Annotated in this window: 107 protein-coding genes, 1 tRNA gene and 2 pseudogenes; 51 read left to right on the forward strand and 59 right to left on the reverse strand. The window is 64.6% G+C overall.

The window, feature by feature from the left end:
• The 10 genes from WC585_RS13910 to WC585_RS13955 form a co-directional block, all read left to right on the forward strand.
• Positions 1 to 1,852, forward strand: a 1,852-nt coding sequence (locus WC585_RS13910; protein ID WP_373258521.1) for a conjugal transfer protein TrbE, incomplete at its 5' end; no start/stop codon positions are given.
• The gene (locus WC585_RS13915) at positions 1,803 to 2,558 is read left to right on the forward strand and encodes a conjugal transfer protein TrbJ (RefSeq protein ID WP_373258522.1); all 756 of its coding nucleotides are present in this window, start codon (positions 1,803 to 1,805) and stop codon (positions 2,556 to 2,558) included. The genes WC585_RS13910 and WC585_RS13915, both read left to right, overlap by 50 nt.
• Positions 2,559 to 2,570: 12 nt before the next feature.
• Positions 2,571 to 4,013, forward strand: coding sequence for a P-type conjugative transfer protein TrbL (trbL, locus tag WC585_RS13920; RefSeq protein ID WP_373258523.1), 1,443 nt, complete (start codon positions 2,571 to 2,573; stop codon positions 4,011 to 4,013).
• A complete protein-coding gene (gene trbF, locus WC585_RS13925; RefSeq protein ID WP_373258524.1) occupies positions 4,014 to 4,697 on the forward strand; it encodes a conjugal transfer protein TrbF in 684 nt (227 codons plus the stop codon).
• Entirely contained in the window at positions 4,676 to 5,671 is a 996-nt protein-coding gene (trbG, locus tag WC585_RS13930) for a P-type conjugative transfer protein TrbG (protein WP_373258525.1), read from the forward strand. The genes trbF and trbG overlap by 22 nt, the downstream gene beginning before the upstream one ends.
• Positions 5,668 to 6,816 (forward strand): TrbI/VirB10 family protein, encoded by a 1,149-nt coding sequence (locus WC585_RS13935; RefSeq protein WP_373258526.1) that lies wholly within the window; start codon positions 5,668 to 5,670, stop codon positions 6,814 to 6,816. Before trbG ends, WC585_RS13935 begins: the two co-directional genes overlap by 4 nt.
• Positions 6,813 to 7,316 carry a S26 family signal peptidase gene (locus WC585_RS13940; RefSeq protein WP_373258527.1) on the forward strand — a complete coding sequence of 168 codons (504 nt, stop codon included), beginning with the start codon at positions 6,813 to 6,815 and terminating at the stop codon, positions 7,314 to 7,316. Before WC585_RS13935 ends, WC585_RS13940 begins: the two co-directional genes overlap by 4 nt.
• A complete protein-coding gene (locus tag WC585_RS13945; RefSeq protein WP_373258528.1) occupies positions 7,310 to 7,906 on the forward strand; it encodes a lytic transglycosylase domain-containing protein in 597 nt (198 codons plus the stop codon). Before WC585_RS13940 ends, WC585_RS13945 begins: the two co-directional genes overlap by 7 nt.
• A complete protein-coding gene (locus tag WC585_RS13950; protein ID WP_373258529.1) occupies positions 7,903 to 8,163 on the forward strand; it encodes a hypothetical protein in 261 nt (86 codons plus the stop codon). Before WC585_RS13945 ends, WC585_RS13950 begins: the two co-directional genes overlap by 4 nt.
• Positions 8,156 to 8,602, forward strand: a complete 447-nt coding sequence (locus tag WC585_RS13955) for a helix-turn-helix transcriptional regulator (RefSeq protein ID WP_373258530.1) — start codon at positions 8,156 to 8,158, stop codon at positions 8,600 to 8,602. Before WC585_RS13950 ends, WC585_RS13955 begins: the two co-directional genes overlap by 8 nt.
• Before the next feature lie 218 nt (positions 8,603 to 8,820).
• Here WC585_RS13955 and WC585_RS13960 read toward each other — a convergent pair whose 3' ends face one another.
• On the reverse strand, positions 8,821 to 12,741 hold the full coding sequence (locus WC585_RS13960) for an NACHT domain-containing NTPase (RefSeq protein ID WP_373258531.1): 3,921 nt from the start codon (positions 12,739 to 12,741) through the stop codon (positions 8,821 to 8,823).
• A gap of 378 nt (positions 12,742 to 13,119) precedes the next feature.
• On the opposite strand from WC585_RS13960, the gene WC585_RS13965 reads away from it, so the two are divergent.
• Positions 13,120 to 15,228 (forward strand): ATP-dependent endonuclease, encoded by a 2,109-nt coding sequence (locus WC585_RS13965; protein ID WP_373258532.1) that lies wholly within the window; start codon positions 13,120 to 13,122, stop codon positions 15,226 to 15,228.
• 286 nt (positions 15,229 to 15,514) lie between these two features.
• On the opposite strand, the gene WC585_RS13970 is transcribed toward WC585_RS13965, so the two are convergent.
• The 5 genes from WC585_RS13970 to WC585_RS13990 form a co-directional block, all read right to left on the reverse strand.
• Positions 15,515 to 15,991 (reverse strand): heme-binding protein, encoded by a 477-nt coding sequence (locus WC585_RS13970; RefSeq protein ID WP_373258533.1) that lies wholly within the window; start codon positions 15,989 to 15,991, stop codon positions 15,515 to 15,517.
• Positions 15,992 to 16,199: 208 nt separating this feature from the next.
• A complete protein-coding gene (locus WC585_RS13975; protein ID WP_373258534.1) occupies positions 16,200 to 17,348 on the reverse strand; it encodes an aldo/keto reductase in 1,149 nt (382 codons plus the stop codon).
• A gap of 25 nt (positions 17,349 to 17,373) precedes the next feature.
• On the reverse strand, positions 17,374 to 18,372 hold the full coding sequence (locus WC585_RS13980; protein WP_373258535.1) for an aldo/keto reductase: 999 nt from the start codon (positions 18,370 to 18,372) through the stop codon (positions 17,374 to 17,376).
• A 9-nt stretch (positions 18,373 to 18,381) separates the two neighbouring features.
• Entirely contained in the window at positions 18,382 to 18,954 is a 573-nt protein-coding gene (locus tag WC585_RS13985) for a flavodoxin (RefSeq protein WP_373258536.1), read from the reverse strand.
• Positions 18,955 to 18,992: 38 nt separating this feature from the next.
• On the reverse strand, positions 18,993 to 19,979 hold the full coding sequence (locus WC585_RS13990) for an aldo/keto reductase (protein WP_373258609.1): 987 nt from the start codon (positions 19,977 to 19,979) through the stop codon (positions 18,993 to 18,995).
• Between the two features lie 118 nt (positions 19,980 to 20,097).
• On the opposite strand from WC585_RS13990, the gene WC585_RS13995 reads away from it, so the two are divergent.
• Positions 20,098 to 20,994: a LysR family transcriptional regulator gene (locus tag WC585_RS13995; RefSeq protein ID WP_373258537.1), complete on the forward strand. Its 897-nt coding sequence runs from the start codon at positions 20,098 to 20,100 to the stop codon at positions 20,992 to 20,994.
• 692 nt (positions 20,995 to 21,686) lie between these two features.
• On the opposite strand, the gene WC585_RS14000 is transcribed toward WC585_RS13995, so the two are convergent.
• The 4 genes from WC585_RS14000 to WC585_RS14015 form a co-directional block, all read right to left on the reverse strand.
• Positions 21,687 to 22,112, reverse strand: coding sequence for a hypothetical protein (locus WC585_RS14000; RefSeq protein ID WP_373258538.1), 426 nt, complete (start codon positions 22,110 to 22,112; stop codon positions 21,687 to 21,689).
• Between the two features lie 50 nt (positions 22,113 to 22,162).
• The gene (locus WC585_RS14005) at positions 22,163 to 22,657 is read right to left on the reverse strand and encodes a hypothetical protein (RefSeq protein ID WP_373258539.1); all 495 of its coding nucleotides are present in this window, start codon (positions 22,655 to 22,657) and stop codon (positions 22,163 to 22,165) included.
• A 1-nt stretch (position 22,658) separates the two neighbouring features.
• Positions 22,659 to 23,216, reverse strand: a complete 558-nt coding sequence (locus tag WC585_RS14010) for a hypothetical protein (RefSeq protein ID WP_373258540.1) — start codon at positions 23,214 to 23,216, stop codon at positions 22,659 to 22,661.
• 373 nt (positions 23,217 to 23,589) lie between these two features.
• Positions 23,590 to 24,696, reverse strand: a complete 1,107-nt coding sequence (locus WC585_RS14015; RefSeq protein WP_313574059.1) for an IS110 family transposase — start codon at positions 24,694 to 24,696, stop codon at positions 23,590 to 23,592.
• A 194-nt stretch (positions 24,697 to 24,890) separates the two neighbouring features.
• On the opposite strand from WC585_RS14015, the gene WC585_RS14020 reads away from it, so the two are divergent.
• Entirely contained in the window at positions 24,891 to 25,448 is a 558-nt protein-coding gene (locus WC585_RS14020; RefSeq protein WP_066629261.1) for a TetR/AcrR family transcriptional regulator, read from the forward strand.
• 18 nt (positions 25,449 to 25,466) lie between these two features.
• Here the strand turns inward: WC585_RS14020 and WC585_RS14025 are convergent, their stop codons facing one another.
• The 3 genes from WC585_RS14025 to WC585_RS14035 form a co-directional block, all read right to left on the reverse strand.
• Positions 25,467 to 26,171 carry a glutathione S-transferase gene (locus tag WC585_RS14025; protein ID WP_373258541.1) on the reverse strand — a complete coding sequence of 235 codons (705 nt, stop codon included), beginning with the start codon at positions 26,169 to 26,171 and terminating at the stop codon, positions 25,467 to 25,469.
• 126 nt (positions 26,172 to 26,297) lie between these two features.
• On the reverse strand, positions 26,298 to 27,053 hold the full coding sequence (locus WC585_RS14030) for an endonuclease/exonuclease/phosphatase family protein (RefSeq protein WP_373258542.1): 756 nt from the start codon (positions 27,051 to 27,053) through the stop codon (positions 26,298 to 26,300).
• 318 nt (positions 27,054 to 27,371) lie between these two features.
• Positions 27,372 to 27,992, reverse strand: coding sequence for a TetR/AcrR family transcriptional regulator (locus WC585_RS14035; RefSeq protein ID WP_373258543.1), 621 nt, complete (start codon positions 27,990 to 27,992; stop codon positions 27,372 to 27,374).
• A 96-nt stretch (positions 27,993 to 28,088) separates the two neighbouring features.
• On the opposite strand from WC585_RS14035, the gene WC585_RS14040 reads away from it, so the two are divergent.
• The 4 genes from WC585_RS14040 to WC585_RS14055 all read left to right on the forward strand — a co-directional run bounded on the left by WC585_RS14040 (position 28,089) and on the right by WC585_RS14055 (position 34,030).
• Positions 28,089 to 29,078 carry a zinc-dependent alcohol dehydrogenase family protein gene (locus WC585_RS14040; protein ID WP_373258544.1) on the forward strand — a complete coding sequence of 330 codons (990 nt, stop codon included), beginning with the start codon at positions 28,089 to 28,091 and terminating at the stop codon, positions 29,076 to 29,078.
• Between the two features lie 286 nt (positions 29,079 to 29,364).
• Positions 29,365 to 29,655 (forward strand): metal-sensing transcriptional repressor, encoded by a 291-nt coding sequence (locus tag WC585_RS14045; RefSeq protein ID WP_373258545.1) that lies wholly within the window; start codon positions 29,365 to 29,367, stop codon positions 29,653 to 29,655.
• A gap of 213 nt (positions 29,656 to 29,868) precedes the next feature.
• A complete protein-coding gene (locus WC585_RS14050; RefSeq protein ID WP_373258546.1) occupies positions 29,869 to 30,978 on the forward strand; it encodes an S-(hydroxymethyl)glutathione dehydrogenase/class III alcohol dehydrogenase in 1,110 nt (369 codons plus the stop codon).
• A gap of 460 nt (positions 30,979 to 31,438) precedes the next feature.
• On the forward strand, positions 31,439 to 34,030 hold the full coding sequence (locus WC585_RS14055; protein WP_373258610.1) for an excinuclease ABC subunit A: 2,592 nt from the start codon (positions 31,439 to 31,441) through the stop codon (positions 34,028 to 34,030).
• Between the two features lie 258 nt (positions 34,031 to 34,288).
• On the opposite strand, the gene WC585_RS14060 is transcribed toward WC585_RS14055, so the two are convergent.
• From WC585_RS14060 to WC585_RS14085, 6 genes are all read right to left on the reverse strand, one after another.
• Complete coding sequence (locus WC585_RS14060) at positions 34,289 to 34,678, reverse strand: DJ-1/PfpI family protein (RefSeq protein ID WP_373258611.1); 390 nt, start codon at positions 34,676 to 34,678, stop codon at positions 34,289 to 34,291.
• Positions 34,679 to 34,887: 209 nt separating this feature from the next.
• Positions 34,888 to 36,027: a glutathione-independent formaldehyde dehydrogenase gene (locus WC585_RS14065; RefSeq protein WP_373258547.1), complete on the reverse strand. Its 1,140-nt coding sequence runs from the start codon at positions 36,025 to 36,027 to the stop codon at positions 34,888 to 34,890.
• Positions 36,028 to 36,484: 457 nt separating this feature from the next.
• Complete coding sequence (locus WC585_RS14070; protein ID WP_184274111.1) at positions 36,485 to 36,778, reverse strand: putative quinol monooxygenase; 294 nt, start codon at positions 36,776 to 36,778, stop codon at positions 36,485 to 36,487.
• 111 nt (positions 36,779 to 36,889) lie between these two features.
• Positions 36,890 to 37,630 carry an SDR family oxidoreductase gene (locus tag WC585_RS14075; RefSeq protein ID WP_373258548.1) on the reverse strand — a complete coding sequence of 247 codons (741 nt, stop codon included), beginning with the start codon at positions 37,628 to 37,630 and terminating at the stop codon, positions 36,890 to 36,892.
• Positions 37,631 to 37,836: 206 nt separating this feature from the next.
• Complete coding sequence (locus tag WC585_RS14080) at positions 37,837 to 38,133, reverse strand: putative quinol monooxygenase (RefSeq protein ID WP_373258549.1); 297 nt, start codon at positions 38,131 to 38,133, stop codon at positions 37,837 to 37,839.
• A gap of 71 nt (positions 38,134 to 38,204) precedes the next feature.
• A complete protein-coding gene (locus tag WC585_RS14085) occupies positions 38,205 to 38,999 on the reverse strand; it encodes a type 1 glutamine amidotransferase domain-containing protein (RefSeq protein WP_373258550.1) in 795 nt (264 codons plus the stop codon).
• A gap of 113 nt (positions 39,000 to 39,112) precedes the next feature.
• On the opposite strand from WC585_RS14085, the gene WC585_RS14090 reads away from it, so the two are divergent.
• The 3 genes from WC585_RS14090 (at position 39,113) to WC585_RS14100 (ending at position 44,615) form a co-directional block, all read left to right on the forward strand.
• Complete coding sequence (locus WC585_RS14090; protein ID WP_373258551.1) at positions 39,113 to 40,048, forward strand: LysR substrate-binding domain-containing protein; 936 nt, start codon at positions 39,113 to 39,115, stop codon at positions 40,046 to 40,048.
• 621 nt (positions 40,049 to 40,669) lie between these two features.
• On the forward strand, positions 40,670 to 41,512 hold the full coding sequence (locus WC585_RS14095) for a Hachiman antiphage defense system protein HamA (protein WP_373258552.1): 843 nt from the start codon (positions 40,670 to 40,672) through the stop codon (positions 41,510 to 41,512).
• A gap of 46 nt (positions 41,513 to 41,558) precedes the next feature.
• Positions 41,559 to 44,615 (forward strand): DEAD/DEAH box helicase, encoded by a 3,057-nt coding sequence (locus tag WC585_RS14100; RefSeq protein WP_373258553.1) that lies wholly within the window; start codon positions 41,559 to 41,561, stop codon positions 44,613 to 44,615.
• Between the two features lie 425 nt (positions 44,616 to 45,040).
• Here WC585_RS14100 and WC585_RS14105 read toward each other — a convergent pair.
• The 10 genes and pseudogenes from WC585_RS14105 to WC585_RS14150 all read right to left on the reverse strand — a co-directional run bounded on the left by WC585_RS14105 (position 45,041) and on the right by WC585_RS14150 (position 53,915).
• A pseudogene (locus WC585_RS14105) lies at positions 45,041 to 45,929 on the reverse strand (IS110 family transposase).
• A gap of 135 nt (positions 45,930 to 46,064) precedes the next feature.
• Complete coding sequence (locus WC585_RS14110; protein WP_373258554.1) at positions 46,065 to 46,448, reverse strand: hypothetical protein; 384 nt, start codon at positions 46,446 to 46,448, stop codon at positions 46,065 to 46,067.
• Positions 46,445 to 46,978: a hypothetical protein gene (locus WC585_RS14115; protein WP_373258555.1), complete on the reverse strand. Its 534-nt coding sequence runs from the start codon at positions 46,976 to 46,978 to the stop codon at positions 46,445 to 46,447. The genes WC585_RS14110 and WC585_RS14115 overlap by 4 nt, the downstream gene beginning before the upstream one ends.
• Positions 46,979 to 47,233: 255 nt before the next feature.
• Positions 47,234 to 48,640: a tyrosine-type recombinase/integrase gene (locus tag WC585_RS14120; protein ID WP_373258556.1), complete on the reverse strand. Its 1,407-nt coding sequence runs from the start codon at positions 48,638 to 48,640 to the stop codon at positions 47,234 to 47,236.
• Between the two features lie 349 nt (positions 48,641 to 48,989).
• Positions 48,990 to 50,540, reverse strand: coding sequence for a PH domain-containing protein (locus tag WC585_RS14125; protein ID WP_373258557.1), 1,551 nt, complete (start codon positions 50,538 to 50,540; stop codon positions 48,990 to 48,992).
• Entirely contained in the window at positions 50,540 to 51,022 is a 483-nt protein-coding gene (locus WC585_RS14130) for a PH domain-containing protein (protein ID WP_373258558.1), read from the reverse strand. The genes WC585_RS14125 and WC585_RS14130 overlap by 1 nt, the downstream gene beginning before the upstream one ends.
• Positions 51,023 to 51,082: 60 nt before the next feature.
• Complete coding sequence (locus tag WC585_RS14135; RefSeq protein WP_373258559.1) at positions 51,083 to 51,709, reverse strand: DUF1190 domain-containing protein; 627 nt, start codon at positions 51,707 to 51,709, stop codon at positions 51,083 to 51,085.
• A gap of 4 nt (positions 51,710 to 51,713) precedes the next feature.
• The gene (locus WC585_RS14140; protein ID WP_373258560.1) at positions 51,714 to 52,127 is read right to left on the reverse strand and encodes a DUF350 domain-containing protein; all 414 of its coding nucleotides are present in this window, start codon (positions 52,125 to 52,127) and stop codon (positions 51,714 to 51,716) included.
• Between the two features lie 25 nt (positions 52,128 to 52,152).
• Positions 52,153 to 52,815: a YjfK family protein gene (locus tag WC585_RS14145; RefSeq protein WP_373258561.1), complete on the reverse strand. Its 663-nt coding sequence runs from the start codon at positions 52,813 to 52,815 to the stop codon at positions 52,153 to 52,155.
• Between the two features lie 8 nt (positions 52,816 to 52,823).
• Positions 52,824 to 53,915, reverse strand: coding sequence for a potassium channel family protein (locus WC585_RS14150; RefSeq protein ID WP_373258562.1), 1,092 nt, complete (start codon positions 53,913 to 53,915; stop codon positions 52,824 to 52,826).
• Between the two features lie 131 nt (positions 53,916 to 54,046).
• Between WC585_RS14150 and WC585_RS14155 the strand changes: the two genes are divergently transcribed.
• The 3 genes from WC585_RS14155 to WC585_RS14165 are packed head-to-tail and all read left to right on the forward strand — an operon-like array spanning position 54,047 to position 56,582.
• The gene (locus WC585_RS14155; protein ID WP_373258563.1) at positions 54,047 to 54,652 is read left to right on the forward strand and encodes a YjfI family protein; all 606 of its coding nucleotides are present in this window, start codon (positions 54,047 to 54,049) and stop codon (positions 54,650 to 54,652) included.
• Between the two features lie 15 nt (positions 54,653 to 54,667).
• Entirely contained in the window at positions 54,668 to 55,414 is a 747-nt protein-coding gene (locus tag WC585_RS14160; protein ID WP_373258564.1) for a PspA/IM30 family protein, read from the forward strand.
• A 4-nt stretch (positions 55,415 to 55,418) separates the two neighbouring features.
• The gene (locus WC585_RS14165) at positions 55,419 to 56,582 is read left to right on the forward strand and encodes a glutathionylspermidine synthase family protein (protein WP_373258565.1); all 1,164 of its coding nucleotides are present in this window, start codon (positions 55,419 to 55,421) and stop codon (positions 56,580 to 56,582) included.
• A 39-nt stretch (positions 56,583 to 56,621) separates the two neighbouring features.
• On the opposite strand, the gene tgt is transcribed toward WC585_RS14165, so the two are convergent.
• From tgt to queA, 3 genes are read right to left on the reverse strand one after another with little or no spacing between them, the layout of a single operon-like run.
• Positions 56,622 to 57,734 carry a tRNA guanosine(34) transglycosylase Tgt gene (gene tgt, locus WC585_RS14170; RefSeq protein WP_373258566.1) on the reverse strand — a complete coding sequence of 371 codons (1,113 nt, stop codon included), beginning with the start codon at positions 57,732 to 57,734 and terminating at the stop codon, positions 56,622 to 56,624.
• Positions 57,735 to 58,202 (reverse strand): hypothetical protein, encoded by a 468-nt coding sequence (locus WC585_RS14175; RefSeq protein WP_373258567.1) that lies wholly within the window; start codon positions 58,200 to 58,202, stop codon positions 57,735 to 57,737.
• Positions 58,203 to 58,236: 34 nt separating this feature from the next.
• On the reverse strand, positions 58,237 to 59,304 hold the full coding sequence (gene queA, locus WC585_RS14180; protein ID WP_373258612.1) for a tRNA preQ1(34) S-adenosylmethionine ribosyltransferase-isomerase QueA: 1,068 nt from the start codon (positions 59,302 to 59,304) through the stop codon (positions 58,237 to 58,239).
• Positions 59,305 to 59,399: 95 nt separating this feature from the next.
• On the opposite strand from queA, the gene WC585_RS14185 reads away from it, so the two are divergent.
• The 4 genes from WC585_RS14185 (at position 59,400) to WC585_RS14200 (ending at position 63,583) form a co-directional block, all read left to right on the forward strand.
• Positions 59,400 to 60,875, forward strand: a complete 1,476-nt coding sequence (locus tag WC585_RS14185) for a response regulator (protein WP_373258568.1) — start codon at positions 59,400 to 59,402, stop codon at positions 60,873 to 60,875.
• Positions 60,876 to 60,912: 37 nt separating this feature from the next.
• Positions 60,913 to 62,586, forward strand: a complete 1,674-nt coding sequence (locus WC585_RS14190; protein ID WP_373258569.1) for a lysine--tRNA ligase — start codon at positions 60,913 to 60,915, stop codon at positions 62,584 to 62,586.
• A 63-nt stretch (positions 62,587 to 62,649) separates the two neighbouring features.
• Complete coding sequence (locus tag WC585_RS14195; protein WP_373258570.1) at positions 62,650 to 63,027, forward strand: hypothetical protein; 378 nt, start codon at positions 62,650 to 62,652, stop codon at positions 63,025 to 63,027.
• 88 nt (positions 63,028 to 63,115) lie between these two features.
• Positions 63,116 to 63,583 carry an SH3 domain-containing protein gene (locus WC585_RS14200; protein WP_373258571.1) on the forward strand — a complete coding sequence of 156 codons (468 nt, stop codon included), beginning with the start codon at positions 63,116 to 63,118 and terminating at the stop codon, positions 63,581 to 63,583.
• A 60-nt stretch (positions 63,584 to 63,643) separates the two neighbouring features.
• On the opposite strand, the gene WC585_RS14205 is transcribed toward WC585_RS14200, so the two are convergent.
• From WC585_RS14205 to WC585_RS14225, 5 genes are all read right to left on the reverse strand, one after another.
• A complete protein-coding gene (locus WC585_RS14205; RefSeq protein ID WP_373258572.1) occupies positions 63,644 to 64,279 on the reverse strand; it encodes a helix-turn-helix transcriptional regulator in 636 nt (211 codons plus the stop codon).
• Between the two features lie 69 nt (positions 64,280 to 64,348).
• Positions 64,349 to 64,777, reverse strand: coding sequence for a hypothetical protein (locus WC585_RS14210; protein WP_373258573.1), 429 nt, complete (start codon positions 64,775 to 64,777; stop codon positions 64,349 to 64,351).
• Positions 64,778 to 64,865: 88 nt separating this feature from the next.
• Positions 64,866 to 65,207: a hypothetical protein gene (locus WC585_RS14215; RefSeq protein WP_373258574.1), complete on the reverse strand. Its 342-nt coding sequence runs from the start codon at positions 65,205 to 65,207 to the stop codon at positions 64,866 to 64,868.
• Positions 65,208 to 65,393: 186 nt separating this feature from the next.
• Complete coding sequence (locus WC585_RS14220; RefSeq protein ID WP_373258575.1) at positions 65,394 to 65,792, reverse strand: PaaI family thioesterase; 399 nt, start codon at positions 65,790 to 65,792, stop codon at positions 65,394 to 65,396.
• A complete protein-coding gene (locus WC585_RS14225) occupies positions 65,789 to 66,256 on the reverse strand; it encodes a PaaI family thioesterase (RefSeq protein ID WP_373258576.1) in 468 nt (155 codons plus the stop codon). The genes WC585_RS14220 and WC585_RS14225 overlap by 4 nt, the downstream gene beginning before the upstream one ends.
• Positions 66,257 to 66,339: 83 nt before the next feature.
• On the opposite strand from WC585_RS14225, the gene WC585_RS14230 reads away from it, so the two are divergent.
• Positions 66,340 to 67,407 (forward strand): ligase-associated DNA damage response exonuclease, encoded by a 1,068-nt coding sequence (locus WC585_RS14230; RefSeq protein ID WP_373258577.1) that lies wholly within the window; start codon positions 66,340 to 66,342, stop codon positions 67,405 to 67,407.
• Here WC585_RS14230 and WC585_RS14235 read toward each other — a convergent pair.
• Positions 67,382 to 68,992 (reverse strand): response regulator, encoded by a 1,611-nt coding sequence (locus tag WC585_RS14235; RefSeq protein WP_373258578.1) that lies wholly within the window; start codon positions 68,990 to 68,992, stop codon positions 67,382 to 67,384. The two genes, WC585_RS14230 and WC585_RS14235, sit on opposite strands and share 26 nt — an antisense overlap.
• 200 nt (positions 68,993 to 69,192) lie before the next feature.
• Between WC585_RS14235 and queC the strand changes: the two genes are divergently transcribed.
• The 3 genes from queC to WC585_RS14250 are packed head-to-tail and all read left to right on the forward strand — an operon-like array spanning position 69,193 to position 70,906.
• Entirely contained in the window at positions 69,193 to 69,912 is a 720-nt protein-coding gene (queC, locus tag WC585_RS14240) for a 7-cyano-7-deazaguanine synthase QueC (protein ID WP_373258579.1), read from the forward strand.
• A complete protein-coding gene (gene queE, locus WC585_RS14245) occupies positions 69,909 to 70,544 on the forward strand; it encodes a 7-carboxy-7-deazaguanine synthase (RefSeq protein ID WP_373258580.1) in 636 nt (211 codons plus the stop codon). Before queC ends, queE begins: the two co-directional genes overlap by 4 nt.
• On the forward strand, positions 70,541 to 70,906 hold the full coding sequence (locus WC585_RS14250; RefSeq protein ID WP_373258581.1) for a 6-pyruvoyl tetrahydropterin synthase family protein: 366 nt from the start codon (positions 70,541 to 70,543) through the stop codon (positions 70,904 to 70,906). Before queE ends, WC585_RS14250 begins: the two co-directional genes overlap by 4 nt.
• A gap of 1 nt (position 70,907) precedes the next feature.
• Here WC585_RS14250 and WC585_RS14255 read toward each other — a convergent pair whose 3' ends face one another.
• The 4 genes from WC585_RS14255 to tadA all read right to left on the reverse strand — a co-directional run bounded on the left by WC585_RS14255 (position 70,908) and on the right by tadA (position 72,289).
• Positions 70,908 to 71,180 (reverse strand): hypothetical protein, encoded by a 273-nt coding sequence (locus WC585_RS14255; RefSeq protein ID WP_373258582.1) that lies wholly within the window; start codon positions 71,178 to 71,180, stop codon positions 70,908 to 70,910.
• Between the two features lie 58 nt (positions 71,181 to 71,238).
• Positions 71,239 to 71,315 (reverse strand) — tRNA-Val (locus WC585_RS14260).
• A 68-nt stretch (positions 71,316 to 71,383) separates the two neighbouring features.
• Positions 71,384 to 71,791, reverse strand: coding sequence for an MliC family protein (locus WC585_RS14265; protein WP_373258583.1), 408 nt, complete (start codon positions 71,789 to 71,791; stop codon positions 71,384 to 71,386).
• Positions 71,792 to 71,827: 36 nt separating this feature from the next.
• Positions 71,828 to 72,289: a tRNA adenosine(34) deaminase TadA gene (gene tadA, locus WC585_RS14270; protein ID WP_373258613.1), complete on the reverse strand. Its 462-nt coding sequence runs from the start codon at positions 72,287 to 72,289 to the stop codon at positions 71,828 to 71,830.
• Positions 72,290 to 72,301: 12 nt separating this feature from the next.
• Here tadA and WC585_RS14275 point away from each other — a divergent pair, with 12 nt between their 5' ends.
• Positions 72,302 to 73,759 carry a pseudouridine synthase gene (locus WC585_RS14275; protein WP_373258584.1) on the forward strand — a complete coding sequence of 486 codons (1,458 nt, stop codon included), beginning with the start codon at positions 72,302 to 72,304 and terminating at the stop codon, positions 73,757 to 73,759.
• Here the strand turns inward: WC585_RS14275 and WC585_RS14280 are convergent.
• On the reverse strand, positions 73,756 to 74,688 hold the full coding sequence (locus tag WC585_RS14280; protein ID WP_373258585.1) for a CPBP family intramembrane glutamic endopeptidase: 933 nt from the start codon (positions 74,686 to 74,688) through the stop codon (positions 73,756 to 73,758). The genes WC585_RS14275 and WC585_RS14280 overlap by 4 nt on opposite strands.
• Before the next feature lie 47 nt (positions 74,689 to 74,735).
• Between WC585_RS14280 and rsmD the strand changes: the two genes are divergently transcribed.
• Positions 74,736 to 75,299, forward strand: coding sequence for a 16S rRNA (guanine(966)-N(2))-methyltransferase RsmD (rsmD, locus tag WC585_RS14285; RefSeq protein ID WP_373258586.1), 564 nt, complete (start codon positions 74,736 to 74,738; stop codon positions 75,297 to 75,299).
• 15 nt (positions 75,300 to 75,314) lie between these two features.
• Positions 75,315 to 76,352: a Kelch repeat-containing protein gene (locus tag WC585_RS14290; RefSeq protein WP_373258587.1), complete on the forward strand. Its 1,038-nt coding sequence runs from the start codon at positions 75,315 to 75,317 to the stop codon at positions 76,350 to 76,352.
• 39 nt (positions 76,353 to 76,391) lie between these two features.
• Here the strand turns inward: WC585_RS14290 and WC585_RS14295 are convergent, their stop codons facing one another.
• The 3 genes from WC585_RS14295 to WC585_RS14305 all read right to left on the reverse strand — a co-directional run bounded on the left by WC585_RS14295 (position 76,392) and on the right by WC585_RS14305 (position 78,278).
• On the reverse strand, positions 76,392 to 76,850 hold the full coding sequence (locus WC585_RS14295; RefSeq protein ID WP_373258614.1) for a low molecular weight protein-tyrosine-phosphatase: 459 nt from the start codon (positions 76,848 to 76,850) through the stop codon (positions 76,392 to 76,394).
• A gap of 95 nt (positions 76,851 to 76,945) precedes the next feature.
• Positions 76,946 to 77,812: a sterol desaturase family protein gene (locus WC585_RS14300; RefSeq protein ID WP_373258588.1), complete on the reverse strand. Its 867-nt coding sequence runs from the start codon at positions 77,810 to 77,812 to the stop codon at positions 76,946 to 76,948.
• A gap of 40 nt (positions 77,813 to 77,852) precedes the next feature.
• Entirely contained in the window at positions 77,853 to 78,278 is a 426-nt protein-coding gene (locus WC585_RS14305; protein ID WP_373258589.1) for an EF-hand domain-containing protein, read from the reverse strand.
• Between the two features lie 155 nt (positions 78,279 to 78,433).
• On the opposite strand from WC585_RS14305, the gene WC585_RS14310 reads away from it, so the two are divergent.
• Positions 78,434 to 79,174, forward strand: coding sequence for a response regulator (locus WC585_RS14310; protein WP_373258590.1), 741 nt, complete (start codon positions 78,434 to 78,436; stop codon positions 79,172 to 79,174).
• Positions 79,175 to 79,179: 5 nt separating this feature from the next.
• Positions 79,180 to 80,547, forward strand: a complete 1,368-nt coding sequence (locus tag WC585_RS14315; protein WP_373258591.1) for an ATP-binding protein — start codon at positions 79,180 to 79,182, stop codon at positions 80,545 to 80,547.
• 67 nt (positions 80,548 to 80,614) lie between these two features.
• Here WC585_RS14315 and mutL read toward each other — a convergent pair whose 3' ends face one another.
• Both mutL and WC585_RS14325 read right to left on the reverse strand, forming a co-directional pair.
• Positions 80,615 to 82,465: a DNA mismatch repair endonuclease MutL gene (gene mutL, locus WC585_RS14320; RefSeq protein WP_373258592.1), complete on the reverse strand. Its 1,851-nt coding sequence runs from the start codon at positions 82,463 to 82,465 to the stop codon at positions 80,615 to 80,617.
• 245 nt (positions 82,466 to 82,710) lie between these two features.
• Positions 82,711 to 84,600 carry an ABC-F family ATP-binding cassette domain-containing protein gene (locus tag WC585_RS14325; RefSeq protein WP_373258593.1) on the reverse strand — a complete coding sequence of 630 codons (1,890 nt, stop codon included), beginning with the start codon at positions 84,598 to 84,600 and terminating at the stop codon, positions 82,711 to 82,713.
• 138 nt (positions 84,601 to 84,738) lie between these two features.
• Between WC585_RS14325 and ndk the strand changes: the two genes are divergently transcribed.
• Positions 84,739 to 85,158: a nucleoside-diphosphate kinase gene (gene ndk, locus WC585_RS14330; RefSeq protein WP_373258594.1), complete on the forward strand. Its 420-nt coding sequence runs from the start codon at positions 84,739 to 84,741 to the stop codon at positions 85,156 to 85,158.
• A 53-nt stretch (positions 85,159 to 85,211) separates the two neighbouring features.
• Positions 85,212 to 85,910: a YoaK family protein gene (locus WC585_RS14335; RefSeq protein ID WP_373258595.1), complete on the forward strand. Its 699-nt coding sequence runs from the start codon at positions 85,212 to 85,214 to the stop codon at positions 85,908 to 85,910.
• Here WC585_RS14335 and purN read toward each other — a convergent pair.
• From purN to purM, 3 genes are all read right to left on the reverse strand, one after another.
• Positions 85,907 to 86,503: a phosphoribosylglycinamide formyltransferase gene (gene purN, locus WC585_RS14340; protein ID WP_373258596.1), complete on the reverse strand. Its 597-nt coding sequence runs from the start codon at positions 86,501 to 86,503 to the stop codon at positions 85,907 to 85,909. The two genes, WC585_RS14335 and purN, sit on opposite strands and share 4 nt — an antisense overlap.
• A complete protein-coding gene (locus WC585_RS14345) occupies positions 86,503 to 87,876 on the reverse strand; it encodes a M20/M25/M40 family metallo-hydrolase (RefSeq protein WP_373258597.1) in 1,374 nt (457 codons plus the stop codon). The genes purN and WC585_RS14345 overlap by 1 nt, the downstream gene beginning before the upstream one ends.
• A 62-nt stretch (positions 87,877 to 87,938) precedes the next feature.
• Entirely contained in the window at positions 87,939 to 88,976 is a 1,038-nt protein-coding gene (gene purM / locus WC585_RS14350) for a phosphoribosylformylglycinamidine cyclo-ligase (protein WP_373258598.1), read from the reverse strand.
• 81 nt (positions 88,977 to 89,057) lie between these two features.
• On the opposite strand from purM, the gene rnd reads away from it, so the two are divergent.
• The gene (rnd, locus tag WC585_RS14355) at positions 89,058 to 90,206 is read left to right on the forward strand and encodes a ribonuclease D (protein WP_373258599.1); all 1,149 of its coding nucleotides are present in this window, start codon (positions 89,058 to 89,060) and stop codon (positions 90,204 to 90,206) included.
• Here rnd and WC585_RS14360 read toward each other — a convergent pair whose 3' ends face one another.
• Both WC585_RS14360 and WC585_RS14365 read right to left on the reverse strand, forming a co-directional pair.
• A complete protein-coding gene (locus WC585_RS14360) occupies positions 90,207 to 90,641 on the reverse strand; it encodes a phosphohydrolase (RefSeq protein WP_373258600.1) in 435 nt (144 codons plus the stop codon).
• Positions 90,642 to 90,787: 146 nt separating this feature from the next.
• Complete coding sequence (locus tag WC585_RS14365) at positions 90,788 to 91,252, reverse strand: peptidylprolyl isomerase (protein ID WP_292175762.1); 465 nt, start codon at positions 91,250 to 91,252, stop codon at positions 90,788 to 90,790.
• Positions 91,253 to 91,322: 70 nt separating this feature from the next.
• Between WC585_RS14365 and WC585_RS14370 the strand changes: the two genes are divergently transcribed.
• Positions 91,323 to 92,042 (forward strand): RlmE family RNA methyltransferase, encoded by a 720-nt coding sequence (locus WC585_RS14370; protein WP_292175764.1) that lies wholly within the window; start codon positions 91,323 to 91,325, stop codon positions 92,040 to 92,042.
• A 3-nt stretch (positions 92,043 to 92,045) separates the two neighbouring features.
• Here the strand turns inward: WC585_RS14370 and WC585_RS14375 are convergent, their stop codons facing one another.
• A complete protein-coding gene (locus tag WC585_RS14375; RefSeq protein WP_373258601.1) occupies positions 92,046 to 92,615 on the reverse strand; it encodes a DUF2061 domain-containing protein in 570 nt (189 codons plus the stop codon).
• Between the two features lie 131 nt (positions 92,616 to 92,746).
• Here WC585_RS14375 and guaB point away from each other — a divergent pair, with 131 nt between their 5' ends.
• From guaB to WC585_RS14405, 6 genes are all read left to right on the forward strand, one after another.
• Positions 92,747 to 94,207, forward strand: a complete 1,461-nt coding sequence (gene guaB, locus WC585_RS14380; protein ID WP_373258602.1) for an IMP dehydrogenase — start codon at positions 92,747 to 92,749, stop codon at positions 94,205 to 94,207.
• Between the two features lie 11 nt (positions 94,208 to 94,218).
• A complete protein-coding gene (locus WC585_RS14385; RefSeq protein WP_373258603.1) occupies positions 94,219 to 94,629 on the forward strand; it encodes an MAPEG family protein in 411 nt (136 codons plus the stop codon).
• A complete protein-coding gene (locus WC585_RS14390; RefSeq protein ID WP_373258604.1) occupies positions 94,626 to 96,026 on the forward strand; it encodes an RsmB/NOP family class I SAM-dependent RNA methyltransferase in 1,401 nt (466 codons plus the stop codon). The genes WC585_RS14385 and WC585_RS14390 overlap by 4 nt, the downstream gene beginning before the upstream one ends.
• Positions 96,026 to 97,579 carry a glutamine-hydrolyzing GMP synthase gene (gene guaA / locus WC585_RS14395; protein WP_373258605.1) on the forward strand — a complete coding sequence of 518 codons (1,554 nt, stop codon included), beginning with the start codon at positions 96,026 to 96,028 and terminating at the stop codon, positions 97,577 to 97,579. The genes WC585_RS14390 and guaA overlap by 1 nt, the downstream gene beginning before the upstream one ends.
• Positions 97,580 to 97,869: 290 nt before the next feature.
• Complete coding sequence (locus WC585_RS14400) at positions 97,870 to 99,123, forward strand: tyrosine-type recombinase/integrase (RefSeq protein ID WP_278069324.1); 1,254 nt, start codon at positions 97,870 to 97,872, stop codon at positions 99,121 to 99,123.
• A 138-nt stretch (positions 99,124 to 99,261) separates the two neighbouring features.
• On the forward strand, positions 99,262 to 99,801 hold the full coding sequence (locus WC585_RS14405) for a hypothetical protein (protein WP_278069323.1): 540 nt from the start codon (positions 99,262 to 99,264) through the stop codon (positions 99,799 to 99,801).
• Positions 99,802 to 100,059: 258 nt separating this feature from the next.
• Here the strand turns inward: WC585_RS14405 and WC585_RS14410 are convergent, their stop codons facing one another.
• From WC585_RS14410 to WC585_RS14425, 4 genes are all read right to left on the reverse strand, one after another.
• Complete coding sequence (locus WC585_RS14410; RefSeq protein WP_278069322.1) at positions 100,060 to 100,341, reverse strand: AlpA family transcriptional regulator; 282 nt, start codon at positions 100,339 to 100,341, stop codon at positions 100,060 to 100,062.
• Between the two features lie 213 nt (positions 100,342 to 100,554).
• Positions 100,555 to 101,772 (reverse strand): hypothetical protein, encoded by a 1,218-nt coding sequence (locus WC585_RS14415; protein WP_373258606.1) that lies wholly within the window; start codon positions 101,770 to 101,772, stop codon positions 100,555 to 100,557.
• Positions 101,773 to 101,930: 158 nt separating this feature from the next.
• Positions 101,931 to 102,128, reverse strand: coding sequence for a hypothetical protein (locus tag WC585_RS14420; protein ID WP_278069320.1), 198 nt, complete (start codon positions 102,126 to 102,128; stop codon positions 101,931 to 101,933).
• A 282-nt stretch (positions 102,129 to 102,410) separates the two neighbouring features.
• Entirely contained in the window at positions 102,411 to 103,415 is a 1,005-nt protein-coding gene (locus tag WC585_RS14425; protein ID WP_373258607.1) for a DUF4238 domain-containing protein, read from the reverse strand.
• 211 nt (positions 103,416 to 103,626) lie between these two features.
• Here WC585_RS14425 and WC585_RS14430 point away from each other — a divergent pair, with 211 nt between their 5' ends.
• The 5 genes and pseudogenes from WC585_RS14430 to WC585_RS14450 all read left to right on the forward strand — a co-directional run bounded on the left by WC585_RS14430 (position 103,627) and on the right by WC585_RS14450 (position 108,703).
• Positions 103,627 to 103,866: a helix-turn-helix transcriptional regulator gene (locus tag WC585_RS14430; RefSeq protein ID WP_083793413.1), complete on the forward strand. Its 240-nt coding sequence runs from the start codon at positions 103,627 to 103,629 to the stop codon at positions 103,864 to 103,866.
• 73 nt (positions 103,867 to 103,939) lie between these two features.
• The gene (locus WC585_RS14435) at positions 103,940 to 104,347 is read left to right on the forward strand and encodes a nuclear transport factor 2 family protein (protein WP_232216215.1); all 408 of its coding nucleotides are present in this window, start codon (positions 103,940 to 103,942) and stop codon (positions 104,345 to 104,347) included.
• 318 nt (positions 104,348 to 104,665) lie between these two features.
• A complete protein-coding gene (locus WC585_RS14440) occupies positions 104,666 to 105,634 on the forward strand; it encodes an arsenic resistance protein (RefSeq protein WP_114816357.1) in 969 nt (322 codons plus the stop codon).
• Positions 105,631 to 106,322 (forward strand): annotated as a pseudogene (gene arsH, locus WC585_RS14445) (arsenical resistance protein ArsH). Before WC585_RS14440 ends, arsH begins: the two are co-directional and overlap by 4 nt.
• 251 nt (positions 106,323 to 106,573) lie before the next feature.
• Positions 106,574 to 108,703 (forward strand): NAD(+) synthase, encoded by a 2,130-nt coding sequence (locus WC585_RS14450; RefSeq protein ID WP_114816356.1) that lies wholly within the window; start codon positions 106,574 to 106,576, stop codon positions 108,701 to 108,703.
• Positions 108,704 to 108,817: 114 nt separating this feature from the next.
• Here WC585_RS14450 and WC585_RS14455 read toward each other — a convergent pair.
• Positions 108,818 to 109,892 (reverse strand): FTR1 family protein (locus WC585_RS14455; RefSeq protein ID WP_373258608.1); only part of this gene is annotated, 1,075 nt, incomplete at its 5' end.

The raw sequence follows: 109,892 nt of genomic DNA on the forward strand, positions 1-109,892 counted from the left end.
TTCGAGTCGTGCCTATGCGGTGCGGACGCCGGAAACGCCGATGTTCCTCGACGCCTGGCTGGCCGACGACGATCTGATCGGCGGGGTTGCCCCGCGCCTCGGCGGTCAATGGCTCAAGGTGGTGGCGGTGCGCGGCCTGCCGTCGGCGACCCGGCCGGGCCTGCTGGATGCGCTGGGCACCCTTCCGTTCGAATACCGATGGACAGCGCGCTGGCTGGGTCTCGACAAGGTCGAGGCCGAGACGGAGATCGTGAAGCTGCGCAAGCGCTGGTTCGCCAAGCGCAAGGGGATGGGTGCCCTGCTGCGGGAAGCCATCACCAGGGAAGAGGTCCCTCTCATCGACACCGACGCAGTCTCCAAGACGGAGGAATGCGACGGGGCGCTGGAGGCGCTGGGTGCCGAGGCCTGCGCTTACGGCTATCTGACCATGACCGTCAGCGTCCTCGACGAGACCGAGGAGGGCGCGGCGGCCAAGGCCCGGGCCATTGAAGGTGCGCTCAATGCGCAGGGACTGGTGGCGCGGGTCGAGGACCTCAACGCCGTCGAGGCCTGGCTCGGATCGCTCCCGGGCGAGGGCTATGCCGACGTTCGCAGGCCTTTGGTCTCGACGCTGAACCTGGCGGACCTGCTGCCGGTATCCGCCGTCTGGGCCGGACCCTCGGGAGACGCCTGCCTGGACGGGCCGCCCCTGGCCACGGCGCGGACCACGGGGTCGACGCCGTTCCGGATGGCGCTGCACGTCGGCGACGTCGGCCATACCATGGTCGTGGGCCCGACCGGGTCGGGCAAGAGCGCGCTGCTGTCCTTCCTGGCCCTGCAATGGTTTCGATATCCGGACGCCCGGGTGGTCTTCTTCGACAAGGGGCGGTCGGCCCGGGCCGCAACCCTGGCGGTCGGCGGGTGCTGGCGCGCGCTCGAGCCGGGTGCGCGGTTCTCGCTCCAGCCTCTGGCGCGGATCGACCGCGAGCCGGAGCGGGCCTGGGCGGCCGAATGGATCTGCGAGGCGGTGAGACTGGCGGGTCTGGAGCTCGTGCCACGGGTGCGGGAAGAAGTCTGGGCGGCCCTGTCGGGCCTGGCCCAGGCCCCGGTCGAGCAAAGGACCCTGACGCTGTTCTGCGCCCTGGTGCAGCACAAGGCGGTGGCGGCTGCATTGGAGCCGCTGACGCTCAAGGGGCCGCACGGGGCCTTGCTGGACGGACAGGCTGAGAGGCTCGAGCCGTCACGCTTCGATACCTTCGAGCTCGAGAACCTGATGGCCACGCCCTCCGCCGTGGCCCCGGTGCTCTCGGCCCTGTTCCATGAACTGGAGCAGACCTTCGACGGACGGCCGACCCTGCTGATCCTCGACGAGGCCTGGCTCTTCCTGGGAGAAACCGGATTCGCGGCGCGCATCCGCGAATGGCTCAAGACGCTGCGCAAGAAGCGGGTAGCTGTGGTGTTCGCCACCCAGAGCCTGGACGACGTCGTCTCGTCGACGATCGCGGCCAGTCTGATCGAGAGCTGTCCGACCCAGGTCTTCCTGCCCAATACACGGGCCATGGAGCCGGGGTCAGCGGAGCTCTATCGCCGCTTCGGGCTCAATGCGAGACAGCTGGAGCTGATCGCCTTCGCCACGCCCAAGCGCGCCTACTATTGGTGCCAGCCGCGCGGACGCCGGCTGATCGACCTGCGCCTGACCGGCGTGGCCCTGGCCCTCTGCGGCTCCGGCTCGCCGCAGGACCAGACCCTCATCGACACAGTCCTCGAAACGACGCCGCTGGACGGCTTCGCCCGTGAATTCCTCAAAGCCAAGGGAGTGCAGAATGTTGATTCCGTCTTCGATAGCTTCGCGCCGGCCATCGCTGCCGAATAGGCCCCTCCGCGCGATCGCGGCAGCCCTTCTGGGGCTGGGACTGGTCGGGGCACCGAGCGTCGCGCCGGCGCAGCAGGTGGTGTTCGACCCAAGGAACCATCTGGAGAATGCGCTTCAGGCGGCGCGCCAGCTGGAGAGCCTTGCCAACGAGGCGCGCAGCTTGGCGGCCTCGCCCTACAGCCATCTGACCGAAAACAGCCGGTCGCTGCGGGACATGGCCGAGCTGGCGCGCACGGCGCGCGGCGCGGCCTCGACGGTCAGTGGTCTGGAGCAGCAGTTCCGCAGTCTCTATCCGGAGGACGTCTCCGGGGCGGACCTGCTGGACCTGATCGAGCAGGGCCAGGCCCGGACCGTCCATGCCCGGCGCACGGCCGAGGATGTGGCGCGCGCCGCCGCCGAGCTGGAACGCCTGGGGCAGGGCAGGGACCGGCGGCTGTCCGGCGCGCTAGCCGCCAGCCAGTCGGCCACGGGCCAGACCGCCGCGATCCAGTCGACCAACCAGTTGCTGGCCGTCCTGGCCGAGGACCTGGCGGCGCTGCGCACCATCACCCTGGCGCAGTCGCGGCTGGTGGCCGATGCGGCCGCACGCGAAGCCGCGCAGGAAGCCTCAGGTCAGGCCGCGCGTCGGCAGCGCTGGAACGGGCCTGCGACCGCCACGGCACCGTCGGCCCCGCGCTTCGACCCCTTCTCCCACGCGGCGGACTGAGGAAGATCCAGGATGACCGTCGGCGTCGAAACCCCGAACGAGTTGATGGTGGTGTTCTCCAACACCGTCTCTGCGGGCTTCGATGCCCTGCAGGGATCGGTGAATGGCGTGTTCGGCCTGATGATCGCGCTCGTGGTCGCGCTGACCGGCATCCAGTGGGCCTTGTCGTCCAACCGTGAGGTCCTGGCGTCCGGCTTCATGAAGATCCTTCTGATCGGCGTCTTCGCCTGGCTGATCAACGACTGGCAGAGGCTGTCCGAGACGATCTACGCCGGCTTCATCGAGCTGGGACTGACAGCGGGCGGCGGCTCCTTGGTCCGCGAGGAATTCCTCAACCCCGGCGCGGTGCTGGCCCAGGGCTGGGAGATCGTGAAGGCGCTGGGCGAGACGCCTGCCCCGGTCGACGATCCGCTGGATGTGGTCGGCAACATCACCGACGCCCTCATCCTGGGCCTGGCCATGATCGGCATCATGCTGGCCTTCGCCGTCCTGGCCCTGCAGATCATCGTCGCCCTGCTGGAGTTCAAGATCGTCACCCTGGGTGGTTTCGTGCTCCTGCCCTTCGGGATCTGGAGCAAGTCCGCCTTCCTGGCGGAGCGGCCGCTCGGCTATGTCGTCTCCTCCGGGCTGAAGGTCCTGGCCCTGGCGATCGTGGTCTCGGGCGCGCGGACGATCTTCGACCAGCTGCAGCCATCGGCCAATCCCGACATCTACGAGGCGCTGAGCATACTGGTCGCGGCCCTCCTGCTGGCCATGCTGGCGATATTCATTCCGAACCTCGCCTCGGCCCTGGTGACGGGCGGGCCCGCCCTCGGCGCAGGCGCGGCCGTGACCGGAGCCCTCGCTGTCGGCGGGGCGACGGTGGCCGCCGGTGCCGGACTGGCGGCGGTCGCCGTAGCCGGGGCGAAAGGGGCCGGTCCGGCACGCGCCGCGGCGGGGGCCGGGGCGGGACGTCCGCCGACGACCGGGCCGAAGCCGACGCCGACGCCGACGCCACCGAAGACAACTCCGCCGACGGCTGGAAGTCGTGGTGCCGTGTCCACGGCACCGATGCCGTCCAACGACAACCGGACGCCGCGCGGGGCCGGTCGGGCCGTTGCCGACAGAGCCAAGAGCGGGAAAGCGGCATCCGGTTCGTCAGGCGCGTCAAAACCGGCGGTGTCCCCTGGCAAGCCGCCACAGCCGGCCACCGCTGGCGCGAGCACTGGATCACCGGCGAAAGGCAGCCGAACGACCGCCAGCACCCCTCCTGCCGCCACCGTTGCGGCCGAGAAGGAAACGGCCTGCCAGGACTTTCACAAGGCGGCGGCCAGGCCGGGAGAAACGACCACCCGGGGGGCCGGCCAGTCGTCCGCCCTGCGCGCCTTCTTCGTCGCCAATGCCGGACGCGGCCTGCTGCCGTCCTCGGAAACGAGCGGCGTGCTGAACCCCAGCCTCAGGACAGAGGAGACCTGAATGCATCCCTTCTTCAAGCCCCGCAGGGTCCTGTCATCGGCACCCGAGGCGACGCCCTACCAGAGGGCGGGCCAGGTCTGGGACGATCGCATGGGGCTGTCGCTGGCCCACGCCCGCAACTGGCGACGCATGGCGCTCGCCAACCTGCTTCTCGCCGGCTTTCTCGGAGCCGGCTGGTGGGTCCAGGCCGAACGTGCCGTGGTCAAACCCTTCGTGGTGGAGGTCTCCGACTGGGGCGAGACCCAGAGGATCACGGCGCTGGACGGGCGATGGGAACCGACCCAGGCGCAGGTGGGCCATGCCCTGGCCGGCTGGATCCGGGACGTAAGGTCCAAGTCCATCGATCCGATCGTGCTGCGGCAGAACTGGCTGCGGGCCTATGACCTGACGAGCCCCAGGGCCGCGAGCTTTCTCAATAGCTGGGCCCAGGCACATGACCCCTTCGCCGAGGTCGGGCGCGAGGCGGTCAATGTCGAGGTGCTGAACGTCGTGCGGCGCTCGGACCGGACCTACGACCTGCAGTGGCGCGAAACCCGCTTCGTCAACGGCCAGCAGGCCGGGAGCGAGCGCTGGCGGGCCCTCATCACCACCACCCGTCAGCCGCCCCGCAACGAGGCGGAGCTGATGAAGAACCCCCTTGGACTGAAGATCGAGGACATCTCATGGACACCCGACGCATCCTGATCCTGGCGGCGAGTGCGACGCTCGCGGCCTGTTCGACCAACCGGGGTGAGATCGCACCTCCGTCGGTCGCCGAAGCCGCCGGTGCGGTCGTGCTCGAGATTGCCGAGCCGCCACCGGTCGAACCCTCGCCGACGGAGGTCCCCTACCTCTCGATCGAAGCCGCCCTGGAGCCGCCCGCTGCAGCTGTCCCGTTACCGGTCGCGAGATCCGCGCCGCCCGGACTGAGCGGCCGACGGGCCATCGCGGCGGCCAATTCGGCGGCGCGCGCCCCTTCGCGCGAGGACGGCTTCGTGGGCGGGGTGCAGATGTTCGCCTGGTCACCGGGCCGGGTGTTCGAAGTCTGGGCTGCGCCGCTGCGGGTCACCACCCTGAGCCTGGGGGCCGGCGAGGTCCTTGTCGCAAAGGCGGCGGGCGACACGGTCCGCTGGCAGATCGGGGAGGCCGTATCAGGGGAGGGGGCGTCGCTGCGGACCCATGTCCTGCTCAAGCCGCTGGAGCGCGGGCTCGAGACCAACCTCGTGCTGACGACGAACAGACGGGTCTATCTCATTGATCTGAGAAGTGGTGCGGCGGACGCCTACAATGCAGCTGTGGCCTGGGACGACGAAATCCTGTCTCCGGTTGTGGGCAACAACGCGCCTTCCGAGCCCGTGGCCAGCCCCGTCGTGGCACTGCCGGAGGGCGAGCTGGATGCCCGCTATCGGATCGTGGCCGGGCGGCGCAAGCCGCGCTGGACCCCCACCTCGGTGTTCAACGACGGCTTGCGAACCTTCATCACCTTTCCGCCCGAGCTGCAGACGGACGAGGCTCCGGTTCTGTTCATCATCGCCCCCGACGGCCAGGCGCAGATGGTCAATTACAGGCAGGCCGGGGGTCTATTCGTGATCGACCGGCTGTTCGACCGGGCCGAGCTGCGGCTTGGGGACCGGCGGCCCCAGGTCGTGCGGATCGTCCGGCAGGGAGGGGTATCATGACGGAGGTCGAAACCGAGGCTGCGGCAGCTGTAACGTCGAAGGCACCGCCACCCCTCATGAGCCGGGCAGCGCGGCCTGCAGCCGTGCGCTTGCGGGGCGGCGTGGTGAAGGCGGTCGTGATCGGGGGAGCCGTGCTGCTCTCAGGCTCTCTCGCCTGGGCCTTCGTGGTCCAGCCGGAAATAAGGGCCGGGGCCCGTGAGAAGATGGCCGAGGACCGGGCCGATGACGGCGGACGCGGAACCGTACGCCCGGCAGAGACGGTGACGGACCAACCGGCCAGCTACGACAAGCTGCCGCCGCCTAGAGGGATGCCCGAAGAGGCTCAGCCGGTAGAGGCAGGAGACGACCTCCGGCCAGTTGAGCCACAGCCGACCTATCGTCCGGCGGCACCACGGTCCTATGAGACCCGGGCAACGGTGCCGCGGCCCGGCGATCTGGCGCGACACTCCGGCCTGTTCTTCAGGGACACGCCCGGAGCGGCCGCTCCGCCAAGGGCGGTGCCCGTCGCCCCGGTCACACAAGAGGTTGGTCGTGGGGACGCTGTCTACAATCCGCACGTCCTGGTCGGGCCGGTGTCGCCCTTCGAGCTCAAGGCCGGGGCCATTGTCCCGGCGGCACTGCTGACGGCGGTGGATACCAGCCGGCAGGGGCCGGTCGTGGCCATGGTCACCCAGAACGTCTTCGACACCGTCACCGGTCGGCATCTGCTCCTGCCCCAGGGCACACGCCTGATCGGGGTGTCAGGTGGTGACGGGGTCTATGGCGAACGGCGGGCTTTCGTGACCTGGGAGCGTCTGATCCTGCCGAATGGCCGGAGCCTTCAGCTGTCGGAAGCCGGGGTTGATGCACAAGGCTCGGTCGGGGTCCGGGGCCAGGTCGACAGGCGCCTGCTGCAGATGTTCGGGGCCGTGCTGGCGTCCGGCGCGGTGACGACGCTCGGCCAGATCGCCCGGGACGACGATCGCAGCGGGTCCGGCTCACTGCTCGGCGACGTCGGGGATGCGGCGGCCATCGAGGGCTCGCGGATCGGCGGGCGTCTGGTCGACCGGGAGCTGGAGGTTCGCCCCTCGATCCGGCTGCGGGCCGGGGCTCCGATCAATGTGCTGATCACACGCGACCTGATCCTGGAGAGCTACCAGTCATGAGCCGGTCCCTGAGATGGCCGACGGTGGCATTGGCGACTGCTGCGCTGCTGGCCGGTGTGGCGACGGCCGCCAACAGCTTGCCGGCCGTGGCCCTGGTCAACGAAAGTCCGAGCCTGCCCAGGGGCGTCTATGCGCGCGTTCCAGGCAAGACGATTGCCTTGGGGGCGGTCGTCGCCATTCCTAAACCGGCGGGATCGCGGGCCTATCTGGGCAGCCTGGGGATGCCTGCCGATGTCCTGTTGCTGAAACGGGTCGCGGCAGTAGGCGGGCAACGGGTCTGCGGGCGCAACCGGACCTTGGAGGGGCCGCGCTGGCGAGTGAAGGCGCGAACGCAGGATCGTCGCGGTGTGAGGCTGTCCGCCTGGCAGGAATGCCGGGTGTTACGGGCGGATGAGGTCTTCCTGCTGGGCGATACGCCGGGAAGCTTCGACAGCCGCTATTTCGGGCCGGTGTCGCGGAGCGAGATCACCGGCGTCTATCGGGAGGTTTTGACATGGTGAGAGCGAGCATTATCGCACTGGCACTGTGCGTGTACGCACCGGCTTCGGCCCAGGAGGTGGATTGGCGGCGCGCGGGTGGCGACCTGTTCGGCGCGCCCGTTGCCGAAGCGGCAGAGGCGACGGTCGAGGACGGGCCTGTTCGCGTGCAGGCTCTGTCCCAACCGTATCAGGAGATCATTGACCAAGCGGCTGCGGAGCATGGCCTCGATCCAAAGTTGCTGCATGCCCTTGTGGCGACGGAGAGCGCCTATCGGCCACGGGCGCTGTCTCCGGCGGGCGCGGGGGGACTGACCCAGCTGATGCCGGCTACGGCCCGCGAGTTGGGCGTGAGGGATCGCTGGGACCCCGAAGAAAATGTAAGAGGCGGTGCGAGATATCTCGCCCAACAGATTGTCCGGTTTGGGGATTTGAGGCTGGCGCTGGCGGCGTTCAACGCCGGCCCGGCCAGGGTGGCGAGGCTTGGAAGGGTGCCCGATATCCGCGAAACGCAGGACTATGTTCGATCCGTCCTGGATTGTTACCTGGCGCTGGCGGCAGGACGGTCCGTGACGAACGCCGTGCAATGCAGGCCGCTGGAGAGCGGATCGTGACGGGGTTTCCGGACATGAGCCCCGGCGAGTTGCTGACGCGTGCCGAGGCCTCCAGCCATCTGGCCGGTCTGGGCATCAGGCTGAAGCCGGCGACGCTGGCCAGGCTGTGGTCGGCGGGAACAAGCGGACCGCCGTGTCTGCATATCCGGTCGCGCCCCTACTATCCGCTCGACCTTCTGGAAGTCTGGGCAAAGAGCCAGATCAGTGAGGTACGGGCAGGCGCATCGCCCGCGGCGCGGGCGCGCCGCCATGGCTGAGCTGGGAGAGACGACGAATGGAGGACCGCGGTATGGTGCTGGCAAGGCCGATAAAATTGATGACCGCGAGGACCGGCTGCTGCCCTGGCGAAGCGTCAGGGACATAACGGGCATCAGCCGGACTACGGCCTGGCGCATGCAGCAGACGGGCGATTTTCCCAGTCCGGTGCCGGTGTCTGCCAAACGGGTTGGGTGGTGGGAGAGTGAGCTCACGGCCTGGAAGGCTCGTCGCCGGTTGGCGAACGGTGAACGACCGACGCCGTGTATCCAGGCCAAGCCCAGCCGGCCATCTGTGCAGAAATCGGAGGCGGCTCAGGCCAAGGCCAGTGTTCCCCAGGCCCAGGTGTGCTCACCTGCGGTGCCCAGTCCAAAGACCCCGGCGGGGCGTCGCACTCGGACAACGGCTGTTTCGCCGGATCAGATTGATTTCGGCTTCTGACTCGTTGCTGACCTTCCGGAGGTCCGCTTTCGAACGATGCCAGACCCGAAGTGTAGTGCGTCAGCGCCTGCCTCTCTGTGGACTCTCAAGGACTTCCGCTTACGCGCAACACCAGAACCGGCCTTAGGGTCAGGGGACGGTCGTCCACGCTGACTTCCAGCTGCATGTCGGGATGGCGGCTTTTGGCACCCTCTGCGTCGCCGGGGATTTCTTAAGCCTCAAACCTCAGCGGGCAGGCGACAAAGGGACGCGCGGAGCTCGAGCTTGCTGAAGCACGCGTCTTGTTCGAGGTCGCTGCGCCTCTGGTCGGCGAAACGCGACAGCTGAGAGTAAGCGCGCTCGTAACCGTCGGAGGGGTCTTCCGCCAAACCGGTCACCAACGCGTTCGCAAGCCCCAGCGCCGCGTCCAGCCTGAAGACATCCGAGGATAGGCCGTTCATCAGATGGTATAGGCCAAAGCGAGGCGTCGGTTCCCGCATGGGAACCGCCAAGTCTCCAATCTCTGCGTTCGACGCCATCATGCACAGGGCCGTCGCCGCCGCCGCGATCCTTGGGTCAGCATGCGTGCTGTGAGTTCGCGCTGCAGCCATCAGTGCGTCGTGATCACGACAGTCTGCGCCCCATAGGTTCAAGAAGAACGGCAGAAGTCCGGGGACCGTGCTGACGCTGTCAAACAATGCCCGATCGATCTGAACACCGCCCGACCCCCTATCGGTCATGATGTAGACCCGACCCAGGATCGCTTTGCGGGCCAACAACTCTTGCGTGGTCGCGTCCGACTGCGCGGCGGCGCTGAACTTCGCGACTAGGCCGGGCCGGATCCAGCCCTCGTCGTCATGCCCCACGAGGCGATGCGCCAATGGTGCATCGAACGGCTCGGCCGGCGGATAAGTCTCCACCGAGAAATCAACAAGCCATCGGAACAGGCGGGCCATCGTCGCGTCGCCATCGCCGAGCAGCTCGGTGAGGACGAGTTGCCATGTATGGGGCGGCTTGAAGCCGTGCGTCATGGATACGCCGCTTGGATGCGGGGCTCCAATGACGCCGATGCCGGCTGAGATGCCCTTGTTCACCAAATGACGGAGATCATCCTCTGTCACGCCTTGGGCGGTCCAGCGCCGCTCGGCCTCCTGCCAGTCTGTCAAATCGCCGAAATCGCCGGACTCCGCCTGATCAGCGAGTTCGACCAACTCACGCATGCCAATGTCCACCTGACGCATGGCGGCGAACAACGGCCAAGGCATGAAGATGGACAGTCGGCTGAACGCCTTCTTGAAGCCAGCGGCGTGGACCTCGCGAAGAGTATTGGCGAGCGTGACGGCGCTCGGATTAGCGTGGAAGTCGGCGAGAAGCTTCGCCGGTTTCCAAGCCTCCGTGTCCGGCATGAACTCATGGAGGTTCCTTACCGTGGATGGCACGCTCACGCTCATTACCTGGAACGTTAGAGGGCCTTCCCGATCATCTGTCCGCAGTTTGATCGTCAGCCGGGCGTTCCGGTCGAGGCCCGTGAGCAACCCCAAGGCCGGAATAGAGACCGACAGGTTCTCGGCTGCCGAGTCCGCGTTGGTAAACTCGTGCGTTTGCAGTTCGTCTGCCAGCGTGTCGAGCGGCGTACTCGTGATGACGTCCTCGAACAGGGAGTGCAGCGGCGAGCCGATCGCGGGCGCGATGCCAAGGGTCAGTATCTCCAGCCTCCTAGCGGGATCGGAGGGCCACGCGTCGACGGCGAGATCGATGGCCCAATCCGTCTCGAGAGCCGTCAGGGAGATCAGTAGCGCCCATGCATTCAAGCGCGTCCTGTACTGGGCAGCCATCAAGAGGGGGCGAAGACGAGGCGCGACGAACTCGCCTTCTTCTCGGAGGAGGTCGACGAGCGCTGTCGCGCCGTTCGGAGAGCTGGCTTGGATGAGGTCCATGGCCTCGACGAGTAGCCGTCGACGCCAAAGCGGGGTGTCATAGGCCAAGCCGTCGTCAATCAAGGCGAGGGCGAGCCGAGCCCCACTACGGAGCGCGATGTCAACTTCGCCGGAGGTGTTCAACTCACGGCAGATGCTGAGGATGGTGTCGCGGTACTGAAGCGTGTCGTTTGACGAGAAGCATTTGCTAGCCGCGATTTGGAAGACATGCCGCCAATGGCTCTTGTTGGCGATCTCCCGCAGACGCTCCTGAACCGCGACCTCGCGGCCCGACATCAGATAGGCGGCGGCCATGAATTCCTGCAGCGAGCGGACCTCGAAGGAGTAGCGTTGGTCCACGCGCTGAACTAGAAGCACCAAACGGTCGGTCGTCGTTTCTAGCAATTCCGCCGCAGCTCGATCGAGCTTCCCACCCTCGTAACCGTCGTGCTGGAGCTGATCGCGGACCAAGGTTTCGAGCTGACCGCGCGTGAGCTGGGCGTCCGAACCGCCGCCTCTCTCCGCCTGCAGATGAAGCGCGAAGCCAATGTTGTGGTGGAGCGCACCGATGGTCCGGCTCCAAGTCTTAACCGTTCGACCCGCTATCCCAGGCTTCTGTTGTTCTCGCTCAAGGACGACGCTGAAGTACTTCTCGAACAGGGTCCAACGGTCGCTGGGCGCCTCGCCTCTCTGATCGATCAGGGCGAGCATGATCGCCACCTGAAGGGGGCTCACCAGCAGCCGCGCGGTCGTCGGCGTCTCGATCGCCTCCGCCATCCGAGCGAGGACGCGCTCCCGCTGGGACAGATCCAGTAACCTCCCATTCGCCAAGCGTCGCGCGTAGGCCATCGCGTGGTTGGGCTGGAGCGGCGTCATCTCCAATGAGCCGTAGAGTGCCGGATCGAGGTCATCGTTGTAGCCTTGGGGCCTTGTCGTCACCAGCATGAGGACGTCGGCGTTCACGCTCGCCAGCTCATCCCAGAGGTCGTTCAACGACGCGATGACTTCGCCCCGGTTCGCGCTCGGCGGCACCTCATCCAAGCCGTCCAGCAGAAGCACGAACGGGAAGGCTCCTAGCCAAGCGCGTAGGTCCGAGAGATCCAACTCCGGTGCGGTCGCTACCAGCGCGATCTGATCGCGAATATAAGTGAGCAAAGGCAGCGCGCCGCCCTCGGCACGTCGCGAGGAGAGCGCATCGGCGTAAACCGGGAGGTCGATCCGGATCGGGAACCTGCGCGGTGCCTCGTCCGCGAGCCCGCCATTCGCCGTGCCAGCCAAGACCGATCGAACCGCCGCGTCGGCTTCCGCCGACATCGGTCGCCTTTTCTCGGCGCCGAGCAAGGAGGCCCGAAGGATTTGCGCGAGCAGCTGCGAGATCGTCGACTTGCCTTGGCCTGGCCCCCCAAGGAGGAGCAAGCGGTCCGGGCGCGGCCTCACTCGAGATGAGATATCGCTCGGCGACAACTTCTGCCGCGATCGTCTCAGCAGGCTCGCCAAGAGAAGCTCCCCTTGTGGGGCCTCGGGATCGGGATGGGATTCCTCGAAAGGAAGGTCGACAAACACATCCTCCAGATGTGTCGCGACATCTCCGCCGCCATGACCGGCTTGCTGCAGACGGGTTGATCGCTGGCTGCGAACCTCCCGCTGCAGGTAACGGTGCATGACCTCACCGAAGTCGGCTCCGCGCAGTTTGAGGCTCGACAGGACATCAGAGAGCACGTCGCTCGGCGTCACCCATGCCGAATAGGCGCGACGGATCTCCTCTGCGTCGGCCAGGCGGACGCAAAGCTCGTCGTAGTGCCAGATCTTAAAGTCCTTGAAGCCGATCTGATCCCGATACTCCTCGAATACGGCCTCGATCTTCGCGATGCCCCCGCTGCCGCGGCGGGTCTTCGGAACTGGCGAAAGGCGCGCGTTAGTCACCAGCAGATATTGCTCAGGTGACCGACGCTCCTTGGTGGGGTCAAGATAGGCGTCCAGCTCTTCACGCAGTTCGCCGACTAGCCACTCCGCGTCTTCCGCCGCGTTGCCGGCATTCTGTCTGTATTTGACTTGGACGACGGTGTAGCCGCGCCATGGCTCGGCGGCGCTCGGGAAGTCGGCACTGCCTTGGAAGACGGCCTCTCGGCCCCCGTCAGGTCCATCGCCATAAACCTCCATCCCCGGTCCCAACGCGCGAACTGTTAGCGCCTGGGCGAATTTCTCGAACGAGCGAGGCGAGAACCTAGAAAAGTCGAAATCCACCACATGTCCTGTTCGATACGTGTCCCGCAAGATGTACCACGCGTTGCCGCCCACACAATGAAGGGGGACTTAGCGGGCGTGTGGGTATGGTGGCTAACGCTTCCTTAGAGCCGAGAGGCGAACTTCAGCCTTCATGTCGTTCGAACGTCTGCTTCCGAGTGGCCGACAAAAGACCGCTCATGGCGCTCGGCTGCCGTCGTCGAAGTCCCGCCTGATGCCGAAACCGCATTGACGTGTATGCAAAGGGTCGACCGCGGCGGATAGCGCGCCGAACTCTTTCTGTGGACCCAGCGGAGTAGCGCGCGTCGTCGCTCAGGGCACCTTATGGTGGTGTTCGCCCGGCATAGATGCATACTGCACGGCCCTGGGGAGGGCGTGATGCAACTTAACAGAATTGAAATCCGAAACTTCAAGGGGCTTCAAAGCGTCGACTTCGAGCCTTCGAGCTTTGGTTGTCTTGTTGGCGAGAACAATGCTGGAAAGTCTTCAGTTCTTCAGGCAATTGTCCATGCTTTAAGTCGGCAAGGGCAGCTTCCAGAGACGCTTTTTTATGATCCCGCTCTCCCGGTCGTTTTCACGCTGGCCTTTTCAGGCGTGGGCGATGCTCATCTCCTGAGGCTGGCCGAAGAGCATCGCGTTAAAATCTCTGAGCTGGTGACGGATGGCTCCCTGACGATAGTCGTCCGGTACCCCACCGGGCAAAAATGCGAGACGTTCGTCCGGCGTCGGGCACCTGTAGAAGCTCGGTTTCGCAGTGAATCGATTGCCGAGGCTTTGGCGAGCAAGCGCCCACCGCATGTCTTCGCGACGATCGCCCAGGACTATCCTGAGTTCGTCGATGGACTGGATCGAGGCGCAAACATCGGCGCAGCGAAGGCGCATCTCGCTGCCAAGATTGCCGAGCTTCCACACGACCAATTCACTATGGTCGAGGCCGCCCTACCAACCGGTTTAGGGGCGTCGATCACAAGCCTGCTGCCCGAGCCGATCTACATCCCTGCCGTCAAAAATTTACATGACGACTTGAAGACCACACAAACGACGTCGTTCGGCCGGCTCCTCGGCTTGTTGCTGGAAGAAATGCGTCCTGATCTGGAGCAGGTGACCCAATCACTCGCCGAACTTAATCGCATGCTGAACCGCACCGATGAGGGCGATCATCGGCATGCCCGCGTTCAGAGTCTGGAGCGCCGCGTCGAAGGCTTTTTGCAGGACAACTTTCCGACGATCAAACTCGAGCTGACCGTTCCTCCACCTGAGCTCCGCACGATTCTAAATAGCGCGCAAATTCTGATCGATGACGGATCGCGCGATCTTATCGACAATAAGGGTGACGGGATAAAGCGGTCACTGACGTTTGCGCTGCTTCAAGCGTACGTAGCTTATCGTGAGGAGGCGGCGGGGGGCGACGAAAATGACGACGATCGGCCCGCCCAGCGTCCTCTAATATTTTTATTCGAGGAGCCTGAACTCTATCTGCACCCTCGATCTCAGCGCATTCTCTTCGCGACGTTGGCCAAAATCAGCACGGAAAACCAGGTCGTCGTCACCACGCACTCTCCATTGTTCTTCGCTCCCGGCGTTACCGCCTCGTTCGTACGCGTGACGAAGCAGGTGGCCGCACCCAAACCGGTGGGGACGCTCTTCCCAATCAATCTCTCGTTGGAAGCCAACAATGCAGAGGTTTTTCGCCTTGCGCGGTTCGAAAATATTGATGCTGCCTTCTTCAGCCGGCGCGTCGTCTTGCTTGAGGGCGAGTCAGACGATTCATATTGCCGCCACGTCGCGAAGCTGTTGAATCCTGAGTGGTGTTTCGACACCCAAGGCATCGCTCTCGTGCGAGTGTCAGGCAAAGGAAACTTCCGGAAGTTTCGAAACTTCTTCGATGCGTTCGGAATTGAGGTGAAACTCCTCGCCGATCTAGACGCCCTATTTGACGGCTACGATCACCTCGCTCCGCCCGTCGCCCTCGCAGTTCTTCGCGATGAAGCGGTGCGGCAGATTGATGATCGTATCGCTGCGCTTGGCGTCGCCGCTGAGCCGCTACCGCGGCAGATCAAAGACAAAATCCGTAGCGCTGGCTGGCAGGAGCGCTGGGCTCAAGCCAAGCAGGCACTTCGACGAGCTCAGGCAACCGGTCAATTAAGTGCCGACACTTTGAGTTCGATCGATCGGCTGTTCAGTTGGGAGCCGGACATCGCCCGCGGGAAAGCCTGCCGAGATGATGATGAGGCTCGATCGGCGTTGACGCCTCTCCTCGATGGCCTTCGCGCAGCCGGTATATGCGTATTATCGCGGGGCGCGATCGAAGAATATTACCCAGCGGGAGCAACCGGTAATCAGAAGCCTGAGAAGGCGCTAAGCGCTGTTTCCCTCCTACCGGATGCCGCAGCTGTCGCCTTTGTTAGCAAGCCGCTGGTCGACGGCCGCCCATGTGAACTTTCGGAGATTTTCGCCGAACTATTCGCACCAAGCGCCGCTCAATAGGTGATGGAGGTCGAGGGTCGAATGTTATGCCGATTCCACGATGAAAGAGGAGCTTAAGCCGCTGAAGCTTGCGCTCGATGGCCTCAGTCCAAGCCATCATTAGAGAATGGTCCGGCCTTCTCGAAAGCTTATGCGGTCCTTGGCTCTACCGGAATCACGAATGGCCGCTTTCTGGACGTCGGCCAATGTCCGCTGTTGGCGCTACGCAGACCTTGTAAACTGAGGGCCGCTTTTGACTCATCCCTGACCTTCGCAAGGTCTGCTTCTAGGCAGTGAGCCGACGTCGCTATTGAGGACCAGCGATAGCCGCTGCGACGACTGCGTCTTCGGCTGAAGTTCCGCCGGAAATCCCAACCGCTCCAACGACCCGACCATCTACAACGATGGGCACACCCCCACCGATGGCAACGAAGTCGTCCGCCGTCAGGAGCGCGTATCGACCATTATTCACCTGTTCTTCCCGACTGACCGTCGTGGTGCGGAAACGGGCGGAGGTTCGGGCCTTGTCTTGAGCGAGCGGGATGGAGCCGTAGGGGACGCCGTCCATCCGCGCAAAGGCGACCAGTTCTCCTGACGGCTCGACCACAGCGATAGCCAAGGGCAGGCCCCGGCGCGCGCCTTCTTCCAGGCCGCGCTGAACGATCGCCTGGGCTTGTTCGATGCCGACGGGTTCGCCGTAGACGCTTGGGATCGGAGGCGCCGATTGGGCAGCGGCCGGTGTTGAAAGCACAGTCAGGCAGGCGATTGCGATTAGCCACTTCATGGTCATCTCCGATTGCTGCTGGAAGGTTGTTCCGGCCCCACGAACTCCGCGTCGGTCACGTGTTGAAGCCACTGCACCGGGGCGCCGTCGCGATCTTCCGACACGGCGACGTCTGGACAGGCCCCGAAGGCTGGGGCTCGGCCTGCTGAGCCTGTGCCCCGGTCGTCGTCAGGACCGCCAGAAGTCCGAGCATCATTCCCTTCATTCCTCAGTTCCTCGGCGGGGCTTCGACCTCGGAGTAGGCGAGGACGGCGTCGGGCAGGCGGGCGCCCTTGATCTCGATGGCGTCGGCGGCGGCCGTGAACTCGGTCAGTTCCGCCGGCGTGAACCGGATGGCGGCGGCGCCGGTATTCTCCAGCATGTGCGCCATCTGGGTCGTGCCGGGGATGGGCACGATCCACGGCTTCTGCGCCAGCAGCCAGGCCAGGGCGATCTGCCCAGGCCGGGCGTCCTTGCGTTCGGCCCACTGTTTCACGAGGTCGATCAGGGGGAGATTAAGCGGCAGGTTCTCGGGCGAGAAGCGTGGCTCGATGCCCCGGATGTCGCCGGGCGCGAAGCGGGTGTTGGCGTCAATGGCGCCGTTCAGGAAAGCCACCCCCAGCGGGCTCCAGGGAACAAAGCCGATGCCCAGTTCCTCGCAGGCGCCCAGCACCCACTCTTCCGGGCCGCGCCAAAGCAGCGAATATTCGTTCTGCACGGCGGTGAGGGGCTGTTCCGCGTGGGCGCGGCGCAGGGTCTGCTGGCCCATCTCACACATGCCCCAATGCAGGACCTTCCCTTCGGCCATCAGCTCCTTCATCAGGCCGGCGACGTCCTCGATCGGCACTTCGGGATCGACCCGGTGCTGATAGAGCAGATCGATCCGGTCGGTCTTCAGGCGCTGGAGCATGCCATCGACGACGCGGCGGACGTGGTCCGGCCGACTGTTGCGGCCCGGTCGGCGCTGACCGGTTTCCTGGTCGATGTTCCAGCCAAACTTGGAGGTGATGACCACGCGATCACGGATCGGCGCGACCGCTTCACCGAGCAGGCGTTCCACTTCATGGGGACCGTATGCTTCGGCGGCATCAAAGAAGGTGACGCCGGTGTCATTGGCCGTGCGGATGATGTTGATCATCTCCGGCCGGGTCGGGATGGTCGTCTGATAGGTGCGCGTCATGTTCTGCACGCCTAGGCCGATGCTCGACACTTCCAGGCTGCCGAGCCTGCGGCGATCCGGCGGGATGACCTGGGTCGTCCGGGCGGCATGCACCGGCGTTCGCGCGCTCGCCGCCGTCGCCGCGAGGGCGGGCAAGGCCAGGCCGGCGCCGAGCAGGCCCCGGCGTCCGACGCCTCTGGTCTTGTCATTGATTTGCATGGTTCGGCTCCTGTCTGTGTGTGTGTCAGCGGCCGGTCTGGGCGAGAACCGCTTCGGGCAAGCGTTCGCCCTGGATCGGGATGGCGGCGGCGGCGATGTCGATGGTGGCGAGGTCGTCAGCGCTGAGGTCGACTTCGGCCGCCCCCAGGTTTTCTTCCAGCCGGTGCAGTTTGGTGGTGCCGGGGATCGGCACGATCCACGGCCTCTGCGCCATCAGCCAGGCCAGGGCGATCTGGGCCGGGGTCGCCCCCTTCGGCGCGGCGATGTCCTTCAGCAGATCGACCAGGGCCATGTTTGCCGCCCGCGCCTCGGTCGAGAAGCGCGGCGAGACCGAGCGGAAGTCGCCGGGCGCCAGTTCGGTCGAGGCGTCGATTTTGCCGGTCAGGAAGCCGGCGCCGAGCGGGCTGAACGGCACGAAGCCGATGCCCAGTTCGTGGCAGGCGGCCAGGGCACCATTGGTCTCGACGTCGCGCGTCCACAGCGAATACTCGTTCTGAAGAACGGCGACCGGATGCACCGCGTGGGCGCGGTGAAGGGAGGCGACGCTGGGCTCCGACAGGCCGAAGTGCCGGACCTTGCCCTCTTCGATCAACGCCTTCACCGCGCCTGCGACGTCCTCCATGGGCACGGCCGGATCGACGCGGTGCTGGTAGAGCAGGTCGATATGGTCGGTGCGCAGCCGCTTCAGCATGGCGTTCACGACGGCTCGAATATGCTCGGGCCTGCTGTTCAGTTCGCCGGTGCGGGCGCCGGTATCCAGGTCGATGTCGAAGCCGAACTTGGTGGCGATGACGATCTGGTCGCGGAACGGCTCCACCGCCTCGCCAAGCAGGGACTCGTTGGCGAACGGCCCATAGGCCTCGGCGGTGTCGAACAGGGTGACGCCGCGCTCGAACGCGTCACGGATCAGACGCACCGCGTCCTGTGTGGGCGTGGCGTCGCCATAGGCTGACGACAGGCCCATACAGCCGTAGCCGAGGGCCGAGACCTCAAGGCCGGACTTTCCGAGGATGCGCGTCTTCATGGGTGTCTCCTATCGATTGGCCTGCGCGCCGGCGTCGGAGCCCAGCCATTCCGTAATCAGGGTAATCGTCCGGCGTTCCTGGTCGGCCTCCATCACGAAGGCGTCCTGAATGCGCGCGCCGGGCGCGTGGCTGGCGAGGACGGACAGACTGCTACCCTGCCCATAGCCGCCGTGAGTGATGAAGGGCCGCACCGTCTTGCCGGCCAGGTTATGCCGGCGCATGAAACTGCGGATTACCGGCGGCGCGGTCTCGCCCCAGATCGGGAAGCCCAGATAGACGGTGTCGTAAGCGGCGAGGTTCTGGACCTCGGCCTTCAGAGGCGGCTCGAAGCCGGCGTCCCGCTCGCGTCTCGCCTGATCCACGTTCGCCTGATAATCCTCTGGGTAGGGCTCTGCCGGCAGGATTTCGAACAGGTCCGCGTCCAACGTGCGCTTCAACTGACCGGCGATGACGCGGGTGTTTCCAGAGCGCGTGAAATAGGCAACCAGGATGTTCGATGTCGGTCCCGCCGCCGGTTGGGTCTCCTGGGCGCAGGCCGTGGTCGATCCCGCCATCAAGGCCATGGCCACAGGCGCCGACAAGGCCGCTCGCCGCGAGACTGCATGACCGCCGACATCCGTCATCGCCCGACCCTCGCCTGCAAATGCGCCGGGTAACGGTCGCCCTGAACCTTGACCTGCGAGACGGCCGTCTCGATCTGCTCAAGGTCGCCGCTGGTTAGTTCAACGTCGGCGGCCCCGAGGTTCTCCTCCAGCCGATGCAGTTTCGTCGTGCCGGGGATGGGCGCGATCCACGGCTTCTGCGCCAGCAGCCAGGCCAGGGCGATCTGGGCGGGGGTGACGCCCTTCGCCGCCGCCACGGTCTGAAGCGCTTCGACGAGGGGCTGGTTCTGTCCCAGCGCCTCGCTGCCGAAGCGGGGCACGACACTGCGGAAATCGTCCTTGCCGAAGGTGGCGTCCGCGCCGATGGCGCCGGTCAGGAAGCCCTTGCCCAACGGGCTGAACGGCACGAAGCCGATGCCGAGATTCTCCAGCGTCGGGATGATCTCCTGCTCCGGCTCTCGCCACCACAGGGAGTATTCGCTTTGCAGGGCTGTCACCGGCTGGACGGCGTGGGCCCGGCGGATGGTGTCGACGCCGGCCTCGGACAGTCCGAAATGCTTGACCTTGCCCTCGGCGATCAGGTCCCGGATCGTGCCCGCCACGTCCTCGATCGGCACATCGGGATCGACCCGGTGCTGGTAATAGAGATCGATGGCGTCGACACGCAGTCGCCGCAGCGAGCCCTCGGTAGCCCGGCGGATGTCGTCCGGTCGGCTGGACAGCTTCTGCTCGCCGAAGGACTGACCGGGCTCGAAACCGAACTTGGTGGCGATGACGACCTGTTCGCGGAACGGCTCAAGCGCCTCGCCGACCATCTCCTCATTGTCTTCGCCGTATATCTGGGCGGTATCGAAGAGGGTGACGCCGCGCTCCACGGCGGCCCTGATCAGGGCGACGCCGTCTTCCTTGGCGACGGCCCGGCCATAGCCGTGGCTCAGCCCCATGCAACCGAGGCCGAGAGAGGAAACCTGAAGGCCGCTTCGACCGAGTTCGCGCTTGTCCATATTCGTCTTCAACATCATGGCCCGGACAATCGTCGTCCGTTCGGCTGGAAAGATAGGCCGGGAGCATAATGTTGATTAGGGTGGGCAATCCGCATGCTCTTGTTAGTCAGGCTTACAGATGGCTCAACGCTTCGATGATCTCGCCGCCTTCACTGTCGTGGCTCAGGAACGCAGCTTCACCCGCGCCGGGGCCAAGCTGGGCGTATCGGCGTCAGCCCTGAGCCAGACGGTGAAGGCCCTGGAGAGCCGGCTGGGAATTCGTCTCCTGGACCGAACCACACGTAGCGTGTCGCCGACCGAGGCGGGCGAGAGGCTGCTCAAGACCGTGGCGCCCCGGTTCGCCGACATCGAACAGGAACTGGCCGCGCTAGGCGACATGCGCGAACGGCCCAGCGGCACGATCCGCATCAGCGCCGGTGAACACCCGGTGCGCTCGGTTCTCCAACCGGGCCTGTCCAGGCTGTTGCCGGACTATCCCGACATCCGGGTCGAGGTAATCGTCGACTATGGCCTGATCGACATCGTCGCCGACGGTTTCGACGCTGGTGTGAGACTGGGCGAGCAGGTCGCCAAAGACATGATCGCCCTGCGAATCGGCCCCGACGTGCGCATGGCCGTGGTCGCCTCACCCGCCTACTTCGAACGCCATGCCGCGCCCACGACTCCGCAGGACCTGACTGAGCACAACTGCATCAACATGCGCCTGCCCACCCATGGCAGCCTGTTCCCGTGGGAGTTCGAGAAGGATGGGCGTGAGTTGAGGGTGCGGGTAGAGGGGCAGTTGACCTTCAACACCATCCGTCCGCGCCTGGAATCGGCCTGCCGGGGCTTGGGCCTTGCCTACATGCCGGAAGACATCGTGGCCTCCCAGATCGCCTCCGGCGAGTTGGTGCGGGCGCTGGAAGACTGGTGCCCCCCGTTCCCTGGGTATCATCTCTACTATCCCAGCCGGCGCCACCCCTCGCCCGCGTTCGCGCTGGTGGTGGAGGCGCTGCGATATCGAGATGGTGGCTAGGTCCGCTTTCGAGCTATGGGCCAACGTCCGCTCATGGCGCTTCTCATACCTCAGCCACCGACGGCCGCTGCGGACACCTCACAGATAGTCGGAGCCCCTCTCAACGGGGTCCGCATGCGGAAAGCCAGGAACCGTCGCCGTAAGACATCGTTCTTCTCGCCGGACTTATCGGAGCGAGGTATGCCAAGTTACACATTCCATCTGCATGATGGGCCGACCGTGCCGCCGCGCACCGAACATGTGGAAGCCCAAGACGACATTGAGGCCCGTTCACTCGCGGACCTTCGTCTAACGCTCAGCTCGGCATTCACGCACATTGAGGTCGACCGTGATGGCAAGGAGCTCTTTCGTCTTCACCGCGACAGCGGTGAGCCGCGTTAGACCGCGCGAACCCTTTTACGCGAGCGGCCAGCGCAGGCACCATCGGGATGTGCTCTCGCAAGGCAACCATCGCTCGCCGTGTCAGCCATCCCCAAACAGCTTGCCTTCACCGGCCCAGTCGCTGGCGGCGACGTCGTCGAAGATGACGTAGATGTATTTCGGATCGCCTTCCGGGAGAGCCGCTAATGTCTGGTCTTGGCGCTTCTAAGACTCGAAGGGCAAACCCTCGGGGGAGACTCGCAAAACAAGGAATAGCTCGCGCGCCAAGCCTTTGGCGGTCTGCTGGAACAAGTTGCCAGTGCTCGCGTCCGTCACCGTCCGGTCCGGATCCGACGGATCAGAATCTGATGCGACGGAAACTCGATGCGGTCGGTGGGGATCACTGCGGAGCGGCCGCTGCGCAACACACCGTACGCCAGACGCACGCCGGTGCCGTCGGTCAGCACCAACGTCTTCACCATTGGCGTCCCGTCGAGCTCGAACACGACTGGCCGCGGGATGGTCCAGTCGCGGCTGCTGCGCGGACTGAGTTCGACCCGCTGCTTGAGCTGGTCGTCGTACGGCAGCTCGATCCCGCCGATGCCGTCCATGTTGGGCGTCCCGAGCAGCAGGCCGAGGTACAGCTCGTCCCCATATTCTCCCGCAAAGTTCGCGAAGTGGGTGGGCGCCAGCTCGGCGTTGAACGGGCTGTGCATGTAGCGAGGGGTGTCGCCGTAGTAGGCGGAGCAGATGGTCATGATGAATCTCGTGATCCGGGCCCCCGTGGGTCCGGCGTAGGTGGCTGTAGCTAGTGGCGGGTGCGGTTTTCCTGGCCGACCCAGCCGAGGAAGCGCCGGATCGCGCCGTCGGTGATGACGAAGTCGGCCGCGTCGTCAGGACCAGCGCCAACGACCAGCGCCTCCAAGGCGACCCGCCGAACGTCGATGTCGTCCACCTTCATCATCGCCAGGACGAGCTCGGCGTAGCGGTCGTCGCCGAAGGCTGGATCCCATTGGATGTCGGTGACTTCGGCTTCGTCGTTGTGCGTCAGTTCGAGGTTCGGGTCGGTGGCATAACCGCCAGCCAGCGCATCGCCGACGGCGGCGATCACGTCGTCCATGGCTCCCGGTTCGGCCCCCAGCTTCGACGGCCGCGTCGCCAAGGTGACGCCTGCCCAGAAGCGGACATCCAACGCCGGTGCCCTGGCGATGTGGTTGATCAGCTTCAGCAGGGCCGGCGTCCGAACCTGGTCAGGCGCCCGTACGAGCATCTCCATCTTCTCGCGATTGATCTTGGCGGCCATTTCAGGCTCCTTCCGCGCCAGCCAGCTGACCGGCGAACGGCCCGGTCGACCTGTCGTGGGCGTCGGCATTGGACACCAGGGCTTCGCATCCACTGATCAGGTCATTGATGTCCCCCTCCCAGGAATCGTGGCCGTTAGACAGATCGATCACGCTGAAGCCGGCGGCCAGAGCGAGTCGGGCAAAACGGATCAGTTCGACAGCGTGCACAGCCTGGAACAGCGGGAAGGCGACTTCAGGCGGGTTGTCCGTGGCGACGTCGAAATTCTCGCCGCTGACCACACAGGCCAGCGCCTGTCGGTTGCGGGTCGCAAAGCAGAAGAAGATGGGCAGTTCGAAGGAGCGGACATCAACGACGGGGGCGGTGACCAAGGGCATGCCGCGCTCGTTCAGGGCGCGGAAGCTCCATGCCCCATCGTCGGTCTGGGCCAGCGCTTCGTGAAGACCGTGTCGGTCCACGAGCGAGACGACGTAGCACGGCTCGAGTTGATCGAAGGGGAAGGTGTTGGGGTCGAGCGGAGCGTTGGGAACGAAGGCGGGAGAGGTCTTCCTGGACGGCATAGGACTGATACTTTCGGGGATGCGGTTGGGCGGGAGCTGGGCGAACGTTGCGAGGGAAGAGAGCTGCGCACCTCGGCCCGCGCGAGGGCGGAGCCCTTCCATGTCCTTTTTCAAGTGTCTGGACGTGCAAAACCCTTCCGCGCCGCAGGCGCGGAGATGAGCAGGATGAGAGGTTCGTCAGGTTGGGGGCGGAGCGGCGTTGGCGACGGTCGATCAGTCTTCCATTCGCGTGTTGGTTACCGCATGAACGCTTTTCGTCGCGGGCTGGCCTCTGACTTAGGTCGGGCGTCGGCACATGGCCTGCCCACTGGGCTCTCGAGGATGTCCCTGACCTTCCGCTCCGCCCCCGGCCTGACGGGCCAGGGCTCGGCGCTCAAGGCGCCGCTGGCCGCACCTCCTGACCGATCGCCCAGATGAAGCCCGACAGCTCCCGAGCGATAGCGGCGATGACGACAGTCGGCCGCTTGCCGCCGGCGCTGAGACGGCGATATCTATCGCACAGGCGCACCTGGGCCTTCCACGCCACGTCCCGCACCACCTTCGGCTGGCGAGAGACGACGTCGGTCTTGCCGGTCGAGACCCGCGGCGGGTAGCGATAGCTCCAGGCCGCTTCCACCAGCATCCGCCGCGCTTCGCGGTTGCCGGTCTTGGTGATGCCTCCGCGCCGGATCCGGTCGCCGCTGGAATGCTCCGAGGGGACCAGACCCAGATAGGCCATCAGCCGTCGTGGATTCTCAAACCTGCCGAGATCGCCGACGGCCGCGACGAAGCTGACGGCCGAGATGGTGTCGAGGCCGCGCAACGCCCGAAGCGCCTCGACCAGAGGCGACAACGACCAGCCCGCCAGCATGGCGGAGATCCTCGCTTCGAGCTGTTCCCGGCGGTCCTGCGCCGCCCAGACGGCCTCCACGTAATCTTGGAAGACGATGCGGTGCGCATCCTGCTCGAACGCCTGACCCGCCAGCCAGCGGCGGTGCCTCAAGGTCCATGGCTTGCCGACCGGGTAGGTCCGGCCGTGCCGCAGCAGAAACGCCAGCAGTTGCTGTCGCGCCCGCATCAGGGCCATCATCGCGTCTCCCCGGGCCCGGACCAGATCGCGCATGGCCTCATGCACTTCGTCGGGGACCCAGACCGCCGTCAGACCACCCGCGCGGTGTTGAAGCGCGAGCATCTGTGAATCCCGTCGGTCGGTCTTGATGCGATCGCCTGGCTTGCGAGCGATCAGCGTCGGCGCCGCGACCAGGCAGCCATGATCCATCTCCGTCAGCTGGCGGTAGATCCCGTAGCCACAGCCGCCGGCCTCGTAACAGAACTCCAACCGACTACCGGACCGCGACAGCCGACCCGCCAGCTTGCGAACCTGTTCCGGCGTGTTGGCGACCTCGCCGCAGAACCTGACGGCGCCGTCGCGTCCGTCCTCTGCAGTGGTGACGCTGATGCTCAGCTTGTGAACATCGAGCCCCACAAAGAGCGTGTCCATTCCTTCCTCCTAGGCGCTGCTGAAGGCTGCAGCATCCGGCGCCAGGCCGAACGAGGGCAAGGACATACGGACTTAGCGCTTGTGCCTTGCTATTCGCCGCGCCGCACCTTCGCGGCGCGCCTGACCTGAAGCGCTTCGTCTGGATCGAACCAGCATTCGAGCTAGAGTGAAGCCATGCGGACCGTGGCTCCAGAATGAGAAGCGCCGAGATCACCCGTCAGGTCATCCTGCATGCGGCCCTGAACCTCTTCGCCGAGGAAGGCTTCGAGACGGTCGGCGTCCGCGATATCGGACTCCGCGCCAAGGTCGATCCCTCACTGGTCAATCGCTACTACGGCGGGAAGGAGGAGCTCTTCATCGAAGTGGTGAAGGCCTGCCACGCCGATTGGCGTCACCTGTGGGGCGCCAAGCAGGACTTTGCCGCCCGCGTCGTCAAAGAGGTGCTTCACGGAGGGAACGACGGGAAGGTGCTCCAGGGCATTCTCGTCATGCTGAGAGTGACCGGCTCGGAACGCGCGCGACATCTCGTCGACGAGACGCTCGGCTCCAGCATCTTCGCCCAACTCGAGGCCTGGCTGGGCGGCCCGGAGGCCGATGTGCGAGCTCGCATGCTCATCGCCCTGATCGGCGGCATGGCGTTCGCCCGCGACCTGAGCGGCGACTTTCCCCTGGAGGACGCCAGAGCCGCCGCACTGGCACAGGCCTTTGAGGCCTCTATCGAACGGCTTCTATCTTCATCGCCCTCGGCCTGAGCCGACGCCAATCAGGACCTATTGCGCGCCCAACACCTTGCGAAGCGACTGTTCGATCTGTCCGCCGCAGTAGACCTCGCCATATTCGCGACGAGCACGAGCCGCCAGATCGGCCAGCGCCGGGGTGCGCGAAACCCGACCAGCGAGGTTCGCCGTCATAGGCGCCGCATCCTCCAGGATCGCCCCGATCGATGGAAAGCGCTCGACCATGGTGGACCAAAGCGTCGCGCTGACGACATCGGCGACGCCCGGCGTCCCGCCGCCGAGCAGAAAACCGGATTGAGATGTCAGCCCGTGACGTCGGCCGAGTTCCTCCCACAGACCCATCCACTTTCGCAGGCGCGGGACAAAGGTCACCCAGCGGGCTTCGGTCCACATCTGTCGCCCACCATCCAGGGTGAGATCGTCGATCACGTCGTTGGCGTCATTGACCACCTTGATCGACAAGGCCCGTCCGCCGGGATCGTCCGGAAAGAGCCCGAGCTTGTCCCCCAGGTAGAGAAGGATCGCGGGCATCTGGGAAACGGCCACGCCTGCAGCGTGATCAACCAAGACCGGAGGTCCCATGAAGGGTACCGGCATGTCTTCCAACGCCCCCTCCATCAGAGCGCCGACCGCTTCGTCGCCCGCCTCTGTCCACGCCTCGCCGCCGTAGGCCAGAAGCGCGCGGACAAACTGCCCGCGGAAAGGCACGGCCCAATAGTAGAGGGTGTAGTTTGGCATCCGGCCCTCGATGACGACGCATATCGCTCAACGGACCAGGCCGAGATCCGTTCTCAGGCCCCTACGCTCGATCTCGCTCCCAAGTCGTCTCAATCCACCGACGATACGGCCCCGCGTTAGACGCCCTCAGCCCAGAAGGCGCACCGATATCGGGCAGTGATCCGAAGGGTGCTCGGCCTCAAGCGCGCCATAGACATATTCCTGGAACGACTCCGGCTCGACCCGCGCGGCGGCGTCCACGCCGACGACGATGAAGTCGATGAACTCCCGGTAGCGCGCCTTGCATCCGGCTGGACGGTCGCCGCCGGCAAGGGTCAGCGCCGCAGCCGCCGGCTCGCCGTCATTGAGCCCGTCCAAGAAGGCGTCGCCCCGGCTCGCCATGCGCCGGTTCCAGTCGCCCAGAACGACGAAGGCCTCGCCCGCCTGAGCGCGATCATTGACCCAGGTCTCGAGGACCGGCAGTTGGTCAAACAGCACAGGGCAATCGGGATCGGTCGAGGCGCGACCCGAGTTGCATCCGGACTTCAGGTGGACGGCCAGCAGCCGCACGGGCCGCCCCTTGGCGACGGTGATGTCGACGCCCCAGCGCAGGTTTGGATTGCCGAGAGCCAGAGCCGCAAGGTCGCCGTTGCGCGACCAGACGACGCCCTTGCGGATCGCAAATCCTACGGCTTGGTTCTGGATGTGGCGACCAGGCCCTCCCCGGCATTCGGGGCCGCGCTCGCTCGCCGGGCGGGTCGACATGACGACATCGTATTTTGCCGGTTCGAAGACCCGCTCCGCCGCGGCCTGGGTCTCGACCTCCTGGAGGGCGATCACATCGGCCCCCAGGGCATCCGGCGGCGCAGGACGGCGTAATCGGCCTCCACGCGCGGCCTGCACCCCTGGCCGTCCAGTTCTGCCAGGTGCTCGAGATTCCAGCTGGCGACCTTGAGCGGAGCGCCGTCCGACGGAACGGGCAAGACCCCGGTGTTCGGATATTCGTTCGAGCGAGGCGGATAGGTAGATCCCCGCCACGCACAAATAAATATCGATACTTGGTGTCACAACTTTCCGCGGCTGTTCAAAAATCCTGTCGAACGCTGCGGTCTCCCGGAATGGGATGATGATTTGGGCATGCGGACTTCGGTCGGAGTGGGCATTGCTGCAGATCGACAGAGGCTTGTTGCAAGAACACCGAGGACGAGCTCGCTTCGACCATCACACCGCAGCCGGCCATCGATCGAGTGCCATTTTGGCGATGGAGAGCAGTTCGTTGATCGTAGCGCCGTCGCGCGCCTGAACGGACATGCCTTCCATGACCGTATTGAAGAATTTGCCTAGGACGGCCGGATCGGCATCGGCCGCAAGCTCGCCGTGCGCGGCGCCACGATGCAGACGCTCGACTAGGAGGGCCTCCGCCGCGATACGCTTGTCGCGCAGCAGGCATTCGATGGCGGCGGACGCCGGCGACACGGCTGCCGCTGCCGAATACATGAAGCAGCCGGCCGGCGTTCCAGGTTCGGAGAACGTTGACGCCGCTCGTTCCAGCAGGCCCGTGACAGCCTCGAAGGTGGACAACGCCGGATCGTTGATGGGTGCATAGAGGTGGACGCTGAACGTGGCGGAATAGTGCTCGATCACCGCCGCGAACAGCCCCGCCTTGTTGTCAAACGCCGCATAGAGACTGGCGGCGGCGACGCCAGTCTCCGCCACCAGATCGGCCATCGACGTCGCCTCGTAGCCGCGCTGCCAGAAAAGCCGTACCGCCTTGTCGAGCGCAGCGTCAGTGTTGAACTCTCGAGGGCGGCCTGCGCCACGACGGGCTTTCGTGTCTGTCATGTCTGGTGCCCGATATGGAATGATCGATAAATAATAGCTTGAACCTTGTCGCTGACATCGATACAGAACGATCGTTCAATAATCAAAGAGTGTCCCATGAGCCGCATCGTCCGTATCCACGAATATGGCGACGCCAGCGTCCTCAGGATTGAAGATGTGGCAGTGCCCGCGCCCGCGGCCGACGAAGTGCAGATCGCGGTGAAGGCGATAGGCATAAACCGCGCCGAGGTGATGTTCCGCAACCATGCCTACCTTCAGGAAGCCGAGTTCCCTAGCCGACTCGGCTACGAGGCTGCCGGCACTGTCGTTACGGTCGGGGCGGACGTGACCGGGTTTGCGGAAGGCGAAGCCGTCAGCGTCATCCCCCCGCTCGATATCGCGCGCTGGGGCACCTATGGCGAGGTCGCCAACGTGCCCGCCCGCCTTGTCGTCAAGCATCCGGCGGCGCTGTCGTTCGAGGAAGCGGCGGCCGTGTGGATGCAGTATGTCACCGCTTGGGGCGCGCTGGTGGAGCAGGCGAAGCTCGGCAAGGGCGATTTCGTCATCGTCACCGCTGCTTCCAGCAGCGTCGGGCTTGCTGCCTTCCAGATTGCGCGGATGGTCGGCGCGACGGTGATCGCGACGACGCGTACCGGCGCCAAGCGCCAGGCCCTGCTTGATGCCGGTGCACATCATGTCGTCGCGACCGGGGAAGAGGATCTGGTAGCAAAGGTGATGGAGATAACCGATGGTGCAGGTGCGCGCGTGGTGCTCGATCCGGTCGGAGGCCCGTCGTTCGAGCAGCTGACCGCGAGCATGGCGCGCGGCGGCATCCTGCTCGAATATGGCGCGCTCAGCGGCGAGCCAACGCCGTTCCCGTTGTTCTCCGTGCTGGGCAAGAGCCTCACGCTCAAGGGTTATCTCTACAGCGAGATCGTCTCGGACGACGCCGCCCTTGATCGCGCCAAGGCGTTCATCGTGGCGGGTCTGGAATCGGGCGCGCTCAAGCCGCGGATCGCGCGCACTTTCCCGCTCGACGCCATCCAGGACGCGCACCGCTTCCTCGAATCGAACGACCAGATCGGCAAGGTCGTCGTTACGGTCTGACCGGCAAACCCGGGGGAGCGAGCGATGGCTCCCCCCTCCCAGACACAGGATCGGACCGTAAGCGCGCATGCCGTCGTTGCTTGTGGCGCAGGCTTGAGAGCATGATGCTCCTCGTCCGCGTGCCAGACCTGTCTCAGGGTAACATGGCGGCTATGCCTGCCCGATCTGGGGGCGAATTTGGAGATTGGCCAGGGAACCTCGCCTGATTACAGAAGCGCCAGTCTCTGGACAGGATTGAAACTCCCCCCCTGTATAGTATGCTGAAGCGATTTCTCGGGAAAACGCGATGCCACATTCATCAGAGGACAAAAAGCGAGCCATTACACGCTTGCGGCGTATCAAGGGCCAGGCGGACGCTCTGGAACGCGCGATCGAAGCCGGGGCCGATTGCGCTCCCCTGCTGCAGCAAATTGTCGCCATGCGTGGCGCGACAAACGGGCTGATGGCAGAAGTGATGGAGAGTCATCTCAGGGAAACATTCGGTGCGGGCGCAGATCGGGCCGTCAGAGGCGCAGGTGGCGATCACGATGACGGCGTGGAGGGCGTAATGAAGATTCTGCGTACCTATCTTAAATGACAATTTCAGGCTCATTTTCTTGCCCGTGTTCTCCCGCACCTAGAAGCCAGCCCCTGCTGCCTTCCCGGGTTTGAGATCCTCGTTAGGACACATGTTGTATACTGCCAGGGAGTATGATAAAGATACTCCCTGGCAGTATGAGAGTGTCGACGACTTGCGCTGACGCAACGGCCTCGCACCAGCAATAAGTTTAACTCATGAGGGTGTCCCAACATGAAATCTCGCGCCGCTGTAGCCTTCGAGGCGGGCAAGCCACTCGAAATCGTCGAGATCGATGTCGCCCCACCCCGGAAAGGCGAAGTCCTCATACGGGTGACGCACACCGGTGTGTGCCACACCGATGCGTACACGCTGGCGGGGAGTGATCCGGAGGGTATTTTCCCGGTGGTTCTGGGCCACGAGGGCGCGGGCATCGTTGTCGAGGTCGGTGAAGGCGTCACCAGCGTCGGGCCGGGCGATCACGTGATTCCGCTCTACACCGCCGAGTGCGGCAAGTGCGACTTCTGCCTGTCGGGAAAGACGAACCTGTGCGTCGCTGTCCGCGAGACGCAGGGCAAGGGCTTGATGCCCGATGGGACCACCCGCTTTTCGTACAATGGTCAGCCTCTCTATCATTACATGGGCTGTTCAACCTTCAGTGAATATACTGTCGTCGCCGAAGTCTCGCTCGCCAAGATCAACCCCGAGGCAAACCCCGAACATGTCTGCCTGCTCGGCTGCGGCGTCACGACCGGCATCGGCGCAGTCCACAATACCGCCAAGGTCCAGCCCGGAGACTCGGTCGCCGTGTTCGGCCTCGGCGGCATCGGCCTCGCGGCGATTCAGGGTGCGCGCCAGGCGAAGGCGGGTCGCATCATCGCCATCGACACCAATCCGTCCAAGTTCGAGCTGGCACGCCAGTTCGGTGCGACCGAGTGCATCAACCCCAAGGACCATGACAAGCCCATCCAGCAAGTGCTGATCGAGATGACGGGCTGGGGCATCGATCATACCTTCGAGTGCATCGGCAACGTCCACGTCATGCGCGCCGCGCTTGAATCAGCGCACCGTGGCTGGGGTCAGTCGATCGTGATTGGCGTTGCCGGCGCGGGCGAGGAAATCTCCACCCGCCCGTTCCAGCTCGTCACGGGCCGCGTATGGAAGGGGTCCGCTTTCGGTGGCGTCAAGGGACGGACACAGCTCCCCGGCATGGTCGAGGACGCGATGAGAGGCGATATCGATCTGGCCCCATTCGTAACCCACACGATGGGTTTGGAGGAGATCAACGAGGCCTTCGAACTGATGCACGAAGGCAAGTCGATCCGCACGGTCATTCACTACTGACCCGTCGATCAGAAGCGGCGCGAGGCGCTCGGATCGACAACTCGGCCGTCATCATGGCTCGACCCCGGCCATGATGACGCGCGCTCTGGCAAATGGGCAACGCGTCGCGATGCGGTAACAAGCGCCGAAGTGCGGTCGTTACATGCCGATAGCGGCACGGACCAGGGCCGCTTGGCCCAGGCGCTTACCGCCGGAGTGTGTGTGGCCTCGTCGCGCGACCCACGGGAAAATGGTTTTGTCGCAACCTTTGTCTAGTGCTGGAAAAATATTTCAAAGGTGCCGAACATCGGGCCCGCCTGGCCGTTGGATGTATTGAGTCGGAAATGCATTCATCTGTACCCGACTGTGATGAACCACGGGCCGCACAGGCGTATAGGGCAGGAAGACTGAATTGAAGAGCAAGGATATTCACGCGACGACGCCGGCCACCGATCATGGGCATACGGGGCCGCCCGCTTGCGTGCAGGTTCGCGGCGCGCGCCAGAATAACCTCAAAAATATTGACGTCGATGTACCGCGCGACGCCTTCGTGGTGTTCACCGGCATATCGGGCTCGGGCAAGTCATCGCTCGCGTTCGGCACCCTTTATGCCGAAGCCCAGCGGCGTTATCTGGAATCGGTTGCGCCCTATGCCCGTCGCCTGATCGACCAGGCCGGCGTGCCGGAGGTCGACGCGATCGACGGTTTGCCGCCTGCGGTCGCGTTGCAGCAGCAGCGCGGCTCGGCCAACGCGCGATCCTCGGTCGGCAGCGTGACGACGCTCTCCAGCCTGGTGCGGATGCTCTATTCGCGCGTCGGCGAATATCCGCGCCATCAGCCGATGCTCTATGCGGAGGATTTCTCCCCCAACACGGTCGCGGGGGCCTGCCCGACCTGTCACGGCATCGGGCGCGTCTATGACGCGACCGAAGAAACGATGGTGCCCGACGACACGCTGACGATCCGGGAACGCGCAGTCGCCGCCTGGCCGGCGGCATGGCATGGCCAGAACCTGCGCGATATCCTCGTGTCACTCGGCTATGACGTCGATACGCCGTGGCGCGACCTGCCGAAAAAGGATCGCGACTGGATCCTCTTCACTGAAGAGGCGCCGACGGTGCCGGTCTATGCGGGTCTGACGCCCGAACAGACCCGCGTGGCGCTGAAGCGCCGCATGGAACCGAGCTACCAGGGCACCTTCACCGGCGCGCGCCGCTATGTGCTGGAAACCTTCGCCAACACGAAAAGCGCGCTGATGAAGAAGCGCGTCTCGCAATATATCATCGGCCGCGATTGCCCGACCTGCGACGGCAAGCGCCTGAAGCGCGAAGCCCTGTCGGTCAAATTCGCCGGCCTCGACATTGCCGAGTTCGGCGACCTGACGGTGCTCAAGCTGAAGGACTTGCTGATGCCCGTCGCGCATGGCGAGTATGGGGCAGTCTCCGACACCTCAAAGGGCCATGTTCTGGAAAAAGCGGCCCGCGAAGCAGCGGTCGAACAACGGGTTGCCGCGGGCGGCTCTGCGCACAAGAGCGCGCCCGACGTGCGCCGCACGCCCAATCTCTCCGACGAGAAGCGGATCGCCGCACAACGCCTTGCCTGCGAATTGATCGAGCGGCTCGAGGCGCTGATCGATCTTGGCCTTGGCTACATTTCGCTCGACCGCAGCACGCCGACGCTCTCCTCCGGAGAGTTGCAGCGCTTGCGGCTTGCCACCCAATTGTCGTCACAGCTTTTCGGGGTGGTCTATGTGCTTGACGAGCCTTCGGCAGGGTTGCACCCGGCAGATGGCGAAGCCTTGCTCACCATCCTCGAGCGTCTCAAGGCGGCGGGCAACTCCCTGTTCGTCGTCGAACATGATCTCGACGTGATCCGCCGCGCGGAATGGCTCGTCGATGTCGGGCCAGGAGCCGGGGAAAAGGGCGGTGAAGTCCTCTACAGCGGGCCGATAGAGGGGCTTGCCGACGTCGAGACTTCGATCACCCGCCGCTACCTGTTCGCAGAGCCGCTCCGCAGTGAGCGCACACCGCGCGATCCCAAGGCATGGCTACGCCTGGAAGGGATCAGGCGGAACAATCTCCATGGTCTCGACGTCGAGTTTCCCATCGGCTGCTTCACCGCTGTCACCGGCGTTTCGGGATCGGGCAAATCCAGTCTTGTCAGTCAGGCGCTGCCCGAGCTCGTCACGGAACACCTCGGCGGCTCCCCCGTGGCCGAGGAGGAGGATATCGATCCGCTGCTCGATGTTGCACAGAACGACACTGAAGGACGCATTGTCGCAGGCATGGAGCATGTTCGCAGGCTGGTGCGGGTCGATCAGAAACCGATCGGCCGCACGCCGCGCTCGAACCTATCCACCTACAGCGGCATGTTCGACCATGTGCGACGGATCTTCGCTGATACGCCGCTCGCCCGCCGGCGGCACTACAGCCCCGGAAGGTTCTCGTTCAACGTCGCGCAAGGCCGCTGCCCTGTGTGCGAGGGCGAGGGATACGTCATGGTGGAGCTGCTGTTCCTGCCGAGCGTTTTTGCCCCCTGCTCGACCTGTCATGGCTCTCGCTACAACCCGCAAACGCTCGAAGTCGAATGGAACGGGCGCAATATCGCCCAGGTGCTCGAACTGACGGTCGACGACGCGTGCGATTTCTTCGCTGGCGAGGCATCTGTGATGCGCTCCCTCGACGTGTTGCGGGAGATCGGTCTTGGTTATCTGAGGCTCGGACAGCCGGCGACCGAGCTGTCTGGCGGGGAGGCGCAGCGCATCAAGCTGGCGGCTGAACTGCAACGCGCCCAGCGCGGCAACACGATCTACATCCTCGACGAGCCCACTTCGGGGCTTCACCCCTCCGATGCCGACCGGCTGATGCAACACCTGCAGGGCCTCGTTGACGCTGGCAATACCGTCGTCGTCGTCGAACATGACATGCGCGCCATCACGCAGGTGGACTGGGTCATCGATCTGGGACCGGGGGCTGGGGAAGATGGCGGCCGTATCGTTGCCAGCGGCGTCCCTGGCGTCGTTGCGGAAGCAGAAGGCAGTCTCACCGCCCCCTATCTCAAAGCGGCGCTGTAGGTCGTAAACCTGGCCGGACGCACGTTCGATGAGGCGTATCTCCACCGTACGCACGCTGAAATGGTCGAATCTGAAAACGGGAGCCGGCGAGGTGTCACCGCGGGTGACGCGGCTTGGGGATTGAGTGCTCGGAAGTGCGCCGTTTTCGTCTGATACTAGGCGTAGCGGACAGTCAATCGTCGGCCATCCGCTACGCCTGTTTGTGAGGACCTTCACTAGGGAGCGCGCCCTCACATGGTTCGTCGAAACCGTCCCGTATTAATTCGAGGCCGCAGGCCCAGCGCCCGCACCTTCCGCGATTTGCTCAACGAGCTTGCCACAGAAGGCGGGTAAATCATCGGGGTCGCGGCTGGTCACAAGGCCGTTGGCGACCACGACTTCCTCATCGGCCCATGTAGCGCCGGCGTTCTCGATATCGACCTTCAGCGTCGGGTAGGACGTCAAGGTGCAACCCTCAAAAACGCCCGCCTCGATCAATGTCCAGGGTGCATGGCATATCGCGGCAACCGGTTTTTTCTGATCGAAAAAAGCCCGGATGAAGTCAATTGCCTCGGCGCTGCCGCGCAGCTTGTCGGCACCGACAGTCCCTCCGGGCACAACTAGTCCGTCGAAATCGTCGGCTCTGACATCGGAAAATGCTCTGTCGATAGTATAGCTGCCGCCCTCGTCGAGATCGTTATTGACCGTGTGAGCCTCGCCCGGTCAAAACTGACCACGGTCACTTTGCCGCCAGCCTCCTCGACAGCTTGCTTGGGCTTCGAGAACTCTGGTTCTTCCGTCCCGCGGGTGCGATCAGAATGGCAACTGATTTGCCCTCTAACGTCATCATTTATTCCCTATTTCGGAGAAGACTAAAGTCAGGCGGTCGGCTTAAGCACGACCTTTGTCCATCCATCATCGCGCGCATCGAAATGCTTGTAGGCGTCTGGCGCCTGATCGAGCGGCAGTCGGTGCGAGATGATTTGGGCAGGATTGGCCCGGTCTTGCTCGATAAGCTTCATCAGTCGCCGGTTGTAGTGCTTTACATTGCACTGGCCGGTGCCGATCTTCTGGCCCTTGAACCAGAAGCTGCCGAAGTCGAACGCCATCTTGCCTTCCTTCTGGAGATCGTCGGGCGCGTTCGGGTCTTCCGGGATGAACACGCCGACGACGCCGATTCCACCGGTGGCCTTCGTGCTTTTGACGAGGCAGTTCATCGTGTAATTGCTGCGCTCCTTGCCGTGGCGATCGCAACACTGATACCCGACCGCCTCGACCCCCCGGTCGGTCCCGAGGCCGCCGGTCGCGTCAAGGATCTGCTGGGCGGGATCGCCCTTACGCATGTCGATCGGAATAGCGCCCATCGCCTCGGCCAGTTTCAGGCGGTCATCGTGAGAATCGACCACGAAAATCTGAGCGGCACCGCGGATTTCGGCTGAGTGCGCGGCCATTAAACCGACCGGACCGGCGCCGTAGATCGCGATGCTTTCGCCAGGCAGGAACCCTGACAGTTCGACGCCATGCCAACCCGTCGGGAAGATGTCGGAGAGCATGACATAGTCATCCTCCTTCTCCTCAGCGTCCTCAGGCAGTTTCAGGCAATTAAAGTCCGCATAAGGAACGCGCATGAACTCGGCCTGACCACCTTGCCACGGACCCATCTCGGCAAAGCCATACGCTGCGCCGGCGGTTCCAGGGTTGGTCGTGAGACAAAAACCCGTCAAACCGCGTTCGCAATTTTCGCAGAAACCGCAACCGACGTTGAACGGCATGCACACGCGATCGCCCTTCTTGATACGATCTACGGCAGCGCCGACTTCGACGACCTCGCCAAGGTTTTCGTGACCGAAGACCTTGCCCTTCTCAAAGCTGGTGCGGCCCTCATACATGTGAAGGTCCGACCCGCAGATATTGGTCGTGGTCAGCCGGATGATAACATCGGTATGCTTTTCGATCTTGGGATCATCGATGGTGTTGACAGAAACATCTTTGGGCCCGTTGTACACGACAGCTTTCACGGATCTTTCCTTTCACAGCTCTTCTCAACGCGTCATCAAATCGAGAGCTTGGTGATGATCCGGTCCATCGCAACGGCGGACGACATCGCCCCCTTCCAAGTGATCTCAGTTTCCTGAACCTTCTGCTACCTGAGAGGTTCCTTCCCGTAGGGCCGTCCTGGGATCGATTCACGGCGGTTTTCTGAATGACTGGGCTAGAACGGCCGAATAACGCGCCGAATTGATGTGCTTAATAATCTCCCGCGAACCAATGGTGCCCTTACGTCGGGACACATCAACGGCACCTTCTCAGTAAATTCAGAAGTGTGATAAGCGCAAAAGACAAGGCCATCCACTTTCGCGGATGACCTGTCGTATTCATTTATTCATTTCCCGATCCGACCGGGCCATCCATTCCGGATGGAGACACGAGCCTTACCCTGCAGTCAGACGGCAGCTTAGGGTGCCGACCGCTCCGCTATTTCGCGGCCAGCAGGGTGAACTTGTGAATCTGCGGCGGTTCAGAAAACAGTTCTTCTGCCTTGTCCATCAGTGCGGCGGCAACCTTGCCGTCAAGATGGGCCTGCCGATCCTCCTCTGTGTCGAACGTATCGAAGATCGCGTACGCACCGGGACCTTCCTCGATCGCATACCAGGTCAGAGTGCCCGCCTCAGCTTGAACGAGCGGCAATGCCGAGGTCAGGAAATTGGCGACATCGCGCTCTTTTCCGGGCTTGGCCTTCAGTGGTACATACAGGGCAAGTTTGGACATAAATGACTCCTCAAGTGAAACGGACAGATATTATTCGGCAAAGTAACGGACGAGCGGGCCGGTACGTTCCCCATGAGGCGGAGCACACGCGGCCCCGCCTCCTCGTCGAAATCAGAACTGCTGTGCGGTCGGCCGGATGACGATCGCGTTGACGTCGACGTCATCAGGTTGTTCGACAGCGAACGCGATAGCACGCGCCACCGATGCCGCCGGGATGGCCTGCTTGTAGAAGTCCAGCACCGTCTCGGCGGCCGCGCCAGAGGTCGTGAACTTCAGATCGCTTTCGACAGCTCCAGGCTCGATTGACGTGACCCGGACCTTTTCCCCCACCTCGTGGCGCAAGCCCTCGCTGATCGCGCTGACGGCGAACTTGGTGCCGGAGTAGACCGTGCCGCCCGGTGCGAAGACCTTGATGCCGGCAACCGAGCTCAAGTTGATGATGTGACCGCTGCCCTGCTCGAGAAAACCGGGAAGGGCCGCCGCGATGCCGTAGAGCGTACCCTTCAGATTGACGTCGATCATCTGGTCCCACTCGTCGGTGTTGACCTCGGCCATCGGACGGATCGGCATCAGCCCGGCGTTGTTGATCAGCACGTCGAGGCGGCCGAAGTCGGCAATGATTGCGGCGACGACGGACTGGACCGCCGATTTGTCGCTCACATCCAGCGCGTAGCTACGTGCCGTGCCGCCAGTTGCGGCGATGTCCGCGACGACCTCGTCGAGCCTGTCCTTGCGCCGCGCGGCGATGGCCACCTTGGCGCCGCGTTCCGCGAGAAGACGCGCGGTTTCCGCGCCGATGCCGGTGCTGCCGCCGGTAATGAGAACGACCTTGCCTTCGATACCCTTGGTCATGACTGTATTCCTTCAAGTCAGTTGTTGATTTTTCGCCGGATCGCGGCTCCGCCTCAGCGGTAGCCGCGTGGATGAATGAGGCCCAAAAGGCACCACGCGAAGCGCAGGTGCCAACAGGCCGATAATCCGCAACTCGTCTGTGTCGAACGCCGGTACAAGCCGTGCCGAACCCACCCATTCTTCAGGCTTGCCCATTGGCACCATCCTCAGGTCGCCGAGACGGGGTTGAGGACAAACGCGGCGCGCTCGGCCAGATCGCCGATCTGAGAGAGGTAGTTCTGGAAGTGGGGCGTCGCACGGTGGGCGGCGACTGCATCCGCGTCCGCGTACAGCTCGTCGAGCACGAAACGGTTCGGATCGCTCTGGTCCTGCCAGAGATCGTAGCGCAAATTGCCCGGTTCGGCACGGCTCGGCTTTAGCATGGCGTCGAGCAGAGCGCGCAGGCGGTCGACGGTATCCGCACGGGCGGTGAGGACGGCGACGATCTTCACGTTGGCGGACATGGCACCGTTCCTTGTCTTGGTTATATCCGTGGGCGGGCGCACCCTTAGCGCCCCGCCGGTCATCCTGGTACTCACGCAGCGGCGCGATCGAGGGCTTCGATCAACGCGTCGGCCATGGCCCGGTCCGACGCCGGATTCTGACCCGTGATCAGATCCCGGTCCACGACGACATTCGAAGCGAAGTTCTTGTCGGTGACCGAGACGTCGCCACCGGCCGACCGCAGCGCCTTTTCCATGTCGAAGAAGAGCTCGCCCTTTAGCACTTGCTCCTCAGCGATCTTCTCCTCGTTCGCCGAGAAGACGGTCATGCGGTAGCCCGCGTAGATCCAGTCTCGCGCCAGGTCGGCCGCCCCGGCGTCATCGCCTTCCTCCAGCGCCGTGCAGAAGGCCGAAGCATCCTCGAGCGCTGCGACAACGACCACCGGTCCGTGGCAGAGGAGCGCGGTCGGCTTGGCCGCCGCGTGGAAGTGACGGAGGATCGTGCCCGCATCGCGGTCCAGCATCAGGTCGACGACGGGCGCGTGACCTCCCGGCACGAACACGCCAACGAAGCCGTCCAGGCCGTCTTCGACGACCGATTTCAGCGTACGCACGTCGTTCATCGCCGGGTGGCTGGCAAAAAAGTCCTTGGCACGCTGGAACGCCGTCTCATCGCCGCCAAAATGATCAACCGAAACGGAGACGGCGTCGATGTGCGGCTTGGCCCCATTGGGCGTGGCGAGAACAATATCATAGCCGGCGTCGAGGAGAGCTAGCGCGGGGACCGCCGTCTCGTTGAGATACTGACCGACCGTCGCGGTACCGCCGCCACGCAGACCGAGTTGTGTCGCGTTCGACCCAAGAACGAGAACCTGACCCTTGCTCATCTGAACCTCCATGTGCGCGGCGTCCGTCGCCGATGGACGGGAAATGGGCCTCGTTGACATATTCCAGAAGTTTATCTTTCTAATATCAGATATACGTCTAACAGGATGACTGGATGCGCTACGATCTGAACCTGCTGCCGATCTTCGTCGCGTTGATGGAGGAACGCAGCGTCACCCGGGCTGCTGAGCGCATGGGCATGACGCAGCCCGCCCTGTCTAACGCCCTGTCGCGTCTGCGACAGATGCTTCAGGACCAGCTGTTCGTCCGCGAACGCTATGGCATCCAGCCGACCCCGATCGCGCTTGAACTTTCGCCGCTGATCGCCGAGGCACTCGCGCAGCTCGACGACGCGGTCCTCGGTCAGCAGGCCTTCGACCCCGCACACGCCGAACGGCTGTTCACGATCGCGCCGAACGGCTATGTCGAGTTCGTCATCGTCCCCGCTATCTTGGCGCGCCTGGAGAAGGTCGCGCCCGGCATAAAGCTCCGCCTGACGCCCTTCGGCAGCGATCTTGCGGAAACAGGCGTCGTGTCGGGCACGACGGCGCTCGTGCTGGGCCGCATCGTCGATCCGCCCGATAACCTCGTCGTCCAGCACCTGATGGACGAAGGGCTCGCCTGCGCCGTCCGCGCCGACCATCCGGCCATCGGCGATGCCATGACGCGCGAGCAGTTCGAGACGATGAAGCATGTCAACATCGTGCCGCCCGGACGGATGCGCGCCGGGCTGTTCCAGGCGCTGGCGCAGCAGCAGCTGAAGCGCGACGTCGCGATCTCCGTGACAAACTTCTTCGCGGTAGCCGAGATGGTGGCGGTGACCGACTATTGCGCCACCTTGCCCTCGCTCATCTGCAGGCGGCTGATGCACGACCCCCGGCTGAAGATCCTGCCGGCTCCGGTCGACCTCGGCAGCTTTCCCGTGGAAATGGCCTGGCACGTCCGTTACCGGCACGATCCCGCACACCGCTGGCTACGGGCGCTGATCGGCGAGGTCATCACCGACTTCAAGGGCAAGACGGCAGCGACAGCCATGCCGTCGCCAGCGTGATGGACGTCTGTCGGCCGCGCGACGCCGGTTGACTTCCGTAAGCGCCCTTAAAGGCTGGGCGGGCACCCCGCCGCTAGTCTTTCGCGTGATCACGTGCAGCTTCTCGCAGCTCCTGGGCGGAAGCCTGGGGCAAAGGCCAGCGACAGTCTCGAACACGCGAGTCGAGTTCGTACATTTAGTGCATCGTCTGGTCGATCGTGGTGACTTCCGAGCGGGAAGTGGTCGGCTGACCCAAGGCCAGCCGACCACTTCCTTAGGCCGGGGTGCCAGTTGCGTGCGCGCGGCACACTTCGATCAAGTCCTCGACCGAACCCTCCCACGGCACATAGCCATTGGTTAGCTCGATGGTGCTGAAGCCGGCCGCCAGTGCCAGTTCGCAGATGACGTGACCCCCTGAAACTCCTCCAGGAATAGCTAGAGTCCGCCCCTCAATGAGAAACGGGGGTCACGTCATAACTCGCTAAGGCGATGCAATCGTAGGAAGCAGTCTGCTGTCCCTGTCGCGCCATGGGGCCGGCCGAGACATCGGTGATCCCACGATCATGACCAAACCCAAGGTTGCCCGATTGAGCTCTGGATCGCTGGCTCGCTTCCGACTACCGTTGAGAACGGCCAAGCTAATTGCGAGGCGAAGACACCGCCGAGGCTCCGCTGACCACCCCTAAACACCTAAGCTGGCTGGTGGATTCCGGCACCATCGTCCCGACAGCATGCGGGAAAGCGATCCCAGTGTGGGAGCTTCAGCACGTCGACGACGCAGCAATCCTTTCGGACTGGGCCAGTCATTTCCGTCGTCACTATTGCAGCGATGAGGACCTTGAAGCTCTCACTCAAGGGACCGGCAAGACAAAAGCTGAGTTTCTGAGAGAGATGAAGCTGCCTAGCCTCGAGAAACCCGGCCCAAGTGTACGGTCCGGCGACTTCGGAGAAATCCTCATCGCGGACTATCTGCGATACGTGCTGGGACACTGGTCACCGGCCCATATTCGCTACGATGGGCGATTCAACCCGAACGATCCGACTAAGGGTGCCGACATTATCGGGTTCAGTCATGATCCTGATGTAGGTCATCTTCCAGCTGACGAACTGTACCTGTTCGAAGCGAAGTCAGGGATGACACTCAGCAAGAAGAACAGGCTTCAAGACGCCGTCGATGATTCCGGAAAGGACAAGCTGCGTGAAGCGGTGTCGCTTAACGCCTTCAAGCAGCGGCTGCGCAAGGATGGAGACGAAACCGGCCAAAAAATCGTTCAACGTTTTCAAGATGAGACGGCGCGCCCGTTTGCTCGTCGCAATGGAGCGGCGGCCATCATGGACGACGACGTGTTCGCCGCGACCGACCTGACAAAAGTGGATGCTTCCCTGCATCCGAACGCGGCCAACCTTTCTCTAATGGTCATCAAAGGGCCTTCGCTCATGGCGCTCGTGCACGCGCTCTACGAGAGAGCGGCGGATGAGGCCTAACCGCGCCGCACGGACGGTCCTTCGTTACACGAGGTCCAAGGCTAAGATGTACGAGTTCCGGGTTCCGGAAGAGCACCACATTGCGATTCCGCGCGACCCCAACATCCTGTTCTCCTTGGCGGTCGCCATCCTCGGAGACTTGGCCTCCACAATGGCCGACGAGTTTACCCCAGGAGATCCACTTTCGGAGCTGAGCGGGGGCGTGCCGGAGTTTTGGGACGAATGGGCCGACCTGGATCCTGATAAGCTCCTAGGGTTCGCGGCGACATTTTTTGACGCCTATCTCAACTCCCGGCTTGATGAGGAGATTACGCCAGAATTCTCTCTTTTAGCTGCGGCGGCCTACTATATCGGGCACAGCGTTGGCAGCGCGACCGTCGTGATCCGCGGCACGCCGTCTCCTGCCGCCGACCTGGAGGGCGGCACAAAGCGACTCGTTCACTCCATCTTGTCCAACCACTTCGAGGGGCCAGATGACTCCGATGGTGTCGCCGATGAGGTTCTGGCCGCCCTCCGCAGGTTTTTCCTACTAGAAGACGACGCGATCGCGGTCGCGGTTGCCTGCGCAAACCTTCGACGACAGGTCTACAAAGAAGGCTCGGTGAGGGAGCTTCTGTATGCCGATCTGGTGAGCGCCATCTGTGCGCTTAAGGTCAGGGCTGCTGCCCGAACCTATCTGAGCCGGTCGTCGGACCTAGCGCTTGATGCCTGGCGGCCCGCTCTGCGGAAACCAAGCTTCCCCAAGGAGCTTTGGCCCGCCCAACAGAAGATCTGTGATGCGGACGTCCTTCGCGGAAGGTCGGTCGTCATTCAAATGCCGACAAGTGCAGGCAAGACGCGCGCGACAGAGATCATCATCCGGTCGGCTTTCTTGTCGGGCCGGGCCGAGCTCGCTGTCATCGTCGCGCCCTACCGGTCTCTTTGCCATGACATACGCTCTGACCTCACGTCGGCCTTCTCTGGAGAGGCGATCACGGTCACTGAAGCCAGCGAGGCCTACCAAGTAGACCTCTTCTTTGATGACGAAGAGACGCGGAAAACCGTCTTGATCGTTACGCCGGAGAAACTCCTTTATCTCATTCGCAGAAATCCCGATCTGGCGGAGCGGATAGGCCTCATCATCTACGATGAAGGCCATCAGTTCGAAGGCATGACGCGCGGCCCAACCTACGAACTTCTTCTATCCACGCTACGCATGTCGCTCTCGCCAGAAGCGCAAACCATTCTCATCTCCGCTGTGATCGGAAACGCCGACCAGATTGCGGAATGGCTGATCGGCGAGGCGAACGTCGTCCGAGGAGATGGCCTTTTACCCACGACCAGAAGCATCGCCTTTGCGAGTTGGGAAAATGAGCTCGGCCAACTGGCTTACGTCAGCCCGAGCGACCCGGAGGAGCGCGAGTTTTTCGTTCCGCGCCTCATCGCAAGGACGGTGATCCCGCTCGAAGGGAAGCAGCGCACACCACGGTTCTTTCCAGAAAATACCGGGCCCGACGTCGCGCTCTATCTCGGTCTTCACATCGTAGCCAACGGCAGCGTTGCGGTCTTCTGCGGGCGAAAGGATACGGCCGCCGGCGTTGCGCGCCGCGCCGCGGAGCTTTTCTTTGAGAAGAAGATCGATCTGCCGAACCCGCTTGCGGTTTCGGACGAAGGCGAGATCGAGCGAATCCACGCTCTCAGTGTCGCGCACTTGGGCCCGGACGCGAGCGCATCGAGAGCTGCTGAGCTCGCTATCCTGACTCATCACGGCGACACACCCCAGGGACTTCGGCTTTCCATCGAACACGCGATGAAGACAGGTTTCGCCCGCTTCGTCGTTTGCACATCCACGCTGGCTCAGGGCGTCAACTTCCCGATCAAGTACCTCCTGGTCACAGCGACCCAGCAAGGCAGGGAGCGCATTCTCGTCCGTGACTTCCACAATCTGATCGGTCGGGCAGGCCGCGCGGGTATGCACACTGAGGGAAGCGTCATCTTCACGACGTCTTCGGTCTACGATCACCGGGAGCACAGACGGGGCATATACGGCTGGCAGGAGACCAAACGTCTCCTGAACCCCGCGAACGCGGAACCCTGTGTCAGCGGCATTTTGGCGCTCTTGGGAGATTACGTTCAGCGGGTGCCTCCGATTGTGATGGCGCTGCGCGACGAATGGTTGGACTTAACTTTCGCCGATGGCGAAACAGTCGCCAACATCACGGCGGCCGCACAGGCGATCGACGCTCGGATTGATACTAAGGATTTCACCCTGTTCGTGAACGATCGCGCCCGGGCAATCCAAAACATTGCAGCCTTTCTGGCAGCACACATGACTTTCGATGACGACGATGCTGTCAATCGCGTCGAAGAACTAGCGGAAAGCACCCTTGCTTACTTCCTCGCCGAGGCGGACCAAAAGCCAAGGCTGATCGAGATTTTCCGGAGTATTGCCGTCGCTCTTCGACAGAACGCGGACAAGGATTTGAGAAACCTCATTCGGGTCTCGCCTTTGGCACCCTCGGCCATTTCCTCTTTGCAGCGCTGGCTCGTCGAGAACAATGAGATGCTGGAGCAAGCCGCTGAAGACGGAAGTCTGCTCCAGGCAGTCGCTGAACGTGTGTTGGACTCGGTAACGTCTAAATCACTTCTTGGCATGTCCGACCGCCGAGCCGCACTTCCGGCCTTCATCTCCTGGTGCGATGGCGCTGCATTCGGCGAGATCCACACCCCATTGGCCGAAGCCGACGTACGGTTCAGCACGCGTCACCCCACCGTCGAGCACGTCGTCGCGCTATGCGAGAATGGGTTCGGTTATGATGCAGCCATGGTGGTAGCCTCAATGGCCGATCTCACCGAGGATGACGAAGGTTTCCTCCACTCTGGCCTTAGCGAACTCCAGAAGGTGGTGAAGTACGGATTGCGCGAACAGCCTGAGATCGCGTTCTACGAGGCGGGCTTCGCTGATCGGATTGTCGCGTCCGCACTGGGCAATCGGTTCAAGGGAGTTACGACAAAGCAGGACGTGCGCCAGGCTGTACGCGGTGAACCTCAGGCAGCCAGGGCGATCATCGACCGGTTTCCCTCGTACTTCGGGACGGTTCTCGATGAACTGAGCCACGACTAGGCCTGTTCAGGTCGCATCACTAGTCGAGACCGATCCTGGTGATAACTGATCTGAAAAGGGAAGTCGGCGTTGAACCGATTAATCTAACGACTAACGACTAACGACTAGCGGCATCGTCGAGTGGTGGTTCGCCAGCAGCCTGTGTGACCGCTTCTGGACCTCGGCCTAATGTCCGCTTCTCTAATCGGGTATGGGGGTCAAGCTGGTATTGATCGTCGGCCTGATCGATCACACGGGTCACGCTTCTCTTCGCAGTCTGGATGGCTCCTTGCGAGCGGAGCCGCTGCACGCATGCATGGGATCAGGGTCTGGAGAGCCTCGCTATTGGTCGCGCTCGGAGCGCAGCAGACATTTTCGGCTTCATCCATCCCGTCGTCCGCGTGGGACGATCCGGCCAGGATCGGATCGTGGTGGGGTAGGTCAGGTCATGCCGCAGCCTCCGATCCGTGCCGGAACTCAGTGCCGTCGGCCCACATGCGGTGCAGGACGACAGCAAGCTTGCGGGCGACGGCGACGATGGCGCGTCGGCGGCCCTTGGTCTTCATCAGCCGCATGCCCCAGGCCTTCAGGCTCGACCACGTGATCGAGCGCATGAGCATGGCGTTGGCGGCGGCGTAGAGGGTGGCGCGCACGTCGGAGTCGCCGGCGTGGGAGATGCGGCCGGGATTGTCCTTCTCGCCGGACTGGAAGCGTCTGGGCGTCAGTCCGAAGTGGGCGCCGACGGTGCGCGAGCTCTTGAAGCGGGCCGGGTCATCGACGGCGGCCTTGAAGCTCAGGGCGGTGATCTCGCCGACGCCGGGGATGCCCATGAACCGGGTGCAGACCTCGTCCTCGTGAGCCGCCTTCCTCACGCGCCGGTCGAGCTCCATGAAGGTCTCGAACAGCACACTCGTTCTCCAGGTCGATGCACTTGCGCTGCATCACCTTGCGGCTGGTCAGCAGCGCCCGCAGGTGGTGGCTCTCGACACTCTTCACATGAACGCGGCTGTACCATCCGGAGCGGAGAATCTGGGCGATGCCGCGGGCGTCGTGCTTGTCCGTCTTGTTACGCATGGCCGACAGCGCCGCCGCGACCTGTCGCGCCTCCATGCACACCACGTCGAAGCCGGCTTCACGAAGACCATAGGTCAGGTGCTGGGTCAGCGTGCCCGCCTCGAGACCGACCTGATGGATCGGCTCTCCGAACTCGCTCAGACAGCGGACCAGGTCCGGCACGTCTGACGGCACGGACCGCTCGAGGCGGACCTTACCGTCATTATCGATGATGCAGACCGCCACTGAGCGCAGCGACACATCCAATGCAGCGTAGAACATCGTAGTCTCCCTTCCTCTCGGACTGAGCCGAGCACTCTATGGGAGCTTGCCCCTTCGCAGGACCGCCCGATTACGCATGCTCCTGGCGCTGTCCGGCACAGAGCCTATGAGGCTGCACCTCGAAGTAGGTGTGCCTCAACCAATGAGAGCGTCACTGTTCGACTGCGTGGGATCGAACGACAGCTCTTCAGCCAAGGCTTCAGCTTCAGCGCGATCCGCGTCAGTCATGGATTCCGTCGAGCGTTCTGTGAGACTGGACAGGGCACCCACCGATTTCTGAAAGTCGCCATCCTGAAACTGAAGTTCTTGACGTCCGAGCGCACTCTCAAGCTCATGCACAAGCGACATCGTCAGATCGCGCGTGCGGGGTGTTGGAGTACTGCGTCTCGCGTCCTGAAAAACGTCTTTGCCGGCCTGTCGAGCTGCTGCTCCCTGCTTCACGAACCGTATTGCGTAGTACACGGCGTCGGTGACCTCCTGTCGCGAATAGCCATCTGTGATGGGGCGAAGGTCGATCATTGTGGCGTCCCGATGCTGATGACGTCGAAAGTTGAGTGCGGCAGGTCCTCGACGATGAACTCTTGGGACAACGGATTCGCCATCGCGGAGATATCGACCTCTGTACAGTATGGCTGAGCTCGGTCTGCGCTGATCACGCACAGCAGGGGCTTGAAGTTCGCAGCAGGAGCCACTGCGGCAGTATTCTGGATGCGGTCGGCGGTCCTCTGATCGATCATGCCTCTCTCAAGCTTCTTCAGCGCCCCCCGCTGAATGCCGATTCTGTTTGCAGTAATCTTGTCACTGTGGAGGTCGGCGGCCGCTACTTCTTGCGCAAGCGTCTGATAAATCTGGAACGGTGAGGAGGTGGGCGGCACCGTGTAGATTGCCGACCGCAGATTGATATCAAAGCACGGAGTGCACCACATATAGTGCAAACCTCCATAATAGCGCTCGTTGATGTTGAACGCGAGCTGAGTCACCGTCGCGTAGAGCACTGGGCGCTGCAGGATGCCTGCGGGATTGGAAACAATCTGATCCAGAGGATGCATCCTTCATTTTCTTAGCAGGGATAGGCGCAAGGGACACGAAACGCCAGCTGAGCGCGCGCGCTTATTTGGCCTAGATGTCGGCTTTCAGGCAGTCTGCTGAGGACCGCTGTTGGCGCTTTCTAGACTTTCGCATCTAAGCTTCTCAAGCGACCTTTGGAGCCTCGCTAATGCGCTGCAGTATGAGATGCAGGTCGACGAACCAGGACCCCGCCGGCGATGCGTCGTCGCGCTGGTGCAGAGTCTAACTCGGCGACATCACGCTCCGGCGAGTTCCAGATAATAGTCTGCGTCAGACGTTTGCGCGCCGGCCAGCGGATTATCCGGCAGAGCAGCCGGGAGGGAGGCGGCGGTATTGGCCCGAGGCTGGGCGGACACCATCGCAGCGAGCAGGGCGCTCCATCTTGTCAGCGCGTCGCGCTTCTCGGCCATGTAGTCGTACAGGGCATAGGTCGACAGGGTGATCATGGCCGCCCCGCCCGTCTCGCTGGTGTGGTTCAGGACGCGACCGATGATGAAGGGCTGCACCCGCAGGCGCTCACTGGCCATATTGGTCGCAGCAGTCCGTCTCAGGTCGTGCGGCGTGAGCCTCTCCAGGCCGAGGGCGATCCGAATATTGCGCAGGTCGTGGCTGACGGCGTTGGCACCCATGGGCTCGTCGACATCCCACTGGGACGGGAAAACGTAGGGGGAGGGGGCAAGGCCTTCGCTGGCCTGTTGTGCGAGCGCCTGGTGGATGAGTTGAATCGCCAGAGCGGTCAGGGGCACCTTGTGGGTCCGACCGTTCTTGGTGCGCTCTCCCGGGATGGTCCAGATCCGCTGGTCGAAGTCGAGCTCCGACAGGGCCATGCCGGTCACTTCGGAGCGCCGCTGGGCCAGGACCAGAAGCAGCTTGATAGCGATCGCGACGCGCGGCGTCACATAGACCTTGCCGTCCCTGTAGGCGGTATCGGGCTTGCGCAGCGTCTCCGGCCGGTCGACGCCGCGCCAGATGGCGAGGATCTCGGAATCCTTCAGCACGCGCTCGCGCGGCTTCTCCTGGCCCATGGCCTTCACGCCGGTGACGGGGTTGAACTCGATGCGGTCCTCGGAGATCGCGAAGTTGAACATCTGCCGGAGCTGGGCGCGGACGTGGTTGGAGGTCGTGTTCAGACCTTTCTCCATGGGCGCGCGGATCAGGGCCTTGATCTGCGGCTTGCGGATTTCCTCCAGGCGCAGCGGGCCGATCTTCGGCGTGACATACCGCTCGAGCAGCCAGCGCTCGCGCTTCAGGGTGTCCGGTCGCTTCGTCTTGCTGCGAGGCCGCCATTCGCCGGAGGCGCAGGCGGCGAAATAGGCTTCTGTGAGGTCGTCGAACGTCTTGAGAGGCAGGGCTGCGGCCGTGGCCTTCTCGATCCGGCGCTGGCCACTGGGGTCTCCACCATCAAAGGCCTTGCTGCGCGCAGCGGCGGCGCGCTGGCGGGCTGAGGCCAGCCCCACCTCAGGGTAATATCCAAGGTGAAAGCGGCGCTGCACTCCATCATCCGTTCGGTAGCGGACGAACCAGGACTTGCGCCCGGTGGCGTTCACTCTCAGGATCAGCCCGGCGGCATGCGGATGGTCGTCACTAAGCTCCATGCGCTCTCCCGCGAGAGCGATGGCGGCGGCGACGGATTTATCTGTCAATCTCACCTTCGGCACGCACCGATAATCCCTCAGAATGACCCTGAAATCCAGACCGATTCACACCAAACGGGGGCACACAGGGGACACAAATCGTCGAAATTTCCTGAAACGACCTGAAACCCAGTGAAAACTTTTATTCTTTTATACCAATATGTTGTAGCCGTTTCTGAACACCCCTGAAACCTGCTGAATCCCCCTTTAGGGCGGCTTTTAATCAGAGGGTCCTCGGTTCGAGCCCGAGAGGACGTACCATCTTATCCGTGTCTGCGGCTGGGCCTTGCTGAACCTGCGTCACGGCCGCCGCCGCCGCGTCTGAAGGATCGGGCACGTCCCGACGATCGGGCGGTTCTCAGGAGATGTCCGCGACACTAGGGGTGTTGTCGAAACGGATCCTGTTTTCAGCTGTCCCAGACGCATCGATCCTATGGACCAGGCTCAGCGCTAGCTCGGCAGCCTTATCGTCGCTAAGGTCATGAATATGGGGGCCATTGATACCCCTCCCACCTGCCGTATCGATCCTGACGGTGGCGAGACCGAGCCACCTTTGAAGCAGTCCCCGCCTTACCGTGACGGATTGAATATTGCCGTATGGCACCGTCCAGTCTCGCTGCTTCAGCACACCCCGCCTGACGTTCAGGCAGGTCTCAGCCAAGGCATAGCCATGAAAGCGGGGCCGCAGCAGCGACACCGCCAGCGGGACCGGCAGAACCAGCAGCAGGCTGGCGGCCAGAGGAAAGTAAAGGCTGGCCACCAGAACGATAACGGCGGGCAGTACTACCGACCCGAGGCAGGCCCCGGCGGCATGCCAGCGCGATACCGATCGAAGCAGGCATTGATCGAAGGGGGGCAGTCCGGCGTGGACGACCAGCGGTTCGATCTCGGTCGGTCGTGCGAAGGGAGCCAGCTCCTGGCGGCCTGACACATGGTCGCTGCTGCCCAGGGTCTGCACCTTGAACGCGCCCCACCCCAGACGTCCGCTGACAGCGCCGCGCTCGATCAGGCCAAGCTGAATCTGGCGTTGCGCGACCACGACTTCGGTCCTGGTCAGCAATCCGCAGCTATAGCGAAAACGACCTTCGGCAAAGGCCAGCTTGAAGTCATGGTATCGCAGAACGGTTCGGACGAGCCCGACGACGATCCCGAGCAGTACGGCCAGTCCAACGAAGCCGATCGCCAGCATCACATTCAGCCGCGCCTGCAGCTCCCGTTCGGCCACATCCAGCAGGTCCAGCCAGCGGCCCCAGTCAAAGACCTGGGTCTGGTCGAGATACTGGACCGCACCGAAAATGGCCGCGATCCAGACCAGCGAGAAGTTGAACAGGCCGAAATAGAGCAGGCGAGGAAGCGCCATTCGATACAGCGGGGTCTCTTCGTCTCCGCTACTGACGTCGGCTTCGGCTTTGACTGCGGTCTCGGCCACAGCCTGGCGCGTTTTGAGGCCCCTGAGCAGGGCGCGAAGGCGGTAGGCTTCGTCCAGGCTGACGCTGTCCAGTCTGCCTTCGTCTGCTTCTCCGCCACCCGTCTCGATGCGCACCTCGGCCAGACCCAGCGCCCGTGCGATCAGGCTGCGTTTGATAGACACATCCTGGATGCGCTCGGCCGGTATCGAGCGGTGTGTGCGATTGAGGATGCCGCGCGAAATCACCAACTGGTCTGGCAAGACCTGATAGGTGAAGCCGCGCCAGTGAAGCCAGCTGATCAAGCCCGTGACGGCCATTGCCAGCGCAAGCCCGACGAGCGCGAAAATGAGAGCCAGTCCCTCGCCTTGCACGGCGGTCAGGATAAACGGCACGGCGAAAATGGCCGACGGCAAACCGGGCAGGGCGCGAACGAGTATGGTCCGCGGATCAAGCCGTCGCGGCGGCAGGATACTTGGATCGATAGGCTGCCGGGGCTCCATTACCAGGGCGCGTCGCTGATCCGGCCGCGAATGGCATCACGGATTTCTTCGGCGCGCTGGCGGCTTATGCCAGGCAGTATGACCCGGCTGCCTTCGGTGCCGGCCGTGTGGAGTATGAGCGTTGCTACACCGGCGCTACGCTCGATCGGCCCCTGGCTGACGTCGATGTGCTGGACACGCGACACGGGCACGATGGTGTGCATCTGGGTGAGCCATCCCTGGGCCACGTGCAGTTCCCGGTCGGTGAAGGCATAACCCCAGCGCCGCCAGCGTCCCGGAACAAGAAAAATCGTGGACAAGGCTCCGAAGACAACTACCGGACCGGTGACAAGCCCGAACACCGTATCAACGCGCCATTGCAGTACGCCATCCGCAATCGCTGCGATCGCAACAAGCGTCAGCCAGCCGATCGCCGATCGCACACGCAACACATTCAGATAGCCGCGCTCCAGCGGTTGCAGGGGAATGATCTGGGCAGTCATCGATAACCGACCATCCAGGGCTGGCATGGCCGGGACCGTGTCTCGTCAGTGTAGCGGATGCTATCCGCCATAGCCCCGCCCGCCGCCCCCGAAACCGCCGCGTGAGACCACCGTCGTGCGGTTCTGCACGCGGCTCGGGGCCTGACGGGCCTCGGGTGTATGGTCCCGCGCATTGGTGATCGTCCGGCCGGTCCTGTAGTCGCGGCTGAGGTAACCCCCGCCGTAACCGTTGGAATACTGGCCGTCCCGGTCACGGTACAGCGGTCCGCCGCCGCGATAGCCGCCACCGTTCAGCAACTGGCCGATGATGAAGCCTGTGGCCAACGGACCGAAGAATGAGCCACCGCCGCTGTTCAGCGGGCGGCACTGCTCGGGTCCCCATGCCCCCTCGCACTCGGCCTGGGTCGCATAGCGGGGCGAGGTTTCGGCAGCCACGCGCTGTGCCTCGGCATAGGCGGTGTCGCACTCGGCATCGGGGATGTCGTTGGCCGCCTGGCACTCCGCGACCGAGGTGTAGGCCAGAGCTGGCACAGGCTCGGGCTGCGGTACTGACCGCTGGGGCGAGCCGCAGGCAGCCATGGAAAAGCTGACCGTCGCCATCAGGCTGGAGACATGCAGCGTCTTCGACCGCTTCAGGCGGCGCATGGTGGAGGCGGGGGCTGGAGTCTGGATGTCGTCGGTCATCATGGCCTCACGCCGTCATGCAGGCGGCGTTGAGCAGGCCCACGCCGATGGAGATGGATCCCAGATAGATGCCCGCCGCCATCTCGCCCGCCTCGATCCGCGCAGCCAGTCCGCGATAGACCAGTCGGCTGACCACGATGAAGGCCACGATCTGGATCACCCCAGCCAGCACAGCCCAGGCCGCAAACTCCATCAGGCTGACGGTCTGGGACAGGGCGGAGGCCAGCGGCAGAACGAAGCCGATCAGCGCCCCGCCCAGCGACACGGCGGCGGCGGTGTTACCCTGCCGGATCAGGCTGCTCTCATGGTACGGCGTGACCAGCTGGTAGATAAATTTGAACGCCACGAAGAAGGCCACCGCAGCGGCAAAGGCGATGATGAAGGCGGTGGCCCCCGTCTGAAATGCGAACCAGTCGAACATGTTACCCCCAGTCAGTGTTGCGCGGTCAGGCGCGGAACTCGGCCATTTCCAGTGGAATGCCGATCATGATTTCGTGTGTGACGTCGCCGACGATGTCGTCCTGGTCGTGCGGTTCCATTTCCAGTGCCATCATCAGCTCACGCCCGCCCGACAGGTCGCGCGCATACAGCATGCAGGTCTGGAAGATGCGGCTGTAGGGCACCGTCGCGGCCCGATCGTCGAACAGGGATTCCCACAGCTCTACCGGCGGCTGGATCGCGTCGCTTTCGGCGAACCAGAAGCGGGGATAGGCCGGCAGCTCCTCGGCCGCGCCGTCGAACACAGGGGCCGACAGGCGGTCGCGCCACATCCGGCGCTCGCGCGCGCCGGGCGGATAGGCCGAGGTCCACGGGATAAACAGGGTGAAGTCATAGGCCCCCTGACCATCGGGGCTGTCGCTCATGGCCTGAAGCATCACATGGTCGTCGGTGTAGAAGCGGTGCACATGCTGGCCGCCGTCCAGCACCACACGCCCCTGAGCCGTGATCTCCAGCGCGTCGCGGTCCAGGGTGAAATGGGTCTCGTCGCCCAGCCGCTCCCAGGCCAGCGGGTCAAGAGAGACGGTCCGGCCCACCGTGATGTTGCGCACCTCGGCCAGGGTGATCGCGGGCGGGGTCTTGTCGCCGGAACCGAACAGACGCTTGAACATGACCCCTCTTACCCCGCCAGGGCCGCCGCATCGACCCTGTTTGACGCGACATAGAACAGCCGGTCGCCGGGCTGAACGGGTCGATCGGGCGCGGGATTGAAGGTCGGGGTCGTCGCCTCGGCCGGCTGGATGGCCAGCAAGGTCGCGCTGCGATCCAGCAGGGCACGGGCCAGATCGCCGAATGGACGTGCGGCCCGGTCCGGCCATTGCAGGCTGAACAGGGTCGCCTCCTTGTCCAGATGGCTCGTCAGGGCGCTGATGACCTGGCTGGCGCCGGGGTCCTTGCAGGCGCGCGCTACCATTTCGGGTCCGGCCGACAGCACGACCTCGACCTGGGGGCAGTGCTGATCCACCAGCCGGGCATGGTCTTCGTTCTCGAAATAGCAGACCACATGGGCCTGGGCAGGTACCAGGGCGGTCGCCGCCAGTGTCGCCGCCAGGGTGTCGGAATCAGAGTTGGTGAACACCAGAACACGCGAGGCCTGGGCCACGCCCGCGCGCGTCAGGGCGGCGACCGAGGTCAGGCTTTCGGTCTGGACATAGCGGATGCGGCTGTCGAGGTCGGTCACGGCCTGCCGCGTCAGCAACACCAGCGTCTGATCGGGATTCAGGTCCGAACACAGCTCTTCGATCATCTTGGCGGTCCGCGCCGGGTGGTAGCCGATGAGGACGATGGTGTCGGTCATGCGAGAATAGTCTCCCTTGCCAGCGCGGCGCAGGCGCCAGATGTCGCCGATGGCACCCAGGACCTTGGCCACGACGGTTGTGAAGGCGGCGATGGCACCGGGAAACACCCAGATCGCCGTGATCAATCGGCCGAGGTCTGTTCCAGGGCTGAGGTCTCCATAGCCGACGGTGTAGGCCGTCGTGGCGTACCAGTAGAAGAAGGTCACAGGCGACGTCAGTTCCGTCTCGCCTGCGATATCGAACAGTAGCCAGGTCGATCCGGCATGAAGCCCGATCAGTGCCGCGAGCATGGTCCAGTGCAGATCGGCCATCGCGTGGAAGGCCTTGTCGAATATGCGCGCCAGTTTCAGTCGCGGCAGCAGCATTCGCCCTTGACCCCGGTCGGGCCCCATGCCCGGAATGCGTGAAGTCATCGCAGACGGCTGGCCAATGTCAACCGTTCCTGTTACGCGTTACATGAAACATGCGTAATCAATCCTCGAAACCCTTGCCCTCGGCGAATGATCGTATACGTGCTTGGCGCAAGGCCCGGCGTGAGGCGGGCATGGTCAAGCTGGAGTTCTGGGTGCCGGAATCCGCGCGAGAGGATGTGAAGGCGGCGGTCCACGCCATCGTCACCGAGTCGACACGCGGACCTGAGATCGTTCGTCGCCCGCGTCGCAACCCTTCCACCGTTCCCTTTGGAGTGAACCATCCCATGGATGCCGTGATCGAAACGTCCTGGACCGTACCGGCCATCAAGACTGCGCTGGAAAGTTCTGACCTGGTCCGCGAGGGCGAAATGACCCTGCGAGTGCTGGAGGGAGCCGAGCCCGTCCTGCTGGCCACGATGAATGAATACGGCGACCTGCCCATCTATCTGTCGGTGGGCGGAGCCCAGATCGTCTGTTCGGTACTTCTGTGGCCGGTGTCCGAACAGAAGGACGCCGACCGGTTCAACACCTTCCTGCTGAAGGCCCAGCGCGTCGTGCCCCTGTCCAACTTCGCCATCACTACGGTCGATGGCCAGGACGTCTATGAGCTGATGGGCGAACTGTCGTGCAAGACGACGCTTCAGACCATATTGATCGAACTGCGCACCTTGGCCGAGAACGCGATCGACGCCACCGAACTGCGCGAAACGTTCGGCGCTGACGCCGCCGCTGCCTGATCCGGAGACCGACCCATGTCCATGCTCGCCAAACTTTCGGCCCTGTTCCGCGGCACCGCCCATGAGGCGGGCCAGCAGGTCGTTGATGCCAACGCCCTGAAGATCCTTGACCAGGAAATCCGCGACGCCGACAATGCTCAGGGCAAGGCCCGTGACGACCTGGCCGGTCTGGTCGCGCGCCGCCGCATGGCCGAGAACGAGCTCAAGAGCTTCGGCGAACAGATCGCCAAATATGAGAACTCCGTCCGCGCCGCCCTGGCGCAGGGCAAGGAGGCTCTGGCGCGCGAGGTTGCGGTCCGTATTGCCGAGCTGGAGCAGCAGATCGGCGAGCGCGAGCCGATGATCGGCGGCATGAAGGAGGCCGAGACCCGACTGCGCACCGCCATCGCCCAGACGGATCAAAAGATCGAGACCCTGCGACGCGAGATCGACATCGTGAAGGTCAATGACTCGGTCCAGAAAGCCCAGACGTCTGTGGCCCTGCAATCGGCGGGGGCTCATTCCCGGATCGGCTCGGCCGCCGACAGCCTGGCACGCATCAAGCAGCGCCAGGCCGTCAACGAAGAGAAGCTGCGCGCCAGTCAGGAACTCGAGGACAAACGCACGGGTGCCGATCTGGACGCCAAGCTGAAGGAGGCAGGCATCCTGCCGGGCCATTCGTCCGCCGACGACGTCCTGGCCCGCCTGTCCGCCCCCAAGGAGGTGCAGGTGGTGACGCCGCTGATCCAGCAGAGCGAGACCGTGGACCGCGACAAGGCCTGACCCCTTGGAACGCCTTAAATTCGATCCGCGCCCAGACTGGCAGGCCCGCGCCGACAGCCTGGGCTTCACCTGGCACCATGTGTCGGGCGAACAGTATTGGGACGAAACCGCCGCCTACGCCTTCTCGATGCAGCAGATCGAGGAGGACCTGGAGACACCGACCGAGGTTCTGCACGCCATGTGCCTGGATCTGGTCGACGAGGTGGTCAAGTCCGAGCGGCTGATGGCCGATCTGGATATCCCCGAGGCCATGCGGGACTATGTCGCCGACAGCTGGAAACGGCAGGAACCGTCGCTGTATGGCCGGTTTGACTTCTTCTACGATGGCAAGGGGCCGGCCAAGCTCTACGAATACAATGCCGACACCCCGACCTCGATCTACGAGACGGCGGTGTTCCAGTGGCTGTGGCTGGAAGACCAGATCGCGTCCGGCGTGCTGCCGGCAGAAACCGACCAGTTCAACAGCCTGCATGAAAAGCTGGTCGCACGGTTCCGGACGATCTTCCCGGACGGCGGTTTCATGCATTTCTCGTCGGAGCCGGACTTCGTCGAGGATCGCCAGACCGTGCTTTTCCTGGAGGATCTGGCCAAACAGGCGGGGCTGGAGCCGCAGTTCGTGGCCCTGGGCGACATCGGGCTGAATGCCGACGGCCGGTTCGTCGATCACGAAAACTGGCTGATCGGTGCCCTGTTCAAGCTCTATCCGTGGGAGCAGATGCTGCGTGACGACTACGCGCGGCCTCTGCCGACAGCGGAGGTGACGGTGCTGGAACCGGCCTGGAAGAGCCTGATCTCCAACAAGGGCATCCTGCCCCTGCTGTGGGAACGCCACCCCGGCCATCCCAATCTGCTGGAAGCCTATTTCGAGAGCGACCCGGCCCACGAACGGCTGGGCAACTCCTACGTCCGCAAGCCTCTGTTCTCGCGCGAGGGTGCCAATGTCGAGCTGGTCGAGAGGGGCGTGGCTGATCCCGTCCTGGACGGCGGCTATGGCGACGGTATTCACATCCGCCAGGCCCTGCGCCCGCCCGCCCGGTTCGACGACAACCATGTCATCATCGGCTCCTGGGTCGTCGGTGACGAGGCCGCCGGCATCGGCCTGCGCGAGGACGATACGCGGGTGACGCGCAACACCTCACGCTTCCTTCCACATTATATCAGGGCCTGAGAACGCAGGTTTCAACGTCTCGCAGAGCTTTAGCCCTTATCAGTTGCTGACGTGGCGAGCGTGGAAGTCGCGTCGGAAGGCTTTAAACCGACCGTGCAGGATGGCCTCGCGCATCGCCGCCGTCAGGGCCTGATAGAAGGCGATATTGTGCCAGCTGAGCAGGACCTTGCCGAGGATTTCGTCCGCGCGGATCAGGTGGTGCAGATAGGCCTTTGAATACTGGCTGGACGCCGGGCAGGCGATGTCGGGGTCCAGCGGATCCTGATCCTCGGCAAAGCGCGCATTCTTGAGGTTCAGCGGGCCATCCCAGGTCCAGGCCTGGCCGTGGCGACCGGCACGTGTGGGCAGGACACAGTCAAACATGTCGACGCCACGATATACGGCCTCGACCAGATCAATGGGCTTGCCCACGCCCATCAGATAGCGGGGACGATCGGCAGGCAGCATCTCGGGCGCATAGTCCAGCACCTCGCACATCGCCTGATGGCCCTCGCCGACGGCCAGGCCGCCGATGGCATAGCCGTCGAAGCCGATCTCCTGAAGTTGTTCGGACGACTGACGACGCAGGTCCTCGAAAGTGGAGCCCTGCTGGATGCCGAACAGGCCCTGCGTCTCGCGCGTGCCAAAGCGGGCCTTGGACCGCGCGCCCCAGCGGATCGATAGTTCCATGGCCTTGCAGGCCGCGTCCTTCTCGGCGGGATAGGCGACGCACTGGTCCAGCTGCATCGAGATGTCGGCCCCGATGCGGTCGGCCTGAATCTCGATAGAGCGTTCCGGGGTCAGGACGTGTTTGGAGCCGTCGATATGGCTGGAAAAGGTGACCGCCTCCTCCTTCACCTTGGAAATCCCTGCCAGGGACATGACCTGAAAACCGCCGCTGTCGGTCAGGATCGGCTTGTTCCAGCCCATGAATTTGTGAAGGCCGCCGAGGCGCTCCATCCGCTCCGGCCCGGGGCGCAGCATCAGATGATAGGTGTTGCCCAGCAGAATGTCGGCCCCGGTCTGTTTGACCTGATCCACCGTCATGGCCTTGACCGTGGCGGCGGTGCCGACGGGCATGAAGGCGGGGGTGCGAATGTCGCCCCGGGCGGTCTTGAGCACGCCTGTACGGGCGCGGCCCTCGGTGCCGGCGATCTCGAATGGGAAGGGCATCTAGCTGATCAGTCTTTCCAGCGCCTCGGCGCGCTGCAGGTCCTTGGGGCGGCCGAACAGACGGGCCATGGCGATCTGTTCCTGGACGGTGGGAATGAAGACGGTGATGTCGCCCACAGTGACAGGCAGGCGTGTGTGGAAGCGCACTGGCACCCAGTCGCCGCCATCTCGAATGTCCATGTCCGCCATGATCTCCAGCGGCACGGGCGTGGTCAGGATGCGGCCGAAGACGCGTGAGCGAAAGACGCCTTCGCCGGGATCGGGCACGGCTTCCCCGCCCAGCGTCTCCAGCAGAACGCGGGCATCGCGCGGACTGGCCAGAATATCGATATCGGGCACATGCAGTCCTTCCAGCCCGGCCAGCGCCATCGCCGTGCCACCGAACACCCACCACGGATCGCGCAGGGCAGGAGTGGCGGAGGCGATCGTCTCCAGCGACAGGGTCAGGGGCGTGGGCAGGTCCAGCATGGACCGGACGCGTTAGCGCGTTTGCCGTGTCTCGTCACGCCTGATGGCGAAACAGCAATGAGCCATCGCCGTAGGAGTAGAAGCGATAGCCGGTTGCGACGGCATGGGCATAGGCCGCTTTCATGGCGTCAATTCCGGCAAAGGCGCTGACCAGCATGAACAGGGTCGATTTCGGCAGGTGGAAGTTGGTCATCAGCAAGTCGACGGCACGAAAGCGGTAGCCGGGGGTGATGAAGATAGCCGTGTCGCCATGGAAGGCCTGAACCTGACCGTCTTCGGTCGTGGCGGACTCCAGCAGGCGCAGGGAGGTGGTGCCGACACAGACGATGCGGCCACCTCTGGCGTGGATACCATTTAGCGCGGCAGCGGTGCTCGCTGACACCTCGCCCCACTCGCTGTGCATCTTGTGGTCGGCCAGGTCGTCGGCCTTGACGGGCAGAAAGGTACCGGCGCCGACGTGCAGGGTAACGGCATGGGTCGAGACGCCTCTAGCGCGGATGGCGTCGAGCAGGGCAGGGGTGAAATGCAGGCCGGCCGTAGGGGCGGCAACCGAGCCGTCGTGTTCGGCGAAGACGGTCTGATAATCCGACCGGTCGCGGTCGTCCTCGGGCCGTTTGGCGGCGATATAGGGTGGCAGGGGCATGACCCCGACGTCGCGGATGGCATCGTCCAGCGCAGGTCCGGACAGGTCGAATTTGAGGGTGATCAGGCCGTCGTCGCCCTTGTCGGCCACTGTGGCTTCCAGCGAGTGAAAAGCAATTCGGTCTCCCGGCTTGATCCGCTTGCCGGGTTTCATGAAGGCGGACCAGACGTCGGGGCCATCGCGGTGATGGAGCGTGGCCTCGACCGCAACGGTCAGGGTCTCTCCGGCAGGCCCGGGGTTGGGGCGGGTGCGCACGCCAGACAGGCGGGCAGGGATGACGCGGGTGTCATTGAAGACCAGGGCGTCGCCGGGTCGCAGGAAGTCAGGCAGGTCGCGGATGATGCGGTCGTCCAGCATGCCGTCCTTCACCGCCAGCATACGGGCGGAATCGCGAGGATCGGCGGGCCGCAGGGCGATGCGGTCCTCGGGCAGGTCGAAGTCGAAATCGGCGGTCTTCATAAGCGGCGGTTTGGTCATGCTGCTGCGGCTGGGTCAAGCGGGGGAGCAGGCTGTCTTTAAGTCTTGCTTCAGGCGTTACAGGCAGGGTGGATGCCATGGGCATCACTCTTCCTAAACTGGCCGATGGTGCCCCGCTTACCGCCTGGGATAGCTTGCGGCGTGCTGTCTGGCTGTTTGATCCGGACAGCTGTTTCGGTGTCTATGCCAACCGTACGGCGCTGGCACTTTGGGGCGCGGCCGATCTGGACGAATTGCTGTCGCGAGATTTTTCAAAGCTGTCGCCTGCCGTGCGCGCCCGGACGGACCGGTTGAAGGCCATCACTGCTGCTAACGAAGCCGTCGAGGAACGCTGGACCTTCTACCCTAACGGAGAGCCGCTAACGGTACAGGCGCTGATCTCAACCGTGGCTCTCGATGACGGTCGTGATGTGCTGCTGTTTGAGGCGACCGAGGCCGATGTAGGGGTCGAGGAGCGCCGCGCCGTCGAGGCACTGCGTCACTCTGCCGGCCCGGTCGGCCTGTTTGATGCCATCGGCGCAGTGATGTTTGCCAATCCGGGTACATTCTCGACCTACGGCGAAGGCATGGGCCTGATCGAGCGTTTCCATGACCCGGATGCCGGAAAGAGGCTTCTGAATGCGGCGCTGGGCGAGCTGACGATGGCAGAGGTGCACCGGATGGTGACGCAGAAGGGATTGCGTTGGCACCATATCGATTGCCGCCCCATTCTTGATCCGGTGACGGGCGGGGTCAGCGTCTTGCTGAACGAACGGGATGTGACCGATCGGGTTGAGGCAGAGGCTGGGCGTACCGCCGCCGAACAAAAGGCGGCGATGGCCGAGGCACGTCAGAGGTTCCTCAGCGAAATGTCTCACGAATTACGCACGCCACTGAATGCCGTAATGGGATTTGCCGATATTCTGGGTCGGGCCAGACTGGCTCCCGAACAAGCGGCGCATGTGGACCGGATCGCAGCAGCGGGTATGACCCTGCACGCAGTTGTCGAGCAGATGATCGACATGTCTCAACGCAATGATTGGGTCGCTTCCCTTGATCTGAACAGCATGAGCGAACAGGCTTTGTTGCCAGCTCAGGACTCAACGGCGCGTCCTATGGCTGTGGACGAACCCTCTCTGGACGAGGACGAGGACGAGGCTCGGGCCATGGCTGTCCTTTATGTCGATGACCACGAAAGCAACCGGGTGCTGATCTCAACCTTGCTGAGGGCGCAGGGCGTGATCTGCGAAACTGCAGATGACGGAAGCCAAGGAGTCGAAGCAGCCCGGCGCGGGGGCTGGGACGTGATCCTGATGGATATCCAGATGCCGGTCATGGACGGCGTCGAGGCCACACGCCGCATCCGCGCCCTGGACACACAAGTAGCGTCGACACCGATCATCGCGTTGACCGCCAACACCCTTGCCGAACAGCTGGAACTCTATTTCGCCGTGGGTATGGACGATTGTGTCGCCAAGCCACTGAATGCTGCCGAGTTGTTCGACAAGCTGTACCTTCAGGCCAATCGGCCCTGGCGGGAAGAGTGGGCTCAGACATACGTCGCAGCCGCGTGAGTTGACCGGAGCATCTGGGCGGGTCAAACGCTCGCCCATGCTCCAGAACCTTGAACCCCTCGCCCGCGAAGCCAAGTCGTGGCCTTTCGAACAGGCTCGCAATCTGCTGTCGCACGTGTTGAAGAAGCGGTTGCCCGAGGCCGAACGCGCTGAGGCCCGGGCGTTGATCGACGCGGGCAAGGCCGACCAGGCCTTGGCCAAGTTCGAGGCTCTGCGCCGGCCGGTGTTGCTGGAGACCGGATACGGGCCGTCGGGCCTGCCGCACATGGGCACCTTCGGCGAGGTGGCGCGGACCACCATGGTGAGGAACGCCTTTCGGGCCCTGACCGGCGACCACTGGGTGACGCGGCTGGTGGCGTTTTCGGACGACATGGACGGGTTGAGGAAAGTGCCGGAAGGCGTGCCGAACCCGGAGATGCTGCGCGAGGATCTGCACCTGTCGCTGACGCGGGTGCGCGATCCGTTCGGCACGCACGACAGTTTCGGGGCCCACAATAATGCGCGGCTTCGGGCGTTCCTGGACGGGTTCGGCTTCGACTACGAATTCATGAGCTCCACCGAGACCTACAAGTCCGGCGCCTTCGACGCGACGCTGCTGACCCTGCTGGAGCGGTTCGACGCGGTCATGGCCATCATGCTGCCGACCCTGGGGGAAGAGCGGCGGGCGACCTATTCGCCCTTCCTGCCGGTCAGCCCGATCACGGGCCATGTGCTGCAGGTTCCGACCCTGGAGCGGAACGTCGAGAAGGGGACCATCGTCTTTGACGACCCAGCTGGCGGACGCACCGAGCTGCCGGTCACCGGCGGCCATGTGAAGCTGCAATGGAAGCCGGATTGGGCCATGCGCTGGGTCGCGCTGGATGTCGACTACGAGATGTCGGGCAAGGACCTGATCGAGAGCGTGCGCGAGAGCGGCAAGATCTGTCGCGCCCTGGGTGGCACGCCGCCGGAAGGGTTCAACTATGAACTGTTCCTGGATATCGAAGGAAAGAAGATCTCCAAGTCCAAGGGCAATGGCCTGACGATGGACGAATGGCTGCGGTACGGCACGCCGGAGAGCCTGAGCTGGTACATGTTCCAGTCGCCGAAGTCGGCCAAGAGCCTGCACTTCAACGTCATTCCGCGAGCCATCGACGACTATCTGGCCTTTATCGAGAGCTACAAGACCCAGGAACCGGCCAAGCGGATCGACAACGCAGTCTGGTCGATCCATGCGGGCGAGCCGCCGACCCATACGTCGCCGGTGTCGTTTGCGCTGTTGCTGAACCTGGTGGGCGTGGCCAACGCCTCGACCAAGGATCAGCTGTGGGCCTACTTTGCCAAATATTTGCCGGAGGCGACGCCCGAAAACGAGCCGCTGCTGGACCAACTGATGGACCGGGCGCTGAACTATTACGAGGACTTCGTGAAGCCCTCGAAGTCGTACCGCTTGCCGGGCGACAAGGAAAAGGCGGCCCTTCTGGATCTGGCGAAGCGGCTTAAGGCCTTGCCCGCGGACACCACGGACGGCGAGCTGATCCAGAACGAGGTCTATGCCGTGGGCAAGGCGCATGAGTTCGAGCCGCTGCGAGCCTGGTTCGGGGCGTTGTACGAGGTGCTGCTGGGCGCAAGCCAGGGGCCGCGCTTCGGGTCGTTTGCCGCGATTTATGGCCTGCCGCAGACGATCGAACTGATCGAGGCGGGAGCACGGGGCGAACTGACGCAAGCTTGACCCCCGAGGCAGAATTATTAACCGGGATTGGCTTGGATGGCGGCGTGGTCGGGGGAGGCGACGTTGCGATACGAAATCGACGAACAGGCCCGGATACTGCAATTGGACCTGGTCTCTGCGGGGGCAGCTGACAAGGTGCTCGAGGCGACAGTCAGTCTGATCGCCGGGCGACCAGAGTTGTGCAGCTGGGACTGGATCGTTGAATGCGAGCCGATGACCGACGATGCGACGGTCGATCATCTGGCGAAACTGGCCGAGGCCTGGGGCCCGCCGCCGGAAGTGGAGGCGGTTACTGTCTTCGTTACCCGGGATCGCTTGCTGTACCTGTGGGCCCGGGTGCTGGACTTCCAGTTCGTGCGCCGGCAACATCTGATCGCGCACGACCTCGACAGCGCTCACCTGCTGGTAAAACAACGGCGAAGCAGACGCCCTGCAAGATGAACCGAAAATAACGGCGAAGCTCCGGGAGCCTTCATGTGGCCCGGCGCATTCTGCATCCATCGACCAACCTCGATGAATGGAGAGAGCCATGTCGAAGATCATGAACACTACACTGGCCACCGCCGCCGCCCTGGCCGCGCTGGTCACCGCCGTCCCCTCGGTCTCGATGGCCCAGCAGGCGAACGGCATCACCAACTGCGACGCCCCCGGTGGCCGTCAACGTGCCGGTGCCCTGATCGGTGCCGTGGCCGGCGGTTTGATCGGCAGCCAGGTATCCGACAACGAACGCACCTTGGGTGCTGTAGTCGGTGCTGGTGCGGGTGCCGCCGCCGGTTCCTACATCGGCTGCAATCAACAACGTGCCCGCGTCTCGTCGCAGGGCGGCGAATACCGCACGACCTCCAACCTGCGCATTCGCTCGGGTCCCGGTACCGGGTATCGACAGGCTGGCATGTTGCAGGCCGGTCAGCCGTTCAGTGTGATCGGCTCGGAAGGCGAGTGGGTCCAGATCGCCGGCGGTGGCTGGGTAAACGCCCGCTACGTCGTGCCGAACTAACGCGATAGACTTGTGAAAACAGAAGGGCCGTCTCCGAAAGGAGGCGGCCTTTTTTAATGCCTACTGACTGACCCAGACGATACGGCCCATCCAGACGATGTCGCGGCGGGGCAGGATACGGGGCGGGTATGCCGGATTGATCGAAGCCAGCGTCACGCTGCGTGAAGACAGCCCTGCCACTTCCTTGGCGATTGTCTCACCGCCAGCTGTGCGAACAACAACGCGGTCGCCCTTGCGCACGTCCGTGGCAGCGCGATCGACCACTATACGGTCGCCCGTCCGGTATAATGGAGCCATGGAGTCGCCCGCGACTTTCAGGCTCAACATGGTGTCGGTCGGACGAGGCAGTTCGGTTTCATCCCAACCTTCGCCGGTTGGCAGGCCCGCATCGTCGAAGAATCCGTTAAGGCCCGCTTGGGCCATGCCCAGCATGGGCACGGTGGCCGGACGTTCCATCGCGTCACGGGCCAGCGTCGCGAAGTCGCCCAGGGACATACCCGTGGCCTGAAGAATCCGGGTTAGGCTCTCCGTCGAAGGCCAGCGAGGGCGTGGCGGCGTGCCTGGACCAAACCGTTTGGATGGGTTGAAGCTGGTGGCATCCAGGCCCGCGCGTTTGGCCAGACCCGAAACACTCAGACCCTCACGCCGGGCCAGGCCGTCGATCGCAGACCAGAGCTGGTTATGGGACAGGGGCACGATGATCTGCGGAACGCCGGGTGATTCGCCGCTCTCAAAAATATAGGAATAATCACCTAGGGAACAGGCCTACTCCAGCCCCTGCGCACGCCGATCCTGCCAAGCCCAGAAGGTGCCTACGCTGATAGCGACGAGGATTCCGTAGCTGGCAAGATTGATCACTGCGTAGAAGGCAGCGAGTGGAGGGCGCACGTCGACGATAGTCAGGACATGACTAAGCACGATTATGGACTGAAGCGCACATACCCATACAGGCCATGCACGATTGGTCTTCCATGCTAAGCCAGCATAAACGCAGAGCATTACTGTATCGATGCCCATAAGCGCCCAGTTGGTGCCATAGAGTTGCCCTGAGTCCTGCATCAGCAGGGAGGCCAAAAACCCTAGAATGTAAGCACCTGCACCGATGCGTTCAGGCTCGTCGCCTTTCAGAAAGGCGAATGCTGTCACGCAGACCGCGAAGACGGCTCCGATCTGCGATGCAAGCGTTTCAAACATAAAGACACCCCCATGCCCGGAAGCATGGGGGTGATAATGCACTCAATCGTCGTATTCCGGAATGACCCGAAGCCGACATTACGCCGAATTAAACAGCGCGCAGCACGTTGCGGACCGGCGGACGGGATTCGGTCTCGGAAGGCTTGTCGAGCGTACCGATAGCGTAGGTACCCCAGCCCATGCGGCGGTGATCCTTGGTCATTTCTTCATGGCAGGCCACGACGGCTTCGCGGGCTGCGGCAAGGGCAGCGATGGTGGCCATAATCTTGGCCTGCGACTCGGCTGCGGCGACAGGCGAAATGCCCAGGGTCGTGCGACCGGCGATCATAGCCTGCACCATGCCCGTGGCGTGGGTCAGGGCCGCATCAACTGCGCGCTCGGTTTCGTTCAGTTCACCAGCGATGCTGGCGACAACAGCAGCCTTATCCATCTTAAACCCTCCAAACCAACTATGGTAAGCGAGACCTTAACATGAAGACCGTCCACGCAATAGTGTTTTGTTTACCACGCCTTTGAAGGTTTTGTTTACCTTGACGGTGGCGTGCAGACACAACCCGGCAAGCGTATGCGCAGGCTTCGCCGGTCAGTTGATGGGGTGGGCTGGGTGGTCGTTGGCCTAGGCCGCGTCGTGATCCATCAGGAAATGCGCGGTCAGGGTCGCGATAGGTTGGTCGGGCTCGGCCTGCCAGGCCATGGCATGAACATGAGCCACGCGCCGACCTGCCTTGACGATCCGGGCGCTGGCCCGAACCTCCAGAGGCTTGCCGGATCTCAGATAGGCGATGGAAACATTGATGGGGCGTGGCAGTCTGGCACCCGGATGGACCCGGGCGATCTCTGCGATGGCTGCGAACTCCAGAAGCGCCGCCGTCGAGCCGCCATGCAGGGCGGGCAGGATGGGGTCGCCGATCAATTTTCCATCGAAGGGCATGGTGACGATCAAGCGATCGCCGTCAATGACCGACGTGAGGCCAAGGAAGCGCGCATAGGGCAGGTTCGAAAGGATGTCGCTCATACGCCCGCGCTCTTCGAAGGACCCAGATTGGCCCCGATCCCTCGACCAGCGCGGGAATCGACGACATAGGCGCTCTGGGCCGCAGCGACGGGATCTGCGGGGTCGTCTTCGAAAGCCCAGGCCCGGACGAACGCGATGGAATGGGTTAGACGATAGCACCGGGCTTCGGCGATAACGTCGCGCCCGGTCAACGCAGGTCGCATGTAGTCAACGCGCAGGTCCAGGGTGGCGATTGGCACGAACTGACCCGACTTCACCCAGACGGCCAACCCGCCGACGTGGTCCAGCAGGGTCGTTACCAGGCCGCCTGCAATCACCCCTGTCTGCGGATCGCCGACCAGATCGTCGCGCCATGGCACGCGCAGGCGAACCGTGTCGCCTTCCAGGCCCTCAAACTGAAAGCCCAAGGCATGGGTGTGGGCCGAACCGCTGGCCAGTTGGGGCAAAATGTCGATCAACGCCATGCGCCCGATGTGGCGCGGACTTTCGGGAGACGCAAGCGCGTTTGGCGCGTTGCTCCCTTCATGCGCACTGCCATAGTCCACCCATGATCCGTTTCGAGGACCTGCTGCACCCGACGCCGTCGGGACTGTACTGCCCACCGGGAGACTTCTACGTCGATCCTGTGGCGCCTGTGGCTCGCGCTGTAATCACTCACGGCCATGCGGATCACGCGCGATCGGGCCACGGCACAGTCCTGGCCACGCCCCAGACCCTGACCATCATGGGCGAGCGCTATGGTGCTGACTTTACGGGTCTAAGGCAGCCGCTGATCTATGGTGAGACGGTCACGCACCAAGGCGTTTCGATCACCCTGTATCCTGCCGGTCATGTGCTTGGATCGGCCCAAGTGCTCGTCCAGCACAAGGGCCTGCGGATGGTCGTCTCTGGCGACTATAAGCGCCGCCGCGACCCGACATGCGCGGCCTTCGAGCCGGTGCCCTGCGACGTCTTCATATCCGAGGCGACCTTCGGCCTGCCGGTCTTCGTGCACCCGCCAGACGCCGAAGAAATCAGACGGCTTGTGCATAGCCTGGAACAGTTTCCTGAGCGGGCGCATCTGGTCGGGGCCTATGCCCTTGGCAAGGCTCAACGGGTGATCCGTCTGTTGCGTGAGGCGGGATGGGAGCGGCCCATCTATGTGCACGGGGCGCTGGAGCGGCTGAACCGGCTGTATGAGGCCGAGGGCGTGGCCCTGGGTGCCTTGATGCCCGCGACGGGGCTGAAGCCCAATGCTCTGGGGGGAGAGGTGGTGATCGCTCCCCCGTCGGCCACGCAGGACCGCTGGGCGCGCCGGTTTGCCGACCCGGTTCTCGCCTTTGCATCAGGCTGGATGGGTGTCAGGGCGCGGGCGCGTCAACGGGGGGTGGAACTGCCCTTGGTACTGTCGGACCATGCCGACTGGCCTGAACTGATCGCCACATTCACCGAGCTGAAGCCCGAGGAAATCTGGATTACGCATGGGCGAGAGGAGGGGCTGCTGCGCTGGGCAGCCCTGAACGATCAGACAGCACGGGCTTTGCGTCTGGTAGGATATGACGAAGACGATCTGGAACTCGACCTTGCTGAGGCGGGGATCGACGACAGCGTCACGCCGCAGAGCGCGCCGGGCTGAGGTCCGTGACCGATGCCAGCTTCTGCTCAAGCGCCGTATTGATGGCAAAGCGTAGCCGCTCGGGCTTGATAGGCTTCTCGACCACACAGGCCATGCCGCTGGCGACATAACGCTTGGCATCGTCTGGATCGGCGTTGGCCGTCAGGGCGACGATCGGGATGGCGCTGATGGGGCCGTCCAGGGCGCGGATGGCCTGCGTCGCCTGCACCCCGTCCATGCGTGGCATCTTGATATCCATCAGGACCAGGTCGAACGGTCGCTCCTGCACGGTCGCCAAGGCCTCGAGGCCGTCTTCGACCGTCTCCGATGTACAGCCGAACATTTCGCACAGGGCCTGGGCCACAACGCGGTTGGTGGCGTTGTCGTCGACAATCAGAATGTGCGGCACATTCTGGGAGCTCGTTTCTGCGACCGCTGGCGTCTCGGCCACGGCCGTCTCGGCTGCGCTCTGCGGTGCGGAGAGTGTCAGGGTGAAGATGGCCCCGCGTCCCGGGTTATTGGCCGCAGCAAGGGTTCCGCCCATCTGGTTCACAACCAGCCGCGACAGGGCCAGGTCGAAGCCCCCGATGTCATCGCGGTGCAGCAGAGGGTCGAACAGAGCGTCGAGCCGCTCTGGAGCGATACCCGGGCCATCGTCGCGTACCCAAGCCTCCATCGTCACACGACCGGCTCTGACCGAGGCTTTCAGGCTGGCTTCCACCAAACCATCACGAGCTTGTACCAGGGCATTGCCGATCAGGGTGTCGAACACCGCATTCAGGCGTGCCGCATCAACATCGGCGACCAGATCGGTGTCGCCTTCATAGCTGACCATCAGGCTGACCCTGTCGTCGGTCGCCTTGGTGGCCCAGCGCGTCTGAACGTCATCCATCAAAGCCCGCAGAGGCGTTGGTGCCGGCTCCAGCAAAAGTTCGCCAACATGGGCGCGAGAGAAGTCCAGCGCCTTGTCCAGAGCGCGTTCCAGATCGCCGGAGGCCTCGACCATGGTCGCCACATGGGCGCGCACCTGTGCATTCAGCGGTTGGCGTTGCAGCAGATCGCCGACGGCGTTCAGGTTGGTCAACGGCCCACGCATGTGGCCACTCAGCGCCGTCAGCAGTCGGGTCCGAGTGCGACCGGCCGCCTGAACCTGTGCGCGGTCGCTGGTCAGGGCTTCGATCTGATTTTTCAGATTGGCGTTCTGCTGGCGCTGGCGGTCATTGACGACCTGAAGCAAGGACAGGGCCGTCCCGACGCCGTGGTAGAGACCGCCGCGCGTCACGATGAAGCCACGCATCAGGTCGCGGCTACGGCTGGACAGAAAGACGTCGCTGAAACTGTCGAAGGCGACACCGGCCTCGATCACGGCCGGCTCGGCGTCCATGACGTGGGCGGCCGTGCGATTGGCGTAGCCAGCGTGGCCGAAGGGTGCGCCGAACTTGATCAGAAAGGCATCTCGCTCGATCAGGCCAACGGGGCGGTCATTCTCAACCACCGGCAGGACGAGAGTTTCGGGTTCGCTCTCGAAGCGCGCGAAGATTTCGCGGCCCAGGGTGTCGGGCGATACCGGCGCGATGCGCTCGGTCAAGGCTTCGATAGTCGGCATACTGGCCGGTACTCCACAGAAAGCCTTTGTACGGCTACGCTCAATCGGTTGCGGAACGGTTAAGTCTGATTGTGCTTGCCACGTTTTTGCCTGCTTTGCTCCAAGGCAAGGGCTGGTGTAGGAGGGCGGCAATACGGACGTCCTAACCTTGAACCCCCTTTGCATGCGCGCGGCCAGTTTCGGCCGACCGCAGGTTTGTCATGAGCGCCATCCAGATCGACACCGCCGAAACGTCCGCCCTCGTCCTGTTTTCGGGCGGGCAGGACAGCGCGACCTGTCTTGCCTGGGCGCTGGAGCGCTATGGGCGGGTCGAGACCGTGGGGTTCGACTACGGCCAACGTCATGCGGTGGAGATGACGGCGCGGATCAAGGTTCGTGACGGCATGGTCCGCGTATTGGCCGCGCTGGCGGAGCGGCTTGGGCCGGATCACGTCATCGACCTGACGGGCTTCGGTGCCATCGGCGAGACGGCCATGACCACGGACCGGGCAATCGAGATCGACGCACGCGGCCTGCCGACGACCTTTGTGCCGGGGCGCAATCTCGTTTTCCTGACGGTGGGGGCGGCGCTGGCGGACCGACGGGGGCTGGACGTCCTGGTCGGCGGGATGTGCGAGACGGACTTCTCGGGCTATCCCGACTGCCGCCGGGACACGATCGACGCGATGCAGTCGGCGCTGAGCCTGGGGCTGGACAAGCCGGTTCCGATCGAGACGCCGCTGATGGCGCTGACCAAGGCCCAGACCTGGGCCCTGGCGGACCGGATCGGGGGGCAGGCCCTGGTCGATCTGATCGTCGAGGAGAGCCACACCTGCTATCGCGGCGAGCGTGGCGAGCGTCATGGCTGGGGCCATGGCTGCGGGGCGTGCCCGGCGTGCGAACTGCGGGCGGCGGGCCATGCCGAGTGGGTGGCCGCATGACCTATGCCGCCAAGGAAGTATTCCTGACGGTTCAGGGCGAAGGCGGGCAGGCCGGGCGACCGGCCGTCTTCCTGCGTTTTGCCGGCTGCAATCTGTGGAACGGTCTGGAGCGTGACCGGGCCACCGCCGTCTGCACCTTCTGCGACACGGAATTCGTCGGAACCGACGGGGATGGCGGCGGCAAGTTCGTCACGGCCGAGGCGCTGGCCGACCATGTCGCCTCAATGTGGCGGGGCAGGGCGGACGATCCCAAGCTGGTGGTGTGCACGGGCGGCGAGCCCCTGCTGCAACTGGATCCGCCGCTGATCGAGGCTCTGCATGCGCGCGGGTTCGACATCGCGGTGGAGACCAACGGCACGCTGGCGGCACCCGACGGCATCGACTGGGTCTGCGTCAGCCCCAAGGCCGATGCGCCGGTGGTGCAGACGACCGGCCAGGAGCTGAAGCTGGTCTTCCCCCAAGCTGCCGCCATGCCGGACCGTTTCGAGCATCTGGCATTCGAGCGGTTCTGGCTGCAGCCCATGGACGGCCCGGATCAGGCGGCCAATACCGCCGCCGCCCTCGACTATTGCCTGACCCACCCCAAATGGCGGCTCAGCGTCCAGACCCACAAATACATCGGCGTAAGATGAGCGTTTTCGAAATCACCAAGGCGGCCACCTTCGACGCGGCCCATCACTTCCCCAACGAACCGGACGGCAGCCCGTATCGCCGGATGCACGGCCATTCGTTCTCGGTCGAGGCGACGGTGCAGGGAGAGGCGCTGGATGCGCATGGCTGGGTGGCGGACCTGGGGGCGCTGGACCGGGCGCTGAAGGCAGCGGCTGAAGAGCTGGATCACGGCCTGCTGAACGACCACGACGGGCTGGAGCTGCCGACGCTGGAGAACCTGTGCCTGTGGTTCGTGCGGCGGCTGAAGCCGGAATGGCCGGGGCTGAGCCGGATCGCTGTGTCGCGTCCGACGATCCATGAGCGGTGCGTGCTGACGCTCTAGATCAGCAGTCCTGTCCGTGCTGCTGGCGCTGCTGGCACCGGCGTTGTTCGCGTTCGTATTCGCGCTGCTCGCGCTCCCGCTTGGCCCGAGTCTCTTCGTCCGAAGTGGTGACGGCGTCGAAACCGGCCCCGACGACCGCGCCGGTCGCCTTGGCTGTGCCGCCGACGACGGCGGCGCCTGCACCCACCACGGCTCCGACGACGCAGCCTTGAAGCATCAAGGTGCCGCCCAGAAGCATTACGACCAAGGCGCTGCGTGAGGCGACGGTTCGCATGACTGTTCTCCGGTGCACCGTCATGACCACTCAGGGAGGAACGGCGACTGACGGCGAATGGTAGGCGGCGACGGGTTCGAACCGCCGACCCTCTCGGTGTAAACGAGATGCTCTGACCAGCTGAGCTAGCCGCCCATCCATGCGCGTCAGATGCTTAGACCATTTTGGCCGCCGGTCTAACCGGGTGCGTGAAAATTATTCGCTCAGTCCACCGCGCGGCATTCGGTGACAGGGCGGTCGCTCGCAGACCATGTCGCCATGATGCCCTTACCGCGCAGTTCGTAGCCTGACGACTTGTACCACAGACCGTCGCCCGTCTGTTCCCTGAACAGGTCATGGGCCATGCCGCCCGAGGTGCGGACGGTGGCCATTTGGCGGGGATTGTCGAAGTCGACGGTCAGGCGCTCGCTGTCCTGGCACAGGTAGACGGTGCGGATGACGCGGGTGGCGGCCCGTTCCTGAATTTCCGCCCCGGTCCGGCGCCGGGCCGTCTGGGCCGTCTGGGCACGCTCGCGTACCGCATCGCCATCGTCCGGAGCTTCGGAAGGCTGAGGCCCACAGGCAGACAGCATGGTGGCGCAGGCCAGGACGGCGGCGGCAACAACTCGCATCAACAGCTTCCCCAAGCGCCACTTTGGCGTTGTGCCCTAACGTGCGGGGTCGATCCGCGTTCCTTTGCGCCGTGCGCGGAAGAAGGCGCGCAGCATCTCGGCACCCGGATCGGCCAGCACTCCGCCGGTCACAGTGGGTTTCCAATGACAGGTCGGCTGATCGAAAAAGCGGGGACCATGCGCGACCGCGCCACCCTTGGGATCGTCCGCGCCCCAGACGACGCGGCCGATACGAGCATGGCTGATGGCTCCCGCGCACATGGCGCAGGGTTCCAGCGTCACATACAGTGTCAGGCCTGTGAGCCTGTAATTCTGTGTCTTTTGGGCGGCATCACGCAGGGCCACGATCTCAGCGTGGGCCGTCGGATCGTGTGCGCCGATGGGCCCGTTTCGGCCCTTTCCGACGACTTCGCCGGTCGTTTCATCGACGATCACGCAGCCCACAGGCGTCTCTCCGACGTCTGCCGCCGCTTGCGCCAAGGCCAAGGCCATGTGCATGAACCGCTCATCATGGTCAGCCATTCCAAAGACAACGACAAGAAGCCGCGCCCGCGTCAAGACTCCGACCGCGACGGCCCCCGCAAATCCTTCGCCAAGCCGGGCGGAAAACCCGGATTCGGCGGTCCGCCGAAGGCAGGTACAAAACCGTTCGCCAAGGGCAAGCCCGGTGCCGAGCCGGAAGGGCCGAAGCGCAGCGAGCGAATCGCCAAGGCCATGGCCCGCGCCGGTATCGCCTCGCGTCGCGAGGTCGAGCGGCTGATCGGTCTGGGCAAGGTGGCTGTCAACGGCAAGATCCTGGACACGCCCGCCACCCTGGTGACCCGCGACGACGTCATCACCGTGGACGGCAAGCCCATCGGCTCGGCCGAAAAGACCCGCGTCTGGCGTTATCACAAGCCCGCCGGCCTGGTGACCTCGCACAATGATCCGGGCGGTCGCCCCACTGTGTTCGACGCCCTGCCCAGCGGCCTGCCACGCGTGATCTCCGTCGGGCGACTGGATCTGAATACCGAAGGCCTGCTGCTGCTGACCAATGACGGCGAACTCAGCCGGGCGCTGGAGCTGCCGCAGACCGAACTGGTGCGTCAGTACCGGGCCCGGGCGCGGGGACGTGTCAGCCAGCTTCAGCTCGATTCGCTCAAGGACGGCGTCACCGTCGACGGCATCCGCTATGGCCCGATCGAGGCGACGCTGGACAAGGCCACGGGCGGCGATGCGGAGAAGCAGTCGGCCAATCTGTGGATCAGCGTCTCGATCACCGAGGGCAAGAACCGCGAGGTCCGCAAGGTGCTGGAGCATCTGGGCCTGACGGTGAACCGCCTGATCCGCCTGGCCTATGGCCCGTTCCAGCTGGGCACCCTGCCCATCGGCTCGGTCGAGGAGGTAGGGCCGCGCGTGATCCGCGAACTGTTGGCCCAGCATATTCGTCCAGAGAACCTGCCGACCGGCAACAGCGTCTCGACGCCTGCGCCCATTCCGGGGCGCCGGACCTCGGCCCCGATCGTCAAGGGCAACTCCGGCTCGGCCCTGTCCGACCCCTCGCGCAAACCCAGCCGCGTTCGCGCCGCCGGGGCCGCTGCCGAGGAAGGCACCGACCGCGCCTCCCGCCCGCAGAAGAAGGCCGGGTGGGCCAAGGCCGCGCCCAAGTTCGACCATCCGAAGAAGAGCTTTACCCCGCGTGCGCGTCCAGATGGGGCCTCCTCTGCCGATGGCGAGCGACCCAAGCGGGCATTCAAGCCGCGCGAGGATCAGTTCATTGACCGGCCGCGTGGCGATCCGCGCACAGGGGCACGACCTGCACCCGCCAAGGGCGGCTATGCAGGAAAGGGCGGGGATCGGCCCGGCGGTCGTCCTGCAGGCGGTGGCTTCAGCAAGCCGGGCGGATCGAAGCCGGGTGGTTTCTCGGGCGGTGGCTCCAGAAGCGGCCCCGGTGGCGGCAAGGGTGGGCCGAGGGGGCCTCGCTCTTAGCGTCTAGTCTGCTGAGGCTTGCGCCGCGCCATCCATTCCACCGCAGCCAGCACCGCCACCGCAGTGACCACTTCGAAGACCAGATAGATCGGCGGGATGGCCTGTCCCGGCATGGCCGCCGACGACATCGGCTCGATCAGCCAGGCGATCAGCAGGTTGTTGGCCAGATGGGCCCCCACCGCGAACTCGATGCCGCCCAGGCGCAGGGCTGCCCAGGTCCAGACAAAGCCGGACAGGGCGCGGGCCACAAAGGCCGTCGGATCGGGGTCCAGATGGATGGCCGAGAACAGTACGGCGTTGAGCACACAGATCAGCCAGAGCTTGCGCGTCAATCCGGCCGTGACCTTCAGCAAGACCGCGCGGAACACGATCTCCTCGGCCAGGGCCGCGATCAGGAGCAGGACGACAGCCCAGCCCGCATAGGCCAGGCGGGTCTCCAGCAGATAGGCCGGGTTCAGGATCGGCGCAGGCATCGGCGCGGGCTCGAACAGCAGATTAACCCCTAGAAGCACGACCGACACCGCCGCCATGATGCCGAAGCCCGCCAGCAGCAGGCGCGGCGAAAACGACCGCCCCGGCCACAGGAACTCCGGCCCTGCGCGGCGATAGACGATCATGGCCGCGAACAGGATGGCCACGGCCAGCAGCATCAGCGACGCCGCCAGAAAGGCCATGAAGGTGATCTCGCCGTTCAGGCGCAACGGGCTGTCGGGCAGGGCACCGCTGAGATCGGGCACCTGATAGCCACTGAACGACAGCACGGCCCCCAGGCCCAGCACGCCCACGATCATGAAGACGATCGACAGGGCGATCAGCGCCGCCAGCCGCAGCCACGGATGGTCTGTGGCGGCCCGCGTCAGATAGGAGCTGTGCTGCGCCGCGGCCCAGCTGTGGCGCAGGTCGGGCAGGGCGAATCTGGGTGATGACATCGCGCACCGTTGCATCGCGCCTGCTTTCCGGTCCAGAGGCTGAGGCCATGAGAATCGTATCGGGACAGTTTCGCGGGCGCAGCCTGGTCGCGCCTCAGGGGCAGGCCACGCGGCCGACGTCGGACCGGGCGCGTCAGGCCCTGTTCAATGTGCTGGAACACGCCGCCTGGGCCGAGCCGCTGGAGGGGATGCGGGTCATCGACCTGTTCGCCGGATCGGGCGCCCTGGGCTTCGAGGCCATGAGCCGGGGGGCGGGGTTCTGCCTGTTCGTGGAAACGGACGAGGGGGCGCGGGGCGTGATCCGCGAGAATGCGGAAGCCTTTGGCCTGTTTGGCTCCACCCGGGTGCATCGGCGCAGCGCCATCGACCTGGGGCCGCGCCCGGGGTCGGTGGGCGACGCTTTCGACCTGGCGTTCCTGGATCCGCCGTACGGAAAGGGACTGGGGGAGCAGGCGCTGACGCGGCTGGTGGCCGACGGCTGGCTGAAGCCCGGGGCGCTGGTGGTCTATGAGCGCGGCTCGGACGAGTCGGAGATCGACACGCCGGGCTACCGGCGACTGGACACGCGGGACTATGGCGCGGCGCGGGTGTTGTTCCTGCGGGCTGAGTAGGGCTAGCTTTCTGGCATGAGCCAGATCGATCGCCGCGCCTTCATCGCCTCCGCCACGGCCCTGGGCCTGGCTCCCACAGTCGTCCGAGCCCAGGAGGCGACGGGTCCGCAGTGGACGACGCTGAGCCCGCTGCCCTGGCCGGTGCAGGAGATCTATGCGGCGGTCTGGGACGGGCGGATCGTCACAGCGGGCGGCCTGAGGCGGCGGGGACAGGAGACGCAGATCGAGGATCGCGTCGGCCTGTATGACCCGGCCACCGACCGCTGGAGCGAGCTGCCCCGCCTGCCCGAGCCCCGGCATCATCCGATGGTCATGGTGGCCGAGGGACGGCTGAAGATCGTCGGGGGCTATAGCCGCAGCGATGCGGGCGAATGGACCAATACGACCACTGCCTGGGTGCTGGAGGAGGATCGCTGGACCCCGGCTCCCGCCCTGCCGTCGCCGCAGGCCGAGGCCGTGGGTGTCGGCATCGGCGACCGGCTGCATCTGGTCACGGGCCGCAGCCCGGCGGATGGGGCCAATGGCCAGTGGAACGATCAGGTCGACACCGACCGCCATCTGGTCCGGATCGACGGACGGTGGGAGGAGGCGCGGCCTGCCCCGGCGGCACGGAACAGCGCGGCAGCGGCGGTGCTGGACGGGGCCCTGTGGGTCGCGGGCGGGCGGACGGTGTCGGGCGGGGGCACCGGGCGGCTGGACCGCTATGATCCCGTCGCCGACCGCTGGGACACCCTGGCCCCCGTTCCTCGCTCCTTTGCGGCCAACGCTCAGGTCGGGGGCGGCCTGGCGATGGTCGCCGTGGGGGAGCGGCTGGTGGCGTTCGGCGGCGAGTGGTTTGCGCCGCGCTCTGCGGGCGGAGGCGGGGTGTTCGCCGAGACCTGGATCTATGACCCCGCGCGCGACCGCTGGGAGGCCGGGCCTGCCATGCGGACGCCGCGCCACGGTCTGGCGGCGGCGGCCATCGGCGACACCGTCTATGCCATCGCGGGCGGGGCGGTGGTCTCGGGCGGCGGGGCCGTGGGGACGGTGGAGGCGTTAGGGTTCGAGGGATGAAGGATGAGGGATCACCCGTCAGCAGCTACCCCTCGAACCTCATCCCTCAAACCTCGCCACCAGCCCCCGCGCCGCCGCCGTGACCTCGGCCCAGGTGACGTCGAAGCCTGAGGCGTCGCCGAACCAGGGGTCGGTCACGCCCTGACCTTCCCGGCCGGGCACGTGGTCCAGCAGCAGGCTGAGCCGGGCCGAGGCATTCGCGGGCGCGAGCTTACGCAGGTTCTTCAGGTTCTCGTGGTCCAGGGCGACGATGTGGTCGAAGCGGGTGAAGTCGGCCCGCGTCACCTGCCGCGCCCGCAAGGCCCCGATGTCCACCCCGTGCCGCGCCGCCACCGCTATGGCCCGCTCATCCGGCGGCTCGCCCGCATGCCAGTCGCCCGTGCCCGCGGAATCGACGACCAGATCCACCCCGCGCCGCCGCGCCTCCTCCCGCAGCGCCGCCTCCGCGAGGGGCGAGCGACAGATGTTGCCGAGGCAGACGAAGAGGATCGAGAGCATGGGGTCGAGGTTACAGTGGCGCGAGGCTTGGGACAAAGGTCTGCTTTTGACACTTACCAGCAGTTCGTGCCGTCCAATGTGTGACGATCTGCGACTTAGACGTCCTTGACCGCCCAATAGGCTAGGCGTTGGGGCTCTCCAGCGTCCTGCCCGGGACGACCGAACAGCGCACGCCACCAGCCCCTCAGCGTGCGCCTCGACCGGAGGTCGCGCCACAGGTTGCCCCATTCATGGAAGGCAATGACGAAGGGGTTGTTGCTCGCCACCGGGGTTGTCAGTCCGTATTTGACCGGCACGTCCTTGCGCTCTTCGACGAAGGTTCCGAACAGGCGGTCGAACAGGATCAACACACCGCCGAAGTTTGTGTCGAGATACTCGGCATTCGACCCGTGGTGCACGCGGTGATGCGACGGCGTGTTGAAGATCCATTCCAGCGGACCCAGCTTGCCGACGACCTCGGTGTGCAGAAAGTACTGATACCGCAGGTTGAAGGTCAGCAGCGCTCCGATCGCGACCGGATGGAAACCCATCAGCGCCATCGGCAGCAGGATCACCCAGGCGCCCGAGATCGTGCTGGTCCACCCCAGCCGAAAGGCGGCGGGCAGGGTGAATTCGTTGGCCGAGTGATGGACCGCGTGAGATGTCCAGAACCAGCGTACGGTGTGGCTGAAGCGGTGCTCCCAGTAGTAGAAGAACTCCAGCACGAAGAAGCCGACCACCCAGGTCCGCCAGTCGTCCAGCGCCCACTGGAACGGGGCGAATGAATACACAGCGAACAGCGCTGCCGCGATAACGCCGCCGGTCAGAACGGTCGAGACCAGTTGGCCCGCCATCACGCCGAGGTTGCCGCCGAGTGAGCCGAGGTCATAACCGCGGCCAGAATGCCGGCGCCACGCCCATTCGACGACGGCGAACAGCAGGACGACCAGGCCAAACGCGGGATTGAGTTCATTCTCGAACATGGGATGCTCCTGAGCTATCGGGTGAGGGTGCCCCGTCGGGTCAGCGCGAGGGGCGGACGGCCGCGAGCTCGTCGGCGGTCAGTACGCGGTCGCCGTTGGCGTCTGCGGCCTCGAAGGCGTCGGCGGGACCATCGCGGAGTTCCGCGCGCGAGACACGGCGATCGCCATTGGCGTCCAGGGATGACAGGGCACGGTAGGCCTGATCGAACCGGTCGCCTATTATGCGCGGGCGGTCGGCGCGATCGACATAGCCATCGTTGTTCCGATCCATCCGGTCGAACATGTCGCTGCGAACAGCGGTGAACTCACCCCAGGTCACCCGTCCGTCCGCATTGCGGTCGGCGCGGTCGAGCATCGCGGACATTTGCGTGCCGGACTGTGCCAGGACCGGGCTGGAGATGAGCAGCCCGGTCACGGCGACAGCGGTGAGCAAGGGGATCGAGGCGGAAGCGGAAATCTTGATCATCGGTGGTCTCCTCAATTGGAATGCGAGGAGAATGAACCGGTCGTGTTGCCCGCGTTTGCCGGGAGGAAGGCCATTTGTGACGGAATGTCACCGATGAGGGGCGCCGGACACATTTCGTCACAACACCGTAGTGGAGCGGGCCTGGGACAACGACTATGACGGGTCGCATGGAGCAGGGGCCATCCATCCTGGTCGTCGATGACGACATCGACATTCGCACGCTCGTGCAAGGCGTGCTGCAACGCAGCGGAATGCGCGCACAGACCGCCGCTTCGGTCGCCGAAGCGGAGCCTATCCTGGCCGAGGGGCGGACCGATCTCGTGGTTCTGGACCTGATGATGCCGGGCGAGGACGGGCTGTCGTTCTGCCGAAGACTGCGTAGCGCATCGGCCGTCCCGGTCATCATGCTGACCGCGATCGCCGAGGACGTCGACCGGATCGTCGGGCTGGAGATCGGCGCCGACGACTATCTCGCCAAGCCGTTCAATCCGCGTGAGCTCGTCGCACGGATCAAGGCCGTCCTGCGTCGTCACGATGGGACCGGGTCCGCTCCAGCGGCGAGACGCCCTGGTGCGGCGTTTCGGTTCGGGCCTTATCGCCTGCTGCCCGACCAGATGGCGCTGGAATCCATCGACGGGAAAGAGGTCGTCCTGACCTCGGGCGAGTTCGCCCTGCTGCTTGCCCTCGCGGAGCGCGCGCCCCGTGTCCTGTCGCGAGAAACCCTTCTGGACCTCTCGCGCGGGGTCGCCACCTCACCGTTCGATCGCAGCATCGATTCCCAGATCAGCCGCATCCGCCGCAAGATCGAGAGAGACCCACGCCAGCCTGGGCTCATCAAGACCGTGCGTAACCTAGGCTATGCGCTGACGATACCGGCAGTTCGCGAAGAAGGGTGAGAGGATTGGTCCGCAGCGCCCTCAACTCGATCTTGGCGCGCATCGTCGGCCTGACCTTGGGTCTGTTGCTAGTGGCGTTCGCCGCCCTGGCCTTTGTCATGCAGACCCCGCTGTCCGATCGGGTGTCCGACCGGGTCATTGCCGAGAGCGGGCGTGGCATCGCACAGCTGGTCTGGTTGCTCGAAACCTCCCCACCCGAAGCCGAGAGCGCTCTGCTTTCCACCTATGCCAGCCGATCGCGGGTGGCGCGGATCACGCCGGGATTTCCAGCAGGGATGGAAGGGGATGATGCCCGGCGACCGTTGCTGACGGACGATGGCGCGAGTGTCGGGGGGCGATTGGACGGCCGCGATATTTGGTTTCGCAAGCTGGGACTGATCGAGCTGCGGCAGGTTTTGAGGAGCGAGGGCCTGCGCCCCTATTTCGCGGCCAGTGTCGTGCAGATCGCCGTCCGGCTGTCGGACGGCCGCGTCCTCAGCGTCTGGCTCGCACCTTCGATCTTTTACACGGAGGGCCCGTATTCGCTCGCCTTCCTGTTCGGAGGGGTCGCCGTCGTCACCCTGTTGCTCAGCCTGGCGATCTACTGGGTGATCATGCGGCCGATCCGGACGCTCGAACGGGACGCCGAGATCGTGGGCCTGGCCGAGACGGCGATCCCCGTGGCCGAGGTCGGCCCCCGCGAACTGCGGCGTCTGTCCATGGCGTTGAACCGTATGCGCGCTCGGCTCGCAGGCCTGGTCCGCGAGCGCGAACAGATCATGGTGGCGATTGCCCACGACATCCGCACCGGCCTGACGAAGATCCGTCTGCGCATGGACGCGAACGAAAACATCACAGCAGATCTGATCGAACCCGACATCGCCCAGATGGAGCATCTTCTGGTGGACATGATGGCCTACGCCCGTGCGGAACATCCTGTCAGCGGTCATGAAATGATCGCGCCGAACGATCTGGTGACCGGTCTGGCAAACGCCGCCCCCTATGCGGTTTCCCTTCAGATCGACCGGAACGCCGATAGGTTCACGATCGCCGGCAACCGACTGGCACTGACGCGCCTGTTCGAGAATCTATTCGAGAACGCACGTAGATATGGTTCCGGTCTCGTCCTGATCCGCACCGGGAGCAGCAGTGACGGGCTTTTCGTCGACATCATCGATGACGGTCCAGGCGTCCCGCCTCACCTTCTGGAGACCATCTTTGATCCGTTCGTGCGCGGAGAGGGATCGCGAAATCGCGCCACAGGCGGCTCGGGTCTGGGGCTCGGAATTGCCCGCGCCATCGCCCATTCGCACGGCGCTGAGATCACCCTGTTCAATAGGCCCGAAGGCGGCCTGTGCGCCAGAACCTGCTTCCCAAGCGCGCTCACCGAATAGGATAGGGTGCCCGGCTCAGGCTGACAGATGACCGGTTCTGTTCCAAAGTGGAAGCCAGCGGGGACACTCACCGCCGCCCAAACAGCCGCTCCAGATCCGCCAGCTTCAGCTCCACATAGGTCGGCCGACCGTGGTTGCATTGGCCGCTGTGCGGGGTGGCTTCCATTTCGCGGAGCAGGGCGTTCATTTCCGGGGCACTCAGCACGCGGCCGGCGCGGACGGAGCCGTGGCAGGCCATGGTGCCGCAGACCTCGCCCAGGCGCTCGGTCAAAGCGAGGGCGGTGCCGTGTTCGCTGAGGTCGTCGGCGATGTCGCGGATCAGACCCTGGACGTCCGTGTCGCCCAGCAAGGCGGGGGTTTCGCGCACCAGGACGGCCCCGCCGCCGAAGGCCTCGACGATCAGGCCCAGCTCGGCCAGTTCCTCGGCACGGGCGACCACGCGCATGGCCTCTGACGGGTCCAGCTCGACCACCTCGGGCGTCAGCAGGGCCTGGCGGGTGACGGAACCCCGGGCCATCTGGACCTTCATCCGCTCATAGACCAGCCGCTCGTGCGCCGCGTGCTGGTCCACCACGACCAGGCCGTCGCGGGTCTGGGCCACGATATAGGTGCCGTGCAGCTGGGCCCGGGCGGCGCCGAGGGGGAAGTCGACGGGATTGGGTTCTAGCGGATAGGGGCTAGGGTCTATTGAGGTGCCGTGAGGCTGGTCCCAGCCTTCGACCCGCGCCGAGCGCTCGTTCAGGCCCGGCAGAACCTGGGCCGTCTGGGTGGCGGGGGCGGCCCAGCCCTGCCAGCCGGACCAGCCGGCGGCGGAGGGTTGCGACGGGCTGTAGGCAGGAGCTCCGGCATGGGCCTGGAACCCCGCCAGCACACTGTCCGCCACCGTCGTGGAGGCGCGGTGGCCGGCGGCGGCGAGGGCGTGGCGCAGGCCGCCGACGATCAGACCGCGCACCAGGGCCGGGTCGCGGAACCTGACCTCGGCCTTGGCTGGGTGGACGTTCACATCGACATAGAGCGGGTCGATGTCGAGAAACAGGACGGCGGCCGGGTGTCTGTCGCGGGCCAGGAAGTCCGCATAGGCCCCGCGCAGGGCCCCCTGCAGCAGGCGGTCGCGCACGGGGCGGCCGTTGACGAACAGATACTGATGCGCCGCATTGCCCCGCGAATAGGTGGGCAGGCCCGCATAGCCGGACAGGCGCACGCCGTCCCGCTCCTGATCGATCAGCAGGGCGTTGGCCTCGAAGTCCCGGCCCAGCAGGGCGGCGAGGCGCTTCAGCCGCCCCTGATCCCCCGGATGCTCGGCGGGCAGGCGCAGGGTGGTGCGACCGTCCAGGTCGAGGGTGAAGGCGACGGCTTCATGGGCCATGGCCTGGCGCTTGATCTCTTCCGAAATGGCCATGGCCTCGGACCGCTCGGACTTCATGAACTTCAGCCGGGCGGGGGTGGCGTAGAACAGGTCGCGGACCTCGACCCGCGCGCCGTGCGGGCCGGGGAAGGCGGCGGGGCTGACGGGCTTCTGATCGCCGCCGTCGACGGTGATGCTGTGGGCGTCGCCACCGGATTTGGGCCGGCTGGTGATCGTCAGGCGCGCGACCGAGCCGATGGAGGGCAGGGCCTCGCCGCGAAAACCGAGCGTGGAGATGCGCAGCAGGTCGACATCGCCCGCATCGTCGGGCTCCAGCTTGGAGGTGGCATGCCGCTCAATGGCCAGGGCCAGCTGATCCGCCGCCATGCCGTGGCCGTCGTCGGCGATCAGGATGCGGCTCAGGCCCCCGCCGTCAGCCTGAATCTCGACCCGCGTCGCGCCCGCGTCGAGCGCATTCTCGACCAGCTCCTTGATGGCGCTGGCCGGGCGTTCGACCACCTCGCCGGCGGCGATGCGGTTGACGGTTTCGGGGGGGAGGCGACGGATGGGCATTGAGTCGGGAAGTATGCCGGTTTCCGCCGGATGAAAGTAGGGGCGGCGGTTTCACCTCTCCATTCGCCCTTCAAGCGAATGGAGAGGACAGATCGGCGCATCAGCGACGATCAGGTGAGGGCGACGCCGGCGGATGTGATCGGAGATCGACCGGCCACGGCTGGTGCCGCCCCCACCTGGTCGCGCCAGCGCGCGACCTTTCCTCCCCATCGCCTTGAAGGGGCGATGGGGAGGTGAGGGCGAGTTCAGCTCACCTCGGCCAGGGCTTCTTCCGCCGCCATCCATGCGGCTTCGGCGGCGTCGAGGTCGGCCTGGGTCTTGGCGCGGGCGCGGGTCAGGCCTTCCAAGGCCTTGGGATTGTTGACCGAGGCATTGGCCATGTCGTCGTCGATGCGGGCGATCTCGGCGGTCAGCTGCGTCATCCGCTCCTCGGCCTTCTTCACGCCGTGACGCAGAGTCGAGGGTGAAGGCCCTGATTTCTTGTCGTTCTTCTTGCCCTTGTTGTTCGAGGCAGGCGCGGCTGTGGCAGTCGTCTCGTCCTTGATCTGGGTCGGCTTGACCGCAGCCTGTTTCGCGCGGTCGAGGACGAACTTGGCATAATCGTCCATGTCGCCCTCATAGGGCTTCACCGTGCCGTCGGCGGCCAGCCACAGGCGGTCGGCGACCATCTCCATCAGCGACCGGTCGTGGGTGATCAGGATGACCGCGCCCGAATACTCGTTCAGGGCGTCGAGCAGGGCCCGGCGGCTGTCGATATCCAGGTGGTTGGTCGGTTCGTCGAGGATCAGGACGTGGGGCGCATCCATCGCCACCTGATTGAGCAGCAGGCGGGCGCGCTCGCCGCCGGACAGGCTGGCGACGGTGGTTTCCTGCTTCTCATAGCCCAGCCCCCACTGCGCCAGCTTGGAGCGACGGGCGCTTTCGGAGGCGTCCGGCATGGACCGGCGGACGATCTCCAGCGGCGTGTCGGTCGGATCCATGGCCTCGATCTGGTGCTGGTGGAACCAGCCGACCCTCATCTTGCGGTCGCGGTGCAGTTCGCCTTCGGAGACGTTCAGCGCCCCGGCGATCATCTTGGCGAAGGTCGACTTGCCCGCGCCATTGACGCCCAGCAGGCCGATGCGGTCGTCCAGATCCATACGCAGGTTCAGATTGCGCAGGATCGGCTTGCCGGTCTCATAGCCGACATTGGCGCGCTCCAGCCGGATCAGCGGCGGGGCGAGGGGGCGCGGCGGGGACGGCAGGATGAAGGGGGCGACGCGCTCCTCGATGGTGGTGGCGACGGGCTGCATCTTGGCCAGGCGCTTCATGCGCGACTGGGCCTGGGCGGCCTTGGAGGCCTTGGCCTTGAAGCGGTCGACGAAGGCCTGGAGGTGGGCGCGTTCGGCGTCCTGCTTGGCCTTGGCCGACATCTGCAGCCGGGCCTTTTCGGCGCGGGCCTGTTCGAACTGGTCGTAGTTGCCGGTGTAGAGCGTCAGGGTGTGGTTGGCGAGGTGCAGGATGTGGGTGCAGACCTCGTTCAGCATCTCGCGGTCGTGGGAGATGATCAGGGCGGTGTGCGGGTATTTCTTGAGGCGCGCCTCCAGCCACAGGGCGCCCTCGAGGTCGAGGTAGTTGGTCGGTTCGTCGAGCAGCAGCATGTCCGGCTCGGCGAACAGGGCGGCGGCGAGGGCGACGCGCATGCGCCAGCCGCCCGAGAACTCGGACATCGGCCGCTGCTGGTTGTCCTGGTCGAAGCCGAGGCCGACGAGGATTTCGGCGGCGCGGGCGGGGGCGGCGTCGGCGTCGATCTCGATCAGCCGGGTCCAGATCTCGCCCATCTCCTCGGGTTCGGCGGTCTCGAGCCGGCCCAGCAGGGTGTGGCGCTCCTCGTCGGCCTCGAGGATGGTCTCGAGCACGCTGACGGGGGTGGCGGGGTGTTCCTGATCCACCGAGCCGATGCGGGCGGTCTTGGGCAGGCTGATCTCGTCACCGCCCGCAGCCAGTTCGCCCAGGATCAGCTTGAACAGGGTGGACTTGCCGATGCCATTGCGGCCCACAAGGCCGACCTTGGAGCCGGGGGGCAGGGAGACGGACGCGTCCTCGAGGAATTTGCGGCCCCAGGCGTTGAAGGTCAGGTCGGTGATCTGGAGCATGGATAAGGAGCGCTTGAATCGGGTCCGTCCCTCATGCAGCGAGGGGCCGCGCCGAGAGCGTTAGGGACGCCTTGGAAATGACTGAGGGCGCGTCTATAAGCCCCCACCTTCAATCTCCCAAACAAGAAGTCACTTCTCATGACCGAACGCACCTTCTCGATCATCAAGCCCGATGCCACGCGCCGCAACCTGACCGGCGCCGTCAATGCCGTGATCGAAGCCGCAGGCCTGCGCATCGTCGCCCAGCGCCGCGTGCACCTGACCGAGGCCCAGGCCAAGAAATTCTACGAAGTCCACGCCGAGCGCCCCTTCTATGGCGAGCTGGTCGAGCAGATGACCGCCGAGCCGGTCGTGGTTCAGGTGCTGGAAGGCGACAACGCCATCGCCGCCTACCGCGAAGTCATGGGCGCGACCAACCCCAAGGACGCGGCCGACGGCACCATCCGCAAGCAGTTCGCCCTGTCGATCGGTGAAAACTCGGTCCACGGTTCGGATTCGGCCGAGAACGCCAAGATCGAAATCGCCCAGTTCTTCACCGACGACCAGATCGTCGGCTGATCCAACGCGAAAGCGCTGGACCTGCTGCGGCCGGATCGGAAACGATCCGGCCGTTGTCGTATCTGGACCCTGTACTGCGGAAGGCCACGCCCATGAAGGAGTATCGGCATCGGGATGTCGCGCTGGCCGCCGGGCTTTCGGCGCTGGCTGGCTATGTCGATGCGATCGGTTTCCTGACGCTGGGCGGCTTCTTCGTCTCCTTCATGAGCGGCAACTCCACCCGGTTCGGCGTGGCGGTGGCGACCGGGGAGTGGCACCTGGCCGCGACGGCACTGGGACTGATCGGCCTGTTTGTGGTCGGGGTGGTGCTGGGCTCGACGGCGGCACGCCGGGCGGGGGAGGGGCGCAAGGCCGTCGTGCTGGGGCTGGAGGCCCTGCTGCTGGCGATTGGGGCCGCCCTGTTGTCGGCCGGTCGGCCCCTGCTGGGCATGGTCCCTGTGGTGCTGGCCATGGGGGTGGAGAATACGGTGTTCCAGAAGGGCGGGGATGTGCGGGTCGGCCTGACCTATATGACCGGCACACTGGTGCGCGTGGGCCAGAGGATCGCCACGGCCCTGCATGGAGGCGCGCGCTGGGACTGGGTGCCGTTCCTGCTGCTGTGGATCGGGCTGGCGGCAGGCGGAGCGCTGGGCGCACTGATGTTTCTGAAGCTGGGCGTCGCGGCTCTGTGGTTCGCAGCAGCCGTCGTGGCCGGACTGGCTCTGCTAAGCCTTGTCGATGAGCGTCGGGCGCTTGTTCGTCAGGACGACTAGGCCAGCGTTCGGCAGAAATCAGCCAGGACCTGCGGATAGAGACGATGTTCCGCCTCCAGGACGCGCTGGGCCAGGCTGTCGGCAGTGTCGTCCGGCAGGATGGGCACCGCGGACTGGCCCAGGATTTCGCCTTCATCGACGCCTTCGGTCACCTGATGCACGGTGCAGCCGCCTAGGGTGTCTCCCGCTGCGATGGCGCGGGCGTGGGTGTCCAGACCGGGATAGAGCGGCAGCAGGCTGGGGTGGATATTGATCATCCGGCCGCGCCAGGCCTGGACGAAGCCGGGGGTCAGGACGCGCATGTAACCGGCCAGGGCGACCAGCTGGATCGCATGCTGATCCAGAAGAGTCCGGATTTCGCGCTCGTGAGCCGCGCGGTCCGGTCCGAAAGGCTGATTATCGACGGCGTGGGCGGCTATGCCCTTGGTCTGGGCGACCGCCAGCCCTCCGGCGTGGGGTCGGTTGGCGACCACCAGCACGACCTCGAACGGCGCATCAGCCTTCTGACCCGCATCGATCAGTGCGGCCATGTTGGAACCGGCACCCGAGATCAGGACGGCGACACGGACGCGGCCGGGACGGCTGTCGGGCATCAGCGGGCGGGGCGCGGCGGTGCCGGGACGAAGGCTCCGGCGGGTCCGGGGAAGACCACCGGGCTTTCGTAGCCATCCTGAGACACGGACGAGACGCCGAAGAAGAAATCGTCGATGACGACGCCCGGCAGGGTCAGTTCCGTCGCATTGCCGGCCGACCGGCTGTGGGTCCATTGCGGCGATGTCGTCGATCTCCACCACACCCGATAGCTGGCGGCACCCGGCACGGCGGCCCAGCGCAGGGTTGTGTCCGGCAGGACAGCACCGGCGATGGTGACATTGGTGGGGGGTGCCGGAGCGCGCGCCATGACCGCCATCGTCGCGATATTCAGGCGCGTGGCCTGGGCCAGATAATCGAAATCAACGCCGTCCAGTGTGTCGCCATAGACCACGCCCTCTTCCGTGCGCAGGTCCTGATGCTGGCGATCATAGTTCTCGGACCCTTCCGTGATGCGCACGGCGGGAAAGCCGAGGCGCAGGAAGGCGACCTGATCGCCACCGCGGCCGTAGCGGTCGGTGCGGTAGACCATTTCGACATCCAGATTGGTCAGATGACGGTCGGCGATGCCGTCGATGAAACGCGCCAGGTTCCGGGACGGCGAATCGACCTCGCCGCCGTTGTAGCGGCGGCTGTCTGCCTCGGCCTGGGTCTCGAGCGTGCGTGTGCCTTCGGCGAAGACGCGGATGCGGGTGTTGTCGATCACCCCGCTCTGACCCTCGATGTTGCCGACCATGTCGTTGTTCAGATTGGCCATAACCTGCCAGCCGTTGGCCCTGGCGTATTCGGCAAGGATGCGGGCACCGTGCAGCCCCTGCTCCTCGCCCGTCAGGGCGGCATAGACGAGGGTAGCAGGGAAGCGTTCCCTGGACAGGATGCGGGCCGCCTCGATCAGGGCGGCCACGCCTGAGGCGTCGTCATTGGCACCGGGGGCATCGTCGGTCGCGTTCATCACGTCTGTGACGCGCGAATCGAGATGGCCCGTGATGACGATGACCCGGTCAGGATCTGTGGTGCCGCGCTGGATCGCCACGACATTGACCACCTCGGTCGGGACAGGAATGCGCGGCTGGGCGGTGACCGTTTCGCCGGGCATGACGACCTCAAGGCAGCCGCCACAGTCCCGTCCGATGGTCTGAAACTCGCGCTCTACCCACCGTCGTGCCGCGCCCACGCCGCGCGTGTCCGATTCAGTCTCGGACAGGGTATGCCGCGTCCCGAAACCGACCATCGATTCCACATCGGCCCGCAAACGGGCTGTGCTGACGTGGCTGGCGAGGCGATTCACCAGCGTCTGTTCATCGACTGTCTGCGCCGCAGCAGGAATGGCGGCGAAAACGGCCGCCAGGGCCAGGCCGATGGTCAAGGTGCGCATAGGCGATCTCACTGAAAGCGGAGGCAGACCCTGCCGTGCACGTGACAAGCGGTCAACGCCTGTCAGACCGCCTGAAGCTGGCCGCAGACGAAGGCGACCTCGCCCGCGTTCAGCAGGGCCTCCAGCACCGGCTCGGCATTCTCGGGCGCGACGACCAGCATGAAGCCGACGCCGCAGTTGAAGGTCCGGCGCAGCTCGTGATCGGAGATGCCGCCGACCTCGCCCATCCACTGGAAGACCTGCGGCATGGGCCAGGCGTCCCAGTCGAACGACGCCTCCAGTCCCTCGGCGATGCAGCGGGGCGGGTTTTCGATCAGGCCGCCGCCGGTGATGTGAGCCGCGCCCTTGATCAGACCGGCCTTCATCAGCGGCAGGACCGGCTTCACATAGATGCGGGTCGGCTCCATCAGGGCCTGGGCCAGGGTGCGATCCTTGGCGAAGGGGGCGTCATCGCCCCACGACAGGCCGGACTTCTCGACCACCTTGCGGATCAGGGAATAGCCGTTGGAATGCGGGCCCGATGACGCCAGGCCGATGATGATGTCGCCCGGCATCTGGCGATCCAGCCAAGGCAGGGCATGCCCGCGCTCGACCGCTCCCAGCGAAAAGCCCGCCAAATCGTAGTCGCCGCCCGCATACATGCCCGGCATTTCGGCCGTCTCGCCGCCGACGAGGGCGCATCCGGCCTGGCGGCACCCTTCGGCGATCCCGGTGACGACCCGGCGGGCGGCGTCGATGTCGAGCCGGCCCGTCGCATAGTAGTCGAGGAACAGCAGGGGCTCGGCCCCCTGGGCCAGCAGGTCGTTGACGCACATGGCGACCAGGTCGATGCCGACGCCGTCATGACGGCCAGTCTCGATGGCGATCTTCAGCTTGGTGCCGACGCCGTCGGTGGTGGCGACGATCAGCGGGTCTTCGAACCCCGCCGCCTTAAGGTCGAACAGAGCCCCGAAACCGCCCAGGGAGGCTTCCGCGCCTGGCCTGCGTGTCGATTTGGCCAAGGGCTTGATCGCGTCGACCAGTCGCTCGCCCGCATCGATATCCACGCCCGCATCGGCATAGGTCAGACCGTTTTTCAGCTGGTCGGGGGTGTCGCTCATGGGTCACGGGCCTGAATCAGAGAGGCGGAAATGTGTCACGGCTCTTGCCACAACCGTATGGCGCGGGGCTATAGCATCGGAATGACGCCAATCACCACCACCGAGGCTTTGCGCGACTTCTGTGCGAAGCTGGCCACAGCCCCCTTCATCACGGTCGATACCGAGTTCATGCGGGAAACGACCTATTGGCCCAAGCTGTGCCTGATCCAGGCCGCGTCCAGTACCGATGCCGCCATCATCGACCCGCTGGCAGAGGGCATCGATCTGGAGCCGTTCCTCGATCTGCTGCGCGATCCGAACATCCTGAAGGTCTTCCATGCCGCGCGTCAGGACACGGAAATCTTCGTCAAGCTGGGGGCCATGCCCAAGCCGATGTTCGACACCCAGGTGGCGGGCATGGCGGCAGGGTTTGGCGATCAGGTCTCCTATGAGGCGCTGGTCCGTCAGATGCTGAAACAGGATGTGGACAAGGGCAGCCGCTTCACGGACTGGGCCCGGCGTCCTCTTTCGGATGCCCAGCTGACCTATGCCCTGGGTGACGTGACTCATCTGGCGGCGCTGTATCCGAAGCTGCGCGACCGGCTCGTCCGGGAGGGGCGGCTCGACTGGGTCATGGCCGAGATGGAGGATCTGACCGATCCGGACCTGTACGACACCACGCCCGAGAAGGCCTGGAAGCGGCTCAAGCCCAAGAAGTTTTCGGCCAAATACCTGGCCGCCTTCGTCGCCACCGCCGTCTGGCGCGAGCGGGCCGCGCAGGAGCGTGACCAGCCGCGCGGCCGTATCCTGAAGGACGAAGCCATCGACGAGATCGCGGCGCAGGGCCCGACCGATCCGGAGGCCTTCAACCGCCTGCGTTCCGTGCCCAAGGGGTTCGGGGCGTCGCGCCTGGGTCTGGAGCTGTGCGCCGAGCTCAAGCGGGTGCTGGCCGATCCGGAGGCGCATGCGCCCAAGCTGGAGCGTCCCGGCCACAACCAGCCCGCACCGCCCTCGGTGGTCGAGCTGCTGAAGGTGCTGCTGAAGGCCAAGAGCGACAATGCCGGCGTGGCGACCAAGCTGCTGGCCAATGTCGCGGATCTGGAAAAGATCGCCCTGGACGACCAAGCGGACGTGGACGCTCTGAAGGGCTGGCGTCGCCAGCTGTTCGGCGAGGATGCGCTGAAGCTGAAGCGCGGCGAGATCGCCCTGGTGCTTAACGGGCCGAGGGTTGAGGTCGTCGAGATCGAATAGTCAGGCGGTCAGACTGGTGATTTCGCGTGCCAGATTGGCGCGTGCCCGTGTCTCGTATCGCCTGGCCAAGATCGGGTCGGCGAACAGCGGCTCACTTTCCAGAAATCGACTGAGGATCGCCGCGCGTCCGGCTCGGTATAAAGGCTCAGGCACGTGCCCGTACTCGTGTCGGATAGCCGCGGCGTAGGTGTCATATCGCTCGGGTTCAGCACCGAGGATCGACAGGTCGATCGAGACAAGTCGGGCTCCGATGGCATCGTCAGGCTCAACGGAATGCCCGGCTGTCAGCATAATCAGGCGGCTGACTTCATCAATGAAAGTCTGGTTCGCGCCTTCAGCCCTCAGCCGCTCAACAGCTAGCCTTGCGCTCTCGGCCTCGTTGTCATGGCGTGTCGCGTCATAGACCGCGTCGTGGAACCAGATGGCGACCTCCATGAGGCGGCGTTGTTCGTCTGAAAAATCCGTCGACGCCGCAACCTGAGCCAGACAGTCTTCGATATGGGTCATCGTATGATAGCGCCGGTGCGGCTCGCCGTAGCGCGCGATCAGTTCGTTGCGAACCGCACCGGAGATCATAGTCTTCAGGCCACCGTGGCGGTGACGATCTTGCCTGGATTGCGGGGCGGTTCGCCCTTGGGCAGGGCATCGACGTGGTCCATGCCTTCGATCACTTCGCCCCAGACGGTGTACTGACCGTCCAGGAAGGAGGCGTCGTCCAGGCAGATGAAGAACTGGCTGTTGGCGCTGTTCGGATCGCTGGTGCGGGCCATGGAGCAGACGCCGCGAGCGTGGCGCTGTTTCGAGAACTCCTGCTTCAGGTTCGGCTTCTTGGAGCCAGAGGTGCCCGTGCCGGTCGGATCGCCGCCCTGGGCCATGAAGCCGGCGATGACGCGGTGGAAGACCACGCCGTCATAGAAGCCTTCACGCGCCAGTTCGGTGATGCGCGCAACGTGGCCGGGGGCCAGGTCGGGGCGCAGCTTGATCACCACGTTGCGGTCTTCGCCGTCACCGGTGTCGAGTTTGAAAGTCAGGGTTTCGTCGGCCATCGGCGCGCTCCATGTGTTGAATCTGGCGGGGGTCATAGCCCGTGAAGGCCGTCCCGGCTATGTGGGAAGGATGAGTGACGACGAAAAGACCCCTCCTGCGCCAGAGCGCCGCCGCATGGTCCGCCCTCCGTCGGGCGGCACGGCCTCTGGCCGGGGCATGGGCACCAAGATGAAGACGGCGGACACCAAGTCGATGTCCAGCCAGCAATGGATCAAGCGCCAGCTGTCCGACAAATGGTCCGAGCGCGCCCGGGCCGAGGGCTGGCGCAGCCGTGCGGCCTTCAAACTGCTGGAGATCGACGAGCGGTTTCACCTGATCAAGACGGGCAGCCGGGTCATCGACCTGGGGGCCGCGCCGGGCGGCTGGGTGCAGGTGGCGCTGAAGAAGGGGGCCAAGTCGGTGGTCGGGGTCGATCTGCTGATGATCGAGCCCATACCCGGGGCCGAGCTGGTCCAGGCTGATTTCACCCATCCGGGGGTGGATCAGCAGATGATCGATCTGCTGGGCGGGCGACCCGATGTGGTCCTGTCCGACATGGCCCACAACACCGTCGGCCACCGCCAGACCGACCACCTGAAGATCATCGCCCTGATCGAGATCGCCGCCGACTTTGCCATCCGCACGCTGAAGCCGGGCGGGCATTTCGTGTCGAAGAACTTCCAGGGCGGGGATGCGGGGGGCGTTCTGGCGCGGCTGAGGGCCGAGTTCGAGACGGTGAAATACGTCAAGCCGTCGTCGAGCCGGAAGGACAGTGCCGAAGTGTTCCTGGTGGCGATGAACCGGAAGTAGGTCTCAGACCTCGGCCAGTTCCGCCGCGCGTCGGGCCTTCCTGGCCTCGATCCGCGTCCACACCCGGTCGTGGACGGTGAAAAATAGAGTCTGAACCAGAGGCTCGATCGTGCCGATGGCCAGGGCCAGTTGCCAGTTGCGGGTCAGGGCGAAGGCGACGGCGACGGCGACGGCAAAGTGCATGACGCCGTAGGTCACCGTCTTGGCCGCGATCTGCTTGAACGAGCGGGGCAGGGCGTGGCTGTGGCCCGCATGGGAGCCGAAGCCGTGGCCATGGCCATGCGCGCGGGTCTGTTCCTCCGGCGTCATCATGCCCAGGCGGGCGGTGAAGGCCTCGGACGCCTCCTCGACCCCGGTCAGCATGCCGCGCCGCTCGACCCGGTGCCAGACGCGGTCGTGGATGGAATAGGCGATAGTCTGGAAGAAGGGCTCGATGACCCCGACCGCCAGGGCCAGTCGCCAGTCGCGCGTGATCGCGAACGCCACCAGAATCGCGACGACCAGATGCATCACGCCATAGCTGGCGATCTTCAGCGCAAGGCGACGGGCGGTGGTGAGGATGGCGCGGACCATAGGTGCTCAGAATGTGGGGGCGGGGCCACGCGGCGCAAGCCAATTGTCGTTATCGTCACTATAGGTCGCGGCAGGCCTTGCGGTTCCTGCCTGTCGGGCGTTATACGCGGCCCGCAAAACGGAGACTCCTCATGGAGATACGCGAAGGGCTTACCTTCGACGATGTTTTGCTGGAACCCGGCCCGTCAGAGATCATGCCCGCAGATGCGGACGTCTCGACGAAGCTGACCCGCGACATCAGTCTGAACATCCCGCTGACTTCGTCGGCGATGGACACGGTCACCGAAAGCCGGCTGGCCATCGCCATGGCCCAGGCCGGCGGTCTGGGCATTCTTCACCGCAACATGACGGTCGAGGAACAGGCCGATCAGGTGCGGGAGGTGAAGCGCTATGAAAGCGGCATGGTCATCAATCCCGTGACCATCACGCCCCAGACAACGCTGGGCGAAATCCGCGCCATCGTGGCCAAGAAGAAGATTTCGGGTTTCCCGGTGGTCGACCCCCGGACAGGACGTCTTGTCGGCATCCTGACCAACCGTGACATGCGGTTCGACACCGATCCGAACCGCAAGGCCATCGAGCTGATGACCACCGGCGATCTGGTCACCGTGCGCGAGGGAGCCGGACGCGATGAGGCGCGGGCCCTGCTGCGGGATCGCAAGATTGAGCGGGTCATCGTGGTGGACGAGGACTATCGTGCCACCGGCCTGATCACGATGAAGGACATCGAGAAGGCCCAGGCTCATCCCCATGCGGCCAAGGACGATCAGGGCCGGCTGCTGGTCGGGGCCGCCTCGACTGTCGGCGATGCAGGCTATGAGCGGGCCATGGCCCTGGCCGAGGCGGGCGTGGACGTCGTCGTCATCGACACCGCCCACGGCCATTCGATCCAGGTCAGCCGCGTGGTGGAGCGGATCAAGCGCGAATCCAACCGCATCCAGATCATCGCCGGTAACGTCGCCACCTATGACGCCGCCCGCGCCCTGATCGACGCGGGCGCGGACGCCGTGAAGGTCGGGATCGGTCCGGGCAGCATCTGCACCACCCGCATCGTCGCGGGCGTCGGCGTACCGCAGCTGACGGCCATCATGGAAGCGGTGCGGGCCGCCAAGGCATCCGGTGCTCCTGTCATCGCCGACGGCGGCATCAAATATTCGGGCGATCTGGCCAAGGCCATCGCGGCGGGCGCCAGCGTGGCCATGATGGGCTCGATGTTCGCCGGCACGGACGAGAGCCCCGGCGAGGTCTTTCTGTACCAGGGCCGATCCTACAAGTCGTACCGCGGCATGGGCTCAGTCGGGGCCATGGGTGCCGGCTCGGCCGACCGCTATTTCCAGAAGGAAGTCGAAGACAGCCAGAAGCTGGTGCCCGAAGGCATTGAGGGTCAGACCCCCTACAAGGGCCCGATCGCACCCGTGCTGCATCAGATGGTCGGCGGCCTGCGCGCCGCCATGGGCTACGTCGGTGCCGGGACGATTCCCGAGCTTCAGGAACGCGCCCGCTTCGTGCGGATCACCGGCGCGGGTCTGCGTGAAAGCCATGTCCACGATGTGATGATCACCCGCGAAGCGCCGAACTACCGGCAGGGCTGAGGGACAGGTTCATGACGACCGAACTGATCTATCTGTCGGCGACCCTGATCCTGGCGGTGGTGCAGATCTTCCTGCCTGCCGCCGGTCGCACGGCCCAGTATGGTGCCAAGTGGAATGCCGGGGCCCGCGACGGCGACATGCCAGCGGTCTCGCCGGTCACAGGGCGTCTGGAGCGGGCCCAGGCCAATCTCTACGAGACCCTGCCGCTGTTTATCGGCGCGGTCCTGGTCGCGCACGTCATCGGGGTTCAGGACGGTCTGACCTTGTGGGGCGCGGCCCTCTATTTCTGGGCCCGCGTCGTCTATGTGCCTCTGTATGCTTTCGGCGTGCCCTATGTTCGCACGGTTGTCTTCATGGTCTCGCTGGTCGGGCTGTTGATGGTGATCGCGGCTCCTCTGTTGACCTTGATCGGATCGTCTTGACCCCAGCTGCCCGCCTCGTCGCCGCCGCCTCCATTCTGGACAGCATCACACAAGGGCGCGCGCCCGCCGATGTCGTCATCAAGGCCTGGGGCACGGCCAACCGCTATGCCGGGTCCAAGGACCGCCGCGCCATCGCCGAGCGGGTCTATCTGGTGCTGCGCTCGCGCGGTCGTCTGGTCCGCGCCATGGGCGGACGCGAGGATGGGCGCGCCCTGGTGATCGGCTCGCTGGCTTTTCTCGATCAGCTGTCGCTGGAAGAAATCGAGACACTGCACTCCGGCGATGGCTACGGCCCGCGTCCGCTGTCCAAACAGGAACGCGCGCGGATCGAGGCCGGGGAGGGTGATGACGTCGATGCTGCCATCGCGGGTCTGCCCGCCTTCGTGATCGAGGACCTGAAGGCGACCTTCGGCGACGACTGGACGACGCAGGCGCAAGGCCTGATGGCGCGGGCCCCGGTCGATCTGCGGGTCAATACGGCGCGGACGACGGTGCAGGCGGCGAAAGCCGAACTGACGGCGGCCGGTCTGAAGCCAGAGGCCACGCCCTGGTCGGCCGTGGGCCTGCGCCTGCCATCCGAACCGGCCCCGAACGTCCAGGCGCTTGAGGCCTTCAACGGCGGTCGTGTCGAGATTCAGGACGAGGGGAGCCAATTGGTGACCTGGCTGGCCGGTGCCGGTCTGTCCCTGACTCCGGACAGCGTCGTGGTCGACTACTGCGCAGGCGGTGGCGGCAAGACCCTGGCCCTGGCCATGCTGGCATTGCCCGTCGCATCATCTGGCCCGACCCCCGCGCCCAAGCCTTCGGGCTGGTCTCCGACGGGCGATGCTGAAGCGGTGTCCGCGCCCAAGCCAGCGTCCGGCGTCCGGCTGATCGCCTGCGACGTCGTGCAGAAGCGGCTTGACAACATCCAGCCGCGCCTGGCCCGTGCCGGGGTCGCCGCCGACCTGCGCCTGATCGGTCAGAATGGCGGCGGGGTGGAGGAGTTCAACGGCAAGGCCGATCTGGTCTTCGTTGATGCGCCCTGCACCGGCTCCGGAGCCTGGCGTCGTCACCCCGAGGAGGCCTGGCGGCTGAAGGCAGATGAGGTCGAGCGACTTCATGCCCTGCAACTGCGTATCCTGACCCAGACGGCACAGCTGGTGAAGCGCGGTGGGCGTCTGGCCTATGTCACCTGTTCGGTCCTGCGGGCCGAGAATGAAGCGACGGCGGAGGCCTTCGAGGCAGCGCACCAAAGCTTCCGTCCGGTGGCCGTCGCCGATCTGGTCGCCACACCCACCCTGACCGACGCCGCCCGGGCCACGCTGGCAACGGCCGCGAACGGCCACACCCTGCGCCTGTCGCCCGCCTCCACCGGCACCGACGGCTTCTTCATCGCGCTCTACGAGAGGACCTGATGACCGACCACCAGAAAGTCCTGATCGTCGATTTCGGCAGCCAGGTGACGCAGCTGATCGCGCGGCGCCTGCGCGAAGCCAGCGTCTACTGCGAAATCCATCCTTTCCAGAAGGCCGAGGCGGCGCTGGCTGCCATGAAGCCCGCCGCCATCATCCTGTCCGGCGGTCCCGAAAGTGTGCACGAAGAGGGCAGCCCGCGCGCGCCGCAAGGCGTCTTCGAGGCCGGTGTCCCGGTGCTGGGCATCTGCTACGGCGAGATGACCATGTGCGAGCAACTGGGCGGTAAGGTCGAGGGCGGCCACACACGCGAGTTCGGTCGCGCCGAGATCACCGTCCAGAAATCATCGCCCCTGTTGGCCGACTTGGCTCCTGTCGGCGAGGACGAGACAGTCTGGATGAGTCACGGGGACAAGATCGTGGCTATCCCCGAGGGTTTCGACGTGGTCGCCACCTCCGAAGGTTCGCCCTATGCCGTGATCGCCGACGAGGCGCGCCGCTTCTATGGGGTCCAGTTCCATCCGGAGGTGATGCACACCCCGCGCGGTCACCAGATGCTGAAGAACTTCACCCACGGCATCGCCGGGCTGAAGGGCGACTGGACCATGGCCGCCTATCGCGACGAGAAGATCGCCCAGATCCGCGAACAGGTCGGTGACGCCAAGGTGATCTGCGGCCTGTCGGGCGGCGTCGATTCGTCGGTTGCGGCCGTGCTGATCCATGAGGCGATCGGCGACCAGCTGACCTGCGTCTTCGTGGACACCGGCCTGCTGCGCAAGGACGAGGCAACGCAGGTCACGACGCTCTTCCGCGAGCACTACAACATCCCGCTCATACACGTTGATGCCTCGAAGGAATTTCTCGGCGCGCTGGCCGGCCAGTCGGACCCGGAGACCAAGCGCAAGATCATCGGCCGCGTCTTCATCGAGATCTTCGACCGCGAGGCCGGCAAGATCGAGGGTGCCGAATTCCTGGCTCAGGGGACGCTGTATCCCGACGTGATCGAGAGCGTTTCCTCCTCGTCCGGCAAGGCCCATGTCATCAAGAGCCACCACAATGTCGGTGGCCTGCCCGACTATATGAAGCTGAAACTGGTCGAGCCGCTGCGTGAACTGTTCAAGGACGAGGTCCGTGCCTTGGGCCGCGAACTAGGCCTGAGCGACGCGTTCGTGGGGCGTCATCCGTTCCCGGGGCCGGGGCTGGCCATCCGCATCCCCGGCGAGATCACGCCGGACGCGGTCGAGACCCTGCAACAGGCCGACGCCATCTATCTGGACGAAATCCGCAAGGCCGGCCTTTACGACAAGATCTGGCAGGCCTTTGCCGTCCTGCTGCCGGTCAAGACGGTGGGCGTGATGGGTGACGCGCGGACCTATGAAAAGGTGCTGGCGCTCCGGGCCGTGACGTCGACCGACGGCATGACGGCGGACTTCTTCGAGTTTCCCTGGGACGTTCTGGGCAAGTGCGCGACGAGAATCGTCAATGAAGTCAGGGGCGTGAACCGCGTCGTCTACGACGTGACCTCAAAGCCGCCCGGCACCATCGAGTGGGAATAGTTCGGACCTTTCGGCAGCATTCGGCATCGCTTCCGAAACGTCCACTAAGCGGCTGACAACATTTTGAATTCTGTCGAGACCCTTTGAAGCCATTCGGAGGGTCTTTCTTCGTTTTGTCGGACTGGCCGACGGTATGCCGCTGCATTGATCTGGCGGACTCGGGCTCATACCGTCCTGACAGCCGGCCACGCCCTGACGGTATTATTTCTCGGCAAGTCATTGAAGATTTGAGAGAAAGTTCTTGATGGCGCGGTCGATTTCGAGGGCCGACAGCCGAAGGCGATTATACCGTGCTAACCGACACCGCACTGAAGAATTTGCGTCCAAAAGCAAGAGCTTACAAGAGTACCGACAGGGACGGCATGTATGTCTACGTCTCGACGGGCGGCGCAGTCTCATTCCGCTACGACTATCGGTTCAACGGCCGTCGGGAGACTGTGACGCTTGGCCGTTATGGCCGGGCCGGGCTGACGCTGGCGCAGGCCCGCGAGCGGCTGATCGAGGTGAAGAAGGCGATCGCCGACGGGGTATCCCCCGCCGTTGAAAAGCAGCGCGCCAAACGTCGCCTCAAGGAGGCTCGCGATTTCGCACAGGTCGCCCAGGGTTGGATGGACCGCGCGCCGATGGCGGACAGCACCCGCGACATGCGCCGGGCGATTTTCAATCGCGACATCCTTCCGAAGTGGAAGAACCGCCTGCTGAGCGAGATCACCCCCGACGACCTGCGGGCGCACTGCAAGGCGATCGTGGACCGCGGGGCGCCCGCGACAGCGATCCACGTCCGGGATATCGTCAAGCAGATCTACGGCTGGGCGATCCTCCACGGCGAGAAGATCGACAACCCTGCGGATGACGTGGGCCCGGCGTCCATAGCGACCTTCCGACCGCGCGACCGATCGCTCACCCCCGCCGAAATCCGGATCATGCTTATGCTCTTGGGTGAGGTGGCGACACTGCCGACCATCAGGCTCGGCTTGAAGTTCATCCTGCTCAGCATGGTTCGAAAGAGCGAACTTCAGGACGGGGTATGGACCGAGGTGGATTTCGGGAATGCGGTCTGGTCGATCCCCGCCGCACGCATGAAACGCTCGCGTCCTCACAACGTCTATCTCTCCACCCAGATGCTTGACATCCTGGTCGCCCTGAAGACCTGCGCCGGCAACTCGAAATACATCCTGCCGTCGCGCTACGATGCCGATGCGCCGATGTCGCGGGCGACCTTCAACCGCGTCACCAGTGCGATCGCTGAGAAGGCCGGAAAGGGTGATCTCCCGCTCGAACCCTTCACCGTCCACGACCTGCGGCGGACGGCCTCGACCCTGCTGCACGAGATGGGCTTCAACTCGGACTGGATCGAGAAAGGGCTGGCTCACGAAGAGCGATCCTCGCGCGGCGTCTACAACAAGGCGGAGTTCGAGACCCAGCGTCGGCACATGGCTCAGGAATGGTCTAACGCCGTAGACGCTTGGGAAGCGGGCCATGCCTACACCCCAGTTCTGACCGTGTCAGAGGTCAGCGCACCGCGTTTTGATCCGAAATTTTGAGATGCATCGGGGGATGCCAACAGAAAAAGCAGGGACAAGGACATGATCGACGCGCGGGATAAGGCTGCCGTCACCGAGCGCGCGGCCGAGCGGCCGGGACTGCGGAAGCGGTCGCCGCACCTGCTTGGATTGTAGGCTATGGCCGGGCCGTACTTTCCGCCGCTGGAGGTCGCGGGGCAGACGCTCGTGTTCGACCATCTCGAGCCCTTCGTGCTGGAGATGGCCACCCAGTCGCGTCCGAACGGAGTGAAGATCGATGTCCGGTTCAGCAACCACTGCTTCAGCGAAACCTTCGACGCCGCTGAGCACGACGACAATGCTGTGACGGTCTGGGACGGCCCGAGGCGGCGCGTCTTCTGTCCCATCCGCTACGGGCTGTCGCAGGCGCTGCCGCACATCCTGAAAGGTCTGCCGACCGCGCATGTCTATCAGACCCCGGAGGCGAACTTCCTGCGTATCGGCGTGCGCAACGACGGCGGAGCAGGGGACTACAGGGTCTTCTTCCGTGTCAAGCGCGGCGCCGATGCCGGCGTCGATCTCAAGCTCTTCGTGGAAAGCGCCTACAGCCCTGAGCCGGCCCAGGCGCTCGCCATCGCCCACATGAGCAAGGTTCGCTTCGCCGTCCTGATCGACAAGACGCTAAAGGGCGAGAAGCTGAAGTTTCACCGGAAAAGATAAGGGCGCCCGGAGGCGCCCTTATCAGAAGTCACTCGGTAGCCGCTTCCGGGATCGAAATCCCTATCTCGCTCACGCGTGGACCTCCGAAGAGGCGGGTGAGGCTGTTTCAACCGATCTGGCCTCGGGACGACATATAGCTCCAGGGAGTGAAGAAATCAATTATCGGCCCTGGAAGCCCTGTCCCGTCGTCCGTGGCTCCGCCATCCCCGAATGAAGCATCTCATGACCCGCTCGCCGCTTTCTGAAGCGAAGCGCAGCTTAGAGGTGCGGTCGGGAGGCGCCCGCCCCGTCGTGGACGGGGCGTGATCGGCGCAGTCGCACATCCGGAGCCTTGGCCGGCGTGACGGGGGCGCGGCGGCGCTTCTCCAGCCAGGTCTGGACCTCCGACAGATCCCAGACCACGCATCGCGGAGTCAGCCGGAAGCGTTTGGGAAACTCTCCGCGCTGCTCCATCTCCCAGATGGTGCTGTCTGCAAGCGGCACCATCTGGCGCAGTTCCGGCTTCTTGATCGTTCGCGGCAGGGAATCTGAGCGGGCCATCTTTCGATCTCCATCGGCTGTCCAGTCCGATAGAATCAAACCGAAACGCAACGAAGGCGAAACCCGACAGGATGCGATGTGACGTTTGCGGGACGAACCCGCCCGGATACTTTATCGCCGACCGCCGTAGACTAGGCCGCACCGCACGCCGTCGGTCGAGGTTGAGCCGCCAAATCGTCGATGTGACGGCGGCAATCGGAACCTGACGGGGGGCTACCTGCCCGGCCTGATCGCACGGACCTTCTGAGCGAGACTGGGCCGGCCTGCCGCCGCTGCGCCGTCGACGAAGGCGTCCAGAAGGTTGGTCTTGCTGAAAACGTCGTCCAGACGCCCCATGGGTCTCCCAGAGACGCCGTACGTGCGCTGGGTTTGCTCGAGATTGGCGTCGTAGTGTTCGCCGTCTTCGCGGTTGCGCCCCAGGTAATACACCGTCTCAAGATCGGCGAGTTCCTCCGATGTCAGAAGAGCGGTCATCGCGGCATTCAGGCTCTGACGCCTTTGCTGATGCGTGGCGATAGCCTCCGGGTCCCGAGGGAAGAATGACGATCCGAGATCCGCTGTTCGGTCCTTGACAGGGTGAGCCTCTGCCCAAGCCGAAAGCGCTGCGACCGCCTTGTCGTCACTGAGGTGCTTCAGGGAGGTCTCAATCCCGACGAGCGTCGCCAGCGGACGCGAGTTTCGAATGGTCGTCAACGCTTGGCTGAACTTCCGACTCCCGAGACCAAAGCTCTCCATGACCTTTGCCTTGCGGTCGGAAAATTCGGCGTCGCCCCACCCGGAATGGGGCCCCACCATCGCCGCGACCCGCTTGAGATCCTCTCGTGAACACTCGCCGGTGTGTGCGCCGGTCAGGCGCTCCTGCTCGAGCTCCAGCACGCGGATCTTCATCTGACCCAATATCGCTTCCAACGTCTCGATACTGGTCCTGATATGCGGGAGATTGACGACCGCAAAGCCGCCCAGGCTTTTTACGCCGGCACGGTTGCTGGCGTAACGCAGTTCCTGTCCGTCGTCGTCCACGGCCGACAGGCTCGCCACATAGGGCTCGAGCTGAGCCACAAGATCCACGATCCGTGCGTCTCCGACCTTGGCGTCCCTAAGATGCTTCCACTGGGAGCGGATATCGTGGTCCGGCTTGTGACGCTCGGCGACCATTCCGGCGTCATGCAGCCGGTTTATCGCGAACTTCAGGGACAGTTCGATCGCATGTCGGCAGTTGTACAGGATCGGCATGGCGAGAGAGTCTCGACTGCCGAACATCTTCTTGTCGATGACGGCCACAACGAGTTCGCGCGCAGCCTCAATGTAGCCGTCGACATAGGCCTCCTCGCTGCCCTGCACGCCGATACAGGCGTTCCAGAGTCCATCGGGGATCTTCTCGAAGAAGGGGTCGGGGTGAGGAGCAGGTTCGGGCTGGGCGACGTCGGTCATAAAGTCCGAATGGCTCAACGTCGGAAGGTCGGCAAGCGCGCCGAATGTCGGGTCGCAGTCTTCCCACGCTCCATCGAAATACGACGATGCCCCTGAAGCGCTAAGGGCTCCGCCCTCGCGCGGGCCAAGGTGAAGCGGCTGCGCCGCCGGACCGGCCGCTAAGGTTTGACCTGCGCGGGCTCGGCCTCCTCCGGACCAAGACCATGCTCGATCGCGGGTTCGTCGATCTCTCCCGCGCGGAACGCGTGGACGTTTTTGACATACTGGGAGCAGCCCTGCGGCCGCAGGACCACGGAGAGGTCGCTGTTGACCATCGACGGCCGCCAGTCGTCATAGATCACTCCCGAGCGGAACATTCTCAAGCTGCTGCACAACAGGGCTGAACAAGGCGGAGGTTTGGCGTTTCGCGGCGGCGGCTAGGTCCAGGTGGGTCAGCAACAGAGCGAGAAAGAGCGGTGTCTGGCTATCGCTAGGTCCATCGCCAGCGGCCGACGTGAGGACGGGTTGCGGAAAGGCGTCATCATCGCCGCTTGCCGGAAACTCATAACGCTCGCGCACCATATGAGCGTTCGGCACACAAACCGCGCTTCCCTGCGATCGCCGTGGCGCCCGGTCGAGTCGCCGGTCGCGTCCTTGGGCTATCCGCCTCGGCGCAGCATGGCGTCGAGTTGAGCCATGCCGGGGTCGGACGGAACGAGTTTGAACCGTGTCCTAGGCCCCCGTTCGAGAATGACGACATTAATGTCTCGGATCATTTCGGACCCTTCCGGATAGTAGATCTGCGCCTCGGCGAAAGGCGCGTGGCGCATCGCGGAGCGGAGCAGCGCCGGCTGATCGGTCCAAGCCTGTCGAAGGGAGCGTTGCGGATCGTAGCCCCCAATGGGCAGCTGCACCCAGTTGTCCCGGCCATACAGCACCAGCCATTGCCCCTCCTTGAATTGTTCGGGGCGCGGCGGACCCGAGCCCATCCGACCGACCGAGAACAGGGCGGCGCCGGCGCGTTGCTCGGGGTGCGCTTTCAGCCATGTTCGCGCCGGCTCGAAAGCATCCTCATGGGCGTAGACGAAGCGCTCGCTGCCACCGACCTGTTTCAGGTTGAAGTCCATAACCTGGTCATCGGTGATCGGGACCGGCCGTCCCGAGAGTAATCCGTCCCGCAAGGCCAGGAGCCGGGCCTTGCGATTCGCCGACAGCTCGAGACGTTCGATCGGAGCGTCCGTCAGTTTGGCAAGGATGCTCGGACAGACGAGGCCGAGGAGCAGGTCGCTGGAGATCGGCGCATAAAAGGCTACACCGAGGTCCTTGACGCCACGCCGGTCGTCGGGCGTCGAACCCTCGCGCACGATCGGATGATCCGAGGTCCAGAACCGCGCTCCGCCGGCAGGCTCGTAGAGGATCGGGATTTTCGTGAGCAGACCCTCGACGATCTCGTCCCGATTGGCGATCAGGTCGAGCGTGATCTTGCGGATGTCGTCTTCGCTCGGCATCGGATCGTCTAGCGCGGGTAGGCCAGCCTCCACGAGCCGTTCGACCAGCTGGCGCGGCAGGCGATCCAGCGTCGTCCGAACCTTGGGCGTGCGCAGGAACTGCACCGCTACGCCGGTGCAGACCGCCGCCTCCGCCACTGACGGACCCCGGCTCAAGTTGCGCCCGTATCTGACGGCGCCCGACGCCGGACTGTGTAAGAGGTCGCCAAAGCAGGAGCAATCAGTCTCTGGCGCTGGCTTCGATCCTGAGGGGCAGCGGGTCCGACGTCGATTCTCCGCAACTTTCTTGCGGAGAATGCGCAACTCCTCTGTGTTGCTCGTGGCTGCTGGTCCGTTCAGCCTTCACCGGTCAATCGCGAGTGAAATCATGGCTCCGAACCTCCAACCGAATGTCGGCTCTCGAGTTTTCGCCTTGAGCCCGCGAGAGCTGGAGTGCCTGTTGTGGGTCAGTCGCGGCAAGAGTTCGGGAGATATCGGCGCCATCCTCGGATTGTCGCCGCGCACGGTCGACAGCTACCTTGAGAAGGTGTGCTCGAAGCTGCGCGTGCGCACCCGGATAGAGGCCGTCGCGGTCGCGGTGGGGGCCGGGGTTATCGAACCGGAGTGACATCGTTGGTCACACGCGATACGCGAGTTTTCCGCTGAGAATCGGATCATGATTGCGCGCCTGAACGGTGATCATGTCGCTTATGCCCGGAGACGTCGTCCAAGCTTTCGCTGGGGAGATCGCATCACGCGATGTGCGTCGCCTCGAATCCTATCTGTCGGAGCAGGTCGCGGCCCAGTTCGACATCGCGGGCGAACTCGTCGGACGCACCGCGCTTCTCGGCTTCTGGCGTCGGCTCTTCCAAAGCTATTCGCTGTTCGAACTTCACATCCTCAAGTCCGTCACCCAGGGCGAGCTGGTCATAGCCGAAAGCCTCTATCTGCTGGCCGCGAACCGTGGCCTCGTCATGAACGTCCGCGCCATCAACGTTTTCGAGGTTGAGAAGGGTGTGATCACTCGGTGGCGCGATCACGCCGATCTGGCCGAGGTGCCTCTGGCTGAGAAGGATCGTTGGCGTCGCCTCAGCGTCGCCCGTTGGTGAGGAGGGGAGGGGGCGGGCCGGGAACTTCTGTGTGAAGCTCGACGTCTTCACCCGTGATCGCCGCCGACGCAGAGCGTCCCCTGGCTCAAGATCAAAGGCTATCCGGTCGAGGCCCGCCGACAGCCATCTTAGTGAGAGTGTGGACCGAAGCCAAAACCTTGAGTGCGGTGCGCGCTCGATCCTACGGGCGTGCGCGGAAGCCGCTCGGGTGCCCGTGAGATCGGGCTAGCGCTCTGAGCCGCGCGGCCGCAGGACGAGGCTTGACAGGTTGGTCCGTCGGCGGCCGTAAGGAGGGGCGGTGCGAGGTCAGGATCCGGGATGAACACGTCTGAACTTCGCGAGGGCCTCGAAGCCCGACAGGTCTGGATCTATTTCGCCGCCGTGATCGTCGCGGCGGCTATCGGGTTGCTGATCCCGGGCACGGCGGTGCTGGAATCAGCGATCAATCCGGCGCTGGCTCTGATGCTGTTCGTCACCTTCCTGCAGGTGCCGGTCGCGGCGCTCGGCCGGGCGCTTCAGGAATTGCGGTTCGTGGGCGCCTTGCTGGCCGTGAACTTCATCGCCGTGCCTCTGCTGGTCCTGGGCCTGGTGCAGTTCCTGCCGGCCGATCCCCTGATCCGTCTCGGCGTGCTGATGGTGCTGCTTTGTCCCTGCATCGACTATGTCGTGACCTTCGCTCATCTGGGTCGTGCGGACGCCCGGTTGCTCCTGGCCTCGACACCGGTGCTGCTGATCGCCCAGATGGCGCTCTTGCCTATCTATCTGCGTCTGTTCCTCGGCGCCGAGGCGGCGGCCTATGTGCAGCCAGGTCCGTTCATCCACGCCTTCGTCTGGCTGATCGCCATCCCGTTCGTTCTGGCGGCGCTGGTCCAGCCCTGGGCGGCCCGCAGCAAAATGGGCGAGCGAGTCTCGTCTGGTCTCGGCCTGGCGCCGGTGCCGGCCACGGCCTTGGTGCTCTTCATCGTCGTCGCCGCGGTCATGCCGCAACTCGGACAGACCCTCGACCGGACCCTGAGTGTCGTGCCGGTCTATGTCGCCTTCGCCGTGCTGGCCCCACTCATCGGATGGGCCGGCTCGCGGCTCGCACGGCTGACGCCGGAAGCCGGCCGCGCCGTCGCCTTCAGCGCCGGAACCCGCAACTCGCTCGTGGTCCTGCCGCTGGCCCTCGTCGTGCCCGGCGCCATCCCCCTAGTCCCGGCCATCATCGTCACCCAGACCCTGATCGAGCTTTTGGCGGAGTTGGTCTACATCCGCTGCATCCCGAGGCTGGGACGTCGGTCAATCTGAACAGGGCGCAGCGAAAGGTTGAAGCTCGATCGGCCGCGACGAAGACGCCCCGGATCCTGCTCTTGTACGGATCGCTGCGCGAACGGTCCTACTCACGGCTCGTCGAGGACGCAGCTTGCCTGCTGCAGCGAATGGCGTGCGAGACCCGTATCTTCGACCCGTCCGACCTGCCCCTGCCGGGCGCGCCCGGCGATGACGACCGCACGGCGGTGCGCGAGCTGCGCGAGCATGCCTTCTGGTCAGAGGGCATGGTCTGGTGCAGTCCGGAACGGCACGGCCAGGTCTCCGGCGTGATGAAGTTGCAGATCGATCACCTGCCGTTGAGCCTCGGCGGCATGCGTCCGACCCAAGGCCGGACGCTCGCAGTCAAGCAGGTGTCGGGCGGGTCTCAGAGCTTCAACGCGGTGAACACCCTGCGCCTCCTTGGCCGCTGGATGCGGATGGTCTCCATCCCCAACCCGTCGAGCGTGGCCAAGGCTTTCCAGGAGTTCGACGAGGCCGGCCGGATGAGCCCTCGGCCGACTATGAGCGGATCGTCGATGTGATGGAGGAACTGGTGCGCTTCACCATCCTCACCCGTCCGCACCCGGCCCGGCTGGTGGACCGCTATTCCGAGCGCAAGGCGGCCGGGACACCCGTCGACGCCGCCTCCAATCTCTCGGGGATCGCCATCGCGCGACAGGCCTGACCTTGCCCCGAAACGCGCAAGGACGTCTCGCATTCGCCTACCTTGCTACGGGCCCTGGCCCGATGGCCGCGCTGCGCCGCATTGTGGCTTGGCGGGCTTCGTGCTGGCCGTAACGCGCCAGAAGTGGCGAAAGACTATGCTCCGCCTGAAGTCCTCACATTGACGAACCTCCAAGCCGCTGCCGCGCTATTCAAGGGGCCGGGCGCTCGTCCGGCCGAACAAGTAGTCCCGAAACAGAATAGGAGCAGGACGTGCCCCGCACCGCAGCCGATTTCCTGTCGATTTACCAGCAAGGCTTCGTGAGGGTGGCTGCGTGCCGTCCCGTCTGCAGGATCGCGGATCCGGCGTTCAACCTGGAGCAGACACTACGGCTCGCCCGTGAGGGAAACGAGGCCGGGCTCGCGCTGATGGTTTTCCCAGAGCTCGGCCTGTCGGGGTATTCCATCGACGACCTGTTGCTGCAGCGGGCGTTGCTCGACGAGGTCGAGCGGCAACTAGTGAATCTCGTAACCGAAAGTCGCGATCTCTTCCCGGTCATACTGGTTGGTGCGCCCCTCCGCCGTGAGGGACGACTCTACAACTGCGCGGTGGCTATCCACCGGGGGCGAGTCCTTGGCGTGGTGCCGAAGGGCCACCTCCCCAACTATCGCGAGTTCTATGAAAAGCGATGGTTCGCCTCCGGGCGGGATGTGGTCGGCGAAATTACGATTGGAGGCGAACCGGCTCCATTCGGAATGGATTTGCTGTTCCAGGCCGACGACGTCGATGGCCTGATCTTTCATGTGGAAATTTGCGAGGATGTCTGGGCGCCAGCGCCGCCCAGCGACTTCGCCGCGCTCGCCGGCGCGCTGATTCTGACGAACCTGTCGGCAAGCAATATCGTGGTGGGAAAGGCGGACACGCGGCGAAGACTTTGCGAGCTGCAGTCTGGCCGCTGTTGGGCGGCCTACATCTACTCCGCCGCCGGCTATGGAGAATCGACGACCGACCTGGCCTGGGACGGACAGGCCTGCATCTACGAGCTGGGGGCGCAGCTCGCGGAGACCGAGCGCTTCAGCCTGGAGTCCCAGATGGCCGTCGCGGACATAGACGTCGAACGGCTGCAGCTGGAACGTATGCGGACCGGCACGTTTAACGAAGCCGCGATCGCCAACGGGATGCCCGACCGGCGCTTTCGCCGGGTGACCTTCCATCTCGTTCCGCCAGTTCGCAACCTCGGCCTGCAACGATGCATCGACCGTTTTCCCTTTGTGCCCGATGATCCCTCCCATCTCGACCAGGACTGCTACGAGGCGTTCAACATTCAGGTGAGCGGGCTGGCCAAGAGGCTTGAGGCGACCGGGACAGCCAAGATCTGCATCGGCGTGTCCGGAGGGCTGGATTCAGCTCACGCCTTGATCGTCGCGGCCAAGGTCTTCGATCTGCTTGGCCGTCCGCGCACGGACATTCTCGGGTTCACAATGCCCGGCTTCGGCACGAGCGCGAGGACCAAGTCTAACGCCTACGCCTTGATGAACGGGCTCGGCGTGACCGTCGAGGAAATCGACATCAAGCCGCTCGCCCAGCAGATGCTGCAGGACTTGCGCCATCCGTTCGCCAGGGGCGAACCGGTGTACGACACGACGTTCGAGAATGTGCAGGCCGGGCTCCGGACAGACCTCCTGTTCAGGGCCGCCAACCAGCGGAACGGCATGGTGCTCGGCACGGGCAACATGTCCGAGCTTGCGCTTGGTTGGTGCACCTACGGCGTTGGCGACCAGATGAGCCACTACAACGTGAACGGCTCGCTCCCGAAGACCCTCATTCAACACCTCGTCCGTTGGACGGCGGCGAACCGCCTGTTCGACCCCGCGGTGTCCGATGTCCTGCTCGACATTCTGGCGACAACCATTTCGCCGGAGCTCATCCCGCAGACGGCCGAGGGGGAGTCGCAGAGCACCGAAGGCAAGATTGGCCCCTACGAGCTCCACGACTTCTGGATCTACTATCTCACCCGGTTCGGGCTGCGGCCCTCCAAGATCGCCTTCCTGGCCTTGCACGCCTGGCGGGACACCGCCGCCGGGCACTGGCCGCCGGGCTTTCCGGACGAGCAAAAGCGGGCCTACCCCATCGGGGCTATTCGCAGCTGGCTGGAGGTGTTCCTGCAGCGCTTTTTCGCCAATCAGTTCAAGCGCTCGGCCCTGCCGAACGGGCCCAAGGTCACAACAGGCGGTTCATTGTCGCCGCGCGGCGACTGGCGCATGCCTTCGGACGCTCATGGCCAGGTCTGGATCGACGAGCTGCATCGCAACGTGCCGGAGGTTCTTGATCCCGCAAGCGACGACATTCCAACGAAAGAGCCCAAGGCGTCGCCTGTCGGAGGCAAACCCATCGTCCGATAAGTCCGTCGCCCGGCTGCGAACTCCGGGGTCGGAGGGGCGGTTCAGGAACCGGAAGCCGGCGCCTGCCCATCCGGCCCCCGGCGGGGCGGAAGATTAGCTGAAGGGCTGGCGGCCCTAGCCGTTCTCCGCCGGCCGCGCGCTCTTCGGCGGCGGGAGCCGGGAGAAGCCGATCACGAGGATGACGATCGTCAGCAGCTGAACGGCGACGCCTTCGACCGTCGGGTAGAGGCCGAGGATTTCGATGCGGGGGATCCAGGCCAGCGGATGGACGTCGAGCCACCCCGCCTCCTGCAGCGCCGCCACCCCCTTCCCGACGAGGACAACCGACAGGATGGCCATGAGAATCGAGCTCAGGGAGAAGAACCGGCCGATTGGCAGGCGCTTGCTGTAGGCCAGCAGGGCCCATGCCACCACGGCCAGGATGACCACCGCCGTGAGGGCGCCGGCCAGCATGCCGAGGTGGCCGCCCTGGCTCCAGATCGCCGCATAGAACAGGATGGTCTCGAACACCTCCCGGTAGACCACCACGAAGGACAGCAGGAACAGGAACCAGGCCGACCGTTTCGACAGCGCATGGGAGAGCTTGTCGCGGATATAGGTCTGCCAGGCGTCGGCGTGCGACTTACCGTGCATCCAGATGCCCACCGAGACGAGCACGACGGCGGCCAGAAGCGAACCGAACCCTTCGGTCAGTTCCCGGCTGGCGCCGCTGATGGAGATGAAGAAGGTCGCGGCCGCCCAGGTAGCCCCGCCGGCGACCAGCGCGGCGACCCAGCCGCCGTGGACGTAGCGCAGCACCTCGGGCCGTTCGGCCTTCCTGAGGAAGGCGATCATCGCCACCACGATGAGCAGGGCCTCTAGGCCTTCGCGCAGCAGGATGGTGAAGGCGCCGAGGAAGCTGGCGAGATTGTCCGCCTCCTGGGGCGCGAGGGCCCGCTCGGCCGTGTCCAGCAGGGCGTTCGCACGAGCGACCCGACCGGCGACCTCCTGGGCGGGCGCACCCCGGCTGATAGAGACGCGCAGCTCGGTCATGGCGGTCTCGACCCGGCGCAGCAGGGCGCTGTCCCGGGCGCCGAGGGCCGGCTCGATCGGCTCGACGCCGTCGAGGTAGGCGGACAGCGCCGCGTCGGTGGCGGCCTTGCGATCGCCCCGTCGATAGGCGGCCTCGCTCTCCGCCAGGCGCGTCCGC

Source organism: Brevundimonas sp. (assembly GCF_041648055.1).
Classification (GTDB): Bacteria; Pseudomonadota; Alphaproteobacteria; order Caulobacterales; family Caulobacteraceae; genus Brevundimonas.

Coding starts and splice junctions, on each gene's coding strand:
- WC585_RS14075 (WP_373258548.1), bottom strand. CDS start 37,630: ATGACCAAGGGTATCGAAGGCAAGGTCGTTCTCATTACCGGCGGCAGC.
- WC585_RS14080 (WP_373258549.1), bottom strand. CDS start 38,133: ATGTCCGCCAACGTGAAGATCGTCGCCGTCCTCACCGCCCGTGCGGAT.
- purN (WP_373258596.1), bottom strand. CDS start 86,503: ATGCCCGACAGCCGTCCCGGCCGCGTCCGTGTCGCCGTCCTGATCTCG.
- WC585_RS14150 (WP_373258562.1), bottom strand. CDS start 53,915: ATGACTTCACGCATTCCGGGCATGGGGCCCGACCGGGGTCAAGGGCGA.
- guaA (WP_373258605.1), top strand. CDS start 96,026: ATGACCGACCACCAGAAAGTCCTGATCGTCGATTTCGGCAGCCAGGTG.
- purM (WP_373258598.1), bottom strand. CDS start 88,976: ATGAGCGACACCCCCGACCAGCTGAAAAACGGTCTGACCTATGCCGAT.
- WC585_RS14125 (WP_373258557.1), bottom strand. CDS start 50,540: ATGGAGCCCCGGCAGCCTATCGATCCAAGTATCCTGCCGCCGCGACGG.
- WC585_RS14215 (WP_373258574.1), bottom strand. CDS start 65,207: ATGGATAAGGCTGCTGTTGTCGCCAGCATCGCTGGTGAACTGAACGAA.
- WC585_RS13945 (WP_373258528.1), top strand. CDS start 7,310: ATGGTGAGAGCGAGCATTATCGCACTGGCACTGTGCGTGTACGCACCG.
- WC585_RS14140 (WP_373258560.1), bottom strand. CDS start 52,127: ATGTTCGACTGGTTCGCATTTCAGACGGGGGCCACCGCCTTCATCATC.
- WC585_RS14130 (WP_373258558.1), bottom strand. CDS start 51,022: ATGACTGCCCAGATCATTCCCCTGCAACCGCTGGAGCGCGGCTATCTG.
- WC585_RS14345 (WP_373258597.1), bottom strand. CDS start 87,876: ATGCGCACCTTGACCATCGGCCTGGCCCTGGCGGCCGTTTTCGCCGCC.
- WC585_RS14370 (WP_292175764.1), top strand. CDS start 91,323: ATGAGTGACGACGAAAAGACCCCTCCTGCGCCAGAGCGCCGCCGCATG.
- WC585_RS14230 (WP_373258577.1), top strand. CDS start 66,340: ATGATCCGTTTCGAGGACCTGCTGCACCCGACGCCGTCGGGACTGTAC.
- WC585_RS14155 (WP_373258563.1), top strand. CDS start 54,047: ATGGTCAAGCTGGAGTTCTGGGTGCCGGAATCCGCGCGAGAGGATGTG.
- rnd (WP_373258599.1), top strand. CDS start 89,058: ATGACGCCAATCACCACCACCGAGGCTTTGCGCGACTTCTGTGCGAAG.
- WC585_RS14005 (WP_373258539.1), bottom strand. CDS start 22,657: ATGGCCGCCAAGATCAATCGCGAGAAGATGGAGATGCTCGTACGGGCG.
- WC585_RS14410 (WP_278069322.1), bottom strand. CDS start 100,341: ATGGCCCGCTCAGATTCCCTGCCGCGAACGATCAAGAAGCCGGAACTG.
- WC585_RS14265 (WP_373258583.1), bottom strand. CDS start 71,791: ATGCGAGTTGTTGCCGCCGCCGTCCTGGCCTGCGCCACCATGCTGTCT.
- WC585_RS14235 (WP_373258578.1), bottom strand. CDS start 68,992: ATGCCGACTATCGAAGCCTTGACCGAGCGCATCGCGCCGGTATCGCCC.
- tgt (WP_373258566.1), bottom strand. CDS start 57,734: ATGCCCTTCCCATTCGAGATCGCCGGCACCGAGGGCCGCGCCCGTACA.
- queE (WP_373258580.1), top strand. CDS start 69,909: ATGACCTATGCCGCCAAGGAAGTATTCCTGACGGTTCAGGGCGAAGGC.
- WC585_RS13915 (WP_373258522.1), top strand. CDS start 1,803: ATGTTGATTCCGTCTTCGATAGCTTCGCGCCGGCCATCGCTGCCGAAT.
- WC585_RS14375 (WP_373258601.1), bottom strand. CDS start 92,615: ATGGTCCGCGCCATCCTCACCACCGCCCGTCGCCTTGCGCTGAAGATC.
- WC585_RS14185 (WP_373258568.1), top strand. CDS start 59,400: ATGGGCATCACTCTTCCTAAACTGGCCGATGGTGCCCCGCTTACCGCC.
- queA (WP_373258612.1), bottom strand. CDS start 59,304: ATGAAGACCGCCGATTTCGACTTCGACCTGCCCGAGGACCGCATCGCC.
- WC585_RS14220 (WP_373258575.1), bottom strand. CDS start 65,792: ATGAGCGACATCCTTTCGAACCTGCCCTATGCGCGCTTCCTTGGCCTC.
- WC585_RS14190 (WP_373258569.1), top strand. CDS start 60,913: ATGCTCCAGAACCTTGAACCCCTCGCCCGCGAAGCCAAGTCGTGGCCT.
- WC585_RS13995 (WP_373258537.1), top strand. CDS start 20,098: ATGGCTCAACGCTTCGATGATCTCGCCGCCTTCACTGTCGTGGCTCAG.
- tadA (WP_373258613.1), bottom strand. CDS start 72,289: ATGCACATGGCCTTGGCCTTGGCGCAAGCGGCGGCAGACGTCGGAGAG.
- WC585_RS14010 (WP_373258540.1), bottom strand. CDS start 23,216: ATGCCGTCCAGGAAGACCTCTCCCGCCTTCGTTCCCAACGCTCCGCTC.
- guaB (WP_373258602.1), top strand. CDS start 92,747: ATGGAGATACGCGAAGGGCTTACCTTCGACGATGTTTTGCTGGAACCC.
- WC585_RS14040 (WP_373258544.1), top strand. CDS start 28,089: ATGAGCCGCATCGTCCGTATCCACGAATATGGCGACGCCAGCGTCCTC.
- WC585_RS14020 (WP_066629261.1), top strand. CDS start 24,891: ATGAGAAGCGCCGAGATCACCCGTCAGGTCATCCTGCATGCGGCCCTG.
- WC585_RS14420 (WP_278069320.1), bottom strand. CDS start 102,128: ATGTTCCGCTCGGGAGTGATCTATGACGACTGGCGGCCGTCGATGGTC.
- WC585_RS14365 (WP_292175762.1), bottom strand. CDS start 91,252: ATGGCCGACGAAACCCTGACTTTCAAACTCGACACCGGTGACGGCGAA.
- WC585_RS14115 (WP_373258555.1), bottom strand. CDS start 46,978: ATGCATCCTCTGGATCAGATTGTTTCCAATCCCGCAGGCATCCTGCAG.
- WC585_RS14290 (WP_373258587.1), top strand. CDS start 75,315: ATGAGCCAGATCGATCGCCGCGCCTTCATCGCCTCCGCCACGGCCCTG.
- WC585_RS14325 (WP_373258593.1), bottom strand. CDS start 84,600: ATGCTCCAGATCACCGACCTGACCTTCAACGCCTGGGGCCGCAAATTC.
- WC585_RS14250 (WP_373258581.1), top strand. CDS start 70,541: ATGAGCGTTTTCGAAATCACCAAGGCGGCCACCTTCGACGCGGCCCAT.
- WC585_RS14405 (WP_278069323.1), top strand. CDS start 99,262: ATGGCCGGGCCGTACTTTCCGCCGCTGGAGGTCGCGGGGCAGACGCTC.
- WC585_RS14110 (WP_373258554.1), bottom strand. CDS start 46,448: ATGATCGACCTTCGCCCCATCACAGATGGCTATTCGCGACAGGAGGTC.
- WC585_RS14000 (WP_373258538.1), bottom strand. CDS start 22,112: ATGACCATCTGCTCCGCCTACTACGGCGACACCCCTCGCTACATGCAC.
- WC585_RS14415 (WP_373258606.1), bottom strand. CDS start 101,772: ATGACCGACGTCGCCCAGCCCGAACCTGCTCCTCACCCCGACCCCTTC.
- WC585_RS13955 (WP_373258530.1), top strand. CDS start 8,156: ATGGCTGAGCTGGGAGAGACGACGAATGGAGGACCGCGGTATGGTGCT.
- WC585_RS14210 (WP_373258573.1), bottom strand. CDS start 64,777: ATGTTTGAAACGCTTGCATCGCAGATCGGAGCCGTCTTCGCGGTCTGC.
- WC585_RS14100 (WP_373258553.1), top strand. CDS start 41,559: ATGTACGAGTTCCGGGTTCCGGAAGAGCACCACATTGCGATTCCGCGC.
- WC585_RS14360 (WP_373258600.1), bottom strand. CDS start 90,641: ATGGAGGTCGCCATCTGGTTCCACGACGCGGTCTATGACGCGACACGC.
- WC585_RS14430 (WP_083793413.1), top strand. CDS start 103,627: ATGGCTCCGAACCTCCAACCGAATGTCGGCTCTCGAGTTTTCGCCTTG.
- WC585_RS13935 (WP_373258526.1), top strand. CDS start 5,668: ATGACGGAGGTCGAAACCGAGGCTGCGGCAGCTGTAACGTCGAAGGCA.
- WC585_RS14295 (WP_373258614.1), bottom strand. CDS start 76,850: ATGCTCTCGATCCTCTTCGTCTGCCTCGGCAACATCTGTCGCTCGCCC.
- WC585_RS13940 (WP_373258527.1), top strand. CDS start 6,813: ATGAGCCGGTCCCTGAGATGGCCGACGGTGGCATTGGCGACTGCTGCG.
- WC585_RS13980 (WP_373258535.1), bottom strand. CDS start 18,372: ATGAAGACGCGCATCCTCGGAAAGTCCGGCCTTGAGGTCTCGGCCCTC.
- WC585_RS14385 (WP_373258603.1), top strand. CDS start 94,219: ATGACGACCGAACTGATCTATCTGTCGGCGACCCTGATCCTGGCGGTG.
- WC585_RS14305 (WP_373258589.1), bottom strand. CDS start 78,278: ATGATCAAGATTTCCGCTTCCGCCTCGATCCCCTTGCTCACCGCTGTC.
- WC585_RS13990 (WP_373258609.1), bottom strand. CDS start 19,979: ATGGACAAGCGCGAACTCGGTCGAAGCGGCCTTCAGGTTTCCTCTCTC.
- WC585_RS14435 (WP_232216215.1), top strand. CDS start 103,940: ATGTCGCTTATGCCCGGAGACGTCGTCCAAGCTTTCGCTGGGGAGATC.
- WC585_RS14135 (WP_373258559.1), bottom strand. CDS start 51,709: ATGATGACCGACGACATCCAGACTCCAGCCCCCGCCTCCACCATGCGC.
- WC585_RS14280 (WP_373258585.1), bottom strand. CDS start 74,688: ATGTCATCACCCAGATTCGCCCTGCCCGACCTGCGCCACAGCTGGGCC.
- WC585_RS14070 (WP_184274111.1), bottom strand. CDS start 36,778: ATGTCCAAACTTGCCCTGTATGTACCACTGAAGGCCAAGCCCGGAAAA.
- trbL (WP_373258523.1), top strand. CDS start 2,571: ATGACCGTCGGCGTCGAAACCCCGAACGAGTTGATGGTGGTGTTCTCC.
- WC585_RS14440 (WP_114816357.1), top strand. CDS start 104,666: ATGAACACGTCTGAACTTCGCGAGGGCCTCGAAGCCCGACAGGTCTGG.
- queC (WP_373258579.1), top strand. CDS start 69,193: ATGAGCGCCATCCAGATCGACACCGCCGAAACGTCCGCCCTCGTCCTG.
- trbF (WP_373258524.1), top strand. CDS start 4,014: ATGCATCCCTTCTTCAAGCCCCGCAGGGTCCTGTCATCGGCACCCGAG.
- WC585_RS14050 (WP_373258546.1), top strand. CDS start 29,869: ATGAAATCTCGCGCCGCTGTAGCCTTCGAGGCGGGCAAGCCACTCGAA.
- WC585_RS14255 (WP_373258582.1), bottom strand. CDS start 71,180: ATGCGAACCGTCGCCTCACGCAGCGCCTTGGTCGTAATGCTTCTGGGC.
- ndk (WP_373258594.1), top strand. CDS start 84,739: ATGACCGAACGCACCTTCTCGATCATCAAGCCCGATGCCACGCGCCGC.
- WC585_RS14145 (WP_373258561.1), bottom strand. CDS start 52,815: ATGTTCAAGCGTCTGTTCGGTTCCGGCGACAAGACCCCGCCCGCGATC.
- trbG (WP_373258525.1), top strand. CDS start 4,676: ATGGACACCCGACGCATCCTGATCCTGGCGGCGAGTGCGACGCTCGCG.
- WC585_RS14085 (WP_373258550.1), bottom strand. CDS start 38,999: ATGAGCAAGGGTCAGGTTCTCGTTCTTGGGTCGAACGCGACACAACTC.
- WC585_RS14015 (WP_313574059.1), bottom strand. CDS start 24,696: ATGGACACGCTCTTTGTGGGGCTCGATGTTCACAAGCTGAGCATCAGC.
- rsmD (WP_373258586.1), top strand. CDS start 74,736: ATGAGAATCGTATCGGGACAGTTTCGCGGGCGCAGCCTGGTCGCGCCT.
- WC585_RS14300 (WP_373258588.1), bottom strand. CDS start 77,812: ATGTTCGAGAATGAACTCAATCCCGCGTTTGGCCTGGTCGTCCTGCTG.
- WC585_RS14025 (WP_373258541.1), bottom strand. CDS start 26,171: ATGCCAAACTACACCCTCTACTATTGGGCCGTGCCTTTCCGCGGGCAG.
- WC585_RS14045 (WP_373258545.1), top strand. CDS start 29,365: ATGCCACATTCATCAGAGGACAAAAAGCGAGCCATTACACGCTTGCGG.
- WC585_RS14200 (WP_373258571.1), top strand. CDS start 63,116: ATGTCGAAGATCATGAACACTACACTGGCCACCGCCGCCGCCCTGGCC.
- WC585_RS13965 (WP_373258532.1), top strand. CDS start 13,120: ATGCAACTTAACAGAATTGAAATCCGAAACTTCAAGGGGCTTCAAAGC.
- WC585_RS14035 (WP_373258543.1), bottom strand. CDS start 27,992: ATGACAGACACGAAAGCCCGTCGTGGCGCAGGCCGCCCTCGAGAGTTC.
- WC585_RS14160 (WP_373258564.1), top strand. CDS start 54,668: ATGTCCATGCTCGCCAAACTTTCGGCCCTGTTCCGCGGCACCGCCCAT.
- WC585_RS13970 (WP_373258533.1), bottom strand. CDS start 15,991: ATGAAGTGGCTAATCGCAATCGCCTGCCTGACTGTGCTTTCAACACCG.
- WC585_RS14275 (WP_373258584.1), top strand. CDS start 72,302: ATGGTCAGCCATTCCAAAGACAACGACAAGAAGCCGCGCCCGCGTCAA.
- mutL (WP_373258592.1), bottom strand. CDS start 82,465: ATGCCCATCCGTCGCCTCCCCCCCGAAACCGTCAACCGCATCGCCGCC.
- WC585_RS13975 (WP_373258534.1), bottom strand. CDS start 17,348: ATGCAAATCAATGACAAGACCAGAGGCGTCGGACGCCGGGGCCTGCTC.
- WC585_RS14175 (WP_373258567.1), bottom strand. CDS start 58,202: ATGCTGGACCTGCCCACGCCCCTGACCCTGTCGCTGGAGACGATCGCC.
- WC585_RS14310 (WP_373258590.1), top strand. CDS start 78,434: ATGACGGGTCGCATGGAGCAGGGGCCATCCATCCTGGTCGTCGATGAC.
- WC585_RS14225 (WP_373258576.1), bottom strand. CDS start 66,256: ATGGCGTTGATCGACATTTTGCCCCAACTGGCCAGCGGTTCGGCCCAC.
- WC585_RS14090 (WP_373258551.1), top strand. CDS start 39,113: ATGCGCTACGATCTGAACCTGCTGCCGATCTTCGTCGCGTTGATGGAG.